The organism is Spirosoma spitsbergense DSM 19989, assembly GCF_000374085.1.
GTDB classification, from domain to species: Bacteria; Bacteroidota; Bacteroidia; order Cytophagales; family Spirosomataceae; genus Spirosoma; species Spirosoma spitsbergense.
In genome coordinates this window covers 1-97,461 of the sequence record NZ_KB893433.1, presented here as the reverse complement: position 1 = coordinate 97,461, position 97,461 = coordinate 1, and the positions used below count along the sequence as shown (strand labels likewise).

91 protein-coding genes are annotated in these 97,461 nt (G+C 49.8%); 48 read left to right on the top strand and 43 right to left on the bottom strand.

Annotated elements, in window-relative coordinates; translation table 11 throughout:
• Positions 1-2,362, top strand: a 2,362-nt coding sequence (locus tag B157_RS38900) for a putative Ig domain-containing protein (RefSeq protein ID WP_020602668.1), incomplete at its 5' end; no start/stop codon positions are given.
• A 123-nt stretch (positions 2,363-2,485) separates the two neighbouring features.
• Here the strand turns inward: B157_RS38900 and B157_RS0107085 are convergent.
• From B157_RS0107085 to aat, 5 genes are all read right to left on the bottom strand, one after another.
• Entirely contained in the window at positions 2,486-3,736 is a 1,251-nt protein-coding gene (locus B157_RS0107085; RefSeq protein ID WP_020602667.1) for a glutamate-5-semialdehyde dehydrogenase, read from the bottom strand.
• Positions 3,737-3,824: 88 nt separating this feature from the next.
• Positions 3,825-4,118 carry a toxin-antitoxin system TumE family protein gene (locus B157_RS40400; protein ID WP_020602666.1) on the bottom strand — a complete coding sequence of 98 codons (294 nt, stop codon included), beginning with the start codon at positions 4,116-4,118 and terminating at the stop codon, positions 3,825-3,827.
• Positions 4,115-4,384: a hypothetical protein gene (locus B157_RS0107075; RefSeq protein ID WP_020602665.1), complete on the bottom strand. Its 270-nt coding sequence runs from the start codon at positions 4,382-4,384 to the stop codon at positions 4,115-4,117. Before B157_RS0107075 ends, B157_RS40400 begins: the two co-directional genes overlap by 4 nt.
• Positions 4,385-4,426: 42 nt before the next feature.
• Positions 4,427-5,461 carry a glutamate 5-kinase gene (proB, locus tag B157_RS0107070; RefSeq protein WP_020602664.1) on the bottom strand — a complete coding sequence of 345 codons (1,035 nt, stop codon included), beginning with the start codon at positions 5,459-5,461 and terminating at the stop codon, positions 4,427-4,429.
• Positions 5,462-5,568: 107 nt separating this feature from the next.
• Complete coding sequence (gene aat, locus B157_RS0107065) at positions 5,569-6,177, bottom strand: leucyl/phenylalanyl-tRNA--protein transferase (protein WP_020602663.1); 609 nt, start codon at positions 6,175-6,177, stop codon at positions 5,569-5,571.
• A 185-nt stretch (positions 6,178-6,362) separates the two neighbouring features.
• Here aat and B157_RS0107055 point away from each other — a divergent pair, with 185 nt between their 5' ends.
• From B157_RS0107055 to B157_RS0107010, 10 genes are all read left to right on the top strand, one after another.
• The gene (locus tag B157_RS0107055; RefSeq protein ID WP_020602661.1) at positions 6,363-7,268 is read left to right on the top strand and encodes a dihydrodipicolinate synthase family protein; all 906 of its coding nucleotides are present in this window, start codon (positions 6,363-6,365) and stop codon (positions 7,266-7,268) included.
• 87 nt (positions 7,269-7,355) lie between these two features.
• Positions 7,356-8,360, top strand: a complete 1,005-nt coding sequence (locus B157_RS0107050) for a 4-hydroxyproline epimerase (RefSeq protein ID WP_020602660.1) — start codon at positions 7,356-7,358, stop codon at positions 8,358-8,360.
• An 81-nt stretch (positions 8,361-8,441) separates the two neighbouring features.
• The gene (locus tag B157_RS0107045) at positions 8,442-9,683 is read left to right on the top strand and encodes an NAD(P)/FAD-dependent oxidoreductase (RefSeq protein ID WP_020602659.1); all 1,242 of its coding nucleotides are present in this window, start codon (positions 8,442-8,444) and stop codon (positions 9,681-9,683) included.
• A gap of 57 nt (positions 9,684-9,740) precedes the next feature.
• Entirely contained in the window at positions 9,741-11,483 is a 1,743-nt protein-coding gene (locus B157_RS0107040; RefSeq protein WP_020602658.1) for a DUF885 family protein, read from the top strand.
• Between the two features lie 23 nt (positions 11,484-11,506).
• Entirely contained in the window at positions 11,507-13,063 is a 1,557-nt protein-coding gene (locus B157_RS0107035; RefSeq protein WP_020602657.1) for an aldehyde dehydrogenase (NADP(+)), read from the top strand.
• Between the two features lie 17 nt (positions 13,064-13,080).
• Positions 13,081-13,938, top strand: coding sequence for a glycoside hydrolase family 16 protein (locus B157_RS0107030; RefSeq protein WP_041951950.1), 858 nt, complete (start codon positions 13,081-13,083; stop codon positions 13,936-13,938).
• A 62-nt stretch (positions 13,939-14,000) separates the two neighbouring features.
• Positions 14,001-15,734: a GH39 family glycosyl hydrolase gene (locus tag B157_RS0107025; RefSeq protein ID WP_020602655.1), complete on the top strand. Its 1,734-nt coding sequence runs from the start codon at positions 14,001-14,003 to the stop codon at positions 15,732-15,734.
• Positions 15,735-15,812: 78 nt separating this feature from the next.
• The gene (locus B157_RS0107020) at positions 15,813-16,427 is read left to right on the top strand and encodes an LEA type 2 family protein (RefSeq protein ID WP_020602654.1); all 615 of its coding nucleotides are present in this window, start codon (positions 15,813-15,815) and stop codon (positions 16,425-16,427) included.
• A 139-nt stretch (positions 16,428-16,566) separates the two neighbouring features.
• Positions 16,567-17,592 (top strand): DUF6807 domain-containing protein, encoded by a 1,026-nt coding sequence (locus B157_RS0107015; RefSeq protein ID WP_020602652.1) that lies wholly within the window; start codon positions 16,567-16,569, stop codon positions 17,590-17,592.
• 96 nt (positions 17,593-17,688) lie between these two features.
• Positions 17,689-19,221, top strand: a complete 1,533-nt coding sequence (locus B157_RS0107010; RefSeq protein ID WP_020602651.1) for a hypothetical protein — start codon at positions 17,689-17,691, stop codon at positions 19,219-19,221.
• Positions 19,222-19,336: 115 nt separating this feature from the next.
• Here B157_RS0107010 and B157_RS0107005 read toward each other — a convergent pair whose 3' ends face one another.
• On the bottom strand, positions 19,337-19,729 hold the full coding sequence (locus B157_RS0107005) for a hypothetical protein (protein ID WP_020602650.1): 393 nt from the start codon (positions 19,727-19,729) through the stop codon (positions 19,337-19,339).
• A gap of 285 nt (positions 19,730-20,014) precedes the next feature.
• Here B157_RS0107005 and B157_RS0107000 point away from each other — a divergent pair, with 285 nt between their 5' ends.
• Positions 20,015-20,707, top strand: a complete 693-nt coding sequence (locus B157_RS0107000) for a type 1 glutamine amidotransferase domain-containing protein (protein ID WP_020602649.1) — start codon at positions 20,015-20,017, stop codon at positions 20,705-20,707.
• Positions 20,708-20,746: 39 nt separating this feature from the next.
• On the opposite strand, the gene rfbC is transcribed toward B157_RS0107000, so the two are convergent.
• Complete coding sequence (gene rfbC, locus B157_RS0106995; protein WP_020602648.1) at positions 20,747-21,292, bottom strand: dTDP-4-dehydrorhamnose 3,5-epimerase; 546 nt, start codon at positions 21,290-21,292, stop codon at positions 20,747-20,749.
• A 98-nt stretch (positions 21,293-21,390) separates the two neighbouring features.
• Between rfbC and pyrF the strand changes: the two genes are divergently transcribed.
• Together pyrF and B157_RS0106985 are read left to right on the top strand one after the other, a co-directional pair.
• Positions 21,391-22,224, top strand: a complete 834-nt coding sequence (pyrF, locus tag B157_RS0106990) for an orotidine-5'-phosphate decarboxylase (RefSeq protein WP_020602647.1) — start codon at positions 21,391-21,393, stop codon at positions 22,222-22,224.
• 116 nt (positions 22,225-22,340) lie between these two features.
• Positions 22,341-23,633 (top strand): DUF2851 family protein, encoded by a 1,293-nt coding sequence (locus B157_RS0106985; protein WP_020602646.1) that lies wholly within the window; start codon positions 22,341-22,343, stop codon positions 23,631-23,633.
• 64 nt (positions 23,634-23,697) lie between these two features.
• Here the strand turns inward: B157_RS0106985 and B157_RS0106980 are convergent, their stop codons facing one another.
• The 6 genes from B157_RS0106980 to B157_RS0106955 form a co-directional block, all read right to left on the bottom strand.
• Positions 23,698-25,038, bottom strand: a complete 1,341-nt coding sequence (locus B157_RS0106980; RefSeq protein WP_020602645.1) for a Gfo/Idh/MocA family protein — start codon at positions 25,036-25,038, stop codon at positions 23,698-23,700.
• A gap of 65 nt (positions 25,039-25,103) precedes the next feature.
• Entirely contained in the window at positions 25,104-25,847 is a 744-nt protein-coding gene (locus B157_RS0106975; protein WP_020602644.1) for a 3-keto-disaccharide hydrolase, read from the bottom strand.
• A gap of 18 nt (positions 25,848-25,865) precedes the next feature.
• Positions 25,866-26,792 carry a sugar phosphate isomerase/epimerase family protein gene (locus B157_RS0106970; protein WP_020602643.1) on the bottom strand — a complete coding sequence of 309 codons (927 nt, stop codon included), beginning with the start codon at positions 26,790-26,792 and terminating at the stop codon, positions 25,866-25,868.
• A 194-nt stretch (positions 26,793-26,986) separates the two neighbouring features.
• Positions 26,987-28,660 carry a RagB/SusD family nutrient uptake outer membrane protein gene (locus B157_RS0106965; protein WP_020602642.1) on the bottom strand — a complete coding sequence of 558 codons (1,674 nt, stop codon included), beginning with the start codon at positions 28,658-28,660 and terminating at the stop codon, positions 26,987-26,989.
• Between the two features lie 48 nt (positions 28,661-28,708).
• Positions 28,709-31,699 carry a SusC/RagA family TonB-linked outer membrane protein gene (locus B157_RS0106960; protein WP_020602641.1) on the bottom strand — a complete coding sequence of 997 codons (2,991 nt, stop codon included), beginning with the start codon at positions 31,697-31,699 and terminating at the stop codon, positions 28,709-28,711.
• A gap of 139 nt (positions 31,700-31,838) precedes the next feature.
• The gene (locus B157_RS0106955) at positions 31,839-32,627 is read right to left on the bottom strand and encodes a FecR family protein (protein WP_020602640.1); all 789 of its coding nucleotides are present in this window, start codon (positions 32,625-32,627) and stop codon (positions 31,839-31,841) included.
• Between the two features lie 569 nt (positions 32,628-33,196).
• Between B157_RS0106955 and B157_RS0106950 the strand changes: the two genes are divergently transcribed.
• Positions 33,197-33,913 (top strand): hypothetical protein, encoded by a 717-nt coding sequence (locus B157_RS0106950; protein ID WP_020602639.1) that lies wholly within the window; start codon positions 33,197-33,199, stop codon positions 33,911-33,913.
• A 28-nt stretch (positions 33,914-33,941) separates the two neighbouring features.
• Here B157_RS0106950 and B157_RS0106945 read toward each other — a convergent pair whose 3' ends face one another.
• Entirely contained in the window at positions 33,942-34,385 is a 444-nt protein-coding gene (locus tag B157_RS0106945; RefSeq protein ID WP_020602638.1) for an OsmC family protein, read from the bottom strand.
• 185 nt (positions 34,386-34,570) lie between these two features.
• Between B157_RS0106945 and B157_RS0106940 the strand changes: the two genes are divergently transcribed.
• The 4 genes from B157_RS0106940 (at position 34,571) to metK (ending at position 39,058) form a co-directional block, all read left to right on the top strand.
• A complete protein-coding gene (locus B157_RS0106940; protein WP_020602637.1) occupies positions 34,571-35,356 on the top strand; it encodes a hypothetical protein in 786 nt (261 codons plus the stop codon).
• A 146-nt stretch (positions 35,357-35,502) separates the two neighbouring features.
• The gene (lipA, locus tag B157_RS0106935) at positions 35,503-36,441 is read left to right on the top strand and encodes a lipoyl synthase (RefSeq protein ID WP_425423187.1); all 939 of its coding nucleotides are present in this window, start codon (positions 35,503-35,505) and stop codon (positions 36,439-36,441) included.
• A gap of 103 nt (positions 36,442-36,544) precedes the next feature.
• A complete protein-coding gene (locus B157_RS0106930) occupies positions 36,545-37,696 on the top strand; it encodes a lycopene cyclase family protein (RefSeq protein ID WP_020602635.1) in 1,152 nt (383 codons plus the stop codon).
• Between the two features lie 84 nt (positions 37,697-37,780).
• A complete protein-coding gene (gene metK, locus B157_RS0106925) occupies positions 37,781-39,058 on the top strand; it encodes a methionine adenosyltransferase (RefSeq protein WP_020602634.1) in 1,278 nt (425 codons plus the stop codon).
• A gap of 93 nt (positions 39,059-39,151) precedes the next feature.
• Here metK and B157_RS0106920 read toward each other — a convergent pair whose 3' ends face one another.
• Both B157_RS0106920 and B157_RS0106915 read right to left on the bottom strand, forming a co-directional pair.
• On the bottom strand, positions 39,152-39,529 hold the full coding sequence (locus tag B157_RS0106920) for an HPF/RaiA family ribosome-associated protein (RefSeq protein ID WP_020602633.1): 378 nt from the start codon (positions 39,527-39,529) through the stop codon (positions 39,152-39,154).
• A 214-nt stretch (positions 39,530-39,743) separates the two neighbouring features.
• A complete protein-coding gene (locus tag B157_RS0106915) occupies positions 39,744-41,102 on the bottom strand; it encodes a cytochrome P450 (protein ID WP_026308546.1) in 1,359 nt (452 codons plus the stop codon).
• 158 nt (positions 41,103-41,260) lie between these two features.
• Here B157_RS0106915 and B157_RS0106910 point away from each other — a divergent pair, with 158 nt between their 5' ends.
• A complete protein-coding gene (locus tag B157_RS0106910; protein ID WP_026308545.1) occupies positions 41,261-42,973 on the top strand; it encodes a GMC oxidoreductase in 1,713 nt (570 codons plus the stop codon).
• 1 nt (position 42,974) lies between these two features.
• Positions 42,975-43,439 (top strand): hypothetical protein, encoded by a 465-nt coding sequence (locus B157_RS0106905; protein ID WP_020602630.1) that lies wholly within the window; start codon positions 42,975-42,977, stop codon positions 43,437-43,439.
• A gap of 62 nt (positions 43,440-43,501) precedes the next feature.
• Here the strand turns inward: B157_RS0106905 and B157_RS0106900 are convergent, their stop codons facing one another.
• Positions 43,502-44,791 (bottom strand): AGE family epimerase/isomerase, encoded by a 1,290-nt coding sequence (locus B157_RS0106900; protein ID WP_020602629.1) that lies wholly within the window; start codon positions 44,789-44,791, stop codon positions 43,502-43,504.
• The gene (locus B157_RS0106895) at positions 44,766-45,776 is read right to left on the bottom strand and encodes a bifunctional heptose 7-phosphate kinase/heptose 1-phosphate adenyltransferase (protein WP_020602628.1); all 1,011 of its coding nucleotides are present in this window, start codon (positions 45,774-45,776) and stop codon (positions 44,766-44,768) included. Before B157_RS0106895 ends, B157_RS0106900 begins: the two co-directional genes overlap by 26 nt.
• A gap of 169 nt (positions 45,777-45,945) precedes the next feature.
• Here B157_RS0106895 and B157_RS0106890 point away from each other — a divergent pair, with 169 nt between their 5' ends.
• Positions 45,946-47,001: a methyltransferase gene (locus B157_RS0106890; RefSeq protein WP_020602627.1), complete on the top strand. Its 1,056-nt coding sequence runs from the start codon at positions 45,946-45,948 to the stop codon at positions 46,999-47,001.
• A gap of 109 nt (positions 47,002-47,110) precedes the next feature.
• Here B157_RS0106890 and B157_RS0106885 read toward each other — a convergent pair whose 3' ends face one another.
• The 4 genes from B157_RS0106885 to B157_RS0106870 all read right to left on the bottom strand — a co-directional run bounded on the left by B157_RS0106885 (position 47,111) and on the right by B157_RS0106870 (position 50,262).
• Positions 47,111-47,752: a carbonic anhydrase gene (locus B157_RS0106885; RefSeq protein ID WP_020602626.1), complete on the bottom strand. Its 642-nt coding sequence runs from the start codon at positions 47,750-47,752 to the stop codon at positions 47,111-47,113.
• The gene (locus tag B157_RS0106880) at positions 47,739-49,331 is read right to left on the bottom strand and encodes a SulP family inorganic anion transporter (protein WP_020602625.1); all 1,593 of its coding nucleotides are present in this window, start codon (positions 49,329-49,331) and stop codon (positions 47,739-47,741) included. Before B157_RS0106880 ends, B157_RS0106885 begins: the two co-directional genes overlap by 14 nt.
• Before the next feature lie 172 nt (positions 49,332-49,503).
• Positions 49,504-49,683: a hypothetical protein gene (locus tag B157_RS0106875; RefSeq protein ID WP_018618430.1), complete on the bottom strand. Its 180-nt coding sequence runs from the start codon at positions 49,681-49,683 to the stop codon at positions 49,504-49,506.
• Between the two features lie 135 nt (positions 49,684-49,818).
• Complete coding sequence (locus tag B157_RS0106870; protein ID WP_020602624.1) at positions 49,819-50,262, bottom strand: cold-shock protein; 444 nt, start codon at positions 50,260-50,262, stop codon at positions 49,819-49,821.
• A 468-nt stretch (positions 50,263-50,730) separates the two neighbouring features.
• On the opposite strand from B157_RS0106870, the gene B157_RS0106865 reads away from it, so the two are divergent.
• Positions 50,731-51,246 carry a sll1863 family stress response protein gene (locus B157_RS0106865; protein WP_020602623.1) on the top strand — a complete coding sequence of 172 codons (516 nt, stop codon included), beginning with the start codon at positions 50,731-50,733 and terminating at the stop codon, positions 51,244-51,246.
• A gap of 237 nt (positions 51,247-51,483) precedes the next feature.
• Here B157_RS0106865 and B157_RS0106860 read toward each other — a convergent pair whose 3' ends face one another.
• Both B157_RS0106860 and B157_RS0106855 read right to left on the bottom strand, forming a co-directional pair.
• Complete coding sequence (locus tag B157_RS0106860; RefSeq protein ID WP_041951946.1) at positions 51,484-52,548, bottom strand: DNA topoisomerase IB; 1,065 nt, start codon at positions 52,546-52,548, stop codon at positions 51,484-51,486.
• A 94-nt stretch (positions 52,549-52,642) separates the two neighbouring features.
• Positions 52,643-53,233, bottom strand: coding sequence for a DUF6962 family protein (locus B157_RS0106855; protein ID WP_020602621.1), 591 nt, complete (start codon positions 53,231-53,233; stop codon positions 52,643-52,645).
• 149 nt (positions 53,234-53,382) lie between these two features.
• On the opposite strand from B157_RS0106855, the gene sucD reads away from it, so the two are divergent.
• The 8 genes from sucD to porN all read left to right on the top strand — a co-directional run bounded on the left by sucD (position 53,383) and on the right by porN (position 62,743).
• Positions 53,383-54,258 (top strand): succinate--CoA ligase subunit alpha, encoded by an 876-nt coding sequence (gene sucD, locus B157_RS0106845; protein ID WP_020602619.1) that lies wholly within the window; start codon positions 53,383-53,385, stop codon positions 54,256-54,258.
• 131 nt (positions 54,259-54,389) lie between these two features.
• A complete protein-coding gene (locus B157_RS0106840; protein ID WP_020602618.1) occupies positions 54,390-55,532 on the top strand; it encodes a DUF4271 domain-containing protein in 1,143 nt (380 codons plus the stop codon).
• 96 nt (positions 55,533-55,628) lie between these two features.
• Positions 55,629-56,411, top strand: a complete 783-nt coding sequence (locus B157_RS0106835; protein WP_020602617.1) for a uroporphyrinogen-III synthase — start codon at positions 55,629-55,631, stop codon at positions 56,409-56,411.
• 282 nt (positions 56,412-56,693) lie between these two features.
• On the top strand, positions 56,694-57,668 hold the full coding sequence (locus B157_RS0106830; RefSeq protein ID WP_020602616.1) for a PorP/SprF family type IX secretion system membrane protein: 975 nt from the start codon (positions 56,694-56,696) through the stop codon (positions 57,666-57,668).
• A 258-nt stretch (positions 57,669-57,926) separates the two neighbouring features.
• Positions 57,927-59,072: a T9SS ring complex lipoprotein PorK/GldK gene (gene porK / locus B157_RS0106825; protein WP_026308544.1), complete on the top strand. Its 1,146-nt coding sequence runs from the start codon at positions 57,927-57,929 to the stop codon at positions 59,070-59,072.
• 35 nt (positions 59,073-59,107) lie between these two features.
• Complete coding sequence (gene porL, locus B157_RS0106820; protein ID WP_020602614.1) at positions 59,108-59,920, top strand: type IX secretion system motor protein PorL/GldL; 813 nt, start codon at positions 59,108-59,110, stop codon at positions 59,918-59,920.
• Between the two features lie 122 nt (positions 59,921-60,042).
• On the top strand, positions 60,043-61,632 hold the full coding sequence (porM, locus tag B157_RS0106815; RefSeq protein ID WP_084761769.1) for a type IX secretion system motor protein PorM/GldM: 1,590 nt from the start codon (positions 60,043-60,045) through the stop codon (positions 61,630-61,632).
• Positions 61,633-61,690: 58 nt separating this feature from the next.
• A complete protein-coding gene (porN, locus tag B157_RS0106810; RefSeq protein ID WP_020602612.1) occupies positions 61,691-62,743 on the top strand; it encodes a type IX secretion system ring subunit PorN/GldN in 1,053 nt (350 codons plus the stop codon).
• Between the two features lie 189 nt (positions 62,744-62,932).
• Here porN and B157_RS0106805 read toward each other — a convergent pair whose 3' ends face one another.
• Complete coding sequence (locus B157_RS0106805; RefSeq protein WP_026308543.1) at positions 62,933-63,121, bottom strand: hypothetical protein; 189 nt, start codon at positions 63,119-63,121, stop codon at positions 62,933-62,935.
• A 68-nt stretch (positions 63,122-63,189) separates the two neighbouring features.
• The gene (locus tag B157_RS0106800; RefSeq protein ID WP_020602611.1) at positions 63,190-63,819 is read right to left on the bottom strand and encodes a carbonic anhydrase; all 630 of its coding nucleotides are present in this window, start codon (positions 63,817-63,819) and stop codon (positions 63,190-63,192) included.
• A gap of 518 nt (positions 63,820-64,337) precedes the next feature.
• Here B157_RS0106800 and B157_RS0106795 point away from each other — a divergent pair.
• Positions 64,338-65,225, top strand: a complete 888-nt coding sequence (locus tag B157_RS0106795; protein WP_026308542.1) for a dienelactone hydrolase family protein — start codon at positions 64,338-64,340, stop codon at positions 65,223-65,225.
• A gap of 77 nt (positions 65,226-65,302) precedes the next feature.
• Here the strand turns inward: B157_RS0106795 and B157_RS0106790 are convergent, their stop codons facing one another.
• From B157_RS0106790 to B157_RS40035, 3 genes are all read right to left on the bottom strand, one after another.
• Complete coding sequence (locus tag B157_RS0106790; RefSeq protein ID WP_020602609.1) at positions 65,303-66,064, bottom strand: LytR/AlgR family response regulator transcription factor; 762 nt, start codon at positions 66,062-66,064, stop codon at positions 65,303-65,305.
• Positions 66,061-67,128 (bottom strand): sensor histidine kinase, encoded by a 1,068-nt coding sequence (locus B157_RS0106785; protein ID WP_020602608.1) that lies wholly within the window; start codon positions 67,126-67,128, stop codon positions 66,061-66,063. The genes B157_RS0106790 and B157_RS0106785 overlap by 4 nt, the downstream gene beginning before the upstream one ends.
• A gap of 111 nt (positions 67,129-67,239) precedes the next feature.
• Complete coding sequence (locus B157_RS40035) at positions 67,240-67,362, bottom strand: hypothetical protein (protein ID WP_281168441.1); 123 nt, start codon at positions 67,360-67,362, stop codon at positions 67,240-67,242.
• A 17-nt stretch (positions 67,363-67,379) separates the two neighbouring features.
• Here B157_RS40035 and B157_RS0106780 point away from each other — a divergent pair, with 17 nt between their 5' ends.
• From B157_RS0106780 to fbp, 7 genes are all read left to right on the top strand, one after another.
• Entirely contained in the window at positions 67,380-70,007 is a 2,628-nt protein-coding gene (locus B157_RS0106780; RefSeq protein WP_020602607.1) for a TonB-dependent receptor, read from the top strand.
• Between the two features lie 62 nt (positions 70,008-70,069).
• Positions 70,070-70,666 (top strand): YceI family protein, encoded by a 597-nt coding sequence (locus tag B157_RS0106775; RefSeq protein WP_020602606.1) that lies wholly within the window; start codon positions 70,070-70,072, stop codon positions 70,664-70,666.
• Positions 70,667-70,848: 182 nt separating this feature from the next.
• Positions 70,849-71,886, top strand: coding sequence for a sugar phosphate isomerase/epimerase family protein (locus B157_RS0106770; protein ID WP_020602605.1), 1,038 nt, complete (start codon positions 70,849-70,851; stop codon positions 71,884-71,886).
• 99 nt (positions 71,887-71,985) lie between these two features.
• Complete coding sequence (locus tag B157_RS0106765) at positions 71,986-72,279, top strand: Dabb family protein (RefSeq protein ID WP_020602604.1); 294 nt, start codon at positions 71,986-71,988, stop codon at positions 72,277-72,279.
• A 109-nt stretch (positions 72,280-72,388) separates the two neighbouring features.
• Positions 72,389-73,501, top strand: a complete 1,113-nt coding sequence (locus B157_RS0106760; RefSeq protein ID WP_020602603.1) for a hypothetical protein — start codon at positions 72,389-72,391, stop codon at positions 73,499-73,501.
• A gap of 16 nt (positions 73,502-73,517) precedes the next feature.
• Positions 73,518-74,594, top strand: coding sequence for an Ig-like domain-containing domain (locus tag B157_RS0106755; RefSeq protein WP_020602602.1), 1,077 nt, complete (start codon positions 73,518-73,520; stop codon positions 74,592-74,594).
• Between the two features lie 145 nt (positions 74,595-74,739).
• Entirely contained in the window at positions 74,740-75,795 is a 1,056-nt protein-coding gene (gene fbp / locus B157_RS0106750) for a class 1 fructose-bisphosphatase (RefSeq protein WP_026308541.1), read from the top strand.
• On the opposite strand, the gene B157_RS0106745 is transcribed toward fbp, so the two are convergent.
• From B157_RS0106745 to B157_RS0106725, 5 genes are all read right to left on the bottom strand, one after another.
• A complete protein-coding gene (locus B157_RS0106745; protein WP_020602600.1) occupies positions 75,788-76,891 on the bottom strand; it encodes a vWA domain-containing protein in 1,104 nt (367 codons plus the stop codon). The two genes, fbp and B157_RS0106745, sit on opposite strands and share 8 nt — an antisense overlap.
• A gap of 123 nt (positions 76,892-77,014) precedes the next feature.
• Positions 77,015-77,953, bottom strand: a complete 939-nt coding sequence (locus B157_RS0106740; protein ID WP_026308540.1) for an aspartate carbamoyltransferase catalytic subunit — start codon at positions 77,951-77,953, stop codon at positions 77,015-77,017.
• A gap of 404 nt (positions 77,954-78,357) precedes the next feature.
• Positions 78,358-79,893, bottom strand: coding sequence for an alpha-amylase family glycosyl hydrolase (locus tag B157_RS0106735; RefSeq protein WP_020602598.1), 1,536 nt, complete (start codon positions 79,891-79,893; stop codon positions 78,358-78,360).
• Positions 79,894-79,906: 13 nt separating this feature from the next.
• Complete coding sequence (locus tag B157_RS0106730; protein ID WP_020602597.1) at positions 79,907-82,750, bottom strand: alpha-amylase family glycosyl hydrolase; 2,844 nt, start codon at positions 82,748-82,750, stop codon at positions 79,907-79,909.
• A 33-nt stretch (positions 82,751-82,783) separates the two neighbouring features.
• A complete protein-coding gene (locus B157_RS0106725) occupies positions 82,784-83,386 on the bottom strand; it encodes a Maf family protein (protein WP_041951945.1) in 603 nt (200 codons plus the stop codon).
• A gap of 79 nt (positions 83,387-83,465) precedes the next feature.
• Here B157_RS0106725 and B157_RS0106720 point away from each other — a divergent pair, with 79 nt between their 5' ends.
• The 4 genes from B157_RS0106720 (at position 83,466) to B157_RS0106705 (ending at position 87,257) form a co-directional block, all read left to right on the top strand.
• Complete coding sequence (locus B157_RS0106720; RefSeq protein WP_020602595.1) at positions 83,466-83,987, top strand: GNAT family N-acetyltransferase; 522 nt, start codon at positions 83,466-83,468, stop codon at positions 83,985-83,987.
• A gap of 145 nt (positions 83,988-84,132) precedes the next feature.
• Positions 84,133-86,121: a BamA/TamA family outer membrane protein gene (locus B157_RS0106715; RefSeq protein ID WP_020602594.1), complete on the top strand. Its 1,989-nt coding sequence runs from the start codon at positions 84,133-84,135 to the stop codon at positions 86,119-86,121.
• A gap of 57 nt (positions 86,122-86,178) precedes the next feature.
• A complete protein-coding gene (locus B157_RS0106710) occupies positions 86,179-86,634 on the top strand; it encodes a MarR family winged helix-turn-helix transcriptional regulator (RefSeq protein ID WP_020602593.1) in 456 nt (151 codons plus the stop codon).
• A gap of 53 nt (positions 86,635-86,687) precedes the next feature.
• Complete coding sequence (locus B157_RS0106705) at positions 86,688-87,257, top strand: YceI family protein (RefSeq protein WP_020602592.1); 570 nt, start codon at positions 86,688-86,690, stop codon at positions 87,255-87,257.
• Positions 87,258-87,312: 55 nt separating this feature from the next.
• Here the strand turns inward: B157_RS0106705 and B157_RS0106700 are convergent, their stop codons facing one another.
• Together B157_RS0106700 and B157_RS0106695 are read right to left on the bottom strand one after the other, a co-directional pair.
• The gene (locus B157_RS0106700) at positions 87,313-87,660 is read right to left on the bottom strand and encodes a DHCW motif cupin fold protein (protein WP_020602591.1); all 348 of its coding nucleotides are present in this window, start codon (positions 87,658-87,660) and stop codon (positions 87,313-87,315) included.
• Positions 87,661-87,675: 15 nt separating this feature from the next.
• Positions 87,676-88,119, bottom strand: coding sequence for a type I restriction enzyme HsdR N-terminal domain-containing protein (locus B157_RS0106695; RefSeq protein WP_020602590.1), 444 nt, complete (start codon positions 88,117-88,119; stop codon positions 87,676-87,678).
• A gap of 135 nt (positions 88,120-88,254) precedes the next feature.
• Between B157_RS0106695 and B157_RS0106690 the strand changes: the two genes are divergently transcribed.
• Complete coding sequence (locus tag B157_RS0106690) at positions 88,255-89,025, top strand: AMP nucleosidase (protein WP_020602589.1); 771 nt, start codon at positions 88,255-88,257, stop codon at positions 89,023-89,025.
• Between the two features lie 86 nt (positions 89,026-89,111).
• Here the strand turns inward: B157_RS0106690 and B157_RS0106685 are convergent, their stop codons facing one another.
• Positions 89,112-90,452 (bottom strand): tetratricopeptide repeat protein, encoded by a 1,341-nt coding sequence (locus B157_RS0106685; RefSeq protein WP_020602588.1) that lies wholly within the window; start codon positions 90,450-90,452, stop codon positions 89,112-89,114.
• A 327-nt stretch (positions 90,453-90,779) separates the two neighbouring features.
• Here B157_RS0106685 and B157_RS0106680 point away from each other — a divergent pair, with 327 nt between their 5' ends.
• Positions 90,780-91,202, top strand: coding sequence for an Hsp20/alpha crystallin family protein (locus tag B157_RS0106680; protein WP_020602587.1), 423 nt, complete (start codon positions 90,780-90,782; stop codon positions 91,200-91,202).
• 50 nt (positions 91,203-91,252) lie between these two features.
• Here the strand turns inward: B157_RS0106680 and B157_RS0106675 are convergent, their stop codons facing one another.
• Entirely contained in the window at positions 91,253-91,621 is a 369-nt protein-coding gene (locus tag B157_RS0106675) for a phosphoribosylanthranilate isomerase (RefSeq protein WP_020602586.1), read from the bottom strand.
• Positions 91,622-91,676: 55 nt separating this feature from the next.
• On the opposite strand from B157_RS0106675, the gene B157_RS0106670 reads away from it, so the two are divergent.
• Complete coding sequence (locus B157_RS0106670; protein WP_020602585.1) at positions 91,677-92,945, top strand: MFS transporter; 1,269 nt, start codon at positions 91,677-91,679, stop codon at positions 92,943-92,945.
• Between the two features lie 157 nt (positions 92,946-93,102).
• Positions 93,103-93,966, top strand: a complete 864-nt coding sequence (locus B157_RS0106665; RefSeq protein ID WP_020602584.1) for an SMP-30/gluconolactonase/LRE family protein — start codon at positions 93,103-93,105, stop codon at positions 93,964-93,966.
• 41 nt (positions 93,967-94,007) lie between these two features.
• On the opposite strand, the gene B157_RS0106660 is transcribed toward B157_RS0106665, so the two are convergent.
• The 4 genes from B157_RS0106660 to B157_RS34650 form a co-directional block, all read right to left on the bottom strand.
• Complete coding sequence (locus B157_RS0106660) at positions 94,008-95,360, bottom strand: phospholipase D-like domain-containing protein (RefSeq protein WP_020602583.1); 1,353 nt, start codon at positions 95,358-95,360, stop codon at positions 94,008-94,010.
• Positions 95,360-95,701 (bottom strand): HepT-like ribonuclease domain-containing protein, encoded by a 342-nt coding sequence (locus B157_RS0106655; protein WP_020602582.1) that lies wholly within the window; start codon positions 95,699-95,701, stop codon positions 95,360-95,362. Before B157_RS0106655 ends, B157_RS0106660 begins: the two co-directional genes overlap by 1 nt.
• Positions 95,691-96,005, bottom strand: a complete 315-nt coding sequence (locus B157_RS0106650; RefSeq protein WP_020602581.1) for a nucleotidyltransferase family protein — start codon at positions 96,003-96,005, stop codon at positions 95,691-95,693. Before B157_RS0106650 ends, B157_RS0106655 begins: the two co-directional genes overlap by 11 nt.
• A 66-nt stretch (positions 96,006-96,071) precedes the next feature.
• A complete protein-coding gene (locus B157_RS34650) occupies positions 96,072-96,257 on the bottom strand; it encodes a hypothetical protein (RefSeq protein WP_020602580.1) in 186 nt (61 codons plus the stop codon).
• A gap of 65 nt (positions 96,258-96,322) precedes the next feature.
• On the opposite strand from B157_RS34650, the gene B157_RS0106640 reads away from it, so the two are divergent.
• Complete coding sequence (locus B157_RS0106640; RefSeq protein ID WP_020602579.1) at positions 96,323-96,559, top strand: hypothetical protein; 237 nt, start codon at positions 96,323-96,325, stop codon at positions 96,557-96,559.
• Between the two features lie 49 nt (positions 96,560-96,608).
• Here B157_RS0106640 and B157_RS34645 read toward each other — a convergent pair whose 3' ends face one another.
• Complete coding sequence (locus B157_RS34645; protein ID WP_020602578.1) at positions 96,609-97,316, bottom strand: WG repeat-containing protein; 708 nt, start codon at positions 97,314-97,316, stop codon at positions 96,609-96,611.
• Between the last annotated feature and the right edge of the window lie 145 nt (positions 97,317-97,461).

Below are 97,461 nucleotides of genomic sequence, written 5' to 3'. Positions count from 1 at the left end.
GGTCTTGACCTGTTCGCAGACGAGTCTGACTTTGACGGCGGGCGGTGGAAATGTCTACGCCTTCAGCCCAAATGTGGCCAGCCAGAGCGGCAACATGGCCGTGGTGAACGCATCGGGGGTGTACTCGGTGACGGTGACCAACACGGCCACGGGTTGTGCCAGCACTACCTCTATTACCATTAGTCAGGATAATACGGCACTTTCTGCCAGCCTGGTCAGCAGCGGTAACCTAAGTTGCGCGGTGACTAGTGTCACCCTAACCGCCAGCCCCAATGAGCAAACCTACACGTTTAGCACAGGGGCTACGCAGATCGGTTCCACCAATCAGGCCACCGTCAGCACGGCAGGCATGTATTCGGTGACGGTACTGGCAGGTAATGGTTGCTCTTCAGTGGCCAGTGTGACGGTATCCCAAAACAATAACGCGCCTTCGGTTAGTATCCTGGCTAATCCCAGTCTGACCATCACCCAGGGCCAGTCGGCTACCCTGACTGCCAGCGTCAGTGGTGGCACTCCGCCATTCGGATATGGCTGGTCGACCACCGAGTCGACTTCCGCCATCGTCGTCAGCACGCCGGGACCCTACTCGGTCACTGTTACGGGGGCCAACGGCTGTTCTGCCACCTCTAGTGTCACGGTGACGGTCAACCCGGTGGTCAGTCTCCCCTTTGCTATTACGGGGGTGACGACGGTAAGTTGTACGCCCATTTTGCCTAACCGGTTCAGTCTGAGCTTTGACCCGCGCTACCAGGGACTAAATGGACAGCCGGTCAGTTTTTCGGTCACTAATGAGCTGTTTCCCACAACGGCCCCCGGCCCATATACCCTGCAACTCTATACTGATAATCCCATCATCACCCTGGAAGCGGCTCAGAGTGGGGTTGCCACCCGGTACAGCTACAACTGGCTGGATGCCTGCCGTAACACCAATACGCCCAACACGCCCCCCCGCGTGGTGAGTGGCATTCCCAGCCAGACGGCCACGGTGGGTCAGTACTTCAGCTATGTGATTCCGGAGGGTACCTTCACCGATGACGAGACGCCGACCAGTCTGCGGTTCTCGGCCACGGGGCTACCGCCAGGGCTGGGCTTTTCAGTGGCCACCCTGTCGGGTACACCCTCGACCACGGTGGGCTCACCTTTCTCGGTGACCATCACAGCGACCGATCCGGGCAACCTCTCCGTGAGTACGAGTTTACAGTTGACGGTTTTGCCCGGTGGCACTACGCCCCCTCCCACGGATGTATTCAGCATCACGGGGGTAACCACCATCAGCTGCACGCCGGTGGCTAACCGGATCAGTCTGAGTTTTGCGCCCCGGTACGCGGGGCTGAATGGCCAGCCGATTGCCTTCGAGGTAGTGAACGAGTCGATTCCTACTACCGCCCCGGCACCTTACAGTCTGACCCTCTACCGGGATAATTCGGTGATCACGCTGCGGGCTAATCAGACCGGCAGTGATGGGCCAGTGACGTTCCGTTACAACTGGCTGGATGCGTGTTCGAATCTGGGTCAGGCCAACACCCCGCCGAGGCTGAATGAGCCAGTAGCCAGCCAAACGGCTACGGTGGGGCAGGGGTATAACCTGAATCTGTCGAACACGTTCACTGATCAGGAGACACCGGATCAGATTAGCCTGTCGGCCAGCGGGTTACCCGCAGGTCTGAGTGTATCGGGCAAGTTTATCAGTGGCACGCCATCGGTGAGTGGGGTGAGCAGCGTTACCCTCACGGCCACGGACGGGGGCGGCCTGAGCACCAATACAAGTTTCAGTTTCACGGTGGTACCGGCCCCGGTAACTCCCCCGCCCACGGCTGGCTTCAGTATCACGGGGGTCCAGACGGTGAACTGCGAGGTACTCTCGGCGGGGCAGCGGAGGGTGACGTTCAGTCCGCAGTATGCCGGGCTGGATGGTAGTCCGATGAGTTTCTCAGTGTTGAACGAACTGGCTCCCACCACCCAGCCGGGGCCGTATGTGTTGAATCTGTACACGGACAATCCGGTGATTACGTTGAGTGCGGTGCAGAGCGGTCTGGAAAGCCGGTTCAGCTACGGGTGGCTTTCGGCCTGTCAGGTGGCTTCTCCGCGAGTGAGTGCTCCGGTGGAAGTACCGCTATCGATCACGGTGCTGGGTAACCCGGTGTTGGGTAGTCAGGTGGATGTAGACGTACGCGGGGCACAGGGTCAGGAACTCTCCCTAGCGGTAGTAGATGAACGGGGTTATGTGGTGAGTAAACTAACGCAGCCGGTAACCGCCCCCGTTGAGCGGCTCCGTGTGTGGCTCGGCACAGATGCGGGTGTTTATTACCTACAGGCCCAGACTGCTACCGGGTCACATACGGTGAAACTGGTGAAGCAGTAAAGCACGTCTTATCGTCTACCATTATAAACGCATCAGGGTAGCTTCTAATCGTAGAGGCTACCCTGATGCGTTTTGTCCGGATAATGGCCTGGCTCCACCGATCTGAACGGGTTAGTAAAAAGTTTACCAGCGCACCTGCCCGTCGCCCACAACAATCCACTTTTCGGTGACCAGTTTTTCCAGCGCAAATGGTCCGCGGGCGTGAAGCTTTTGAGTTGAAATACCGATTTCAGCTCCCAACCCGAACACGCCCCCATCGGTGAAGCGGGTGGAGGCATTGGCGTATACAGCAGCCGCATCGACCTCGCGAAGAAACTGGTCGATTAACGCCTGATCCCGGGATAGAATCGCTTCGGAATGCCGGGAGGAGTAATTTTGAATGTGAGACAGCGCTTCGTTCAGACCGTTTACCACTTTTACAGCGCATTTGTAGTCCAGAAATTCGCGGCCAAAATCGTCGGGCTGGGCGTGGTGCAACTTCGTATAACCAGCTTTCTCAAAAATGGGATAAGCGGTTTCGTCGGCAAATACGTCTACATTCCATTTCGTGAAATCGTCCGTTAGCATGGGCAGAAAACGGTCGGCAATGGATTCGTCGACCAGCACGCAATCCAGGGAATTACAAACCGACGGGCGTGAGACTTTGGCGTTCACGACAATGGCAGCCGCCTTTGTCAAATCCGCCGATGTTTCTACGTACGTATGGCACACACCGGCACCGGTTTCGATGGTGGGGACCAGCGAGTTTTTGCGGACAAACTGAATCAATGATTCCGACCCACGCGGAATAATGATATCTACGTAACGGGTAGCGGTAAGCAGTTCGTTGACCACCGCTCTATCTGGTGGGAGCAGGGTAACTGCTGCTTTAGGTACATCGAACTCAGCCAGTACACCCTGAATCAGGCTAATCAGGTATCGGTTGGAGAAATCGGCTTCTTTACCTCCTTTCAATACGCAGCCATTCCCCGAACGCAGACACAATGCCGCTACATCAACCGTAACGTTTGGGCGGGCTTCGTAAATGACCCCCACAACCCCCAGCGGTACCGCAATTTTCTTGAGGGTTAACCCCTGCTCGATGGTGCGTTCCAGTATCACTTCACCCGCCGGGTCGGGCAGGACAGCTACTTCGCGCAGACTCTTTGAGAGGTCTGCGACGCGGGCTTCGGAAAGTTTCAGCCGGTCGTATTTGGGGTCCGTTTCCGGCATCCGGTCGAGGTCTTTTTGGTTCTCGGCCAGGATGTTGGCGGTATGGTCGGACAGTACGTCGGCCAGCCTATTGAGCAGGTTGGTCTTTTGCTCCGGCGTCAACCGCCGAACAACGGCAGCGGCCTGTTGCGCAGCCTGGAGGAGGGGGGTAATAGAATTCATGTTAGGCTTTTTGTAATTGGTCGCCGATGTAGATGAGTACATCAATAAGGACCACATCAAAACTATCAGTCACAACTTCCTGACCAGTTCAGTAGTCGTGCCGGTGATGCGGGAAGGAGGTAATTTTAGGGAAATGCGGAACGTTGTCCCACCGAACAAGCCAACTATCACTGGCAGTTTGCCATTGAAAAGCGTATTTTCTGATAGTGCTGGTGATGTACTCATTTGTGTAGAGAACTGATTCATCGATAAATTCTATGCGCAGCTTCAGCTGAAATTTGTCGGCGGTATGATCATGAAGAAGAACCTTTAGTCTGTGTACGATTGGTCTGTTTTCTAAAGAAACCAATTCATTGGTTATCAATGATACGTAACGATTCATTCGACAATTTCGATTGACCCTCGTTTTATCTCTTCGATACTCTGAATTACGTCGGGAAGCATACCCACAGCCGCTGACCAGTCGATGTTATCGTCCCATTCCTCAAATACTTCCTTCTGCGCCGTTTCGATGTGCTTTTCAAATTCCGCCAGTGTCATACCATACTTGCGTTCCATTCGGGTGATAGTTTCTTCGTAGCGATGTTTCTTCGCCAGATAGTCGATCATGACCCACTGCTGCACGGTTTGTTTCGTTACCTGTACCATATTGATATTCGTTAAAAGACAAAATTGGCCAAAAAAACCGGTCTACAAAAGAACAATGTCGTTGGCGTTTGCTACTTCAACGTTTTGGTGATTAAGCTGTTGCGCTAACGTTTCTGAGGATATCCGGGTTCGGGCAACGGCAATGGTCGTTTGGGTTTCATCCAGAATTTCAACCATCTCGCCGGTAGTAAATTCGCCCAGTACGGCCCGGATGCCCACCGCCAGCAGACTTCTTCGCTGCTGCAAGGCCCGCACAGCACCCGCGTCTATCTGCACGCGCCCCACGGCCAGACTGCCACTGGCCAGCCACCGGTTTCGGGCCGACAGGGCAACGGGATGCGGAATGAACTCGGTGCCGGTTTCGCCCTGCAACGCCCGCGAAAGGCCGTCCGGTTCGCTCAATCCGAAAATAACGACCCGGATGCCCATGCGCGTAGCCAGCTTGGCGAAGGTTAGTTTGGAGGCCATACCACCCAGGCCCATCGCCGACTTATCGGTTCTAACAACACCAAAAACGCGCTCATCGAAGTCGGTTACCTGCCTGATAATTTGCCCACTGGCATCCAGTAACCCACCCACCGAGGTACACAGCATCAGGGCCTGGGCACCAAAGCCGACGGCAATCAGGGTAGCTAGTTCGTCGTTGTCCGAAAACTTCAGTTCCCGGTTGCTTACTACATCGTTCTCATTGGCAATCGGAATCAGGCCATTGGCCCAAAGTTCTTCGTAGGTCTGTTTGAGTTGCAGAAACTGGTCGCGGTTGGCAAAGTGATGGCGTTCGCACAGGCTTTGAGCAATAGAGATGCCGTAGATAGAGAAAAAACGGGAATATTGATTGAGCAGGAGCAGGTTACCGACAGCCGCAGCGGCTTTTCGCTGGGTAATATCGCCCCGATAGTCGCGAATGAGAGATTTTCCGGCTCCCACCGCCCCGGAGGATACCATCACAATGCGGTAATGCGGATGCAGGGCTGCCACTTGCCGGGCAATATCCACCATGACGGGTTCATTGGGTTCGCCGGTGGGTTTGGTGATGGAAGCCGTACCAAATTTCAGCACAAGAACGGGTTTCGACATGGCGGCAAAGATAGGGGTTTCTGTTTTTGGTATTCGGTTTACACCTGCCGGTACACGGAGTTATCTAATCGTTGCAACAAACCACCGTAAACTAAATACCGAAAACCTCAAACCCGCTCGGATACATCTGCCGTAAAATGGGCTTTCTGGCGGAGGCCTTTTTTGAGTTGCCTGAGGTAATCCGCCTTGGGAATTTCAATGGCCCCGTACCGCCGAACGTTGTCATTGATAAACTGGGTATCGAGTAGCGTATACTGTTGCTGGCGCAGAATTAGAATGAGGTGATGGAAGGCAACTTTAGAGGCATTGCTAACCTGGGAAAACATGGATTCCCCAAAAAAAACGGACCCCATCGCCACCCCATATAAACCACCCACCAGTCGATTGTCTATATACGTTTCAACGCTGTGCGCCAGTCCCATTTCGTGCAATTCCGTGTAGGCATCAATAATCTCATCGGAAATCCAGACGCTATCCTCCTCCGAGCGGGGAACGGAGCAGGCCCGCATTACATCGGTAAAGGCCGTGTCGATACGAATCTCGAACTGGTTGCGGTTCAGAATGGGGCGGAGTGATTTGGCTGGCTTGTAGGTATGAATAGGGATAATGGCCCGCGGGTCGGGTGCGTACCAGTATAGGGTACCGTCGGCATCGGCCATCGGGAAAATGCCGTTGATGTACCCGTAAATCAGGTCGTCGGCGGTCAGTCTGTTCATAAAACCAGGGGCGCAGTCGTATCAACAAAGATAAAAAAAAGAGGTAGAAAGGTATTGGGATTACGAATAGATGCACCGAGTTTGGCGAATATGGTTAAAATAATGCCAGAACCCGTTAACGGTGAAGGCGAACTATCGGGCATAATTCGGAACTTTGACTACCTGATTTTAACTCGTTTTACCACATGAACGTTTCTGTACAATGGGAGGGTGTTTACCCCGCGCTATTGACTCCCTTCACGGCTGATGACCAAGTCGATTTGCCGCTTTTCGAGAAAAATCTCCATGCCCAGTTCGATGCGGGTGTTCACGGATTTATCATCGGTGGTTCACTGGGCGAAGCCAGTACCCTGCTGCACGAGGAGAAAATGGCGTTGCTAAAATCGGCCCTGATGGTGTGCGAAGGCAACGTACCCGTACTGGTCAACATTGCCGAACAGAGCACGAAAGTCGCTATCTCGATAGCGAAGGATGCCGAAGCCAGCGGGGCCGACGGTCTGATGCTGCTTCCGCCTATGCGCTACCCGGCCGATGCCCGCGAAACGGTGACGTTTTTTAAGTCCGTAGCGCAGGAAACGTCGCTCCCAATCATGATTTATAATAATCCGTATGATTATAAAATTATGACCACCGTAGCCATGTTCGAGGAACTGGCGGAGCTGCCTAACATTCAGGCGGTAAAAGAATCGACCCGCGATCTGACAAACATTACCCGGATGCGGAATGCCTTCGGCGACCGCTTCAAACTGATGGGCGGTGTGGATACGCTGGCCCTCGAAGCCCTGCTGCTGGGTTGCGATGGCTGGGTGGGTGGACTGGTGGATGCCTTCCCGCAGGAAACCGTGGCTATTTATAACCTGGCGAAAGCGGGGCAGGTAGCCGAAGCACTGGAAATCTACCGCTGGTTTATGCCGTTGCTCGAACTGGATATTCATCCCAAACTGGTACAATACATCAAACTGGCCGCTCAGGCAACGGGTATCGGTTCGGAATACGTACGGGCACCCCGCTTGCCGCTCATCGGAGACGAACGCGAACAGGTGATGGCTATCATTGAAAAGGCAATGGCAAACCGGCCGGTACTAGTCTAATGAGTGAATTGTGAATGACTCAATGAGCGAATGTTTCGTCGCAACCTCATTCACAATTCGCTCATTGAATCATTCACTCATTAAATCATGGCTGAATTTCATTTTTTCTGTATCGACGCACATACCTGCGGCAATCCGGTGCGGGTGGTAACGGGGGGCAGTATTCCATTTTTGTCCGGCGAAAGCATGAGCGAGAAGCGGCAGCACTTCCTGCGCGAGTACGACTGGATTCGGCAGGGGCTGATGTTTGAGCCGCGTGGCCACGACATGATGTCGGGCAGTATCCTATATCCGCCCACCGACCCTGCCAACGATGCAGGTGTGCTGTTCATCGAAACGTCGGGTTGTTTGCCCATGTGCGGGCATGGCACCATCGGCACCGTAACCGTGGCCATCGAGCAGAATCTGATTACGCCCAAAATACCGGGTGTGCTGATTCTGGAGGTGCCCGCCGGACTGGTTCGGGCGGAGTATGTGCAGGAGGGTAAGAAGGTGACCTCCGTGAAGATTACCAACATTAAGTCGTATCTGGCGGCTGAGAAATTAACCGTCGAATGCCCGGAGTTGGGTGAACTGACGGTTGATGTAGCCTACGGCGGTAATTTCTACGCCATTGTCGACCCGCAGCCTAACTTCCCCGGCCTGGAGCATTACAAGGCCGAGCAGCTTATTGGCTGGGCACGGGTAATGCGCCAGCGGATGAACGAAAAATATGCATTCGTCCATCCTGAAAACCCGACCATCAATGGCCTGAGTCATATCTTGTGGACGGGAAAGCCTTTGCAGGAGACATCCACCGCCCGAAACGCCGTTTTTTACGGCGAAAAAGCCATCGACCGGTCGCCGTGCGGCACGGGAACATCGGCCCGGATGGCGCAGTGGTACGCGCAGGGGAGGCTCAGGCCGGGTGATGTATTTGTTCACGAAAGTATTATCGGGTCTATCTTCAACGGACGAATCGAAGCCGAAACAGAGTTGGCCAATCAACCGGCCATTGTACCCAGCATTGAAGGATGGGCCAGAATACATGGGTATAATCACATTATTCTGGACGACGACGACCCGTACGTTCACGGCTTTCAGGTAATCTAAAGAGTGAAAGAGTGAATGGGCGAAAGAGCGATTGCTCTGGATATCGCTCTTTCATTCTTTCGCTCATTCACTCTTTACAAAATGCACATCGGTATTATTGGTGGCGGAATTATCGGGCTTTGCTCGGCCTACTATCTGCATAAGGCGGGCCACCGCATAACGGTATTTGACCAGGGAATCATCGCTGATGGGTGTTCCCTCGGCAACGCGGGTATGATTGTGCCCAGTCATATTATTCCGCTTGCCCAGCCGGGTATGATGGCTAAAGGAATGCGCTGGATGCTGAAATCGACCAGCCCATTTTACGTAAAACCCCGCTTAAACGCGGACCTGATGCGTTGGGGCTGGTTATTTTACCGGCACTCGACCCCCGAACATGTAGAACGGTCTATTCCGCTGCTGCGCGATTTGAGTCTGCTCAGTAAAACGCTGTATCAGGATCTGGCGGCTAATGGTGACCTGGATTTTGAATGGCAGGAACGGGGACTGTTTATGCTGTATAAAACAGCATCTGCAGAGCGTGAAATGGCGGAAGAAGCCGACGTAGCTAACCACGCCGGTATCGAAGCCAGATTGCTGAACGGTCAGCAGGTACAGGATTTTGAACCCCATGCCCGCGTTAATGTGCGGGGAGGGGTCTATTATCCCGGCGATGCCCACCTGAACCCCGGCCAGTTAATTCATTCGCTGGTCACTTACCTCAGTAAAGAAGGGGTAACGTTTCTGGAGAAGCATCCCGTAACGGGTTTCGGGACAACGGATTCGCGCATAACGGCCATCCACGCGCGCGGCTCACATGAAGTGGACGAAGTAGTCGTAGCCTGCGGTGCCTGGTCGCCGGAAATGGCCGGGCAGTTAGGGCTGAAACTACCGTTGCAGGGCGGAAAAGGATACAGTTTTTTGTTGCATAACGTAACCAACAACGTTCGGATACCGGCCATCATGCTCGAAGCCCGTGCCACTGCCACACCGATGGGCAGCGACCTTCGCTTTGCCGGAACGCTCGAGGTAGCCGGTACCGATATGCAGGTAAACATGAACCGGGTACGGGGTATTGTAGAGGCCATCAATCAGTATTATCCGGAAGTCCCCGTTGCTATGCCCACCGTCGAACGGGTTTGGCGGGGTCTGCGCCCGTGCTCACCGGACGGCCTGCCGTACATCGGCCGCACGCAGAAATACGAAAATGTGATTCTGGCTACAGGCCATGGCATGATGGGGTTGAGTCTTGGTCCGGCAACCGGTAAATTAGTGAGTGAAGTAGTAGATGGTCCATCAAAAAGTATGGATATTGCCGCATTCAGGCCGGAGCGATTTGCCTGAACGGTAAACAAAGCCCTTCGTGTTTAATTTCGATACTCGCTTCTAACCCATTCTCCTATGCAACTATCACTACGTTTGCTTTTCGTCCTGTTCACCGGAACGCTATCAGGGGCCATCGCCCAGCCGACCCCGTCCAGTGCCATAAATCAACAAACCAGTGATGTGCATAATCTGCTCACGCAATACGAAGCTGATTATGGAAGCCTAAACCGGTTTTATGTCATAGATGGCTCGCCGGAGCGACGGGAACGGTTTCAAAAACTGAACGCCGACTATTTGAGTCAGCTACAGCAACTGAATTTCGACCGGATGACTACCGACAGCCGGGTCGATTACCTCCTGTTCAGGCGTGACTTGCAGGAAAACGCGCAAAAACTGGCGCAGGAAGCTACTGAACGCAATCAAATCAAAGCGTGGTTTCCCTTCGCCGATTCGTTGTACGCCATTGAAAAACTGCGTCGGCGGGGACACAAACTGAATGCTCAGGCGTTGGCCGGAATGCTCAATGCGTTGGGACCTCAACTGGCAACCGCCCGGAAAGAAGTTGAAAAGATGGAAAAACCCGACCCTGCACTACTGCGCCGGGCGGAAGAAACCAGCCGGGGACTACAGAAAGCCTTGAAAAGTATCTACACCTTTTACAACACCTACGATCCCGATTTTACGTGGTGGCTACAGAAACCTTATCCGCAGGCCGACAGTCTGCTGACGGCGTATGGTAAGTTTTTCAGAAAGAAAGCCGAAGATGCTGCTCCTACCAAAGCCGATGGTAGCGGCATAGCGGGAGTAGCCGTGGGCCGGGCCGAACTGCTCCGGCAGTTGCAGGTTGCTATGATTCCGTACTCGCCGGAGGAACTGGTCGAGATTGCCAACAAAGAATTTGCCTGGTGCGACCGCGAACTCCTGAAAGCCTCCCGCGATATGGGTTTTGGCGACAACTGGAAAGCCGCTCAGGAAAAGGTAAAAAATACCTATGTGCCCGCTGGCGAACAGCCCGAAATGATTCTGCGGCTATACGACGAGTCCATTGCGTTTTTGAAACAAAAAGACCTCATCACCATCCCACCCCTGGCTGAAGAAACATGGCGTATGAACATGATGTCACCCGAACGGCAGCGGGTTTCCCCTTTCTTTCTGGGTGGTGAACAATTGCTCATTTCCTATCCTACCGACGACATGAGTCACCTTGATAAACTGATGAGTATGCGGGGAAACAATCCCCATTTTTCCCGTTCTACGGTTCACCACGAACTCATTGCGGGCCATCATTTGCAGGGCTTCATGAACAACCGCTACAAAACCTACCGTAACTTTGGCACACCTTTCTGGACCGAAGGGTGGTCATTATACTGGGAAATGCTGCTTTGGGATCAGGGGTTTCCCCAATCGCCCGAAGACCGGATTGGGATGCTGTTCTGGCGGATGCACCGCTGCGCCCGCATTATTTTTTCGCTCAATTACCACCTCGGCAACTGGTCGCCCCAGCAGTGTATTGATTTTCTCGTGGACAGGGTGGGGCACGAGCGCGCCAATGCCGAGGGCGAAGTAAGGCGGTCGTTTGTGGGTGGCTATCCCCCGTTATACCAATTGGCCTATATGACGGGTGGCTTTCAGTTTCTTGCCCTCAAAAAAGAACTCGTCGATAGTGGTAAAATGACCTACAAGCAGTTTCACGATGCCGTTTTGCACCAGAATGCCATGCCAGTAGAAATGGTGCGGGCCATTCTTACCAATCAGACACTGCCCAAAGATTTCAAGACTAACTGGCGATTTTATCCCCTCGGCGCAGCTTCGCGTTGAGATAAACTTTCTTTCCTTTCGTTATGACCAACACGCCCGAAAAAACCATGAATACCGATTCTTTTCAGGGTATCGACCCCGCTACTGGCCAACCTTTACCCGGCTTTTTTCAGGAAGCTACAGCCGATGAGGTAGCGCAGGCCTGCGAAAAGGCCGCCATTGCTTTTCTGGAATATCGGAAAAAATCAGGAGCCGAAAAGGCCGATTTCCTGGAAAAAATAGCGGACGAAATCGAAGCCATTGGCGACGAACTGTTGCAACGTGCCCAGGCCGAATCGGGCTTGCCGCTACCCCGCCTAACGGGCGAGCGCGGACGCACCACGGGCCAGCTTCGGTTGTTTGCCGAATACCTGCGCGAAGGCTCCTGGGTAAACGCCCGCATCGATACCGCCCTGCCTGACCGTCAGCCCCTGCCCCGTCCCGATTTGCGCCAGATGCTTCGTCCGCTGGGGCCGGTGGGAGTTTTTGGGGCCAGTAATTTCCCGCTCGCTTTTTCTGTAGCGGGTGGCGATACGGCTTCGGCGCTGGCGGCTGGCTGTCCCATTGTGGTAAAGGGGCACCCGGCGCATCCGGGCACGTCGCAGTTGGTGGGTGATGCCATTCTGCGGGCCGTCACGGCTTGTGGTATGCCCGATGGTACGTTTGCCATGGTACAGGGACGCACTACGGCGGTGGGCATGGCCATTGTGGAACATCCGGCCATCAAAGCGGTTGGGTTTACGGGGTCATTGCGGGGCGGCAGAGCCTTGTTCGATGCCGCTGCCCGTCGCCCGGAACCGATTCCGGTTTATGCCGAAATGGGGAGTACTAACCCGGTCTTCTTTTTACCTCAGATTCTTAAGGAAAGGGGGAGTGCATTGGCTCAGAACTACGTAAGCTCCGTTACGCTGGGAGCCGGTCAGTTTTGTACCAATCCGGGCGTTGCTGTTCTGCAGCAATCGCCCGAAGCAGACACGTTTATGGAGGAGGCTGCCACGGCGGTAACCGCCAGCAAACCCGCCACCATGCTCACGCAGGGCATTCAGCGGGCGTTTGCGGAAGGAATTGGTAAACTGACTACCGCCGAAGGGGTTCAGACGCTGGGACAGGCAACGGCCGCCGATAGCTTTGCCAATGGTACACCCATATTGCTGAAAACAACCGCCGAAGCCCTGCTGGCTAACCAGGCGCTGGCCGAAGAGGTGTTCGGGCCGGGCAGCGTTTTGGTCGAAGCTAAGGGCCGGGAACAACTACTGGCTGTAGCACGGAGTCTGGAAGGCCACCTGACCGCTACGGTATGGGGAACAAACGAGGAACTACCCGATTACGCTGACTTACTCGAAATTTTGGAGCAGAAAGTAGGTCGCCTGCTTATTAACGGCTTCCCGACAGGTGTAGAGGTAAGCCACGCCATGCAGCACGGTGGTCCGTACCCGGCTACCAGCGACTCGCGCTCAACCTCCGTTGGTACCAACGCCATCCTGCGCTTTGCCCGCCCCGTTTGCTATCAGAACTTCCCGGATGCGTTATTGCCCGATGAACTGAAGGTGGCTAATCCGCTGAATATCCAGCGGTTGGTTGACGGGAAGTGGACCAGTTAGTACTTCTTTTATTTCTCATGCATAAAATCTGGTTTATCCTACCCCTTCTGATGCTGGCCAGTCATTGTGGATTTGGGCAATCGGCTGGCTCACTGGTTCAGAAAAACGCCGGTGATGACTGGGAACTGGTATGGGCTGACGAGTTTGAAACGGATGGATTGCCAGATCCAAAAAACTGGACGTTTGAAACGGGTTTTGTCCGGAATAATGAGCTTCAATGGTACCAGCCAGACAATGCGAGGTGCAAAGGTGGTTTTCTCATTATTGAAGGCCGTCGCGAGCATAAGCCCAATCCAAACTACCAGCCAACCAGTTCTAACTGGAAAACGAATCGTCCGGCCATTGACTATACCGCTTCCAGTTTACACACTAACGGGCTCCATAGCTGGCAATATGGTCGGTTTGAGATGCGGGGGCGTATTGATACCAGCCCCGGCATGTGGCCCGCTTTCTGGACGCTGGGTACCAAAGGGGAGTGGCCGTCTAACGGCGAAATCGACATTATGGAGTATTACCGGAACATGCTTCTGGCCAATGTAGCCTGGGGAACGACCAAACGATACACCGCCGAATGGCGGAGCACCAGAAAGCCAATGGACTCGTTCATCGATCCCAACTGGTCGAAGAAATTTCATGTATGGCGGATGGACTGGGATGAAACGGCCATTCGATTGTACGTCGATGATGCCTTGCTGAACAGCGTTTCGTTATCCGAAACGGTCAATAAAGATGGAACCGGCGTCAATCCGTTCCGGCAGCCCCAATACATGCTGTTGAATCTGGCGATCGGTGGTGATAATGGGGGAGATCCCTCAAAAACAACGTTTCCCCGGCTGTTTGAAGTCGACTACGTGCGGGTTTACCAAAAAAAGTAACTACCTGCTGTGGTTAAAAAGCCGTTCGGATACCCTTACCTGTCTGACAATCAACTTTTACGATGCAGCAAAAATCAACACCGGGGTTAAAGGCCCTGCTATTTAGTGGCTGGATAATCAGTTTAGTCGTTCCCGGTACTATGCTGGCGCAGACCGACCCGCCAAAACCACTTACGATTGAGGTAGATTTAAAGCAGGACCAGGGACCACTCAAGCCCATCTGGGCGTGGTTTGGGTATGATGAGCCGAACTACACGTACATGAAGGACGGTAAAAAACTACTCACCGAAATTTCGCAGTTGAGCCGGGTGCCCGTCAATGTAAGGGCGCACAGCCTGCTCGTAACCGGCGATGGTACAGCCGCGCTGAAATGGGGTTCGACCAATGCGTATACCGAAGACAAACAGGGAAACCCCGTGTATGACTGGACAGTTGTCGATAAAATTTTCGATACGTACATCGAACGGGGCATGAAACCCATTGCTCAGATCGGGTTTATGCCCGAAGCACTCTCCACAAATCCCCAGCCGTACCGCCATCACTGGAAACCCGGCGATAACTACAATGATATTTATCTGGGCTGGGCCTATCCGCCAAAAGACTACACAAAGTGGAGCGAACTGGTTTTTCAATGGGTAAAGCACTCCGTTGCCCGGTACGGCCGGAAAGAAGTAGAAAGCTGGTATTGGGAGTTATGGAATGAGCCAAACATCAGCTATTGGAAAGGTACAACCGAAGAATACATTAAACTGTACGACTACACCGCCGATGCCGTAAAACGGGCATTACCGACCGCTAAAATGGGTGGACCCGAAGTAACCGGTCCCGGCAGCGAAGGCTCTCAGACATTTTTCAGGGCCTTTATGGACCACGTTGTCAATGGTAAAAACTACGTGACGGGCAAAACGGGTTCGCCCATTGATTTCATCACCTTTCACGCCAAAGGAGCACCGAAGTTGGTGCGGGCCGCGTCCGGTGAAGGTCACGTACAGATGAATATGGGTACACAACTGCGCGATATTGACAAGGGCTTCGAGCTAGTGGCGTCGTACCCGACACTAAAAAACCTGCCAATCATCATTGGGGAGTCAGACCCGGAGGGGTGCGCGGCCTGTTCGGAAGATATGAGTCCACAAAACGCCTACCGGAATGGTACCATGTATTCCAGCTATACGGCGGCTTCGTTTGCCCGTAAATATGATTTGGCGCAGGCGCGTGGGGTTAATCTGGCGGGTGCCGTTACCTGGGCGTTTGAATTTGAAGACCAGGCCTGGTTTCGCGGGTTTCGTGATTTAGCTACCAATGGCGTAGACAAGCCGGTGCTGAACGTGTTTCGAATGTTTGGTATGATGACCGGCAATCGGGTAGGGGTGAAGGGCGGTCTGGCATACGATTACGCCCGCATCCGGGACCAGAGTGTGCGGGCCGAAGCCGACATCAATGCGCTGGCGACCAAAGATGCGAAAACAGCAGCCGTTATGGTCTGGCATTACCATGATGATAACCTGCCTGCTCCCGATGCCCCCGTTTCCGTTCGGATTGCGGGCGTGCCAGTTCAACGAGTCCTAATTCAGCATTACCGTATTGATAAGCAGTTCAGCAATTCGTACGAAGTCTGGAAAAAGATGGGTTCGCCCAGAACACCAACGTCGGAGCAGATAACCGAACTGGAAAAAGCCGGACAACTAAAGCTCCTCACCTCGCCTGAATGGGTAACGGTAAAAGATGGTACCGTAATGCTCAATATGGAGTTGCCGCGTCAGGGCGTATCGTTGTTGAAACTTTCGTGGGAGTAAATACGTCGGGAGGAAGGCTGTCGGCAATTAAACCAAATCATTTTCTCCCTGTCGAACGTTTATCTAAAAAAATCAATGATGAAAAAATCCCTCATTTTAGTGTTGCTCGTGCTGCCCCTGTTTTTCAGCCAGTGTAGCGTAAACCAGCAGATTTCGCAGGCCAAAACCCTGGGAGACTGTAAATACAATATTGTTTCGGCCGATAGCGTATTACTGGCGGGGACAGATGTGCGGCAGTTTCAGTTCAGTAAACTGGACGATTTGTTGCGTTATCCTAAACTGGCCACCGGCCTGCTTTTACGAAATGTACCACTGAGTGCCCGCATTAACCTCGGCATTAGAAACCCAACGGCCAAACTGGCTGGTATCAATCAGATGGAGTACAAAATTCTGCTGGCCGGTCAGGAGATGTTCACCGGGTTTTTGAATGAGCGTATTGAGGTGCAACCCGGAAGTACGACCACCATACCTATTCGGTTAAGTACGAATGCCTATCAGTTGATAACCGATGGAGCTACCCGCGATGCGTTTGTCCAACTGGTACAAAACCTGGGTGGATCGCCTGGTACCCAACCGTCTAAACTGACCGTTAAACTGAAGCCAACCCTGGCACTAGGCGATAAGGCCGTCAACTATCCGGGGTATATTACTATCGAGCAGGAAATAACCAACAAAACTATAACGGGTAATTAAGGGTATTCTGACCATCTCTATCCCTTTTACGTTATACTCGGTATTTTTTGACCCGCCCCGGCTTTTTTTTCCGGGGCGACTTTTTTAGCTTGCTTCCGATTAAGCAATAAGTTTTCCATCCTTAATCTATTACTTTCTAATGCGTTATTACTTTACTACCCTGCTATTATTCAGCCTGATTGTATTGGCCAGTGCTCAATCCAATACAATTCAGATTACGCATAACGAAGCGAAAAAACAGGTTACTGTTACGGTAGATGGCAAACCATTTACTGCCTATATATATCCCGGCCCGGCAGTGCTGAAAAAGCCGGTTTTATACCCGATTATGTCGGCTGGTGGTAACTTTATTACCCGGGGCTGGCCACTCGATCCCCGCCCGAACGAGCGTACCGATCACCCGCATCATGTAGGTATGTGGTTCAATTATGGCGACGTGAATGGTCATGATTTCTGGAATAATTCGAATGATATCAGCCCTGGTTTCAAAGGGCCTTTCGGTACTATTGTTCATACGGGTGTGAAGTCAATGAAAAGTGGTAAGGGCAAAGGAGAACTGATCGTTACGTCCGACTGGCTCGACAAAGATGGGAAACCCATGCTTCAGGAAACGACAACCTACAATTTTATGGCCAGTAACGACAACCGTACGATTGAGCGGATCACCGTGCTGAAAGCTATGGGTAAGGATGTTGAGTTTAAAGATAATAAGGAAGGAATGATTGCCTTGCGCATGGCCCGCCAACTGGAACAGCCTTCTACTAAACCCGAAGTTTTTACGGATGCCCAGGGTATTGCCACGAAAGTGCCGATGTTAAACAATGAAGGCGTGACGGGTTTATACCACAGTAGTGAGGGAGTGGAAGGCGATGCTGTTTGGGGAACCCGGGCCAAATGGATGAAATTGACCGGTAAGGTCAACAACGAAACCCTTTCGGTTGCGCTGATCGATAATCCACAGAATGTAGGCTATCCAACCTATTGGCACGCTCGTGGCTATGGCCTGTTTGCTGCCAATCCGCTGGCACCATCCATCATGAGTAACGGCAAAGACCCTGCCATGAATTATACTTTACCAGCGGGCAAGGCCGTTACGTTTCGGCACCGACTGGTGATTCAGTCGGGTGATCTGTCCGATTCAGCCCTGAGTCAATTGACGAAGTGATAAAAAACCTCCCTGTCGGCAAATATCAACAGATGAGTTCTTTGGCATCTTATTTGCAAGTCGGCATAAACAGTACATCAAATTGAGCAGGTTACTATGGCCCGTACTTCTTCCAGGCATTTTCTAAGTTGGATTTATCTGCTTGCTACTGCTGCTACGCTAACGGTTCCTCCACTCCACGCGCAGCCTCGCATCAAGTCCACTTTTCCAATAGCTGCACCAGCCGCGAAGTCGTTACGGCTGGCAGCCGATGGTCTGCAAACAATTGAAAATTCTCAGATTCGGGTGGGCATCAACACAAATGCTGGTGGAGCCATAACGTACCTGGCTTTTGTCAATGATCAGGGTGGTAATGTGAATACCCGAAACATGATTAGCAACCCTGACTTAGGTCGTCAGGTTCAGATAGCGCTGTATAGTGGCCCCACCAATTATTCAGATGCTACCGGCTGGACTAACCTGGGATGGGATCCTATTCAGGCCGGCGATGCCTTTGGTTATCCTTCGCGGGTTATTGCATTTGAACGGGGTGATAACTCACTTTACGTCAAAACAATTCCTAACCAGTGGGGCGTGCCGAATGAGCCCGGTGAAGCCACCATTGAACACTGGGTCCGACTGGAGGGGAATGTGGTGAAGGTACACGCCAAAGTGGTTATGTTCCGGAGTGACAAAACTCAGTATGACGCCCGTCAACAGGAGTTTCCCTGTGCTTACCTGACTGGTGATTACCATAACATGTGGTATTATAGCCAGGGTTCCCCCTATACCAATGGCGAATTAACCCTTTCCCGCATACAGCCTCCCGCAACGGCCTTATTCGGTGACGTATTTCCTACCGAACCCTGGATGGCATCGACAAACAGCAATGGATATGGAATGGGACTGTATGTGCCGAATAACCTCTCCTGGAAAAGAGGTTACTTCGGAGCTGACCTGAGCGGGGATGAATTCAGTACGGTAGCCTCTTATATTGCTGCTACAAACAACGTCGTTCTTGATCACAACCTGGTTTATGAGTGGGATTATGAATTGATTATGGGAAACCTGAATACGATTCGCTCTTACGTCTACAACAAACCCCGGTTGGCCTCCGGACCTAATTACGTGTTCGATAACTCGCGCCATGGATGGTTCTATGAATCGGCGACAGATACCGGATTCCCAATTTCGGGTAAATTACACGTTAACTTGTCCGATGCGTCACGGTCGCGAATCAACTCACCATTCGTTTTCTGGAAGGGGCGCGATAATCAGAAGATTTATCTGCGGGCTGCTTTCAAAACGCTCAGCGATAAGTTTCGTATGAAATGGCGGCTAAGCTATGAAACAACTACCTATGGTGATAAATTTATTGAGTTCCCCATTATCAATGATGGGCAGTTCCATACGTACGCCATTGACCTGAGTAATCAGCCGAAGTGGCTCGACAACAACATTGGGCAGATTCAATTCGAAACGACGGCTACTACAAATGGGAATGACGTATGGGCCGAATTTGCCTGGATTTCTACCAACCCAGATAGCTCTACGCCTACTCCCCAGCCTCCCGTGGTTGTGATTCCCTGCGACCCAGGCTGTTCTGTATTTACTGTGCAGAAACTTCAGTTTAGTCGTCCTGGGCGGTAGTCACTAGTACCAAAGAAAAGGCGGTCAGCATGTTTTCCTCATGCTGACCGCCTTTTCTTTGGTAAAAAAATGTTGCTTACCAGGTCGAAGGGCTGAGCAACAGGGGAGCGTTTCGCTAATTAAGATGGACTAAGGCCGAACGATAAACACGTCCGTTCAGTGATTGCATCCACGCACGTAATACCTCATTTTCTGTAGTGGCCCGGCCAAGTTCACTATCAATCTGCCGAAGCAGGAAAAGGAGTTGATGGATGTGTTGCCACTGAACGGCCAGGGGATCGACACCGTGCGATGTCGGTTGCTTACGAACCTCCTGCGTAAGCTGGCGCAAACTCATTTTAAGATGATATCGCAGTATAATCAGCCTACTGGCCATTGGTAACCCTTTCGGATTACGTTCCATGTGTGAAATACCTTTAGCCAACACATTATTACGGTGCTGAAGCTGATCGGATACGATCATCCAGGCATGTTCGGCCTGCAGTAATTCATAAGAAATTCTTTTCATGTTGATTAGTACAGTACGGTATACTAACAAATATAACGAAATGTAGAATAGTTAATTGGAATATCTGCTGATTTGGCAAATATTTATCGGCAAAAAGTGGGTTTTGTAAATTATTAAATGGGAGGGTCAGTGGATTGTTTAACGACTGGATAACGAATGTTTGCGTAGTAGATGGTTACCCTCAGTTTACGAACCTGCCCTATCTACTGATGGGGTAGGGAGGTTTACACTAAACTCTTTATATTCGCCCTGAATGTGAGTTGTTTCCCTCAAACTGCTTTTTTTATGGACCCTATCTACCGTGCCCTGATCGTTTGTACAAACCATACGGACTATCCGACCAAGACCCATAAAACAGGTTTATGGCTGAGTGAAGCTACTCATTTCTACGATGAATTAGCTGACCGGAATTTACCTTACGACATTGCCAGTCAAAAAGGGGGACCTATATCCATCGACGAGAAAAGCGTTGACAGGCGCGATACAACAGACGAAAAATGGTACAATAACCCGATATTCCGATCAAAACTGGAGAACTCGCTGAAACTGGATGATATCGACCCCGCTGATTACCAAATCATCTATTTTACCGGTGGGCACGGTACCATGTGGGACTTTCCCAACAATCAGTCGATCCAGCGAATCACGCAGTACATGTACGAAAATGGGGGTATGGTAGCCGCCGTTGGTCACGGTGTAAGTGCCCTGCTCAACATTACGCTGTCTGACGGGAGTTTATTGGTAAAAAATCGTCAGATAACGGGTTTCTCCAATACGGAAGAAAAACTTGTTCGGCTGGATGGGGAGGTGCCTTTTCTGCTTGAGGATGCCTTACGGCAGAAAAATGCACTGTATAGTAAGAGTCTTATTCCGTTTCTACCCTACATCGAAGTTGACGAACGGTTGGTAACCGGGCAGAATCCATTGTCAGCCCGGAAAGTAGGTCGTAAAGTATTGGAAGAGATGTACGAGAAGTGAAGTAAGCCAGAATAGCAGGCTAAAATCGTCCTGGATGCCTTAAACGACTGACTGAGTCATTACCTCCCGTAAGGTCTTCAACTCCTGATCTTTCTCCGAAACAATGGGGTCTTTAACGCCCCAGTCGATATTCAGGTCGCGGTCATTCCATATAATGCCCGATTCGGCCGCTTTGTTATATACATTCGTGCATTTGTAGCTGAACACACTGTCTTCCAGTGCCACAAATCCGTGCGCAAAACCTTCCGGAATATACGCCATGTTAGCCAGCTTGGCATCCAGCAAAAAGGTTTCGTACTGACCGAAGGTGGGTGAGTCAGGCCGAAGATCAACGGCAATATCCAGAACCTGACCGCTGATAACCCGCACCAGTTTTCCCTGAGCAAACGGTTCGTTCTGCATGTGTAACCCCCGCAAAACACCTTTAACCGAAAAAGACTGGTTGTCCTGTACGAAATCCATCGGCAAGCCTAAGGATACGAACAGCGGTTTGTTATACGATTCGAAAAAATGGCCTCGTTCATCCTCAAATACGCGTGGAATCAATTCAATTAGGCCCTCAATGGCTGTTTGCCGGAATTGCATAGAAGTTAGTTACGTGTCTTTAGGCAAATTTATGAAACCAATACCGTAAGTCGTACTTTTGGCCTAATCATTTTAGGTTTTTGATTACACGATTTCGCATGACTTACCAGGAACTGACCCATCAGATTTTTCAAAAGCAGTCTTACCTCTGTGTCGGTCTGGATACTGACATCCGTAAAATCCCTTCTCATCTGCTTACGGAATCCGATCCCGTTTTCGCTTTCAACAAAGCCATAATCGACGCTACTGCCGATGTGGCTGTGGCCTATAAACCCAACATTGCCTTCTACGAAGCGCAGGGGCCTCGTGGTTGGGAAAGCCTTCAGAAAACAGTGGAGTACATCCCCAAAGCTATCTTCACCATTGCCGATGCAAAACGGGGTGATATCGGTAATACATCGGATTTGTACGCCCGTACGTTCTTCGACCCCACGGCTGCGGGTCTGACCTTCGATGCTGTGACGGTAGCTCCATATATGGGCCATGATTCTGTACTGCCTTTTCTGAACTACGCGGGTAAGTGGGTTATCTTACTGGCACTGACCTCAAACCCAGGTAGTGCAGATTTTCAGCGGCAATCGGTAGACGACCGGGAACTTTTCGAGCTGGTTATCGGACAGGCTCAAACCTGGGCCGATCCTGAAAAACTTATGTTTGTGGTAGGCGCTACGCAGGCAAAGGAACTGAAGCGAATTCGGGAAATAGCCCCCAGAAATTTCCTGCTTGTGCCGGGCATAGGAGCCCAGGGAGGATCGCTGGCCGATGTATCCCGTTACGGACTCACCCCCGACGGAGGATTGCTGGTAAATGCTTCCAGAAGTATTCTGTACGCATCCAGCGGGCCTGATTTTGCAGGACAGGCTCGCGCAGAAGCCCGGCGTTTACAGGCAGAAATGGCGGAACAGTTAGAAATGATGGAGAACAAAAAATAAACCGCATGGGCGACCCCGAATGGATAATCTAAAGCAATAAGCTAATTAGTTGGCTTTATGATGGTTATTGCAGATAATTGTACATTATTTATTTTTAATGACACATTAGCTGCTCCGTGCCCGAATCGTTCCTGTATTTCATCTGGCAGTACCAGTACTTCAATAAGACCAGCCTTGCCACTACGGATGGCGACGCGATACAGGTGTTGCATACGGGTTTCAGAAACTATGATGCCGGACCTGATTTCACCCATGCCCGTTTGCTGATCAATGAGGTAGAATGGGTAGGTACGGTAGAAATGCACGGCCGCACGTCGGATTGGCTCTCCCACCGTCACCAGCATGACCGGGCTTACGATAATGTGATTCTGCATGTTGTATGGCAGGATGATCGGGCCACCAATGGCCGTCGGGTAGATCGTACCAATGGAACACCGCTGCCAACGCTCGAACTGAGCCCCCTTACCGACGTGGCATTGCTGGATCGGTATCATGCACTGAATGATTCGGTGGATATTATCCCATGTGCCGGGCAATTCAGGTCTGTGTCACCCCTGCGTCTCACATCCATGCTGGATAAGGCTATGCTACAACGACTCGAACGAAAAGCAATGGCTGTTCGGCGCGTATTTGAGCAAACAAATGGCGACTGGGAAGAAACAGCCTACCGAATGCTGGCCATAAACATGGGGTTTAAGGTCAATGCGGATCCTATGGAACAGCTCAGCAGGGCGGTACCGCTGAAAGCTATCATGAAACACCGGGATGCCCTGCATCAGGTAGAGGCCCTGTTGTTTGGTACCGCTGGCTTGCTGGCCCTGGATGAATCCGATGAGTACATAGCCATGATACAGCGTGAGTATCGGTTTCTGGCCGTCAAATATTCCCTTGCTGACCGGCAGTTAGAAGCCCATGCCTGGAAATGGGGACGGTTACGACCTGCTAATTTCCCAACACTCCGTTTGGCTCAACTGGCCCGTTTATTGACTAATCAGGGTAGTTTATTCTCACTTTTTGCCGGTACAACAGATACCGAAACACTTCTAGCCGTTTTGCAGGTACAGCCGTCAGCTTACTGGCAATCACATTATCGGTTTGGAAAAACGACGGATAAAGCAGCACCGGCACTGGGCCAGACATCGGCTGAGAATATTGTGGTGAATACCGTGGTACCGTTACTGGCGGCCTACGCCCATCACCGGGGAGAACCGGCTTATATTGACCGGGCTGTTAGCTTGCTGGAGCAGTTACCAGCCGAAAAAAATCACCTGATAGATAAATGGAACACCCTGGGGCTGGGTATCCGAACGGCTTTCGATTCGCAGGCTGCCATTGAACTTCACAACGAATTTTGCGCCGTCAAAAAATGCCTGAGTTGCCAGATAGGCGCGGAGTTACTGAAAAAATGATGGGTTATAACTAATGAATGTGCTCAGAAGAGGCATCATTCATTAGTTATAACCCATCATTCACTTAGCTAATCACCATATCCTGCTTTGTGGCATCCCATGTAACGCGCTTACCGGTATGCAGGGCCGTAGTGGCCATGATGTTCGCTACGGAGTGATTAAAGCCAACGCGGGCAGGGGCATTGGGCTCTTTACGGCTGCGTACGCACTCCATCCAATTAAGCATGTGTAAGGAGGTCATTGGATCACCGCCGGTATTGGCCGATGTTTCCATTTTGGCCGCTTCGCCGAGTGACATGGTTGGCAACAGGTTGGCCTGCATGTTCATGTCTTTGGCGTATTTGGCTTCGAGTCCACCTTCTGGCGAAATTTTGTTCGTGTCGAGGTTAATCATGCCCCCGTTCGAATAGTAATATTCCTTCACCCCACCGGCTTCGTTGTTCATACGGGAGGAGTAGAGCACCTGGAAACCTTTGGTTTTATCATTGTCCGGGCCGTAGTCAAATACAGCCGTGAAGGTATCGGGGTTCACGCGGCCATCTTTCCAGCTATAAATACCCCCATTGGCCACTACTGACCGGGGATGATCCAGTCCGCTGAACCAGTGTACGGTATCAATCTGGTGCGACATCCACTGGCCGGGAATACCCGATGAGTACGGATAAAATAACCGGAATTCGAGGTACTTGCGGGGATCCCAGGCCGTTTTGGGGCGGTTGAGCTGGTACCGATCCCAATCAGTATCTTCCTTGCGGATCTCAGAGACCAGCTTGGGCCGACGCCACCGGCCGGGCTGGTTCACATTCCAGGTCATTTCGACCATCGTAATATCGCCGAATTTGCCGGATTTGATAAAATCATTGGCCTGGTGATAATTGGGGGCAGACCGGCGTTGCGAACCAACCTGTACAATTTTCTTTGAACTTTCTACGGCTTTAACGGCTTTTCGGGCATCGTCCAGGGCTTCGGCGAAGGGCTTTTCGCAGTAAGCATCCCGGCCCGATTCAACGGCAGCTACGCAATGTAGGGCGTGCTGAAAGTCGGCGGTCGAGATGATGACGGCATCGACATCTTTCCGGTCCAGGAGTTCGTCGTTGTTGCGGGCTTTGAAAAAAGAGCTATCGTTGAGCCCTTTTCCTTTCAGGTACTGGTCCGCTTCATCGCGACGGCGGCTCCAAATATCTGAAACACCCACGAAAGCGAAATTCTGGGCTTTGGCATGTTCGGAGAAGGCCGGTGCCAGCGACTGCCGGAACCTGTCCGAGAAGCCGATAATACCCACCCGAACGCGGTCATTCGAACCGATAATCCGGTTATAACTACTGGCCGAGATACCCACCGTTGGCAGGGCCAGCCCCAAACCGGCCACTGCCGATTTTTTTATAAACTCACGACGATTTTCCATATGATTCAAACTTGGTAGAAAAATGTTAGTATAGGCAGAGAGGCAAAATTCCGTTAATGTTGCCTCTACAATGTTTTGATTTTGACGTTTCGGAAATAAACCCGGTTACCGTGGTCCTGAAGCAGGATGTGCCCTTTTGGAGCCTCGCCAAAGCGTCCTTTTTTATTGTAATCGGGTGCTTTGTACTTGCTCATGGCAACCAGTTCCCTGAATTTCTCACTGCCGCGTTCATACTCAAGTACTTTTTTTCCGTTTAGCCAATGTTCAACGTGGTGCCCCTTGGAAACAACGCGCCCCGTATTCCAGTCGCCAATCGGATTTGCTCTCTTGCCACTGGCCGGAATCAGGTCATAGAGTGAACCAACGGTACGGTCGCCATCCCGGCCTAATTTTGCATCAGGGTGTTTGTCATCGTCCAGCACCTGGAACTCCAGCCCGAAAGCCGATCCTTTTGGTTTAGGGCTTTCTTCTGCCACAAAATATTTAACGCCACTGTTAGCCCCTTCGGTCAGTTTGAAATCGAACATCAGATCGAAATCACTGTATTCAGCCTCTGTAACGATGTCGCCAAAACTGTGCGACTCTGAGCCGTCTGACTGTTGAATGGTTAACATCCCATCGGCTACGTCCCAACCTTTTTCCGGGAATTTATCTTTATAAGCGCCCCGCCAACCATTAGTAGTCTTACCGTCGAAGAGCAGTTTCCAACCCTCTTTTTTCTCTTTGGCTGTCAACGTATTGGGTGTTTGGGGTTCTTTCGCAGCCAGTAGCCCCGACAACAGAAGACCGAAAACAAGTAGTTTTTTCATAGCTGTTATTCGCAAAACTCACAGAGGATGATTCAGTGTTTTGGTGATATACTCCTTATTGATTTCAGCGCATTCCTTTGGTGTTTTATTTTTTTCGGGAACTCCGTCCAGTTCAACGATTCCCCAGCCTTTAAACTTGATATCGTTCAGTGCTTTGAATACGGCTGGAACGTCTACATTACCCCGACCCAGTTCCACGAATTTATACGCTTTGGCATTGTCTGTATTATCGGGCAGGGGCGACATCGTGTCTTTCAGGTGAAGCGCATAAATGATGTCTTTGTATTGCTTCACCGCTTTTTCGGGCTGACCTCCGCCCTGTTTGTAGTGGGCAATATCGAGTTCCAGTTTCACAAATTTTGGGTTCATCGCCTGCACAATCACGTCCACTTCTTCGGGGGTTTCGCCGAGTTGGTGCATGTGGTTGTGGTAGGTAGCCTGAACGCCCAGATCGGCGGTTTGCTTCCCAATTTCGTTCATTACGGCTGCCAGCCGCTTTAACTCCTCCGTAGTCGGGAGCCGGTCTTTAGGCCGGGCCGAGTTAGTCAACTGAATAGCCGAACCACCCAGTGCTTTCACAAAGCTGGCGTGGGCCACGTGTGTATCAATCGTACTTTGCTCTTTGGCGGGGTCAATCTCGACATTACCGCTCGAAAACATAGCCAGCGTCAGATGATGCTGATCGAGCAGGGCTTTCAATTCGGCTGGTTTAGTCCGATAAGGCCCGAAGGTGTTGGCCCGAATCTGAATACCATGATACCCCAGCGCTGCCAGATCGGCAATAGCCTGAGCATCGTTACCCCCCCACGTAATGGAAGAATAGGCTATTTTTAATCCTGGGGCTATGACTGACCGGGCAAACACGGTATCAGCCGCAATGGCAAGAGCAAGGGTGGATAACCCAGCTGTGGTCAGAAATTGGCGCCTGTTAACAGATTCGTTCATGATGTACTGAGAGAGTAATTAAGTAGTAGTAACCCATTTGTATAGTTACCGATGTTTGTTAAAATGAACTGTTTTCTAAACGAGACTACTCAGAATAAGTGCAATGTGCCTTTGTTCTACTACTGTAAAGAGCAAAAGAGTGAACGAGTTGAAACCCATGGGATAGGTTTTTTACTCGTTCACTCTTTTATTATCTAATAGCCAGGATTCTGCGGGAAACCGGGGCTACCGTCTGTAGCTGGCTGGCTTCGGTCGATCTGGGCCTGCGGAATTGGACGTAGATTGTGAATTTCTTTTACGTTCGGGGCCGCATCAGGATTGTATAGTTTATCTCGTTCAACTAGATTACCCCATCTTTTCAGGTCCATCCACCGCGTTTGCTCACCAGCCAGTTCGCGGGCTCGCTCCTGATAAATCATTTCCATATTCATATCGGCAGCCGTAATGGTCATTTCGGCTGTTTTGCCCGGCCATGCTGCACGCTGACGTACCACGTTGACAGCATCAACTGCTTCTTGGGTCTTGCCCAGTTTAAATTGTGCTTCGGCCAGCATTAGATAGGTCTCAGCCAGGCGGAATGCTAAGTAATCGCGGCTACCGGCTTCGTAGGTTTTGTCCGGGCGGTTTGGGTCAAGGAATTTTTTGAGCGTCGGAAATAAGGCTGCTGAGTACGCACTTGGCACCAGTACCTGGTAGGGTCGCTTGGCCCGTTCGGCCAGCGGCATTTCGTAGCCCGGAATGAAGATGGCTGTATCACCGGCTTTAAACGTCACTTTCGCTTTTGAGTTGTCAAAGGCGGTATTGAACGTACCCGGGTTATTGGACAGCCATGTATCCTGGAACGATTTCTTATAACGCGAATCATTCACACGGTCCTTGAAGCAGGTTTCCAGCAAAAAATCAGTTGGGCGCTGTCGCTTGAATGGACGACCGTTGGCGATGTCCCGCACCATGCCCGCCTGCACGTCGTACTGCATTACAAAGTACAGGTGCAACGAGTTGCCACCCCCGTTTGTCAGTGGATCGGCCGTGTATTGCACGGCAAAGACAACCTCATCGTTGATTTCGCCACCACCCTGCTGAAAGACACTGGCAAAATCGGGCAGCAGTTTGAAACCGTAGTTTTTAATAACATTCTGGGCGTACTGCGCGGCTTTGGCATAATCGTCAGCAGCTTTGGCCGACGAGGTAGCTTTGGTCAGATACACCCGCGCCAGCAGGTGTTCGGCAGCGGCTTTGGTAGCCCGGCCGTAATCGTTGGCCCGAATTTTGGGGTCCAAATCAGGAATGGCCGCTTCGAGATCGGCCGTAATCGCCTTGTAGATATTGGCTTCCGAAGCCCGGCTCGTTACTTTTGTTGGCCCCAGCGTTTCGGTTAGCCGCAAATCGACGGCCCCCCACTGCTGTACCAGAATGAAGTAATAATGCGCCCGTAGAAACTTCATCTCGGCCACCCTTGATTTTTTCACTGCGTCGGATACGGTTGCTGCTGGCGCGCGTTCGATTACAGCATTACAGGTATTGATACCCCGGTACAGCTCCGACCACATGTTGAAAAGTATATCTACGAAACTGTTCAATTGCGTGTCGTAAAAGTGGAACCCTTTGTAACTCCCGTCGGCCCCGGCCCGGTAAATGTCCGTACCGTACTCGCTCATGGTCAGCCCCTCCTGGGTACCGTAGAATGCCCGAAGCGTCGAATAAGCGGCCTTACTGGCATCCTCAAAGCCCTTTGGCGTATTGATGTAATCATTGCCAATGGCCGAGATTACGGTTTCGTCCAGCACATTCTTGCACGCCTGTCCACTCAGCAGGAGCGCAGTCAGAGCCAGAATACGAAATGATTTTAATGACAATATTGGTTTCATATTTTTTGAAATCTAAAAAGTTGTCAGCACTGACGCGAAGGCCCATGCTTAGAATTTTACGTTTAAACCGAAGGTAACTACGCGGGTAGCGGGGGTAACGCCGTTGTCAATCGTACCGTTGGCGGTTTCAGGATCGACACCGTTGTACTTCGACCGGTATGACGAGAAAATGAATGGCTGCTGAATGCTGCTGAACAGCCGCAACGATTGCAGCCGGAGTTTGTTAGCTATTACTTCGGGGAAGGTGTAACCAAAGTTGATGTTCCGGATTTTTACGAACGAACCATCGAAGTAGACGATGGCTGAGTTATAGACTGGAAACTCCTGATTGGCGTTTGGGCGTGGAAACTCATTTGTTGGGTTATTGGGTGTCCAGTAATCCACCTTGATTTGCTGGTACCGACCGGCCAACTGGTTAACATCCCGGTGAAAACCGCTCAGAATAGTCTGACCAATACGGGCGTAAACGAAGACGGATAAGTCGAAGCCTTTGTAGCTGAAACGGTTGGTAATACCACCACTCCAGGTCGGAATGTCGGAACCTAAGAATACCCGGTCGTCGGCCGTGATTTTGCCATCACCATTGGTATCCTGAACTTTAATCTGCCCCACCACACTTTGGTACGACTTGGCCGCGTCGGCTTCACTAGTTTGCCAGATACCGGCCTTCTTATAGTCGTAAAACTCGGTCAGGGGGTAGCCAATGAACCGCTTATTACCCACATCATCAATCGGACCGTTGAAGAGCGAAACAATCTTTTCGTTGTTCTTCGTGAACGTCACATCGGTAGACCATTTAAAGCCGCCCCGTGTATTGACGTTAACCGAAGACAGACTCACCTCAAGACCCTGATTCTGGGTTTGACCAATGTTGCGGGTTACGTCATTGAAACCGGTCGAGGTGGGTAGCAGGTCAGACAGCAGCAGGTCGGTGGTTTTGGTCTGATACAGTTCAACGGCCCCCGTCAGTCGACCACGCCACAGACTAAAGTCAATACCGACGTTAGTAGTAGTTGAGGTTTCCCAGCGCAAATCCGGGTTACCAATGGTTGCAGGCCGGTAGCCATAGGCGGGCGTAGTGCCAAAAGCATAGACCGTGCGGCCAAGCAGACCCTGCGTCTGATAGGGAGATACCGCCTGGTTACCTACCGACCCCCGGCTGGCCCGGATTTTCAGCAGGTCGACCCAGCTAATGCTTTTCATGAAGTTTTCGTTGGCAATGTTCCAGGCAACTGCAAGGCCGGGGAAGTTACCGTATTTGGTATTTTCACCAAACCGGCTTGAGCCGTCCCGACGCAGGGTAGCTGTCACTAAATACTTGTCTTTGTAGCCGTAGTTGACCCGTCCCATGAACGAGTTAATGGTCCACTGCACCAGCCCGCTGTTTACGCCGAGTACCAGACTGGCATTTCCTACATTCTGAAACTGTTGTGTCTCAGCCGGAACGCCCTGCACATTGATACCACTACCGTCGAAATTATTGCGCTGAATGGATTGCAGTGCCGTAATACCGATGGTGTGATCGCCAAACGTTTTGTCGTACGTCAGGACGTTTTCCAGTGTGTAGTTGAAGTTAAATCCGTTGCTGACGGATGCCTGCGGATCGCCCCCTTTGCGGGAATTGGTTTGTGAACCAACAAAACGCCCCGACCGGTCGATGGTGAAATCAGGACCGAAATTGACCCGGTAATTCAGGCCGTCCATTATTTTTACCTGTGCGTAGATGCTGTTAAAAATGCGGTAGTGTTTTTGTTCATCAATTTGCGCCCCCGGCACGATTTCGGCGAGTGGATTGGTCAGCAGTGCGTCATTGGTTGGTGAAAAAATCAGGTTGCCGTTATCGTCGTAGGGCCTGCCGAGCGGGTTTTGCTGAAGTGTCAACTGATACGGATTCAGGCTGTTACCATTACGCACACTGTACATCATGTAGGCTGAAAGCCCAACCTTGATGAACTTGTTAAGCTGATGGTCGACGTTGGCGCGTAGTGTATACCGAGTGAAATCCTGTGTGGGCTGGATACCTTTATCCTGAAAAAAGCCCGCCGATAGATAGAACTGCGTTTTATCGGTGCCGCCCTGAATACCAAGCGAATGGTTAGTCTGGAAACCCTGCTTGAGTATTAGCGACTGATAGTCGCTGTTTCGTCCGGCCGCAATGCCAGCAGCCACGTTTGGGTCACCACCTAAAACGGCGACTTTCGAATCGGCATAGGTGTCGGCTACACCAGTGGGTACCGGATTGCCATTGGTATCGTTGTATTTGCCAACAGCCCGGTAGGCTTCCCGGACATATTCGGCAAACTCGGTGCCATTGAATAGGTGGACCTTATCTAAGGCATTGGTAAACCCGGCGTAGGCATCGTAGCTAATTGTCGTTTTGCCATTCGCATTCCCGCGTTTGGTGGTAATCAGAATAACCCCGTTGGCACCCCGTGCGCCGTAAATAGCGGTGGCTGTTGCATCTTTCAATACCTCCATTGAGCCAACGTCGTTCGGGTTAACGTCCTCGTAGCCACCTGCCAGTGGAATACCGTCTACTACATACAGTGGGTCATTACCCGCGTTGAACGACCGGCGACCCCGGATGCGGATGGTTGGCACCGAACCGGGCTTACTGCCTGACTGCGCCACGTCCACCCCCGCTACCCGGCCCTGCATTGCCTGGCCAACGTTCGTAATGGGCTGTTCGGTAATCTGTTTGGGCGTTATGGACGAAATGGCACCCGTCAACTGGCTTTTCTTCTGCGTACCATAGCCCACTACCACGACTTCGTTCAGCGCGCGGGTGTCGGTTTCAACTTTGACGTTGACAGTAGACTTGTTACCTACCGTAATTTCCTGGGTTATAGATCCTACCGATGAAAATACCAGAACTGCCTGTCCGTTAGGGACACTAATAGTGTAATCGCCATTGGCATCGGTAGTAGTACCCCGCGTGGTACCTTTAACGGCTACGTTCACACCCGGTAAGGGCGTGTTGTCATCGGCTGACAGGACTTTACCCGTTACGGAGCGCTCCTGATTCGGGTTTTCAGTCATTGGTCGGCCAGTAGGTGGCGCGCTGAATGCTGGCTGACCGACTAGCGTGAGCGCTGTCAGACCAAGCATTGGGAGCCACGACCGCCGTGAAAAATGAGTAATTGTTGTTTGCATTGTAGGTATAAGTAAGAATTAATTGTTAAGGTAAATATTTAGCTAAACCACTGGCTACTTCAATCGAATCGCCAGGTTTAAGTTGAATAGGTTTCTGTTGCTTAAATAGTAAATTCAATTGTCCGGAAGCCAGTGCCACCCGTGTGCCCGTTGGATTCTGCCGCACCCGAAAGGCCGTTCCTACAGCTTCTATGGTAAAATCGGGCAGATGAACCCGAAATAATCGGGAGGAAGAGGTATCATTTCGGTGTGTAATCGAAAAATCAGCTTCTCCTTTTAGCCATACGGCCCTGGGTGTTTCATCGGCCCATCGGCGTGCGTACCGAACCGTACTATTCGGATGCAGGGTCATGAGTGAATTGTCTGGCAACCGGATTTCTCTTGTTTGATTGGCCGGTGTACTAATCGTCCAGACGTTTTGATCAGGACCGTACTGCATCCAGAGTGCCCAGCCAACCAATAGTATTACTCCCAGTAAAGCCGCTACCGTCCGGATAAAATACCACCATCCAATAACCGCTCTTACATCGGCTTGTAAAGGGCGTAAATCTTCCAGCGTTTGTAACGATTCCCGAATTCGGCCCCAAAGTGACGAAGCTTCATCTGTCGATAAGGCTAGTGATATAGGTCGGCCCCCTTCATTAATCAACCTGCGAGCCGTTTCAGCCGTTTCAACACATTCTGGGTTTTGGTCTAACCAATTTTGCCAATAAGCCTCCACCTCGTCGTCGTCGGGATATTGTACCCAACGAACAAAAAGGTCATCGAGGGCAAGCTCCTCAACGCTATAGGCAGAGTATGGCTTATTTGACACGGTGTATGACTAGTTCGTGCCGACTAAAGCCACTATTCTAAGGGTTTCTACTCACTATAAAGTTTATCCTTCCTCGAGAACTACCGTTGGTGAGAAGCGTTTAATTATGGATAATTCTTTGATATATTCTTTGGCCATGTTACTGGATTCTATCGAAATTCAATTATAATGTTGAGCATAAAATTAGATATAACCAATATTTTATCTGGTTTTTTTCATGCAAGCGTTCCCGGTAACGTTACCGGATAGGAAAACTACAAGAATTAATTGTGTAAAGTAGGCAAGTGAACACCTGCTGGAAATTAGTTGGTGGGTTGTAAGGTGCACAATACTACGCTTAAAGATTGCATTTATCTAAGGTAGCCTTTCTATATGAAGAACTGGATGCGGATGGACGTTTGGTAGTAAGTAACCGGCCATGAAGTGGCCCTGTCCAACCATTTAGCCCATCCATTGTTAATAGGAGTATAAATGATAGCCAACTCATGCAATTCAAGTGGATTTTAGGCGGACTCTGTATGAGTTGTCTTTATCTGAGTTTTAGTACATGTGCTTCTGCTCAGTCTGCCATGGATGTTGAAACACCTACTGCTCCGACGGTCGAAACCACCCACAGTAGTAACCCCAATTCACTAACGTTTTCGGCTTCGACAGACCAGCGGTTTTTCTTCTTTAATGATACCCGTACTGAAGATAATCGACGGGTTCCCGTGAGTGTTTATGGTTTGCGCGCTGGTTTTCTGTTTCCCGCCCAGCGTAAACGCCCGGCGCTCGGAAGTGGTCGGGTGTCCAGTTTTAAAGCGGGCGCAGGGTTTTATTTTGTTAACCAGCGTCTCGATATACCAGGTCTACTACCGGGCACATCAGAATCAGTTACGCGCCATCTACGCATTGCTACGGTTTACTATGAACGCTACCTGTTGCGCCGGAATGCCTTCGAAATAAGTATGCCAATTGAGTTTGGCTATGGCCATTCGCGCTACGAACGCAGTGATGACCAGGCCAACAAGTACGAAGTGGCACGAGGAATATTTCTTCCATTGGGGATAGGGCTCTCCGCCAGTTATCAGTTTCCACCCATTCGCTGGTTTCGACCAATACACTGGTTTGGCGTAAATGTGCTGACAGGCTATCGGTTTATTCTTAAAAAGGATATTCCCGATAGTCAGATTAACTACACAGGCTTATATATATCGGTTGGACCATCCTTTTTCCTCGAAAACCTGGTGGCAGATGTTAAGCAATGGCATCAAAAACGAAAAAAGAAGTTGGCCGCTACTCCCTGATGCGCTGCTATTTTGGTAAAGAGAGTAGTCAGGCTATTACATCTTCTTCCCAGCGAAGACTCACTTTCTGCTCGATATCGGGGTGGAGACTAATGGCAACAGGGCAGGTGTGAGCAATCGTTTCCAGCCGGGTTCGGGTAGCTTGTTCAGGAATAAAAGGTGTACCACTGTGACTGGCACGTAGAACCAGGTCTATGTCAATACGGGCAATGCGTCGGGGTGGCTGACTGGTCATTACTTTCGTTACGTCCAACTGGCTACCGTTCAAATCGATGTTTTCCCGCCGGGCAAAAATAGCCATGGTTGTTATGATGCAGGTACCAAGCGCATTGGCTACCAGATCAGTAGGCGAAAAGGCTTCGCCTAAGCCCTGATTATCTGTCGGGGCATCCGTGTTTATATGGGTGCCGGATTGTAGGTGTACACAATCGGTACGCAGCCCACCCAGGTAATCGATGTGAATCGTTGCCATAGAACAAAGTGAGTTGGTCAGTTGCCAGCTGACGCAGGTGTTAGGCTAACTGCTTATCTGGCCAACTGACTGACTTGATTAATTGGGTTCAAACATATGAATAATGGAGTAGTTACACTAATTGTGAGAGTGGATTTTGTGAATAATAGTAAAATTGAGTAGCTTTAATTCAGGATTTTACGGCAATGCGAACACTATACAGATTACTTGGATTTACGATTGGTTACCTGTTATTGTCAGGGCAAATTTCCAATGCACAAAACAATGATGTCGAGGATGATAACTACCCAACGGTGACCACATTCGGCCTGCTTACGAATACGAATTCGGGTATTGTTGGCGGCTTTTCTTTTCGAAAAGCTAAACTGCTACCGGGTACGCTTTTGGGAATGCCTCAGTATAGTTACCTCAGCGTTGAACTGGTGAATGTAAAGCACCCCAAAGAAATTCAATCATCCCTGAATAATATCGGGTCACGCTACATTGACGGCAAGGAAAATTATTTGTTTGTCCTCCGCCCGCAATACGGTCGGGAGGTACGGTTATTCCAGCGTAATAGTGATGAAGGTATTGCCGTTAGTGGAATTTTGGCTGCCGGGCCTTCGCTGGGTATCATTAAGCCCTACTATGTAGAAGTAACCTCTGGTAATACATCCCGGAATGTGCCAGTTTCACAGTTGAATGGGTCTACTACTCCCACAGGCGAGGTAATTACCGGGGCGGGTGGGTTCTTCCAGGGCTTGGGTGAGTCCAAACTAACCGTTGGGTTAAACGTAAAAGCGGCATTAAGTTTTGAACTCAGTGCTTTCAGAGCCAACACGACTGGGGTAGAAGTGGGGTTTCTGGCCGAAGCATTTCCGAATAAAATTGTTATTATTCCCAATAACAGCCCCAATGGTAACCGTTCAGACGGAAACCGAAGTTTCTTCACCTCCGCTTACATCACCTTATTTTTCGGAAGCAAAAAATAAAACAGTCAGCCAGTTAGTTGGCTGATAGCTGACGTAAGTTTTAGCCCAACTGGTTGTCTGACCAACTCATTGACTGGCTAACTCTTTGACCGTTTCCTGAACTTTACGGGCGAAAAACGAATTTTGCTGAAAAGGATTGAGGAGCTATGATTGAATTACCCATAATACCCTCTCAGGGACAAATGAGCCAGTCGGATAGCCGCACCTCGGAAAGCGGCACCTCCATCGATGCGGGTCCTGTACGAAGAAAACGTCCTGACTGGTTACGTGTGAAATTGCCCATTGGACCAGAATACGCCAAAGTCCGCAAATTGGTTGATGAGCACAAGTTACATACAATTTGCGAGAGCGGTAACTGCCCAAATATGGGCGAATGCTGGGGCGCTGGTACCGCTACATTCATGATTCTGGGCAATGTTTGTACCCGTAGCTGCACGTTCTGTGCGGTGGCCACCGGTCGGCCAAACGAATATGATACCGACGAGCCCCGTCGCGTGGCTGAAGCCATTGTCCTGATGAAGGTTAAACACGCGGTTATTACCTCTGTGAACCGGGATGAACTAAAAGACCGGGGAGCCGAAATCTGGTACCAAACCGTCCGGCTTATCAAAGAAGCATCGCCCAATACCACCATCGAAACCCTTATTCCTGATACAAAGGGAAACTGGGAAGCCCTCGAACGAATGATTTCGGCTGGGCAGGAGGTTGTTTCGCACAATATGGAGACTGTAGAGCGGCTGTATCGTCGTGTACGCCCACAAGCCCGCTACGAACGGAGCCTGGAGCAGATTCGCCGAACTAAGGCTTACGGTCAACGAACAAAATCGGGGATCATGCTTGGTCTGGGCGAAACGCCGGAGGAAGTGTTTAAGGCGATGGACGATTTGGTCAGTAACGGACTCGATATTCTTACCCTGGGTCAGTACCTGCAACCGACCAAGATGCACCACGAAGTCATCGAATGGATTCACCCCGAAACATTTGCTACGTATAAAGAAGAAGGTCTGAAGCGCGGGTTAAAGTACGTGGAATCAGGACCCCTGGTCAGGTCGAGCTACCACGCCGAGAAGCACGTGAACGTATGACACTCGTTACAGACACTTAAAAACAAATAAACATTTCTGTTATTTAAAGCTGTTATTTAAAGAAGCGAGTCCGGACCGGGAGTCCGGACTTTTTCTTTACTGCATGAAAAAATACGACTTCATCATTGCCGGCGGGGGCATGGCAGGCTTAAGTCTGGCTTATTACGTAAGTCAGTCATCGTTGCGTGACCGTAGTATTCTTATTCTAGACCGGGAGCCAAAGGACCGTAATGACCGGACCTGGTGTTTTTGGGAGCGAAAACCCAGTCCTTTTGAGGCCATTCTGTATAAAACCTGGAACGATGTTAGCTTTCATGGCACTACCTATGCCGGTCAACTGGGTATGGGATCATATCAGTACAAAATGCTGCGTGGTATCGACTTCTACGACTTTGTGAAAGCAGAACTGGCCAAATATCCGAATATCGAGCAAAAACAAGCTACCATCGAACGGATTAAAGACACGCCACAGGGTGCTTTTGTGATTGCTGAGAATGAGCCATATATTGCCGATTACGTGTTTGATAGTACATTTCCGCTACAACTGAACAAGCCCGAAAATCATAATCTGCTGCAACATTTTAAAGGCTGGTTTATTACCACAGAAAAACCTTGTTTCAACCCGGCTCAACCCGAAATCATGGACTTTCGGATTGAGCAACACGGCGATTGCCGTTTTCTGTATGTGCTGCCTTTCGACGAAAAAACGGCTTTAGTTGAGTTTACGCTCTTTAACGACAAACTCCTGACCGATGCCGAATACGAAACCGAATTGCGCCAGTATATCGACCGGTTTCTGGATGTGGGTACGTATCGTATTTATGATACCGAGTATGGAATTATCCCGATGTCGGATGAGCCGACGCGGGAGAACCCCTCCAGGCATATCGTTCGCATTGGCACATCGGGCGGCTTTACCAAGCCTTCTTCGGGGTACACGTTTCAGCGTACCCAACGGTATTTGCAGCGTATTGTACAGAACCTGGCGGCTACTGGTAAACCGCATCGGTCCGTGCCCTGGTTCAAACGCCGTTTTTTGCTGTATGATAGTATTTTTCTGAATGTACTGGAGAAACATCGTCACCCTGCCGATGATATTTTTACCCGAGTGTACACGAGAAATCCAGGTCGTGTTTTTACCTTTTTAGACGAAGACACGCGTTTTGTTGAAGAACTTCGGCTGTTTGCCACCATGCCCAAATGGCCATTTATTGTCGCATTTTTTGATGTGATGCGCCGTAAATTATTCGGTTAGTAAACAAGGTATCAATTCATCACTTGACCCTTGCTCATAAACTCGTAGCTTTGCGGTTTAAAATCAAGCTATACGCAAAGCGAAATGCCTTATCTTTTCACTTCCGAGTCTGTTTCTGAGGGACATCCCGACAAAGTCGCTGATCAAATCTCCGACGCATTAATTGATAACTTTCTGGCGTTTGATCCTTCCAGCAAGGTAGCCTGCGAAACACTCGTTACAACGGGCCAGGTTGTGCTGGCTGGCGAGATTAAAACCGACACCTATCTGGATGTTCAGAAAATTACGCGTGAGGTAATTCGCAAAATAGGCTATACCAAGAGCGAATACATGTTTGAGGCTAACTCGTGTGGTATTTTCTCGGCCCTGCATGATCAGTCGGCCGATATTAACCAGGGCGTTGATCGGGAGTCTGTCAAAGACGACTTCGAGTCGAAAGCTAACGCTCAGGGTGCGGGTGATCAGGGGATGATGTTTGGATACGCTACCAACGAAACTGATAATTACATGCCCCTGCCGCTTGATCTGGCCCATGCCATCCTGCGGGAGATGTCACAGATTCGCAACAATGAGAGCGATCTGATGCCGTATTTGCGGCCTGATGCCAAATCGCAGGTGACGATTGAATATTCAGATGATGATCAGCCTATCCGTATCGATACGATTGTTGTATCGACCCAGCATGATGACTTCGCTGATGATGAAACGATGCTGGCTAAAATCAAAAAGGACATCATCAATATTGTGATTCCCCGCGTAAAAGCCGCTCAGAAAGCCGAACTACAGGGTTTATTCGATGGTGCCATCACGTACTACATCAACCCAACCGGCAAGTTCGTTATTGGTGGCCCTCATGGTGATACAGGGCTGACAGGTCGTAAAATTATCGTAGATACCTACGGCGGAAAAGGTGCCCACGGTGGTGGTGCTTTTTCGGGTAAAGACCCGTCTAAAGTAGACCGGTCGGCGGCTTATGCGACGCGGCACATTGCCAAAAATCTGGTTGCCGCCGGCCTGTGCGATCAGGTGTTGGTTCAGGTATCTTACGCCATTGGTGTTGCCAAGCCGTGTGGTTTGTATGTGAATACCTACGGCACGGCCAAGGTGGATATGCACGATGGTGCTATTGCGGAGAAAGTGAGTGAAATCTTCGATATGCGCCCTTACGCTATCGAGCAGCGGCTCAAGCTTCGTAACCCTATTTACTCGGAAACAGCCGCCTATGGCCACATGGGCCGTAAAAACGAAGTGGTAAAGAAAACCTTTGGTTCAAATGGTCAGACGATTGAACTGGAAGTTGAACTGTTCACCTGGGAAAAGCTGGATTTTGTTGATAAGATAAAAGCTGCTTTTGGCCTGTAAATCGACAACAGATTAGGCTACATTATTGTTGAAAATAGCGAAAGCCACTCCGTTTGGAGTGGCTTTCAGTTTTACGGGATTTATTAGATTCCCTTACAACTCATCCGATTCATAAATCTCATCCTCTACATCTACCTGTGATTTAGCTTCCGTAATGGCTGGACTGGATATATTGTTGCGCTTTTGTTTAAACCGAACGAGTTTGTCTTTCAACACATCCATTATTCGGTCCGTTGCGCATTCAAAGCTTTTGTCTTGTTCTTTGACGAATAACTCCTTGCCCGGCAACAGTAGTCTAACCTCAACTACTTTGTCTTTGACCTTATTGGAGTCGGCGCCTTCTAGTTTTAGAAACACCTCGCCACTAATAATTCGGTCGTGGAATGTGTCTAACTTATCAAGTTTGGCCTGGATAAAATCTAACAGGCTCTGATCTGCCGTGAACTTAACGGCGTGCATTTGTAGTCTCATTGTGTCGCGTTTTAAGTGAATTGATACGAAGAACATCAATGGACTGCCTAAGTTTGGCTTTATGAACCACAAAGTCAAGGCACTCTACGAAAGGTGCAAGTCCGTTTGTCACTGATTGCTGTACTAACTAAGATAAGGTGCTGATAACGTTGTTCTTCTGAATAAAGCAGGGCTGGGCGACTGGTAAAGTTCTTTCTATAATATAATTTCAGTGTTACCGTAATGTTACCCGAACCGGTTGTTCAGGCCGTAACGTAATCAACGGTTTCATGGTAATCCGCTGATTAGCTGTCGGTTGAATATCGAATTCACGGACCAGCATTGCCAGTAATATCTGCATCTCCATCAGGGCAAACTGGTTACCAATGCATAAACGGGGGCCACCTCCAAAGGGCAGATAAGCATAGGAGTGAAGCTGCTCACTTGGGCCATTTGGCGCAAATCGATCCGGGTCAAACCGTTCGGGATCAGGCCAGTTGACGGGATCGCGGTGGAGTAAGTAAGGGGAGATAAGGGCGGTAGCACCCGCCGGAATCGTGTAAGGACCAAGATGGTCATCATGCAGCGCCAGACGACTCATAATCCAGGCGGGTGGATAGAGCCGCATGGATTCCTGAATAACCTGCATCGTGTAAGTTAGTGACCGAAACACATGGGGCGACGGACTAGCCACATCGCCCAGTATCGCCCTGCTTTCAGCCTTGATTTTAGTCAATACAGCTGGATTCTGACTTAACAGGTAAAGTGTCCAGGCCATGGAGACGGATGTGGTTTCATGACCGGCGGCAAACAGCGTTACGCATTCGTCGCGCAGTTGCTGGTCAGACATGCGCTCGCCCGTTTCCCCGTCTTCGGCCGCCAGCAGCATCCCGAGCAAATCATCACTATCGTCCGCCTGTTGCCGGCGCTGGTCAATGACATTGTAAATAAAGGAATTGACCAGCGTTCCAGCGTTTCGAAAGCGGACATTAGCTGGTGTTGGCCAGTTTAGAGGAAATCGAATGATAGACAGCATCCGGTCATTCGCCATGTAATTAAGCGTGTCGAGTGCCGACGATAGCCCATCCAACTTGCCAATAACGTCGGAACCGAACAGGGTTTTACAGACGATTCGCATGGTCACATCCATAAACGCCTGAGAAATATTGACGGGCTGTTGTCGGTTAAGGTGTTTCAGTTCGTCAATCCAGGTTGTGGTTTCGTCAACCATCGTTTGCGCCAGGGCTGCCAGCTTTTGCCGGTGAAAGGCCGGTTGGGCCAGTCGCCGTTGCCGTCGCCAGAAATCACCTTCGCTGGTGAGCAGGCCATTCCCCAGGAAAATCTTTAATACCTCGAAAGCGGGTGACCGGCCATAATTCCGGTTGTTTTCCTGCAGGATGTATTTGACGTCTTCCGGCCGAAAAACCAGGTACTGATGCCTGCCACCGATACGAAAATGCACCAGGCGCTCCCGCTGACGTTGTGCTGTTTGCAACGTACCGAGTGGATCGCGCAGAAATGAAAAGGTATTACCCACCACGGGCAATCCCGGATGCAGGGGGACAGGAAGGGATGAACTAACCGTTGATTCCATAAAAAAAGCCGTTTTGAACAGGGTTTCTGAACGACTATAAAGATACGGTTGCCTGTTCAAAATCAATATGAATTGATGGCTTCGCTTCCGTTGTATCAAACTGGGATTTTGAGCGATATAAATCATTGGTTATGTTTATAGTGAAAGAACAAACAAACATGAATATAAATGGCGATGCTAAAGCGGCCCGAACGTACGATGCCATTGTAATCGGCTCCGGTATTAGTGGAGGCTGGGCAGCGAAAGAACTGTGTGGCAAAGGATTGCGTACGCTCGTGCTGGAGCGTGGGCGTGATGTTCGGCACATTGTCGATTACCCAACGGCTACCCAAAACCCGTGGGAGTTTCCGCACCGCAACCGGATGCCCGAAGCGTTCGATCAGGCCAATCCGATTGCGACCAAGTGCTATGCACTGGATGAAGCAACCCAGCAGTTCTTCGTGAAAGATGCCGAACATCCATACGTACAGGAAAAACCCTTTGACTGGATTCGGGGGTATCAGGTGGGCGGGAAGTCGCTGATTTGGGCGCGGCAAACGCAGCGATGGAGTACGTTCGATTTTGAAGCCAACGCCCGCGATGGAGCCGCCGTCGACTGGCCTATTCGCTACGAAGATGTTGCGCCCTGGTACAGCTACGTCGAAAAGTTTGTGGGTATCAGCGGTAACAAAGATGGACTGGAAACGCTGCCCGATGGTGAGTTTCTGAAACCCTGGGAGTTGAACTGTGTAGAAAAACACATTCAGAAACGGGTAGCCGAAAGCTACCAGGACCGAAACGTGATTATAGGGCGATGTGCCCACCTGACCGAACCCAAACAAATTCACTACGACCAGGGCCGGGCACAATGCCAGGCCCGGCACTTGTGCTACCGGGGTTGCCCGTATGGAGGGTACTTCAGCAGTAACTCATCTACTATTCCCTGGGCTGCCAAGACGGGCAAACTGACTCTGCGCCCGGATTCTGTGGTGCATTCGATTATCTACGATGAAGGAAAGAAACGGGCAACCGGTGTTCGGGTGATCGATACGCATACAAAGCAAATGACGGAGTACTATGCCCGAGTTATATTCGTGAATGCCGCCTGTCTGAACACCAACCTTGTTCTCCTTAACTCTACTTCTAACCGTTTTTCAAATGGATTGGGAAATGATAATGGCCTGTTAGGGCGCTATATAGCCTTCCATAACTACAGGGGTAACATTGTGGCCGATTATGAAGGTTTTGCCGACGGATATTATTATGGACGACGACCCACTACGGCGTTTATGCCCAATTTTAGAAATGTTCGGAAGCAGGAGATGGATTTTCAGCGGGGTTATATGGTCGCGTTTAGTGCGGCCCGTGGAGGCTGGCAACGCGGTAATGCACAAGCTGGTTTCGGCGCCGATTTTAAGGATAACCTGAGCGACCCCGGTCCCTGGCATGTGTTTATGATGATGCAGGCTGAAACCGTTCCGCGTTACGAAAACCACGTTCGGCTCAGTACCGATCAGAAAGATCCCTGGGGTATTCCGCAATTGGTAACGGACATTGACTATACGGATAACGACCTGAAAATGATGGCCGATTTTCTGGAGCAGGGCGCTGAAATGCTGGATAAGTCGGGCTGTAAAAACATCAAGCCCTACGATGATCATCGAAATCCTGGTCTTGATATTCACGAAATGGGCGGAGTACGCATGGGTCGCGACCCGAAGACATCGTTGCTCAACGCGCACAACCAGCTTCACAGCGTGAAAAATGTGTTCATTACCGACGGAGCGGCCATGACCTCGACTGGTTCACAAAATCCATCCATTACCTTTATGGCTCTCACCGCACGGGCGGCCGATTTTGCGGTTAAAGAGATGAAAAAAGGAAATCTATAACGTGCTAGAAATAAATCAGAATACCAAAGCTGCCCTTTTCAGTCTTTGTCAGCAATACGTACAACAACGGATTGATACGGCCCGGCAAGCGATGGAAGCCGCACAGGAAGCGGCAAACTCCGAATCGAAAAGCAGTGCGGGCGATAAGTATGAAACAGGCCGTGCCATGGCTCAGCTCGAACGCGACCGTAACGCTCAACTCCTGGCAGGTGCTTTGCAACTGAAACGTGACCTTCAACAGGTTGTGATTGATAAAACCTACGAATCCGTTCAGCCGGGGAGTATTGTCACAACCAATCGAGGTGGGTATTTTATCAGCATTGGTGCGGGTAAACTGTTACTTGATGACGCTGCTTATTTTGGCGTATCGTCCGGCTCACCTATTGCCATTGCATTGGCAGGGCGGAAAGTAGGGGAGGTAGCTACGTTCAATAAACTGACGTATGAAATATTGGGGGTGGTCTGAACGAGACAGATAGACCTGGTAGCCTACATTGTTTTTTCGATTAATGAGAATTACTCCACGCGTTATTCAATAGCCAACAGCCGATCAATCCGTTTGATCGACTGAATAACCGAGCGTACGGTGTGGTAGTTTATTTTCCAGGAATGGCTCATGTGTGTCCAGATGGGTACACCTTGCCGGGTCATTAACGGCCACCATTCTCCTGCCGAGTGGTTAATCATGTTGTCCATCACAAACCGGTGAACATTTTCGTAGGCTTTGCCGTATTTTTCATCTCCGAAAATCCGCCAGGCATCCAGAAAACCAATCAGCACTTCGGCCTGCTGCCAGAATTCCTTTTCCCGGTCATATACCTCACCACTGTGCGAACCTTCCACGAAAATACCCCCAAAAGTCCAGTCAACGCCGTAATCGACTGCGTGCGAAAAGGATTTGAGGAGTTGATCCCTGTAGGTTTCATGGGGTATGTCCAGCACATCGAGTGCGTGCAGCAGTAGCCAGGCAAACTCGGCGTTATGGCCATAACTGGTGTTATCATCAGCCGATTGTTTGCTCCCGTCTTCGGTAAACCGATCCCAGCCCCAGATGATGTCGAACTTAATTTGCGGAGCTACCTCCCAGTTGGCCCAGAACTGTGGAACGCCGGTGCCATAAACGGGATGCATTATTTTATGAACCAGTAGTTCAATTATTTCCAGCAGTTTCCGGCGATGGATGGGTTGCCGGGTACATTCATACAGGGTGGTGTAGGCTTCCATCAGGTGCATGTGCGCATCGAGCGTTTTGCGGTCGCCCCCACCTGAACCTGGTCCTTTCAGTGTCCAGTCCCGATAGAACATTTCAAAGTAACCGCCGTAACAGGTATCCGATGCGTATTTCTGCAACAGATCGAATACTTTTTGAGCGTACTCAACACCGCGCGTATCGCCCGTTGCCAGCGTATATTCACTCAGGCAGTAGATAGCGAAACTCTGACCGTACACTATTTTCTGGTCATTCAGTACGTCGCCTTTTCGATTGGCCATCCAGTAAAAGCCGCCGTTTTCGTGGTCCCACATATGGGTAAGCAGGTAATCGACCCCATGCCTTGCCAGTTTAGCCAGCTCGCCGTTACCATAGCCTGCCCGGTGCGCCGATGCGTAGGTGTAGATGGAACGGGTTTGGGCAATGAGTGACTTTTCATCCTCGCCCGAATCCTCACCAAACTGGTTAAAGTGTGTAATAAAGCCGCCGTGTTCATAGTCGGCTGTGCGGGAAGTCCAAAAGGGTAATAATTCGTGGGTCAGGTGCTTCTGCCATTCCTGCCGCCAATGGGTAAGCAGTTCGTTACGCATGGGATTGGTATTCATCATGAAGGGTAAGGATTTCAGTCAGACTGGCTGTTCCGGTTTGGCCAAGTTTCTGCACGGTAACGCCAGCGGCCAGATTGGCTATTTTCAGCCCCTGTTCGGGCGTGGTTCCGGCTCCCATGCAGGTGGCCCAGGCGGCAACAACAGTGTCGCCAGCCCCAACAGTATCCAGCTCACCCCGTAAGGCTAGACCGTCGATGTACTCCGTTCCGGCCTCATCGGTGTATAGAATACCGGCTTGCCCGCGCGTAATCAGTAAGGGAACGTTTGTCTGTTTTCGGAAAACAGCTCCCTGCTCCACACACCAGTTCAGGTCAGGATTTTCGGGCAGGTCGATGCCTAAAAAATAAGCTAATTCGGCGGTGTTTACTTTTAACGTGGCTCCCCGAATGTGCATACCAACGTTACGCATATCCGCTACCACCCGAACCCTGGGAAAACGGGCTATTAACGCATTCAGTACAGCTACCCGGTTGGCGGTGAGTAAAGGATTCGGAAACTGTTGATTGATGATTAATACATCGAGATCGGGCAGGCATTGCTCCAGACCCGCCATGAGGCTGGCAAAAAGGCGATCAGTAAGGGAATTAGCGGTACCAAAATCAATTCGGTTCAATTCCTGATGCTGCCGGTTTGGTTTGGTGTACAAACAGGTAGTCCACTGCTCGGCGAGTAGCATATACTGGGTATTCACCCCCAGCGAACGAAACAGGTGCAACATTTCACGCCCAAACAGGTCATCTCCAATGCATCCTATGGCCCAGCAGTGTTCCACACCCAGCGCATGCAGGTTCTGCACAACATTACCGGCGGCTCCCAATGATGCACGGGGTTGGCTTCCCCAGAAAACTTCCCGGCCTGTTTCAAGTGAGTACTCACCGGTGCGGGTCTGTATATCGAAGTATAGATCGAGGGCAAAATCGCCGATAACGCCTACCTTCAGGGAAGCAAAGCGCTGAGAGAGGGCCGTAATAGCGGGGCTGGTCATGATGACTGAGTTGGGTCTAGTAAAGCAAAAAGCTACATACGCTGTCCTGACTACTCTTTTTTATTTCTCGAAAATCACCTGATCGTAGCTTGCTAAGGCCCCGTCTGCTTACCGGAGTATTGGTAATCATTACCTTTGCTCTCCCAAATTTATTTGCTGATTTACTGCTATGTTCTTGTCTGTACCACCCGATCCGGCTCCCATTACCCGCTACCAGCGTGCCATGTTTGGTTCCCGATTACTATTAGCCGCGATTCACTATATTCCCGTTTTTGAGGAACTGAGTGCAAAGCCTCTCTCGTTGTCTGAACTCCGTTACCGACTCCAGCTGAATGGGCGACCGGCTATGGTGCTTTTTCCGGCTTTGTGCGCTATGGGGGTGTTGGCTTATGATGCAGCCGGTCGGCTATACATCACGGAACTGGGGCAATTTGTCAGTGCAAAGTATGTCCCTAACCTAATTGGGTACACGGGTTTGGAGAAGGATGACCCAGGCGTAATCGACATGGTTACACTACTCCGGAACGATGGACCACTCGACATACACAAGGGTGTTTCATTCGTGAAAGATGAAGTTACGCCTTCGCCGATGGATGACCCGAAACTGGCTCGCACGCTAACCCTGGGTCTGGCGGGTCGTGCCCGATACCTGGCTCCGCTGGTGGCGGCTGCGCTACCCAGGAGCAACGGTCATCTGCTCGACGTTGCTGGTGGTACGGGTTACTACACCTACGAATGGCTGCTCCGAAATCCTGCTGCCACGGCTACCGTGTTCGACCGGCCGGCCGTACTTGCCGTGGCCGCTGAACTACTGGATGAATTTAGTCAAAGCGGACGGGCAGGTGCGGAAACGATAAAGAAGCGGGTGACTTTCCTGCCCGGTGATATGCTGACGGACAACCTCCCGGAGACGGATATACTTCTAGCCGCAAGTCTCTTCCACGACTGGCCTGCGCCAACCTGTATTCAGTTGGCCAGCCGGTTTGCCAGGGTGCTTCGTCCGGGTGGTACGCTTTGGGTACACGATTCGTTTCTGAACGATACGCTCGATGGACCAATGGCCGTCACAGATTACTCAGCCCAGCTTTTCTGTGTGACAAAAGGACGCGCCTACAGCCGGGCAGAGTACCGGAACTGGTTTGCACAAGTTGGATTAATAAATACTACGGATACGGTAGCTACTCAGATGGATTACGGATTGATTTGGGCAGGAAAGCCCCGGTAGAAACTGTTGAGTGTTAGACAGGAGCCGATACGGTTCGACTGTCTGCTTAAACAACAAGAGAGCCAAAAGTTCCAGAAATTAGTCTTGTCAAATTGTAGTCAGAACGTCATTAATGACTAACGGGCGTTGTTTTAAAGGCAGGACCGGATACGGAATTGGAGGGGACCCGGTTTATTACTTCTTTTAGCAGGCCGCTACGCAGGTTCAGCACCCAACCGTGTAAACTCGGTATCTGATGGGTGGCCCACATATTCTGGACACTGGCAGTTTCGGATAGGTTTAAAATCTGCTGCTGAACGTTCAGCTCGACCAGGCGGTCGAAACGATCCTGAGTATCGTTAATATGGTTCAGCTCGTCCTGGTATTTATGCTGTACGTGTTTTATGTTGACCAGCCACTCATCAATCAGGCCAAGTTTTTTGTCTGCCATAGCCGCCTTCACCCCTCCACACTCATAATGGCCGCAAATAATAACGTGTTTCACCTGAAGTACTTCTACTGCATATTGCACTACGCTCAGCACGTTCAAATCGCCGGGAACGACCAGGTTGGCAATGTTGCGGTGTACAAACATTTCGCCGGGATCTGTGCCCGTAACTTCATTAGCAGGTACACGGCTGTCTGAGCAGCCAATCCATAAAAAATCAGGCTTTTGATCGGCAGCTAAGGATTCGAAGTAACGGTCATTCAATTCAAGCTTGTCCTGAACCCACGCTTTATTGAATAGAAGTAGTTTCTCAGATGGTTGCATGACTGCGCAAGTTTCGTTTTTCTTTTGTCACATCCCGAAGTTCATAATTGATATCTGAGGTGCGGGCAGTTTGGGCGAACTCTGTCAGCAATGTGTAAATATCATGGTCGATAAAGCTGGCGTAACGCCCGTCTATCAGCACTGAATCACCGGGTTTCAGTGACCGCAGGGTTTCTTTCAAACGTGGTTTACTCGGAAAATAGATGTCCTTTTGAAACTTCACCAGCACATTGTGCCCATCACGAATAACCCGGAACGACGATTGGGCATTGGTGTAGAGAACAAATGAATATCCTACCATTAAACCAACCAGAATACCAATCAACAGATTCGTAAACAAGATGCCAAGTATCGTTACGATAAACGGAATAAACTGGCTCATACCTTCCCGGTAAACCGACTTGAAAACAGTTGGATTTGCCAACCGGTATCCAACCACAATCAGGATAGACGCCAGGCAGGCCAACGGGATACGGTTGAGCACAGAGGCCGCCAGAAATACAGATATCAGCAACAGAAATCCCTGTATCATGGTAGATAGCCGGGTTCTGGAATTGTTGAAAATATTGGTCGAGGTACGCACCGCAACAGACGTGATAGGTAAACCGCCTACCAGGCCCGACAGGATATTCCCGATCCCCAGTGCGGCCAGCTCCCGGTTAGTAGAAGACACCCGACGGAGCCGGTCAACCCGGTCGGCAGCTTCCACATTGATTAATCCCTGAAGACTGGCTACCACCGCCAATGTACCGGCAATACCGTAGGTACGAATTGTGCGCAACGCACTGAAATCCGGGGAATCGAAAATAGATGTCCACGACTTATTTTCCGATAGGATCGGAATACGAACCATGTGTTGATTTGAGTTCCCTAAATACCAGCCCGGCACGTAGTAGCGGAATAATTCATTTAGCCCGATACCGACCAACACCACGAGCAATGCCGCTGGCACGATCTTGAAAAAACGACTGCCCTTTTCTTCCTGCTTACGCCAAAAGATAAGGATCAGCAGGGCTGCAACGCTAATTAGTATCGCTCCGGGACTAGCCGTTACTAACGCCCGATAAATTTCAGAGAGAGTGTTTTCACTATCCGCCAATTGCCGAAACTCATAATCTCCTTCGAAATCGTTATCGCGCCCTAACGCGTGGGGAATCTGTTTCAATAAAATGACCAGACCAATACCCACCAGCATCCCCCTTATTACTGAATTAGGAAAGAATCCGCTAAGCCGCCCCGCCTTTACCAGACTTAGTATAAGTTGAAAAATACCCGCCAGAATAACGGCTACCAAAAAGGCCCTGTAAGAGCCGGATGCCCGTATGGCTTCAATGACAATGACGGCCAGTCCGGCCGCCGGGCCACTAACACTTACCTCTGAACCGGATAATAACCCAACTACCATTCCTCCGATGATACCGGCGACTAAACCAGCAAACAAGGGTGCTCCCGAAGCCAGAGCAATACCAAGACACAACGGGAGAGATACAAAAAAAACGGACAGCCCGGCCGTCATATCATCTGGCAGATAGGCTGTACGGTAGTGCGTTAGTGACCGAAAAGGGCTATAATAGGGCATTTTCTGAGTAGATATGTCGTAGATTCAGTGCTTTGCCGGAAGGGGCAAAATCATGACAAATTGCAAAAAATGTTACATTGCACCAACGAAAAGGCAACACTCCGTGAGCAAACCCCATTGACAAGGCCTGTCGTTTTAGTCGCCTTTCAGAAACGGATGAAAGTGTCCGCCGTTACTTTTTGCGTTTCGGCGATGTGCGGGCAGCTACTTCGGCCTGAAATTTAATCTTGAGTTTTCGATCAAGCTCTCTATCCCGTGGGACATAGATGCTGGTTTTCCCGTCCGAGAATTTGAGCATCCAGTAAACGTTATCGGTAGTGGGGGGGATGGAGGTGTAAATCGGCTTACTCATAATATAGATGATAGTGATGGGGCTGGTGTCCGCGTTGGCACCTGGCTTTACTGGACAACGAGGAGTGGCCGTCGTTGGTACTATAATTTCTGGCAGCAGCTGGCAGAATACCGTCTGATAGCGAATTAGCTTACGCTAAACGACCTTTTTTACATCAACCGCGTTTAGCCCCTTTGGGGTCCTTGTGACTTCGAAGGTTACTTTGTCCTGTTCGCCCACTGCATCAACTAAACCGTTCATGTGTACAAATATACTTTCCTGCGTCTGAAGATCCCGTATGAAACCGTAGCCCTTAGAGGCATTGAAAAATGTTACGATTCCCTGGCGAACTACATCCTGCGCTTCAACTGCTTCTTGTCTGGATACGCCAATCTGAATGTCTTCCTGATCAATAACCCGTTTCTTCCGGGGATCGGGCGGTGTGGAGGTAATATTTCCATTTTCATCCACGTAGGCCATCATCAGATCAAGTGCTTGCCCTTTCTGCGCATTTGCTTTCCGTTCTTCCCGTTTTTCTTCTTTGTCTTTCCTCTTTTTCTGTCTTGCTTTTTCTTTTTCTTTTTTACTAAATGTCTCCATTCTTTATTGGTTTACGTACGAATAACCTGTTTGCTATAAACAGGTTATGGTTTTTGAGAGGAGCGTTTTTGTATTGAACTGTCATCAGTTCATATCAAATTGCCTGTCCTACTAATAGTCAACCGTATAAAATCAAAATTAGTTGTTTGATAGGGTCTTTAATATTCAAACGTAGAACTTATTAGCTCCGCACCTCCCTATTTATGATCCTGTTACCTATTCAGGACACTGTCAACAACCTGGCAGCGGTACAGAACGTAGGGGACTTTCCTGTAACCCGGAGATTAACCCGACGTTTACCAGTTGGTCCTGGATAACTACTGTAGTGCTCACTCATTACTCCATCTATCCTGTCATTTCATACAGAGCTAACAGAATAACTGATTGTACACGAGCATGTACGAACTCCTTTTTCTGGCATGTCCTTTGCAAACGTGGTTTTGTAAATCAAACTACACAATAATCATTATGAAAAAGTCCTTATTGCTAATGACCCGTATCAAACACGTTGCTGGCACGTTGCTACTCGTAGCATCACTGGCTCTATTTCAGGCCTGTAGCTCTGATGGAAAGAAAGAATCACGTACTGAGGACGCCATCGAAAACACGGGGGATGCAATGTCTGCCGATGCCAACGACGCAGCAGATAAAGCCGATGCCAAAACGGACGAAATGGCTGATGATTTTAAGCGGGAACGCGATGAAGCCATAGAGAAAATGAAAGTACAAAAAGATAAGCTGGATGCTAAAATAGACGAATTGCAGGCAAAAGCAGATAAGCAAAGCGATAAGGCAAAGGCTGAAACAGAGCGCCAGAAAGCCAAGCTGGAAGAGCAACGGAAAGAACTGGACGATGACATGGACAAGGCTAAGAATGCTACTGCCGATGCCTGGCAGGATGTGAAAAGCGGCTTTAAGCAGGCAGGTCGTGAAATCGGTGACGCCTTCGACAAAGCAGGTGATAAGCTTGACGGTAAAAACTAAGCGTCTTTACCAATTACACAGCCTTAAAAAAAGCGCTGACCGATTTACTTAGGTCGGCGCTTTTTTGATGCTGTGGAGACATTTCCCCACTTTTGTTGATTGTTTTACAAACGTGGGAACCGGCACAAATTAGTTTGATTCTATTGGGACGCTATTATTGATTTTATTCCTGAATAATCTGTTTGTTCTGCCCAGGTAAGGGCCGTTACTTGAGCAGACTTGCCTGCACTTCGGTGCTTAATGCTTCTGAGTTTGGTCTTTTAGAAACTTCAGCAATAATTTTTCGGTGCCGTCCAGCCCGTGCGGGTCCGTTTGCTTAAAACGGGCCTTTTGTTTGATATATGGGGTTAAATCCTGGCATTCGTAGGCTTCCAGAATCTGGGGATGTACATAGTGTTTTCGGCAAACGGTTCGGGTATTTCCCAGCTTGTGAGATACCTCATCCAGTATTGTGTTCACGTTTTTCTTCCGATCTTTTTCGGTTTCACAGGGAGCCAGTTCGGCCAGCAGTCGAAAAGCGTTTACGGTACCCGCCCAGGTTCGGAAATCCTTCGCCGAGAAATCGTCGCCCATTGTTTCGTGCAGATAGTCGTTCACCATACCCGAGTCGATTGGGTGGCGGTTACCCTCCGCATCGACGTATTGAAATAACTCTTTACCCGGAATATCCCGGCAGGCTTTTACTAGACGAGATAACCGCCTGTCAAGCAGAGTTATATCGTGATAAATGCCTTTTTTTCCTTTGAAACTAAACCGGACTTCACGACCATCCATTTTTACGTGACGGTCTTTGAGGGTGGTAAGGCCATATGTGCCATACTCTTTCTCGTAGGCTGCATTACCGACCCTAATGAGGGTTTGCTCCATAACGCTCAGCGCAATAGCGATCACTTTTTCGCGAGTGAGCATCCTGATCTTCAGGTCTCTGGCCAGTCTGGTACGGAGCAGGGGGAGGGCCTGACCAAAAGCTACCATCCGGAAAAACTTTGTCTGACTCCGAATCGCGTTCCATTTTGGGTGGTAGCGGTACTGTTTTCGATTTTTAGTATCAATTCCCGTTGCCTGCAAATGGCTGTTGGTTTTTGGGCTAATCCAGACATTTTTCCAGGCAGGGGGCAGGGCCATGCTTTGGATGCGGGTCAGGGTATCGGAGTCGGTCAACTCGTTGCCCTGGGTATCAAAATATCGAAACAGGCTCTGGTTATGCTGCCGCTGAATACCCGGCATGGTATCTGACATGTAAACCAGTCGGGCCGCCCGCGCCGTTTCGACGGGGTCGTGGAGTAACTCGGATGCATTCACGGTTGTTGAGTAGGTAAAAAATGCGTCATTGAGTAACTGCTGTATCCGCCAAATAGTTATCAGGCTGGCCTTCCTGCGCACCATAAAAAATACTTTACCGCAAGCCCACGCGCCAATCGGAGGCCTTTCCAAAAAACCAGAGGGATAGTGCTGTGGCGTACTGGTAAAAATCCGTTGGGTGAATGATTGAGTAAAATGCTTCTGCTTTGGTAGCCAAGCCCATCATCATAGCGGCCAGCACTATCCAAAGACCCCGTTTGTTACGCTGAAGCAGCGAAAATACGGCTAGTAACATCAGGACCAGGATACCCAGCGATGGGACAATCGGGGTGAAAACGCGTACGCGGGGTAGTAGTAAAGAGGTGAAAAGAAACAAACCAAATGCTACGGTAGCAACAAACGGAAAGAAGGAAAGTGTACGCTGATTAAGTAGTGCATATACCGCCATAACGACGCATACAACCCCCATCGTATCGGACAGGATAATCACGGAACCATGCAGCGGCTCCAGTGATTCGTTTCCGGCAAAATGAACCACTCCGATCAGAGCGGCCAGGGAAATAGTTAAGAAAAAGAACCCCCACAGGAGTCGGTTAAACAGGGGAATGCGTCCGAAAAAGTGCCAGAACACCACGACGCCCACTCCGGCCAGAACAGAGCCGGAAAGGATATGCGAAAAAATCATCACGTAATTTAGGAAGTTTCGGCTACTTTTGCCCAACTTTCTACCAGAAGCAGGAAGGGCCGATAAACGAATAAAGGTAGCGGGTTAAACGCTATTTTTTCGGCTTTCTTCCGTATGTCCGTATTGCCAACGATTTCCAAATTCCTGTTATGTCTGTTCTAGTTAACAAAGATTCAAAAATTATCGTCCAGGGCTTCACTGGCTCAGAAGGCAGTTTTCATGCTCAGCAGATGATTGAATACGGTACTAACGTTGTTGGTGGGGTAACGCCGGGAAAAGGAGGGCAAACCCATCTCGACCGTCCTGTTTTCAATACGGTTCAGCAAGCTGTGGACCAGGCCGGAGCCAATGTATCCATCATTTTTGTGCCGCCCGCTTTTGCTGCCGATGCTATTATGGAAGCCGCAGAAGCAGGTATAAAAGTGATTATCTGCATTACGGAAGGTATTCCAACGGAAGATATGGTAGCGGTGAAAAACTACCTGAATAATAAAGATGTAAGACTCATCGGGCCAAACTGCCCTGGTGTAATGACCGCCGAAGAATGTAAAGTGGGGATTATGCCCGGCTTTATTTTCAAGAAAGGCCGTATCGGAATCGTTTCCAAGTCAGGTACATTAACCTACGAAGCCGTTGACCAGCTCACCAAAGCAGGCCTGGGGCAATCGACAGCTATTGGTATCGGTGGCGATCCAATTATTGGTACTACCACCAAGCAGGCAGTTGAACTTCTTATGAATGACCCGGAAACCGATGCTATCGTTATGATTGGCGAGATAGGTGGCGGCATGGAAGCTGAGGCAGCTAACTGGATCAAGGCCGATGGCAATCGTAAACCCGTTGTGGGATTCATTGCCGGCCAAACGGCCCCCAAGGGTCGCCGGATGGGCCACGCCGGTGCTATTGTTGGTGGCGCAGATGATACGGCAGCGGCCAAGATGGCTATTATGCGGGCGTGTGGTATCCACGTAGTTGAATCACCTGCTCTTATCGGCGATACGATGCTGAAGGCGCTGGGAAAATGAAAAAGTGTAAGAGCGGATCGGGTCGCCGAACCGGAAGGAAAGAGCGAAAGATGGTAAAAGGACTTGACATAGTATCTTGTTCCTGCCTTTTTTCGCTCTTTCCTTCCGGTTCAGCGACCCGATCCGCTTTTTTGCTCTTTGTCTTCTCTATCTCCTCTGCTTTTGCTCAACCTCGGCAGACAGGCACTGGCCCGGGCGAGCGATACTACCCCGTCCACGATTTTCGAGATGACTTTCAGGTATATGACGAACGAGCCAAATCCTACGTACCCTACATTGTTGAGAAACATGCCGACCAGACGGCCCTGAGCGTATATGTAGACCTGGAGAGTAACCGGCATTATAGCCTTCTTATTGCAACCCGGCAGGACGGTTATCTGTTTATCAACGCTGCTCTCAAACGAAAGCTCCGTGCCGAAGGCTGGCAAGTATTAAATATTGATAGCCTGTACAAGGTCTATCGTCAGCCTGAACTATTTCTCACTATTTACGGCAGTCCCGGTCTGGATAACAAGCAATTACTTATTGGTTACCCAAAGTCCGCAACGCAAACGCCCATACTGTTGCATGATGATAACCTAAGTGTGCGACCTCGTCCCAGTACTATTTATAACGACTTTCTGGGGCTGGGGCTATTATTTTTACTGACTACTCACACTTTTCTGTTTACGTTCTATCGTCGCGCTTTTCAGCGATTTTACAACCTGCGCGATCTGCTGTCCGTTCGGGCACAGGAAGAATCGTTTCTTATCAACCGTCCATTAAGTAGTACTAATACGCTTTTTGCGCTTAATCTGAGCTTTGTCATTGCCTATTTGATTGTCTTCTTGCAAAGCCAGGATCTAACTGTATTTACATCGGGGACATTATTACTGGCGGGGCAGAATATGGGCGGGTTGCTAAGTGAGTTTTTTTTGTTGAGTGGTGTTACCTTTTTAAGCCTTCTGGGTAAATATATCTCGCTGGAGGTGATGGGAGGGCTGTATAAGCTGCAGGAGGTGGTTAATATTCACTACTTCAAAATACTACAGTCGTCCCTGTTATTTTTTACGTTTCTAACCCTGCTTCTGTCCATACTAGCGTACAATACTTGGGTCGTATCCTGGTCGCAGAGCGTCTTACTAGTGCCGGTAGTCATCTTTTATGCCACCCGTCTAGCGCTGCTATACTTCGTCATACGCAGCCTTGAACCTATCAAAAATCTTTATTTATTTTCGTACCTTTGTATCGTTGAATTGGTTCCGCTGATCATTGGTTTGCGTTTTGCGCTATGATGAGTGAGTTTTTAGTTAATAAAGTATAGTTGGTTGATAAGTTCTTTTACTATCTAGTTCGTATCGCCGATTCCTAATGACCCGAGTAAAGATTCAATGAACGAGACAAGTATGCAACCCGCCGAAGCCCGGATCACGAAAGTAAACCGGCTCTTAGTGTCCCAATCTCGACCCGCCGACGAAAAATCTCCCTATTTTGATTTAGTTAGCAAGTACAATATCCAGATCGAGTTTCGCCCATTTATTCAAATTCAGGGTGAATCGTTTAAGGATTTCCGTCGTCAGAAAATCAATATTCTGGCCCACACCGCTATTATTTTCACCAGCCGGAATGCCATAGATCACTTTTTTCGTATCTGCCAGGAAGGACGCATTGATGTACCTGCCGACATGAAATATTTCTGTATTTCGGAGCAGACGGCCAATTACCTACAGAAGTATATCGTCATCCGGAAGCGGAAAATTTTCAACGGTACAAAGACAGCTACTGAACTGTTTGATCTGATCAGGAAACATAAAAACGAAAAATTTCTGTTTCCCTGTTCGAACATTCGTCGGAATGATATCCCCGAATTTATGGATACCAGCGGTCTTCATTTTACAGAAGCTGAGATGTACGCAACAGTTTCCACTAACCTCTCTGACCTGGAAATCAGTAGTTACGATATCATCGCCTTTTTTAGCCCATCGGGGGTAAACTCATTATTTGTCAATTTTCCTGATTTCGATCAGAACGGAACACGGATAGCTGCTTTTGGGCCTACTACTGCCAAAGCCGTTATTGAAGCGGGCCTGACACTTGATATCGAAGCCCCGCTGCCCAATGCCCCATCTATGACGGGGGCTTTGGAACTATACCTTAAAAAGGCCAACACTTAATAGAAATGCGGTGTTGACCCTTCGTGCCGGAACCGGGTAATAATGCTCATTTCCGGCATTTTGCTTTTATTTTCCGGCCAATAATTTGCCCTTACATACGTTTAATTGTAAACTGTGATAAAATTTCGGTCGAACTCTGTTATCACTGATATAGAAGCTAGTAAGAACAAAGAGAGAATACGAGCCAATTTCTATTGAAAATCAATTGCTTAGTGTTGATTCCTTCCGCTCTTTTCTTTCGTATGTGTATATAAAAGTCTTTTTGAATATTGTCCAGGCCGTATGATTCGCATACTATACGTTTACGCCTTTTTACTGGCTGTGCTTGCTGCTCCAACGGCTCTGGCCCAACAGGACCCGCAGTTTAGCCTATATATGTACAACCCGCTTTACTATAACCCCGCAGCGGCTGGTTCTGAGGGAGTATCCCGTTTACAACTTACACAGCGAACGCAATATCTGGGCTACCAGACAATTGGTAATGGTGACGGTAGTGCGGCTCAAAGTACGCAGATGATATCATTTAATATGCCGTTGGCTAAAATTAAGAGTGGTATCGGTGTTTACGCTCTGAATGATAAATACGGCCCGTCTATCAATCAGGCGGTGCAATTGTCTTATGCCTATCGCCTGGCTCTGAAGAATGGAACGCTGGCTCTGGGGGTGCAGGCGGGTATGTTCAATCGGGGATTTGATTTTGGCCAGTTTCGCGCTACCGATCCTGGCGACCCACTTATTCCAACCGGACGTATTAATCAGTTTAAACCGGATATTGGCGCGGGTATCTACTATAACACGACCGACTATTGGGTTGGCCTAAGCATGACACACCTGAACAAGGCAACCTACAGCTACGTTGTTGGCCGATCACTTGATCCTTCCGAACCAAAAGCCTATCTATCGGCTGGTTACCGCCTGGGGTTAGGGTATAACATTGACATACAGCCATCTGTACTGGTACAATACAGCACAAAACAGGGCATCCCCGGATCGGTAGCTTCGGTTAATTTGGTGGGAACATACGACAACCGAATTTGGGCGGGTCTGGGATATCGGTTAAAAGACGCGGTAATGGCTACGGCTGGTATCAATCTTATGAGAAATAATGCGCTGCGTATTGGGGCGGCACTGGATATCACTACGGGAGGAGCGCAAATAAAAAGTCCTGCGTCGTACGAAATTTTAGTGGGCTATGCCCTGCCTGCTCCCGATGTTCGTAAGAAACCAATTGTACGCACACCCCGTTTCCGCTATTGATACGGCTGGGCACAGGAAAAGGCCTTTATTTTGGTCATTTGAGCAGTCTTGGCAATATTCTTGTTACGCAGTTTGTAAAAGTAAACTTACTTTCAGGAAGACAGACTGTCCTAAAGTAGAACTGGTTCGTCTGAAGCATAAATAAACGTTCAATCAGGATATTGACGGAAAATAATTCAGAACCTGACAGAACATACAATAACTAAATAGATTTTCGTTTTTAGTCTGGTCTCGCACAAGAAGAAGAAAAGTTTTACGATGATGAAGTATAACTGGTTAACAAGCAACGCAACCCGGGTAGTGATGGTCGCAATAGTGGTGTTGCTGATGCAGGGTTGCGGCTTTTTGAAGTCAAAATTTGGCGGCAAAAGTGGCAAGGGAGGAGAAGTCGGTATAACAAACGGGGAAGTTACCGCTACCGGTCGTAAGGGCTGGAGGCAGCCTACACCTTACGGAATGGTACTGGTACCATCCGGTTCGTTTATAATGGGTCAGGCTGATGAGGATGTGGCAGCCACCCAAATAAACATGAACCGTCAGGTAACCATTAGTTCGTTCTATATGGACGATGCTGAAATTTCCAACCATGAGTATCGGCAGTACGTCAACGCCCTGCTGGCCGATTCGGTTTCGGTGCTGGGCGAAGAAGAAATCATGGCTAAGTACTACCCTGATACAACCGTATGGAAAAATGATTTCACCTACCACAACGGCGATCCAATGCTGGAGCATTACTATGCCCACCCCGCATTTGATACCTATCCGGTAGTAGGTGTAAGCTGGATTGCTGCCAATCATTTTTGTAAGTGGCGGACTAATACCCTGGATGATTTTCGTACCAAAGAAGGAAACTATCGTTCCTTTGGCTACCGGCTTCCCTCAGAAGCGGAGTGGGAGTGGGCCGCCCGTGGCGGCAAACAGGGTGCTAAATACCCTTGGGGAAATCCTTACGTAGCCAATGGGAAAGGTTGTTATCTGGCCAACTTCAAGCCACAACGGGGTAATTACGACGCTGATGGGTATCCATATACCGCTCCGGCAACTGCTTACAGCCCCAATGACTACGGCCTGTACAACATGGCTGGCAACGTAGCGGAATGGTGCCGCGATGCCTATGCCGACAATACAAATGCTATTGTGTGGGACATGAATCCAGACAACCAGAATGCCGATGAGCCTAGAAAAATAGTTCGGGGTGGTTCCTGGAAAGATATTGCCTACTACCTCGAAACCGGTACCCGTTCGTATGAATACGAAGACCAGAAACGCTCATACATTGGTTTCCGTTGTATCATGGACAATCTGGAAGGGCGTACTGCATCGGCACGGGGTGGCAGAGCCAGCAAAGCAGGTGGAAGCAGCAAGAGCAAAAGCAGTAAAAAAACGAAAACCAGTAAAATCTAAAAACTTAATACCCTATATCAATTAACACGCTTATCATGGCAGCAGATAAATCCACGAATTTCTTTTGGGATCGCTTGGTTCCAACCATCTATAGTGCGGGAGCCGCCGTCGTTATTTTCGGAGCCTGGGCTAAAATTACCCACAATGAACAGTTTGGTTTTATGTTAACAGTTGGTCTGTTAACGGAAGTAGTAATTTTTGCTCTGTACGCCGTTCAGAGTTTTACCATGCCAGCTGCTGGAGAGGACGGATATTCCTGGGAACGCGTATACCCTGAGTTGGCAGATGATTATAAAGGAGAAGCTCGTAAGCCTGCACCACAAGCGAATGGCCTGACAGGTAATATGGATCAGATGCTGGCCCAGGCCAAAGTGACTCCTGATGTATTTGAGCGTCTTGGGTCCGGTTTCCGCAATCTGAACGATACTGTATCGAAACTGACGGATCTGACGGATGCAACTGTTGCTACCAACGATTATGCCCGTAATGTGAAAACAGCAGCCGGTTCTATTACCGAAATGAATAAGTCATACGGCACGGCAATTACGGCTATGAACTCAATGGCTGATGCTACATCCGAAGCTAAAGATTACCGCGATCAGTTCCAGAAAGTAACCAAGAATATGGGTGCGCTGAACGCTGTATATGAACTGGAATTGCAGGATACGAACAAGCACCTGAAAGCAATGAATGCTTTCTATGGTAGTCTGACCGCAGCAATGGAAAATATGAGTGATGCCAGCCGTGATACACAACAGTTCAAAAACGAACTGGCCAAGCTAACCGGTAATTTAGCATCTCTCAACGGCGTGTACGGTAGCATGCTGACCGCTATGCGCGGAAATTAAGTCACGAAAGAGTGAGTCATAGGTCGTAAGTGCTGGCGCAGGAATGCTCGGGCGGTAGTACCTACGACTCCCAGACTTTTTCGACTTATGACTTTTTCATTATTATAATTCTCCATAAATAAATGGCAGGCACAAAAGAGACACCCCGTCAGAAAATGATTGGGATGATGTATCTGGTATTGACCGCATTGCTGGCTTTGCAGGTTACTTCCGCTATTCTGGACAAATTTGTTTTGTTAAATAATAGCTTGGAACAGACCACCGCTGAAGCAAGTAAAGTGAACCAGCAGGTACTTAACAGTATTAAAGCTACCGTCGAAAAATCTGGTAATCGGGCTACTGATCTGGAAATTGTAAAGCAGGCTGATCAGGTTCGGAAAGAGACTGCGGATGTTATCGCGCAGATTGACGGGCTCAAACAGCGTATTATCACGGAAGCAGGCGGTGGTCTTGACGAAACCGGATCCGTCAAAAATCTAAGTGAAGAAGAAAAAGTGGCCCAGATTATGGTTGGAGGCAATCATAACGGAGAGGCTTATACCTTAAAGAAGAAGCTTGATGATTACATTGCTGGTCTATCGAAATATAGTCCGGCCAAGTATTCATCGCTGGCCATGAATGCTAAAGATGACCCAATCTCCAGCCGGTCGCCAGAGCAGCGTAACAAGGATTTTGGCGAACTTAACTTCGCTCAAACGCCCGTACCTGCTGCTTTAGCGGTATTGAGTCAGCGTCAAACGGATGTTCGCCGTATCGAGGGGGAAGTGCTGGATGTATTGGCCAGTAAGGTAGGTGCTCAGGATGTTAAGTTTGATAAGATCATCGCTAAACTGAGCATGGACTCGAAGGTAGTGGTGGCAGGTACCAAATTTAAAGCGGAAATGTTCTTGTCGGCATCCTCATCGGGCATACAGCCACGCATGAGTTTAAATGGTGGCCCTGTTCGTATAGTAGACGGAACGGGCTTGATTGAATTTACGGCTCAGGGTGGCTCTTATGACAAAAATGGCCTGGCTAAGCGGACATTGACAGGGAGCATAAGCTATGATTCACCAAGTGGCCCCAAGACCGTCCCCTTAACAGCAGAGTATTTTGTTGCCAAGCCTTCGTATCAGATCGAAACAGGGACATTACCGCCTTTGTACCTGGGATGTGCCAACAAACTAAGTATTCAAAGCCCTCAACTAGGGGCCTTGTGGAGTCCCAACATTTCGGCAGACGGGGCTGCTGTCATACAATCGGGCGAAAAAGGTAAAGTCACTGTTGTTCCCAGTGCAGCCAGTGTAGCGCTGAACATTAGCAATGGCGGTAGTTTATTAGGAACGGAGCGTTTTAAAGTCAGCAAAGTACCTCGTCCTACTATTGAGATCTTCATAGGCGGTACGCGTGCAAATGATCCTCGTGGTGTGCCGGTTTCATCGGCCCGTAGTGTCAGAATACAGGCTGTTTCTGATCCAAGCTTTGCCGCTTTCTCACCTGATGATGCTAACTTCCGTACTACCGGAGCTACCGTATCGCTGGTACGGGGTACTAAACGAGTTAAAGCTGCAAAAGTAGGAGCAGGTGGTGGTTCCATTGGGGAAATAGCTGCTGAAGCGCAACCCGGTGACCGGATTATTGTTGAAGTTGACGGCGTACAGCGTCGCAACTTCCGGGGGGAAATCAGTGATGTACCGGTCGGTAATGCTCCTGTACAGGTTTCGCTATACTAGTGTACTAAAGCGGTTCTCCAGCCGTTACTATAGGGAATTGAACAACAAAGAAAGAGCCATGATACAGTACAAAACAATAGGATATACCGGATTACTTGCCATAGCTGCGCTGGCTCTGGCAGGTGGGCAGGCAACGGCTCAGGAAAGGGCGAGTACCGGCATGAATGCCAACTCGACACGGCCTATCAATGAGAACGACATTATGATGAAGAAAACCCTTTGGCGTCGGATCGACCTGAAGGAGAAGCAGAATCAGTCCATGTTCTCTAAGAATAATGAGATTTCGAGGTATCTGATGGAAGCCGTAAAAGCCGGTTTGATCGATGCTTATGCGAACGACTCGTTAACGACGAAGATAGATCCGCAGAAGTTTCACGAAAATTTGCTGATACCAAGCACCGGTGGCGGCTTATCAGCTGAAGAAATCGCGGCTGGTTTTAAAGAAGACGCAGGTACTGGTGGCGATGGCTGGGATAAGCCTAAGAAGGACGATAAAAAAGCGGCCGATGATGGCTGGGGAGCACCCAAGAAAGCAACTGCCAAGGCAGAACCCGCCGATGATGGCTGGGGAGCACCCAAGAAAAAAACAGCTGTAGCCAAGACAACGAAGGGGAAAAAAGGCGCTAAAATAGCACAACCGATTGTTGAGGAAAAGAAAGATACAGTAGCGGTTGCCAAAGGTCCTACTTTTTCGGGCGACGAATACTTCCCGAAAGAATTGAACATTCTGGAGGTAAAAGAAGACTGGATTTTTGATCGGAAACGTTCGCGTTTGTATTACGATATTCAGTCTGTAACACTACTATTACCAGCCGATAAGAATGCTGCCGGTTACGAAAAACCTATTGCTTCTTTCAAGTACAAGGATCTGGATAAACTGTTCCGCAGTGACCCGAAGAAGTTTATCTGGTACAACCCACAAAACCAGGCTCAACACAAAAACCTGGCCGATGCATTCGATCTGCGCCTGTTCTACGGTCGGATTACAAAGGTGGCTAACCCCGGCGATACGGACTTGGTTGGCATGTATGGCGACCGGGAAGGTTTGTTAAAATCATACCAGACTGAATACGAACTGATGGAGACCGAGCACGGTCTTTGGGAATACTAGAAATTTTTAGTTATTGAGATCGCCTGTTTGGTGGGATAAAAACCCTCGAAGCAGGCGATTTCTCTTTGTTAAGAGCAATCCCGAAGTTTAGTGGAGCAACACATTTTCAGAGTTAAAACGACAGGCGCTGTTACCCATAGATTATCCGGGAGGTAGCGACTGTCGTTATAGGAGGGCCAACGTTCGAGGTCAAGAGGGACTAACCGCAGCCGTATCGAATACACGTCCGAGATTACTGTCCCATATTTTGCCGATTTTAACTTCAGTAAAACGAATTCTTGACAGGGCATCCACAACGGCGTAGTGAATACCGGCTTTCTGACTCTGCAAGGTCTCTGTGCGCTCGCCGATTCGGTCTCGATTTTGACTACCAGCCATAGCCTACTTCGTGTCAGAATGATCGGTTCCGACGACATGGGCGAGGTTTCAGTAGTATTAGGAACGTATTAATCCAATTGGTATGGCGCCAGCTCCTCACTGAAATTAGCCATATTGATAAGCAGATCACGGACAGTACCCTGGGCAATATCATACACCCAGCCGTGAATACGGGGATACTCTCCCTCAGCCCGAGCCTGTTGTACGAAGGCCAGCTTCATAATATTCAGACATTGCTCCTGTACGTTCAACTCGACCAGTCGACGGAAGAGTGCCTCATCGTTAGGCAGGGCATCCAGCTCCTGGCGATGAAGGCGGTGCACATCACCAATGTTCCGAATCCAGGAATTGAGAGCCCCCAAATCTTTACGATCCATAGCGGCCTTAATACCTCCGCAACCGTAATGGCCACACACGATGATATGCTTTACTTTTAGAAATTTGACAGCGTACTGTAATACTGCATAGGAATTGGTATCATTATTAGCGACCAGATTGGCAATGTTCCGATGAACAAACACTTCGCCCGGTTTAACGCCCATGAAGTCTTCAGGTTGTACTCGGCTATCGGAACAGCCAATGTAGAGGAATTCCGGTTCCTGTCCGTCGGCCATCCGGTTGAAGTAGTCGGCATCCTCCTCTAATTGTTGGGCAACCCATTGGCGGTTATAGGCGAATACACTTTCATACAAAGTCATATCGTACTTAGTTTTTGTTCAACGATTATATATAAAACGGAATGCTTAACAAGCTAATTTAGGTAAAATTAGAACGTAAATTGATTTGTTCAACGCTTGTGGCTATTGAATAAGTCAGTGTAGTTTATTGGTTGTCCAGGCTGGAAGAGTACGGCGCACTCGTATGTTTAATTTGTAAGAGCAGTTATTGGTACCGGACAAGGAATGGGCATTTGAACTCTACCTAAACAGAAATCAGGTATGAAAGTAGTGTGATGGAAGTAGAACTAGACGATTGACGCATTTGCGTATAGATTGTTGAACTTGCCCGGCATTACGTAAATGGATGCCTACTGGTACGGACAGGCTGGAATTTATCAACCGCAGACGACACCTTCAGAACCACTTCGTGCAGGTGGATGGACAGTTTATACTCCTTATCGTATTCCTGTCTGCTGCCTGATTTTCTGCTGATTCTCTGTGCCTGGCTTTTACGGATTGAATCACTAACTTTAGGTAAAAAACGTACGCAGACTGATATGGACAAGATTAATAAAGAGGAAATCAAGCAGGAAGTATTTGATCTGTATGACGACTATGCCCATAGCCGCATTGACCGGCGGGAGTTTGTACAAAAGTTATCAACCTATGCCGTAGGTGGCCTTACCGTGGCCTCACTGATGAGTTTTATCATGCCCGATTATCAGGGTGCTATTCAGGTTAAAGCGGATGACCCTCGCCTGAAGTCGGATTACATCAATTATCAGTCGCCTAAAGGGGGCGGAACGATTAAAGCCCTGCTGTCGATGCCGGTCGATACGAAAAAGAAACTCGGTGGTATTGTGGTAGTGCATGAAAATCGGGGGCTGAACCCTTACATTGAAGATGTAGCCAGACGGGCTGCTTTGGCCGGGTTTATCTCGGTTGCTCCCGACGCACTCACCCCGTTGGGCGGCTACCCGGGTAATGACGACGAAGGGCGTACAATGCAGAGTAAACGGGACAAAAACGAAATGCTGGAAGATTTCATTGCGGCTTATGATTATTTGAAAAATCACAAAGACTGTACGGGCAAAATTGGGGTTGTTGGTTTTTGCTTTGGTGGCGGAATTTCCAATTCGATGGCTGTACGGGTTCCCGATTTATCCGCATCCGTTCCTTTTTACGGCGGTCAGCCCGCGAGCGAAGATGTACCCAGCATAAAAGCTCCTCTCCTGTTGCACTACGCCGGGCTGGATACGCGGGTGAATGAGGGATGGCCAGCGTATGAAGCGGCACTAAAGAAGAACAATAAAGAGTATACCGCTTACATGTATGACGGGGTTAATCACGGCTTTCATAATGATACAACCCCTCGTTTTGATAAAGCGGCTGCCGAGCTGGCCTGGAAACGCACAATTGACTTTTTCAACGAGAAACTGGCCTGAAGGGTCTTTTAGCCAGGAAAACAGTTTCTGATCTGGCCACTACCACACAGGGTTTAAAACCGGACGGATTACTAGCCCTACAGCCAGCGGCTAATGAACTGGCTAAAAACGTCCTTGTACTGATCGCTGACCGGAATCATAGCCGACCCAATCTGTACGGAGTTGCGCGTGACGGCATTGATACGATCCAGTGCCACGATGAATGACCGATGTACGCGCATGAACTGTTTGGGGGGGAGTTTGTCTTCGAGTGCCTTTAAACTGGTGAGGGAAAGGAGTGGTTTTTCCGGTTCCGTTTGTCGATATACTTTTACGTAATCTTTCAATCCCTCTATGTACAGAATGTCTTTGTACGCAATCCGCACCAATTGGTATTCGACTTTCAGAAACAGGTAGTCGGCTGCCGTTTCAACGGGAGTAGCTGCCGGAAGGGCTACCGGTATTGGTTCTACACGATGAATCAGTTCGAAATAAGCGCGGGCTTTACTGGCTGCCCGCAGAAACTCTTCGTAGTTGAACGGTTTGAGCAGATAATCCAGCGCATCGACCCGAAATCCATCGAGGGCAAACTGATCGAAGGCGGTGGTAAAGATGATTCGGGTGGTATGCGCTCCCCGGTTGCTACGTTCCAGTACGCGGGCCAGTTCCAGCCCGGTCAGATCGGGCATTTGGATGTCCAGAAAAATGACGTCTACCGGCCCGGCCATTAACCCCTGCAAAGCCTCCACGGCACTACTATACTGCCCTTTTAAATTCAGAAACGGCGTTTTCTCGATAAACGCACAAACCAGCCCCAGGGCTAATGGCTCATCATCAACCGCAATACAGGAAAGTTTCATGATAGGTCGAGTGCAAGGTGTACTTGGTATTCACCAGATGAGGTTTGTTCATTGATTTGCAGCGTATAATGCTCCGGATACAACAAATCCAGTCGTCGGCGGGTGTTAATCAGGCCGATGCCGTTACCTGCTTCCAGCGAGGGCATTTTCTCGATAAAGACGGTGTTGGCAACATCCAGAATCAACTTGTTTTTTCCTTGCTGAATGCCAATATGAATCCGGCTTGGCTGCGTGGCACTAACGCCGTGCTTAAAGGCATTTTCGACAAAAGGCAGCAGAATCATGGGAGCTACGGGCTGGTCGTGCAGGGGGCTTGGTGTACTAAACGTAACCGTCACCTTATCGGTCAGTCGCAATTGCATAAGCTGGATATAATCGCCGACGAAGGCGAGTTCCTTACTTAGCATTGTGGTACCCGTTTGGGTATCGTAGAGAATATAGCGCATCATACGCGAGAGCCGGTGTATGGCTTCGCGGGCCGTTTCGGTGTCAATCAGCGTTAGGGCGTATATGTTATTGAGGGTATTGAAAAAGAAGTGCGGGTTAATCTGTGCCTTCAAAAAGGACAGTTCAGACGCGGTTTTCGCCTGTTCCAGCGCCAGCCGGAGCGTCGTTTCTGTCTGCCACTTTTGCAACATGGCCAGGCTGGTGCTAATGCCCAGCACCAGCAGAATGGTGAACAGGGCCGGTTGGATCCAGCCGTATAATTTAGGCACGCCTTTGCCATCGGGATGAAAGGCACGGTGCATAAGAACCGGTAGGTTAAACCACGTTTCTACCGCAACTAAAACCAGAACAATAAGCACTACAACACCCAGTAGGGCGGCTGCATAACGCCCCGTTTGATTTCTTAATAATAGTCGTGGTACCAGCACCTGCGAATTCAGGTAGAAAGTCGCGACCATCAGGCAAAGGAAAATGCCTTGTCTCACCCAGAATAAACCGGGGAGCCGGATTTCGGCATTGAACGACTGAGAAAAGAAAAGCAGGTAACCCAGCAATCCCCAGCCCAGCAAATGACTCAGCAAGGAAACGTAACGACGGGAAAAAGGAGTAGCAGCCATCAAGGGTCTGGAAAGCTACAAGTTTAGACTAAAAAGTGATGCCCGGTGTCATAAATCGGTCTACAGCCCGGATTCACCGATAAGAGGGGCGTTTCAACCGACGAATGGTCGTTAGTCGACCATTGCCTGATCAGAAGGGCTTTTGTCGGTTAAAACGGGGGATTGGCCGATGTCTACTGCTTCCCTGTCTATTGCGTTTTCGGGATTCAGGAATGTGCTGTTGCTTTGACTCATTAATCTCCCCGATACGAATGAAAAAGCACATCTTCTTCCTGTTCCTCACCCTGGGTCTCTTTACGCAAACCCTATCGGTATTCGCTCAGTTCGGCCCTCCGGGTGGTGGCCCTGGTGGACCCGGCGGCTTCGGTCAGGATAATCAGCGTAAAAAGGAATTTACGGGCGTAACGGAAGATGCCCCAAAAGGCAATGGTAAAATTACCGGCATTCTGGTCGATTCCATTTCGGGTAAACCCGTTGAGTTTGCTACGATTGCCCTGATGAGTGTTAAAACCAACAAACCCATTGATGGGACTACGTCCGATGCCAAAGGACAGTTCTCGATGAATAAACTAGCCCCTGGCGACTACCGGCTTCAGTACTCGTTTATCGGCTACAAAAATGTTGACTCCCAGCCCTTCACCATTGCCAAAGGAACAGACCTGACTATGGGAGCGGTAAAACTCCCGGCCGATATCCGCACCCTGGGCGAAGTAGTGGTAACGGGACAAGCCGCACTGATTGAAGAAAAAGTGGACCGGCTGGTGTTCAACGCCGATAAAGACATGACATCAAAAGGGGGCGACGCATCGGATGTGTTGAAACGCGTGCCGATGCTGTCCGTTGACCTGGATGGTAATGTTAGCCTGCGCGGTAGCCAAAATATTCGGGTGCTGATCAATAACAAACCGTCTACCATCGTAGCGTCCAGCGTGGCCGATGCGCTCAAGCAGATTCCCGCCGATATGATTAAAACGGTGGAAGTGATTACCAGTCCATCCGCCAAATACGATGCGGAAGGGGCAGCAGGTATCATTAATATTGTCACCAAAAAAATTACGCTGCACGGCCTGACGCTGAATGTAGATGCGGGCGCAGGTTTACGGGCCTCTAACCTGGGTCTGAACGGTTCATTCCGACAGGGTAAACTGGGTATTAGCCTGGGTGGTTTTGGGCGGGCTATGTACAACCGGGCTTCCTCAACGCTGGACCAGACAACGCTGGTTGGCTCGCAACTCCTGCGGACCAGCCAACAGGCAACGGCTTTCGACAAGCCGGTTTTCGGTCAGTATACGCTGGGGTTCGATTATGATTTGGCTAAAAATCAGTCGCTGACGGCTAACGTCCGGTATGGTACCCGTAATTTCATCCAGCAGCAGCAGCAGCTAACCAGTACGTATACCCAAACCTCGCGGAGTATCGACTCGTTGCTGACCATGACCAATCGTGATGTGAACCGAAAGGATCTTTCCAACTCGGTCGATATGAATCTGGATTACATTCACACCTTCAAACCGCAGCAGGAGTGGTCTATCTCAACGCAGTACAGCCGTACGGGATTGACAAATAATTTTTATGCGGACATACTGAACAATATGGGTGCCCTGACAGGGCGCCAGCGGAACCTGAACAACAATACCAACCAGGAAATGACCATCCAGACGGACTATCAGACACCCATCCGGAAAAATCAGCTGCTGGAGTTTGGAGGGAAAGCCATCATGCGGCAGGTCGACAGCCATTACCAGTATCAGGTGGGCAGCAGTTCCGGTGAGCTGATCTTTGACCCTACCAATCCCGCAGGCTCGCTTTTGTACAGCCAGAACATTGGTGCCGGTTATGTTTCGTACACCTACGTAACGCCCAGCAAGTACACCTTTAAGGTGGGAACGCGCTACGAACATACGGGCATAACGGCGACGCAATCGACGGAGCAAAAAGGGAGTACTCCCCTGGCCATCCCTAACTACGGCAATCTGGTGCCCAGCATCAATGTGTCAAAAAATCTGAAAGGCGGAACCACCCTGAAAGCTGCTTACAACCGCCGGATTCAGCGGCCGGGTTTGCAGCAACTGAACCCTAACCCGAACGCGGCCAACCCGCAGACGGTGATGGTTGGAAATCCTACGCTGAAACCCGAACTGACGGACAACGCTGAACTGAGCCTGAGTTCGACCATCAAAAAAACGTACCTGAATGCCGCCCTGTTTGGCCGACTGACCAACAACGCTATCACGCAAATCCGGCTTCCATCGGATACGCTGGCCGGAGGAATCATTACCACGTATCAAAATATCGGGGTGCAGCGTACCGCTGGGGCCAACGTCTTCTTCAACACCAACCTGACGGCAAAGTGGAGCATAAACGGTGGTCTGGATGGGTACTACGTGTACATGCAGGGCCTGACACCTGGGGCTGACGGCAAATCCATGATGATCAGCAATACCGGGGTCAGTATTGGGGGCCGACTAATGAGTCAGCTACAACTCAACAAGGGATGGAGTGCACAGGTGTTCAGTTTCTTCCGGGGACCAAGCCCCCAGTTGCAGGGTACGCAGGGCAGTTTTTACATGTACTCGCTGGGCGTTCGGAAAGACCTGGCTAGTAAGCGGGGCAGCATTGGGCTGGCTGCCGAAAACTTTGCCGGAAACGGTATAACCATGCGCAGCACCCTGAACTCACCCCTACTATCGCAGGTGAACGTCAATCACTTATACAACGCTAACCTGAAAGTAACCTTTACATACCGGATTGGCAAGATGAGTTTTGAAGAACCCCGTCGTAAGGCTCGTTCGGTGAGCAACGACGACGTGAAAGGTGAAGGCGGTGGCGACGCTGGTGGTCAGCAACAGGCCGCACCAGCCGCCAATCGGCCAAGATAATCGTTAGTATACCCCGTTCGTTTTAGTATAGTTTCACCAGTTTTACCAATCAAATTTTTCCCATGAAATCATTCGTATTCACCGTTGCCGCGTTCCTTACTTTTTCGGTTGCCAACGCACAAACATGGGCGGTAGACAAAGCCCATTCCAAAGTAGGTTTTTCGGTTACGCACCTGATGCTGTCGGAAGTAGACGGTAACTTCAAAACGTTCGATGTCAAAATCATGTCGGCGAAACCGGACCTGTCCGATGCGATGATCGAGCTGACCGCCGACGTAAACAGCATCAACACCGAGAACGACCGGCGCGATGGCCACCTGAAAACCCCCGACTGGTTCGACGCAGCCAAGTTCCCAACGCTGACATTCAAAAGTACCTCGTTCAAAAAAGTGGACGGCAAGAAATACAGCCTTACCGGCGACCTCACCATGCACGGCGTTACAAAGCCCGTGACCCTGGAGGCTGTTCTGACGGGCCCCGTAACGATGGAAAATCCGCGCGGCAAGCAGGAGAAAGCTGGTTTGAAAATCAGCGGTACCATAAAGCGTTCCGACTTCGGCGTAGGGTCTTCCTCAACGGCTGTGGTTAGTGAAGAAGTAGAAATCAAAGCTGCCGGTGAATTTGTGAAGCAGGATACCGCTGTAGCCGATAAGAAGTAATAACCCCGCATGGGTATACCCATTAACACGTCTGGGCTGGTATACCAATCTTTTTCTACCCCCATCTTTAGTAAAAGACAGGTATAATAGCCTGTCTTTTATGCTTTTGAAATCATATCGCCTGACTCATTTCGGAGTCAGCGGAAATCGACTAAACCAGTTAACACTAGTAACGTAAACAAATGAAAAATCAACCATCACGCCGTCAGTTCCTGGGTGCCACGGCAGCCCTTGTTTCGGGAGCCGTACTCAGCAGCAACAACTTGTTCGGCGCACCCGCCTACATCCGTAATCTGGGTAAACCGAATTCACTGATAAATGGTGTACAGATTGGGGCTATCACGTACTCGTTCCGGGATATGCCCGACCAGAGTGCCGAGGCCACGCTGAACTATGTACTCGACAGTGGGATCAGTGCGATTGAGCTGATGGGCGGTCCGGCCGAGTCGTTTGCCGGGGCACCGAAAAACACGGTTAACATGCAAACGGTATTTCCCCTAATGCGGAAACGCCGGGAGAAGCAGGAACTGACAGCGGATGAGAACAAAATGCTGGATGAAGCCGAAGCTCAGATGAAAGCGTACCGGCAGGAGATAACCAAATGGCGGCTGTCTGCCCCCATGAACAAATTTGAGCAGATGCGGAAGATGTACAACCAGGCGGGTGTGAAAATCTACGCCTTCAAACCCGACACGTTTGGCATGCAGAGTTCTGACGCTGAAATTGAATATGGCTTGAAAGCGGCTAAATTACTGGGTGCCAGTCAAGTCACGCTCGAACATCCCGGTAATGATGCCCAAACCCTTAAGCTAGGGACGATGGCCCAAAAACAGGGGATGAAGGTTGCTTATCACGGGCATGAGCAGCAAACACCCACCTTTTGGGATACCGCCCTCGCCCAGTCGCCAGCCAATATGCTGAACCTGGATTTAGGCCATTTCGTAGCGGCTGGTAACACCGACCCCATTGGATTTGTGAAACTGAAGCACGACCGGATTGCCAGTATGCACATCAAAGACCGTCAGACGCCCGAACACGAAAAGGGGAATCTTCCCTGGGGACAGGGAGATACGCCATTGCTTCAGGTGCTGAAACTGATGCGCGACCAGAAGTATACCTTCCCTGCTACGGTGGAACTGGAATACAAAATTCCTGCTGGTTCGACCTCCGTAGCCGAGGTGAAAAAGTGTCTGGACTACTGCCGGAATGCCCTGAGTTAACTGTGTATAATTGGTCGTTGTCAAACGGTTACCAATCGACACTATTGGTTTTTCTGTCAGATTACTACCCGACAAGCCTTGAAAGTCAAAACCGACTGTATGATACGGCACACTGTTGTTTTTAAACTGAAGAATCCGCCAGCCTCGCCGGAAACGAACGATTTTTTTACAGCTGCAAGGAAGCTGGCCGCTATTCCGGGTGTGCGCAACTTTGAATGCCTGAAACAGATCAGCCCCAAAAATAACTTCGATTTTGGTCTGTCTATGGAGTTCGACAATGCTACGCTGTACGAGCAGTACAACCACCACCCGGATCATGTTCACTTCGTACAAACCTACTGGGCGAAGAACGTCGATGATTTCCTGGAAATAGACTATGAACCCTTGCCGTAACGGGGTAATACTTCCTGATAATCAACGGGTATGGCTTGAAAGTTAGACTAATTATGAGTACATTAGGCCTCATAATCAACGTGTTTGTAAACGATTAACCCCAATCCATATGAAAAAAACGTATGCTATACTGGCACTCGGTGTTGCCGGACTTTTATTTCTGGCTACCACGACCCGCCCCATCCAGAATCAGTATGGAATGGTGACCGGAACGCCCTCCATCAAGTCCATCAACGCGCTGACGTTCGGCCCCGACGGTGTGCTGTTTATCGGCGATGGGAAGAGTGCCACCGTTTTTGCCGTCGATACCAAAGATGCCGCTCCTGTGGACAAATCTGCCGGAGCCGACATCAAGAATATTGACCAGAAAATTGCCGCCCTGTTGGGTACCGAAGTGGCCAATATTACCATTCAGGATATTGCCGTCAACCCCGTATCGAAGAACGTGTACTGCGCTGTGCAGCATAGCGATGGTACGCCGGTTTTGCTGAAAATAGAAGGCGATAAACTATCGGCTGTATCGCTGAAAGACGTTCCGTTTTCCATGCTCGCGCTGACCAACGTTGCCGCCGAAGATGCAAAAGATCGCCGGGGCGAATCCCTGCGCGTGGCGTCTATTTCCGACATGGGCTATGCCGACGGAAAAGTGATGGTTAGCGGGTTGTCGAATCAGGAATTTGGCTCTACGTTTCGTAGTATTCCCTTTCCGTTTACCAACACGCAGAACCAGGCGTCGCTCGAAATTTACCACGCGGCCCATGGCAAGTACGAGACAATGGCGCCCATCAAAACCTTTACGACGACCGAAATAAAGGGTAAAAAATACCTGCTGGCCAGCTATACCTGTACGCCACTAGTATTGTTTCCGCTGGATGAGTTGAAGGCCGGAAGTCACGTAAAAGGCCGTACGGTGGCCGAAATGGGAAGCGGTAACTCGCCCCTGGATATGGTGATTATGAAAAAGGGGGATGAATCCTTCCTGATGATGGCCAACTCAAGTCGGCCGGTATTCAAGGTTAAGTACAAGAATCTGGAGGAGTATCAGGGTTCGCTGACTACGCCCGTTGTGGAAAACTTCGCGACCGCCGGGGTGGATTTTGTCTCGTTGCCCCTCACAAACGTGATCCAGCTCGACAAACTGGACGATACCCACATGGTGCTGCTCCAGCGTCGCTCAAATGGTAGTCTTGACCTTTGGACATCTAATGAGCGGTACTTATAAACGTTGCTGGTGCTTTTTGATCAGGTTATACATTGGGTGTAACCTGATTTTTTTTGTTTCCTGTCAACAGTCAACCGAGGATGCGGGCATCCGAATCAGATGGGCCGATAAACGGGCCACCGGACTACGCATACCCCGACAACTCGCACTGGCTGTTGCGGCCGATTCATTGAATCAACGGATGGCCGTACGACTGGCGGGTAACGAAACGTCCATGTTGGGGCAGTTTCAACTGGCCGACAACGACATCCTCTTTGAACCCCTGATTCCTCTCACGCGTGGTTTACACTACACCATCTGGTTAGGCAATAAACGCCTTGGGGAAGTCGCCATTCCCAACCTCAATCCCGACGATAAACCAACGGTACTGGGCATATATCCCACACAGGATTCATTGCCCGAAAATCTGCTGAAAATATATCTTCATTTTTCGAGACCCATGCGGGAAGGGCAGTCGCCGAAGTACGTAGCTATTTTGAAAAATAAGAATGATACCCTGCCCGGTGTATTGCTCGATTTGCAACCGGAACTCTGGAATGCCGACCGAACGCTACTCACGCTCTGGCTGGACCCCGGTCGTATTAAACGCGATTTGCAGCCAAACAAACGCCTGGGAGCACCCTTACAAACGGGCGTTCCCTATCAGATAGTCGTTTCTGCCAACTGGCCCGATACGCAGGGGGCCACGCTGGGACGGAGCGCGACAAAATCGTTTGTAACGGTTCCCCGAGACAGCCTTTCTCCCGACCCTGAGCAGTGGTCAATCAACCAGCCGAAACAGGGAAGTCTAGACCCTCTGGAGGTTACCTTCGGTGAGCCGCTGGATTATAGTTTACTCACCGAAACGTTACACGTTATAGATGAAGAGGGGAGGGCTATTGCGGGAAAATGGCAACCCGTCGATGAGGAAAAGCGCGGCCTGTTCAAACCGGTGATGTCGTGGAATACCGGACAGTATCGCCTGAAAATAGAGAGCCGACTGGAGGATTTGGCTGGTAATAATCTGAATCGCCCTTTTGACCGGGATATCACCCGTAAAAATAAGTCCCCTACGCCCCATCTTTTCGTTGACATGCTATTCCGGGTAAAATAAGATTACCAGTTTCCATATCCTGATTTCCGCTGCCGAAAGGGTATCCATCAGCCACTGTTTACTTTCTCTTCAAGAGTTACAATCAACTCATTTATGAGATAAACTGGCTGTTTTAGCCCTACTCTTACTCTCTATACGTTTGATTATGAACACTGCACCATTTGACCCAACACACGCACACCCTTTGGCATTGCCTGTTGGCACTACCCTCGACCGGTACATCATGCATCGGCAACACGCCTTTGCTTTTGCCACCGGCGAATTATCTCAACTGTTACGGGATATTGCCCTGGCCGGTAAAATAGTACATCGTGAGGTAAATAGGGCGGGGCTAATTGATCTGACCGGGGGTATGGGACAGCAGAATGTGCAGGGTGAAAACCAGCAGAAACTGGACGTCATTGCCGATATCCGGTTCCGGCGGGCACTGACTAATGGGGGCGAAGTATGCGCCCTGATTTCGGAAGAGGAAGAAGAGATGATTCTTACCGGGAATAATAAAGGGAAATACGTGGTGGCTATTGACCCGCTGGATGGGTCATCGAACATTGACGTAAATGTATCCATCGGTACTATTTTCTCTATCTATCGTCGGGTTAGTCCCATCGGCAGTGAACCGACGATTGCCGATTTTTTGCAGGGTGGACACGAACAGGTAGCGGCCGGCTATATTTTGTATGGTTCGTCAACTATGCTCGTGTACACCACCGGGCATAGCGTCAATGGCTTTACGTATGATGCGTCGCTGGGCGAATTCATTCTCTCCCACCCCGACATAAAAACTCCACAGGACGGAGCTACTTATTCCTGTAATGATGGCAATGTTGATTCGTATGGCATAGCGGTGAAAACCTATTTGACATTGTGCCGGAAGCGGCAGTTTTCTGCCCGGTACATTGGGTCGCTGGTGGCCGATTTTCACCGGAATCTGCTGAAAGGCGGCATTTATCTGTATCCACCCACACCGGCCAATCCGAACGGTAAACTTCGGCTGTTGTACGAATGCTATCCATTGGCCTTCATTGCGGAACGGGCCGGGTGCCGGGCGGTTAACGATACCGAATCCATTCTGAATATTCAGCCTACCGATGTACACCAGCGCACCACCCTGTACATCGGCGCACCCGTCATGGTCGATGAATTGATGAGTCTGGTAAATCCAAAACCAGTCAGTAAGCAGGCGTCGACGGCGGCTATTTAATGTTCTTCCGACGGTTCCGCTGGAAATCCTCGAACATCATATTACCCAGTCCCTGTAGACCACTGTAGTAGGCCCGGCCATTGTTCACCTTCGTGAACTCCTGCACAAACTGCTTCAGGTACGGGTCGGAGGCAATCATGAACGTGGTAATAGGAATCTCCAGCCGACGGGCCTGTGCGGCCAGGGTCAGGGTTTTGCTCACCACCTTCCGGTCCAGCCCGAAGGAGTTCTTGTAGTACTTGATTCCTTCTTTCAGGCAGGTTGGTTTGCCATCGGTGATCATGAAAATCTGCTTGTTCTTGTTCTTCCGCCGACGCAGCAAATCCATCGCCAGTTCCAGTCCGGCAACGGTATTGGTGTGGTAGGGGCCAACTTCCAGATAGGGGAGTTCCTTCGCCTGAATCTGCCAGGCATCGTTGCCGAACACCACAATGTCAAGCGTGTCTTTGGGATATTTCTGTTTGATTAGCTCTACTAGCGCAAGGGCCACTTTCTTGGCGGGGGTAATGCGGTCTTCGCCGTACAGAATCATCGAGTGGCTGATGTCAATCATTAGTACGGTGGAGGTCTGGGTTTTCTGCTCTTTTTCCGTTACTTCCAGATCGCGCTCCATCAGCGTAAACTCTTCTACCCCGCTGTTGATCTGCGCGTTTTTGATCGACTCGGTCATGGAAATCTGTTCCAGCGAATCGCCAAACTGGTAGGTGCGCAGGTCGCTACTCAGCTCATCGCCGGTGCCTGTATAGGGCGTATTGTGGTTACCTCCTGACTTCGAGCGCTTGAGTTTGCCGAAAATTTCTTCTAGGGCGGCCCGGCGTATAGTCTGCTCACTTTTGGGCGTCATTACCAGTTTACCCTCCTGATTCTCTTCGGTCAGGTAGCCTTTTTCCTTAAGGTCGTCGAAGAAGTTACCGATGCCGTATTTGTCATCGGTCAGCCCATACTGCCGGTCAAGTTGGCTCATCCAGGACATAGCCTGTTCCACATCGCCGGAAGTGAGCAGTAGCAGTTGCTGGAAGATATTCAGCAGTTTATCAAAATTGCTGCCTTCTTTCTGTTCGGGCGGCACAAAGTCGGAGAATTGAAAACCTTTCATAAAAAATCGTCAATGAGTAAGTCAGTCGTAGGGTACGCCAGAAGAACAGTGCGATTCGCGGATTTGTTCGCTTGCCAAGGGCCACAAGCCTGATCAATTACAACCAGAAAAAGCCGTGAACTATTACAGCTGTGCCAGCAGATACAGTACGGCCATCCGAACGGCTACGCCGTTTTCTACCTGATCGAGAATGATGCTGTGGGCCGAGTCGGCTGCATCGGAGGTGAGTTCGACGCCCCGGTTGATGGGGCCGGGGTGCATGAGTACGATGGGCCGGTCCAACTCATCGAGCATCTGCTTCGAGATGCCGAAGTAGAGGGAGTATTCGCGCAGGGAAGGGAAATATTTGATCTGCTGCCGCTCCAGCTGAATGCGCAGTACGTTGGCCACATCGCACCAGGCCAGGGCGGCCCGTACATCGTGCCCCACCTTCACACCCAGTGATGCCATGTGTTTCGGAATCAGAGTTTTGGGGCCGCAAACCATCACTTCCGCACCCTGCTTTTGCAGACAAAAAATATTGGATAAAGCCACCCGCGAGTGGGTAATATCACCGATAATAGCTACCCGTTTCCCCGCTACATCGCCGAGTTTCTGGCGGATGGAAAAGGAGTCCAGCAGCGCCTGGGTGGGATGCTCGTGGGTGCCATCGCCCGCGTTGACTACGTTAGCTTTGATGTGTTTGGTCAGGTAGTGCGGGGCGCCGGGGCTGCTGTGCCGCATCACGACCATATCTACCTTCATAGCCAGGATGTTGTTGACTGTATCCAGCAGGGTTTCCCCTTTTTTGACCGAGCTTCCCGAAGCGGAAAAGTTGACCACATCGGCTGACAGTCGTTTTTCCGCCAGCTCGAACGACAGCCGCGTACGGGTAGAGTTCTCGAAGAAAACGTTGGCAATAGTAATATCACGCAGCGATGGGACCTTCTTGATCGGGCGATTGATGACCTCCTTAAATTGCCCGGCTGTATCCAGAATAAGCTGAATGTCGGACTCGGTCAGTTCTTTGATACCCACCAAATGGCGGACGCTGAGGGCAGTTCGATGGGTCGATTGGGCCATGGGAATAATGCGACCGCTTCGGCGGTCCGATAAAATTGGGCAAAGATAGGCCGCTGAGCGATAAAGTTATCAGTAAAGAAGCTGATTCAGTCGTTTTGGAACGGAAACAGGGGTGATTCGATGTGCGACTCGCTCATCAACTGACTGAGCTGACGGGCACGGTCCGGGTTTTGAGCGGCTACGTTATGACTTTTGGTAGGGTAAACGGCATCTCTTTTTTCGCCAGCCGGTCAATATTGGGTGTCTTTATCCGCTAAAATCCATATCACCATAGCCTAGGCCATCGGCTAGAATGAAAATAATGTTAGCTAACCTTGTGCGTTACCGGTTGCGTAACGAAGCAAAAAGACAAGTCGATGTTTCACTGCTGTCACCACAAAAAGATGAAAGCTGGAACGGCTTACTCACTCCAACACTACACACCCGTACCCCGGTATCAGAACCCGATTGTCTGATACCGAACTGCCCAGTGCCGTAGCGAATACGACGCGCTGGCACCAGGTTTCGCCGGGGGAGAAAACGACTTCGATGGGATTTCTGGTCAGGTTATGTACGACCAGTACACGCTGACCATTGCCCGAACGCCGGATAAACGAAACGGTCCCTTTTTGCCGGATACCTGTCTGCTCCAGTCGGCTCAGGTTATCGTTCAGTACGGGGTGACTGTTGCGGAAGTTGATCAGTTGCTTGTAGTGATTGACCAGAGAGTCGGGGTCGGCCTGTTGCCGGGCTAGTGGGTTGACGGTTTGGCTGGTGGTGTAAGTGCCGCGTCGCCAGCGGGTGCGCTGCCGGTCCTGGTCGCGGGTGTCCCACAGGAATGGCTCCCGGATGTGCTCGTCGGGTTTCATGCCCAGCATCCCGATTTCTTCGCCGTAGTACAGGTAGGGCAGGCCCGGCAGGGTCAGGAGCAGGTTGGCCGCTACCTTCAAGTGATTCAGGTTGCCTTTCAGCAAACTGCCAATTCGGTTCTGGTCGTGGTTCGACAAAATAAGTCCGTCGATGAACTGCGGGTTGACGTTGGCAAATGCCCCGTGGACGTAGGCCATAAATTCAATCAGATCTTCGGTATCATCCTCCCGCCGAATGATTTCGGGAATCATCAACTGCAAATCGAAGTTAAAATTGGCTTTCAGCCCCCGGAAGTAAGGCGCAATGCGCTCCGGCCGGGTCCACACTTCGCCCACGGAGTAAGCGCCCGGTTTGGCCGTTTCCACCACCCTGCCAAACTCTTCCCAGAACGCATGATTTTTCGGCTCTTCCGCTTCCCGGTACAGGTGCCGGGCCGCATCCAGCCGAAAGCCGTCTACGCCTATATCATTGAGCCAGTAGCGAACGATGGTGAAAATTTCTTCGCGCAGTGGCGGGTAGTCGAAGTTCAGGTCGGGCATACCACTCCAGAACATACCGTAGTATTGCTCGGGGCTGGTTGAGCCTTTTACCGAATGCCAGGGGTTGCGTTCACCCGAATCGGCGGTGATGTCGCGGGTGGCCAGTTTGCGGGCTTTGATTTCGTGGGGGTGCAGCCAGTTGTAGAACTTCCGGTATGGATTATCCGGTCCTTTGGCCGATTCCTGAAACCAGTGGTGCCGGATGCTGGTATGGTGCAGCACCAGGTCAATGATAACCGCAATGCTGCGCCGATGCGCTTCATAAATCAACCGTTTGAAATCATCCATCGTGCCGTACTCGGGATCGATGCTGTAGTAGTCCGTCACGTCGTACTTGTGGTAAGTAGGTGAGGGGCTGATGGGCATGAGCCAGATGGCCGACACGCCCAGGTCTTTGAGGTAATCGAGGTTGTTGGTTATCCCGTTGAGGTCGCCGATACCGTCGCCGTTGGAGTCGGCGAAGGAACGAACGAAGATTTCGTAATGCACACCCGTCTGGCCAACGGGTACCAAAACGGATGGAGAGACATCCGGTTCACTAACTGCCAACATAGACTGACTTTGTTTAACGCTTTACTACTTTTAACAATCGCTGCCGGTTACCCTGCTGTACCTGCAAAAAGTACACACCCGCGGGCAGCGATTGCAGACTGATGGGCCGACTGACTACATCGACCGGTTTGCGAATCTGGAAGGTCTGGATTGGTTGCCCGGTCACTGTACGGAGGCTAAAATCGACCATGCCGCGGTAGCCGCCTGTTAACTTCACCGTCAGGTAGTCGTCTGTCGGATTGGGGGAGAGGGTGATCTGGTCGATGGGTTCGTCGGTGAGGGCCGTTACCTGACCTGGCACTACGGCAAAAGGCACCAGCCCCGCTTCGGGCGTGGGGAGTTTAGTGGTCGAATAAAGATGAAAAGCTCCCGGCTCCAGCGTAACCGATCGGTTCACGTCATCTACCTGAACCTCCTGCCCCGAAAAGAAGTGGTACCACTTCCCCCCGGCTGGAAAACTCAGGTTGACCGTCTGCGCCTTCACGTCGAAATTGCCAATCAGAAATACCGTTCCCGATGTACTCCGTAACGTTAGTCGCTTCACAACACCGCTAAAATCAGTTGTGAAATCGGTGGTGGCAAAGGCGGGTACGGTGGTTTTCAGCTTCGCCAGTGCACTGTATACTTTGTACAGTTTCAGCCGGTCTGTATCCTGGTAATAGTTCCAGCGAACGGGCTTGGCAGCTGTGCGGCAATCGTCTTTGATAGTCGTGCCATCGGAGCACGTGTTGATGGACAGGTCGTAACCCAGTTCGCCAAACTGCCAGATCATCTTTGGTCCGGGAGTGGCCAGCAGGAAGGTTGCGGCCAGTTTGGCCCGGTCGAGGGCGATAGGTAATGATTTGACGCTGTAGCTACCTGTTGTCAGGCCGTTCTGCCGCACGTCGTACACAAGTCGTTCTTCGTCGTGGCTTTCGGCGTAACCCACCAGGTTCGGCTGCTGAAAATTACGTTTCTGGTACGACAGACCCGAAAAGTCTCCCTGCGCCGAGCGGGTTGCCCCCCGGAAATCGCCGTTGTGATTTCCCCAGAGCAGCATGCCATAGTTGGCCAGTTCGGTTTCTTCCTGACCGTCGGCAAAATGTTCGAGAATAACGTAGGCGGTCGGGTCGACGGTGCGAATCTGGTTGTAAATCCGTTTCCAGATAGCAATCCGGCTGGCGTCGTACGCACCCCAGGCCCCTACATCGTTCCCCGTATTTTTCTGGGTAAAGCCTTTGGAGAGGTCGAACCGGAACCCATCAATTTTATACTCCTGTAACCAATAGGCACAAACCCGGTCAACGAAGTTTCTGGTATCGCGGCTCTCGTGGTTAAAATCGAAAAAGACACTGTACGGGTGCGTGGCCTGCTGGTTGAAATACGGACTGTCGGCAGAGGGGCGGTCGCCTGCCCAGTACATTTTTACGTACGGAAATTCGTAATCGGCCTGATTCAGCACCATATCAAGTACCACGGCAATACCCTGTTTGTGCGCTGCGTCGATAAATCGTTTCAGCGCATCTTTGGGGCCATATGCTTTGTCGGGCGCGAAGTAGTAGGTGGGATTGTATCCCCACGAATCGTTACCCGAAAACTCTGTAACCGGCATCAGTTCGATGGTGTTGATGCCCAGTCGTTTCAGGTAGGCCAAACTATCCGTTACGGTCTTATACGTCCGGTCCTGCACAAAATCGCGCACCAGTAGCTCATAGACTACCATTGTGTTCACGGCGGGGCGCTGAAAGTTGGTTGTCTGGAACACAAAGGGTGTTTGCCCCGGCTGCAACACGGATACGATGTTGCCCTGCGCTTTGGCGGGAAACGGCTTCAGGCCCGGATAAGTCGAGGGTGAAATATACGGGTCGTTGTTCCGGTCGAGAATTTTATCGGCGTAGGGGTCGCCCACCGGAATCAGCCCGTCCACCAGGTACTGGAAAGCCGTTTCTCCCGCCGGTAAGTTGGGCAGGTCGAGCCAGTAACGGTTGCCATCGGGCGTCTGATTCATCAGGTAAGCCGGACTGATGGTCCAGTCGTTAAACTCGCCGAGCAGATACACAAAACTCTTTTTGGGCGCGTACAGCACCAGCGTGGCCTGGTTCGGCCCGGTGTAGTTGATGCCATCCTGTATCCCAATCGTCAGGGCGGCTACTGGCGGGCGGGGTTTTACCGTGAAAAAAAACGTGTCGGCAACAGTGGTGGCGGGAGTGGCACTCAGCGATGTTGCCCGTACCACAACCGTGCGTTGCAAACCAGCCAGATTGCCCGTGTTCAGCGTCGTGCGGAGCGAATCGGTACCCGTTGAACTGGCGGTAGACTGACCATCTACAAGCACCGTAAAGGTGGCTGTTTGCGACGCTTTGTACCGCACCGACAAATCGATATTACCCTCGACGTAGAACCGTTTCTGGCCTGGGGCTAATCGGGAGAGGTTAAAGCTGTCGTCGTAAATCTGAACGAATAAATCCTCCGTCTGGGCCTTGCCATCGCCACTTTTTAGGAGCACGCCCAACCGCCGGATGGGCTTACCGGCAGGAACGCCAAAGTAGGTACGGGGTTTTAGTTTTATCTGCCAGCGGTCATTGCCGAGGGCAGTCATCAGACCCGGCGTAAAGGGTTTTGAAAAGTCAGTTTGCCCGGCGGGCTGAAACTCAAAGGCATTACCGGTTGCCGTTGAACCCGCCCCCGCCCACAGGTACACGTCGTTCTGTTTTCCCAAAAGACTCTGTGCCCGGCCGTCTTTCGCCAGTTTCAGGTCGAAGATGAGGGTTAGTTCGGTATCGGCTGTTGGGAAAGTGGGTTGGGTCGTAATGACCTGACCCACGGCGGACAGGCACAGCCAATAGCCAAGCAGTAAAGCGTAAAATAATACCCGCATCTCGTTTTCAGGATAAGTGGTATATAAAAATAGTCAATTTTCTGGCCTGCTTTCGTAGGCTTTCAGAGCCTGATAAACGCGGTGCGTGGGTAGCCCCATGACCGTATAAAACGAGCCATCCAGTCGTTCGATACCCACCAGGCCAATGAAATCCTGCGCCCCGTACGAACCCGCTTTATCGAACGGTTTACAGGTGTGGATGTAGTAGGTAATTTCATCAGCGGTCAACGAGACGAACCGGACGATTGTTTCGTCGGTAAACGAGTGCAGGTCAGGCTTACCGGTAGCATCAGGTGCCAGAATAGCCACGCCCGTTCGAACGCGGTGCGTCCGGCCCGATAGTTGTTGCAGCATCTGCCGGGCTTCTGCTTCGGTCTGCGGCTTATTCAGGATTTGACTGTCTACGATAACGACGGTATCCGCACAGAGAATGATTCGGTCGTTCAAATCCGGCAAAAATTGCTCCGCTTTCTGCCGGGCCAGGTATTCGGCTACGGCGTCGACGGGCATCGTTTCGGAAAATAGTTCGTCGGTGGGGCGGGTTTCGATGGTGAACGAAAAACCGGCATCGGTCATGAGTTGTTTTCGGCGGGGTGACCCCGATGCCAGTACCAGTGGATAGCGTAATGTGAGCATATAAGTAAAAAAGCGAATCACAAAAATAACCCAAACACAGGGTTTTTACGTAGATTAGTCAGCTTCGACCTAAAAACACATGACCATTCGATTCGCTACGCCCTCCGACGCCCTTATACTAACCGAACTGGCAACAACGACCATGCGTGAAGCCTTTGGCCCACCCTATAACCCGGCTGAACTGGTAGAGGAATACATTCAGTCTGCCATTACGGTACCCTTAATGGAGGCCGAACTGAAAGATCCCCGCGCTACTTTTTTTCTGCTGGAGTTACCCGACAAAACGGTTGTTGGTTACGTTAAGCTTCGCCAACATGCCCCTCCCCGCCGGATACCCAAGCGAAACGCCATTGAAATTCAACGTATTTATCTGTCAAAAACGCAGATTGGTCAGGGGCAGGGGAGAAGGCTGATGGAACACTGCCTCAACTGGTCTCGTCAGCAAGGGTACCATGCCGTTTGGCTGGGCGTGTGGGAACGAAATACGAACGCACTGGCCTTCTACGAAAAAATGGGTTTTGTGCGATTCGGTTTCCATTATTTCCAGTTTGGCTCGGAACGACAGCGGGACTTCTGGGTCTGGAAATCGTTAATTAGTTAATTCATTGGGTTTCAGGGATAATTTTTAATCAATTCATAAATAAAAGGGCGGGCTGAAATCGTCACCAGTCAGGCATAACGGCTGGCCTTGTTCGTTAGTTAAACCATTTGCCACACGAAGTATCTAACCAGCGTTTTCTTTATCAATGCACCAGTTTTATCCGAACAGACAACTCATTACGCTGCGTCATTTCCTGACGTGGTTGCTGTTGCTGTTTGGATGCAGTGTGGCTACTGGTCAGGCAGATACTACGAAGGGTTATCTTTCCCCCACTTCGATAGATACGTTGCAATCCAGTGCTGCTATAGATTCTATGGCTACGCTCCGTTCGATCGCCATCAGCGATAGTATTCTGATGCAGCGGGATAGTGTTTTCTATACCCGACTGAAGACCAAAATGTATAAGCATCGGGTAACCCGCCAGATTTATGACGCGCTGTTTCAGGATGTGTACAACAGCCGGGTCAGAACGGGTGAGGTGAGCCAGATTGAAGTCAACCCGTTCAAACTCTTTGAAGGACGCATCATCGGCGATATTTACTTTCGCCGACTGGGCGTATTTGGCCAGACGGTGTATGATACCCTTCGCAAACCTAATAACTGGGTTGAGCGGGTGGGTAGCCGTTTGCACACCAATACCCGCGAGCACGTTATCCGCAATTCGTATCTGCTGTTTCAGCAGGGCGACCTGCTGGATCCGGTTGTGCTGCGCGATAATGAACGGTTGTTACGTAGTTCGTCTATTTTTCATGATGCCCGGATTCTGGTGGTGCCCCGCAAGGGAAGTCGTCAGTTTGTGGATGTGTACGTGATTACGCAGGATGTCTGGTCACTGCTGCCGAATGGGGGATTTGGTGGTTTGACTAATTTCAGCGTAGGGTTCGATCAGGTCAATTTCCGGGGGCTGGGCCACCAGCTTTTCGTGCAGTTTGCCTATTCAGGTACCGACCCCCGGCAAACGACTGAATACCAGGGCCGGTATAAAGTTCCATTCATTGGTAAAACGTTTCTGACGGCCGAGGCCAACAGGCTGTACCTGCGCGACTTAAAACAGACCTCTGTCAAGCTCTATCGGCCTTTTATAACGCCCAACACCAAATATGCGGGTTCAGTTGAATGGAATCACACGCAAATAAATAACCGGCTTGTTACCCGCACCGATAGCGTTGTGCTGGTACCGGTTAGTTATGATTATACCGACGTTTGGGTTGGCCGCTCATTTCGGCTGTTTTACCGCCAGAATGATTCCGAAGAAAAAGGTCGTTCGCGCCTTATACTGGCCGCACGATACACAAACTATGATTACAAAAAACGCCCCAACATAACGGCCGATACAAATCAGATTTACCAGGACAGCCGCACCATACTCGCGAGCGTTGGTTTTTCCCGGCGGAAATACACCCGTGATGTACTTATTTATGGCTTTGGTCGTACCGAAGACGTACCGATTGGCCAATCGGTGGCAGTAGTTGCGGGGGTCGACAATGCAGAGCTGGGCCGTCGGATGTACCTGGGAACGAATTTCTCGCAGGGCCGGTACGTCCGGCACGTTGGGTACGTGTATGGGCTGGTTAATCTGGGCGGGTATATCCGCCAGAATAGAATAGAGCAGGGGGTTTTCTCCTTCGAGTCGAATTTCTTTAGTCCACTCATGAAAACGAAGTGGGGCAACATGCGGCACTTCTTTAACACGCGCTACACAACGGGAATCGACCGGTTTAGCAACGAATACATCGTGCTGGGCAGCAGTGGTAGTGGTATCAATACCGACGGTATTGGGGTGAACAGTGATGCCCTGCGGGGAACGAGACGGTGGTTTGTCAACTACGAGAACGTACTTTTCTCCCGGCTTAATCTAATCGGCTTCCGGGTTGCCTTCGTTACGTTTGTCAATCTGGGGTTGGTCAACTTCCCCGACCGGCCACTGCTGAGTGGTCCGCTTTATCAGGGCTATGGCCTTGGATTTCGGCTCCGGAATGAAAACCTGACGTTTACCAGCTTCCAGATTCGACTGGCCTATTATCCCAATATCCCGAACAACACAATACCCTTCAGGCAGTCTTTTGAGGAAGTGCCGACATTACGTTTCCGCGACTTCGATTTATCAGCTCCCCAGATTATTCCATACCAGTAACAAAAATAGATTGATTAAATGTTGCTACATTAAATGTAATTGTCTTATCTTTGTAGCATGTCTATTGAAACCGACATTAAACAAAACACTCCGTTCCGAACGCCGTATCAGCGAGTGATGGTAAACCTGATGTACACCAGTAACTGGATTGCGACGAATCAGACGCAGTTATTGAAACCATCAGGCTTGACCCCACAGCAGTACAACGTGCTGCGGATACTGCGTGGGCAGTACCCTAATCCGGTTAAGGTGAGCGACATTACGGAGCGTATGCTCGATAAAATGTCGAATGCATCCCGCCTGGTCGATAAACTCGTTCTCAAAAAACTGGCGTTACGCACCGAGTGCCCCAGCGACCGCCGGGCAGTTGATGTTGTTATTACCAAAAAAGGGATGGAGTTGCTGAGTAAAATAGACATTCACATGGACGAATGGTCTGACAAGCAACGCAAAAAGCTGACGGAGGAGGAAGCCACTCATTTGAGTCATTTACTTGACCGGCTTAGAGAATAATTCATGAATAATCAATTGTCGTATAATCAATCAACCATTTACAACTAGAATCAATGAAAAAAGTGACACTATTTGCTGCCTTGTTTTTTGCTTCAGTAAGCGCTTTCGCTCAAAACTGGACGCTCGACAAAGCCCACTCTAACCTGGCTTTCACCGTAACGCACATGATGCTGTCGGAAGTGGATGGTAAGTTCCAGGATTTCGATGTGAAAATGACCTCGGCAAAGCCAGATTTCACTGATGCTCAAATCGACCTGACTGCCGATGTGAACAGCATTTACACCAACCAGGAAAAGCGTGACGGTCACCTGAAAAGTGGTGATTTTTTCGATGCCGCTAAATACCCTACTCTGGCGTTCAAGAGTAAGTCGATCAGCAAAGTATCGGGTAACAAATACAAACTGATGGGCGATTTGACGATGCACGGCGTAACGAAACCCGTAACGCTCGACGCCGTAATCACCGGTCCGGTCACCAATCCGCAGAACAAGAAAACGCTGGCTGGCTTTAAAGTGAGCGGTGAAGTAAAACGGGCTGATTTCACGCTGGGTAGCATTCCTGCCGCTGTTGTAAGCGACGAAATTACTATCCGGGCTACCGGCGAGCTGGTAAAAGCGAACTAATTGTCTGTCTGCATAAGTAAAGTCCCCGCCTTCTGGCGGGGACTTTTTTTGTGGGCTAAGTCCCCAGAAAAGCACCGTCTACAACAAACAAAATAGCTCCCGCTTCGGTGTGAGAACGATGAGAACTCAGGTTATCCGATACTTCATACGACATACCCGGCGTCATCCGGAAGACTTCTCCGTTTTCCAGTTCGGTATCAAGTACGCCGGAAATAACGTACAGGATATGTCCTTTCTGACACCAGTGATCTGCCATATACCCAGGGGTGTACTCCACCATGCGAACGCGCAGGGTGCCAAACTCCAGCGTTCGCCAATAAGCCATTCCAGTTTCGCCCGGATGCTCAGTGGCTGGAATACTGCCCCAGTCGGTCAGTTGAAAAGGGATAGTGACGGCTATCATAGCAGGTTGGGTCGTTTAGAGGAAGGCGGGAAAGTCGTCCATAAAGGTTATTTCGGCAGTGGCATGATTCACGCAACAGCAATAGTGTACCAGTCCGTTGGAAACAACGATGTACGGAGCCTGATGAACGTGGTTGTACCGGGCAATCTGGTCGAAAACGGTTTGCGTAAGCGGGATATGCGGAGCCTTGCACTCGACCACCAGAAAAGGCTGACCCTGCCGGTCGAAGACCACAACGTCCGTTCTCTTTTGGGTTTTGTTCAGTGTCAGACTTCCCTCGGCCCGAATGAGGGCTTTTGGGTAGGCATAATGTGAAAGCAGCAGATTGACGATGTGTTGCCGAACCCACTCTTCGGGCGACAAACGGACATACTTCCGGCGTAACAAATCAAAAATGTACGGTTTTCCATCGACTTGCTTAGTTTTGTACTCAAAGGCCGGAAGATTCAGCGCAACCATACATCAAATGTAAAGAGCAAAAAGGTGAATCGCTACGTCGAAACGGAGCAAAAGATTGAATGAAAATTACATCGTTTGCCTTTGCCTGTTTCGCTCTTTCACCGTACCGGTGGCCTGCTCACTCACTCATTATTTATGAAAACGAAAGAAGAAATCGTTCAGAACTGGCTACCACGCTACACAGGTACGCCCATCGAGCAATTTGGCGAATATATATTATTGACCAATTTTATCAATTACGTTGACCTGTTCGCCAGGAAATTCAATGTAGACGTGTTTGGTGTTGGGCGGGCTATGCAAACCGCTACCGCCAACAACATAACCATCATTAATTTTGGTATGGGCAGCGCCATGGCGGCTACTGCTATGGACCTGCTCTCGGCTATTTCTCCGAAGGCCGTATTATTCCTGGGGAAGTGCGGGGGGCTGAAAAAAACGCAGGTTGGGGATTTGATTCTGCCCATTGCGGCCATTCGGGGCGAAGGAACAAGCAATGACTATATGCGACCCGAAATCCCGGCCCTGCCCTCTTTTCGCCTACAGCGGGCTGTGTCGTCGACCATCAAAAAATACGAACTAGATTACTGGACGGGTACAGTCTACACCACCAACCGGCGAATTTGGGAACACGACGAAGCATTTAAGGAGTATCTCGTAGAGCTACGGACGATGGCCATCGACATGGAGACGGCAACCATCTTTACGGTTGGCTTTGTGAACTCCATTCCGCATGGTGCGCTACTGCTGGTATCCGACAATCCACTGGTTCCGGAAGGGGTCAAAACCGAAGAGAGCGATAAAATTGTTACGGCCCAGTTCGTAAATATTCACCTGGAAATAGGCATTGATGCCCTGATCGAACTCGAATCTTCCGGCGATACGGTGAAGCACCTTCGCTTCGAGTAAATCAATCTTTTTCAAAGAAATTAAAAAGTGGCGTCGGTTTCTCAAAAACCGACGCCACTTTTTAATTTCCCAATCCTACCTTGTTCTTAGTTGCAATAGTCACTAATTGCTTTGTAAGCAGGGTTATAGCCAAGTTCACCCGCTTTGGAGAGGTCTAAACAGCCGCCATTTTCATCGCCGAGGCTGTGTTTGATCAATCCCCGAACATAATACACTTCGCCATAACGGGGGTTCAGTTTAACAGCGCTGTTGCAGTCCATAATAGCGCCCCGCTGATCGCCCTGTGCTGATTTGATCAGGCCCCGGCTAAAGTAGGCTTCGGCGTATGTTGGGTTAAGTTCGATGGATTTGTTCAGGTCAATGATGGCTGATTTCTCATCGCCCTGTTTGCTGCGGCTAACGCCCCGGCTAAAATAAGCTTCGGCCCGTTCGTCGCTCACGTCATTGATTTTGTTGCGTTCTTTTACCAGGTTGCGAAGGTTGTCGAGCGTAGCCCGGCTGATGCGCCCACTGTACACGACTTTTGTATCGCTGTTAGTATTATTCATGCCAATAGCTTGGTTGAAATCCTGGACTGCCCCTTTCTGGTCGCCCAGCTTGCTACGGCAAAAGCCCCGACCGTAGTACGCTTTGTAGTTGTTACCCTGGAGTGAAATTGACTTGTCGTAGTCGGGCAGGGCCCCTTTAAAGTCGTCCATTTTCGCTTTGGCGAAGGCCCGGTAGAAATAGGAATCAGCATCGCTGGCACTGAGTTCAACGGCTTTATTCAGGTCGGTTATTGCGCCGGTAAAATCCCCCAACTCCACTTTCGCTATACCCCGCCCTGTATACGCCTGCGGACGTTTGGGTGTCAGCTCGATTACCCGGGTGAAATCGGGCAGGCTACTGGCGAAGTCACCCAGCTGCTGTTTGGTAGCACCCCGCACGTAAAATGCCTGGGCATTGTTTGGGTCTAGCTCTATCGTTTTGGTGAAATCTGCCAGGGCACCCCGGTACTGATCAATGCGGGTACGACTGATACCCCGGTTATAATACGTCTGTGGATCGTCGGGATTTAGTTCGATAGACCGGCTGAAATCAAGCAATGCACCGCGGTGGTCTTCCTGCTTGCTCTTGCTAACGCCCCGGCTCAGGTAGGCTAAAGCATCTTTTGCATTCAGTTCAATAGCCCGGTCATAGTCCAGAACAGCTCCCCGGTGGTCTTTTAGGTTAGCCTTGGCCAGGCCTCTGTTATAGTAGCTGGACGAATTTTCGGGATTCATCGTAATTGCCATACTAAACGCCTGCAACGCGCCCGTAAAATCATTGGCTTTGGCCTTCGCAATACCGTTTTCAAAAAAGTCGACGGCAGTCTGTTGCGCAGTAGCAGAAAAAGTGAGACTGGTACACAAAAATAAAGTTACCAGCGGCAGTACATGTCGCTTCATAAGATAAGTACAAGTGTTTTGGTGAGATTTTTTGGCCGTTGAGCGGGCTAAAATTAGGGCTTAGTTGCCGTTCGGTCAAGTTGGTAAAATGATATAATTGATAAAATCGCTCCGTAAGCAAAATTTACAGCCAAAAAGGTACCCAAAAATAGCCGGTTGATTACCTAAATATATAAAAATATGCCATTTTGTCTATTTTTATTGCGCTTGTTTTTGAAAATAAGACAAAATGGCATATTTTAAGACTCTTTCAAGTGTTGGTACAGGATTTGACTTAAGGGATAACGTGTTTGAACAGTAAACAACATTTAGACAATTAACAAAATCATGGCAACCTTAGCTCGCTATAATCAACTCCCCACTTTTTTCAATCCATTTTACGGTCGTCCTGTAATCAATCGGTATTATAACACAACGCCTAATGTACCGGCGGTGAATGTGAAAGAAACCGAAACGGCATTTGTTCTCGAACTAGCCGCTCCCGGCCTGAAAAAAGAGGACCTGAAAATCAACGTAGAGAAAAATAACCTCACGATTGGGTACCAGTCTGAGCAGAAAAACGAAGAAACGACGGATAAATTTACCCGTCAGGAGTTTTCCTTCAACTCGTTTGAACGTAGTTTTCGTCTGCCCAAAAACGTGAACGCCGACGAAATTAAGGCTGCTTATACCGACGGAATTTTGACGGTTGAACTACCAAAAATTGAAGCAAAAGAAGAGAAGTTAGTGAAAGAGATTGCCGTTGCCTAATGGCCTTTTTCATCAATCGGAAAGCCCGTGCTGATTAGCGCGGGCTTTTTTTATAGCCGCAAAAGTAGGTTCCGGACTACCTGCATAAACGCTTCCAGTTTGTGCGCATCCAGGTGCCCGTTGGTACGGACGCCACTGCAAATGTCGAGTCCGTAGGGCTGAACCGACTCCAGCGCCTTTTGCACATTTTCGGGATTCGACCCGCCGACCAGAAAAACCGGTACCTGCGATTGCGCTACGATTTGCCGACTCTCCCGCCAGTTATGTACCCGGCCCGTACCGCCCAGTTCTTTTAGGGCAAGAGTTGGATTGCCGGAATCCAGCCCCAGCGCATCGGCCCCGAACAGGATGGCTAACCGGGCTTCTTCCAGGCTGCTGATACAACAAATTTTAACCCTTGTTCGGAACGGAGATTCCATTGTTTTCGGTTGAGTAAGCAAAAATATACGTCGTAAACATACGACTTGTGTCTGAATGGTGCCACTGACCCCTCCCGATGCGTTTGCTTCGTTGCGCATCCCCGATTTTCGTTACTTCGTTATGAACAGTTTCCTGATCACGGCTACGCTGCTGATTCAGGAAGTTACACTGGGTTACGAACTGTACAAAATGACGCATGATCCGCTGGCACTGGGATTGGTGGGCCTGGCCGAAGCGTTACCGTTCATTGCCCTTTCACTGTTTGGCGGGCACCTCGCCGACCGGCGCGACAAGAAACGTATTTTGCAGTGGAGTTTGCTGGTTATCCTGCTTGGCTCTGTTATCCTGTATCTGGCTTTTCAACCATCTGTTGTTTCCGGCCTTTCGCGAACCATGCAATTGGTTATTATCTACGGGGTAATCATGCTGATTGGCACAGCTAAAGGATTTTACTCACCGGCCAGCTCCTCGCTGAAACCGTTTCTGGTCCCCCGCGAATTATACACCAACTCGGCCACCTGGAGCAGTTCATTCTGGCAGGCCGGAGCCATTGCCGGGCCGGGCATTGCCGGGTTTCTGTACAGTTGGTTTGGTTTCGACAATACGCTGATTTTTGTTATCGTTTTGCTGGCTGTCTGTTTCCTGTTGCTTACGTTGATTAAACCCAGGCCCGTACTCGTAAGCAATGAACCCGCGAAGAATTTTCTGGAGAGTCTGAAAGAGGGATTTCGGTTTGTATTCAACACCCAGATTGTATTCTATGCCATCTCGCTCGATTTATTCTCGGTACTGTTTGGGGGCGTGGTGGCTATCTTGCCGGTTTTTGCCGAAGATATTTTAAAAGTTGGGGCCGAGGGGCTTGGTTTCCTGCGGGCAGCTCCATCTATCGGTGCCTTGCTGACAATGGCGTACATGACCAAACACCCACCAACGCATAACGCCTGGCGGAATATGTTGCTGGCCGTGCTGGGTTTTGGGGTGGCTACCCTCGTCTTTGCGCTATCCACCAGTTTTTATCTGTCCCTCTTTATGCTTGCCTTGACGGGTGCATTCGACAGTATCAGCGTGATTATCCGGCAAACAATTCTGCAGATTTTTCCACCCGACCACATGCGCGGGCGTGTAGCAGCTGTGAACGGCATATTCATTAGTTCATCGAACGAGATTGGTGCGTTCGAGTCGGGGTTGATGGCCAGTTTGCTGGGTACGGTACCATCAGTGGCCTTAGGCGGTTTAGTTACGCTGGGAGTGGTGAGCTATGTATATGCCAAATCGAAAGCATTATTTTCGGTACGTTTGGACGACAGCATGACAGGGCTATAGGTAAAACAGCAAAGGCTGTTGCTAGTGAAACTTGCTCTGTAGCCAGCTAAGCAGTTAGAAAAACCACATTTCCCCTTTTACACATACACGCGGAAGGGCGGATTATCCGGCCGTCCGAAATAGTTAAGTGCCAAACCAATTGAAAACCAGTTAAACCATGAAACATACGTACCTATTGGTGACCGCCGTGCTTGTTACTTTCAGCTTTATTGCGCTGATACCAGCCAAGGCCCCTAAGCCAATGAAATTAGTGAAAGCCTGGGAAACAGATACGACACTTCGCACGCCGGAGTCCGTCCTGTACGACGGTAAAAATACCCTGTACGTAGCCAACATCGACGGACAGGCGGACGCGCTCGATGGCAGTGGTTTTATCTCGAAAGTATCGCTCGATGGCAAAATTGAAAATTTGCACTGGACATCGGGCCTGAACGCGCCTAAAGGGATGGGAATCTACAAAAAACGGCTCTACGTAACGGATGTGTATCGGCTAATAGCCATTAACACCGAAACAGGACAGGCCGAAAAGACCTGGGATGCAATTGGTAAAGGCTCCTTCCTGAACGACGTAACGGTAGCAAAAGATGGTACAGTCTACGTATCGGACAGTCGTATCGATAAAATCTATCGCCTGAAAGACGACAAATGGGAGGTGTTTATGGAAGGCGAACAACTCAACAAACCCAATGGCCTGCTGGCCGTCGGTACCGATAAGCTCATGATTGGGAGTGGTAAAATCGGTGCCCTGCGGTCGGTGGATGTAACGACGAAAGCCATCACCACCTTGGCCGATGGCATGGCCGCTACCGACGGAATCGTGCCCGAAGGCAAGGGTAATTACTTCGTGTCGGACTGGAATGGCCAGATTTTTCACGTCAATGCCAACGGTACAAAAGAGCAACTACTGGACACCCGAAGCGCCAAAGTTAACTCGGCAGATATCGAGTACGTAGCGAAGAAAAAACTGTTGGTTGTTCCTACGTTCTACAAAAACAGCCTGGTTGCTTACAAGGTGGAGTAAGGGGTATTTCTGTTAGTGGAGCTGAAACTCAGCGGGAAAAACTACACCGCTAATTCTTCCAGTTGTTGGGCCAGTTGCTGCCGTTTTTCGGCGAAGTAGCTGGCCCAATCCGGTAACTGGCTAACCGTTTGATATTGGGTCGATTGCTGCAACGCCTGAACCTCCGTTTGTAACTGCGCAGTGAGGGCTTGCAACCGTGTTCGCTCATGTTTTAGCAGTGCTTTCTCGGTGACGGTTTCGGAGCGGGAAACAAACGTGTCTCCCCGTTCCAGGGTTGCCAGAATTTCCGTTACGCGGGTCAGGTCGTTACGGTCGTTGGCTAATTTAAGCTCATTAAAAAGGCTTTCTGCCTGTGTTTTGAGGGCTTTGGCCACTACATCGGGGTGGCAAAGCTGGGCCGCTTTCCGAAACCTTCGTTTCAATTCCTTCTGTTCATCAGCTGACAACTCGAAACGGGGTTGCTGCCGGGTTTCGGCGTATTCCTGGCTATACTGGGTGTAATCCGTTTCGGCTTCGGTGCGTTCCTCATCAGTAATCGCCTGTTTCCGGCGGAGGTTGAGAAGTTTCAGAATGAGGTCGCCGAGGTGGAGCGAGTGCTGGACGCTGAATTCATGGAGCAGTTTTTCCATGTCGGCCTTTTCGGCTTCTAGTGCTTTCACCTGTAGTTCCAGAATTCGGATTTCGATTTTCAACCCACTCAATTCGGCATCCACATAAGCGGTAAGCGTGGTATACTGTTTTCCGAACAGATCAATCCGGCTAACGGCTTCGGCAAATTGATTGCCTTGGAGCAAAGCGACAATTTTCTCCAGGTCTTCCGGTAGCTGTTGTTGGGCCAGTTTATCAATATGCGGTTTAAGGTCGTCGGGTTCGTCCAACGCGATCAGCGTTTTGATGAGATCGAGTCGTTTGAGCACCTTGCCAAGATCGAGCGGGGCTTTATCGGGAACTCGTATGTAGCGGTCGCGTAATTGCCGAAATTCGGCTACAAACTGTCTGGCTAACGACTCCGCATCAGTGGTGATGGTAATGTTCTCGTGATTTTGCCGGGCTTTGTAGCTCCAGTTGAACGAGCCGGTAATGACCGTTTGTTCATCAATAACGCAGAACTTATTGTGCATCAGCGTTTGTTTCTCACCACCAGAACCGATGATATAGACCTGTCCTCCTGCCTGACTCAACCTATCAAACGGCAGTCCACCCTCCCGGAAATTGATCGTATCATTCGTAAGCATTAACTTCACTCGAATGCCCGTTGCTGCCCGTTCGCAAAGGCACTGAAACAAATCCCGATCCGTAAACCACGCCACTGCCACGTACACACTTTGTCGAGCCTTTTGTAACTCGGCAATAATTGTTTCGTAAATGTGGGTGAAGTGAGCGGTGGTTTCCATCAATCGGGCAAGTTGAGCAGGGCTTGTACTTCGTCTGCCAGCAACGGAAGGCTTTTATTAATAACACCCCAGATGGTAACTAAATCGACGGCATCGTAGGCATGAATAACCCGGTTCCGCAGGTTAACAATCTGGCGTGCATGGGATACAGTGACGGGATTAGGTAATTTGAGCAATCGGCTCATGGCTTCACCAATAATTTCCAGCTCTCGCTCAACCGCCCGCTGAATCGTGAGGTTTCTGGAAAACAGCACAAAATCACGAGTGCCACCCAAATGCAAATCAATGTGGGTAATGGCTTCTGATATGTCAAACAAATACTTACGGGCTTCATCCTTCATAAATCGGCGTTTTCGTTTGGTTGAGCACCTTAATGAAATACGGATTTTTAAGGGATGACTCCGTAATTAAGTCAACGGGCCGTTGCAGGAGATCTTCCAAGGCTTCGGCAATAGCAAAGTAGTTTTCGGCGTACGTAACCGGGTCCAAACCCTCCTCGAAGGCAATTAATAAATCGACGTCGCTATCCGGCCCAAAACGCTCCGTACAGACCGATCCAAACGCATACGCCCGCTTCACCTGATTCTGTTTCAAAATTTGCGCGATGCGGGGAAGATTGCGATTAAGGATAGGTTGAATGGTCATAAATTAGTGTTCTTACTTTTAGAGATTTCGTTCTTGCATTCTCAAATTGACTCAGAAAGACCGTTTTCATGAGCGGTCCAATGTCTTAAAAACAGACTCCCGGCTAACTTGCTCGTTTCTATCGGCCTCCTGAAGCAGAATACCCAAGCCAACATCCTCCTTATCGTCTTCGGCAATAACGGTAGTAGAGAAATTTAACCGGGCTAGCAATTCCAGCTCGACATCGTCTTTTGGGATAATCAAAAATTGCATCGTGTGTTTTTAAATTAATTAAAACTTTAAAGGCTTTTCAATCGTTTCACGTGCTAAACTTATATATGGAAATAGCTATAACTATACATCTAGAAAATCCTGGAAAAGTTATAAAAATAACTTATTCTCAAGCAGATCATAACTTTCAAAGTTTTTTTTTGAATAAAGAAGAAAACGAAGCTGTTCTAATTTTTAGAAAAATTAATAATATTCATGAAAAACAAAGTTTTAAAACAGAAATATATGAAAATGTTAGTTATTACACAATAATGAAAGATGAAACAATATTAATCAATCAGTAACTAATAAAAAAAGATATTTTTACTAATTAATTATTGTAACCAAATTTTTTTAATCTTCCCAATATTCAATTCCCTTAGAGTCAAAATAACCTGAACATATACAGTAATTTATAGTTTTCTTGTTGCAGTATTCTACCCGTGCTAAACCATTACTAAATTTTCCAGCATTAAAGTAGAGTAGTGGGATAATCTCATCTCCATTATTAGTAATATACCCCCATCTATTGTTTTGTTGTACGACTGCTAGACCTTCTGAAAAAGTTCCACTTTTATTGAATTCGCTTCTGTCATATCTTGGCTTAACTATTTCATTTCCAACTTGATCTATATATCCAATTTTTGAATCAACAGATATTTTCGCCAAACCATTTGAAAATGATTCAACCTCATCATATTTTTCGACTTCAATAGTCTTTTCCCCATTCATATTTATAAAAAAACGACTTTTTTCATACCCTCCGTGTTCATCAACGATGTATATGGATTCGTTACTATATTTATGTTTATCAATGCTCTCCCAAGTATATTCGAGAGCCAAACCCTCGGAAAAAGTCCTAAAAGCACCAGTAATAGGAAGAATTTCCTGCCCAGATAAGTTTATAAATCCACAGAAATCATCATCTGTCATTACTAATGCCAAGCCCTCTGAAAAATTATCTGCATAACTGTACTTAGATTCAATTACTTTTTCACCTCTTTTGTTAACATATCCATAAAATGAAATGTAAGGATGCCAGTTATCAGAAAAGATAGCCATACCTTCGAAGAAAGGCAAAATATTTGGTACTCTGACAATTCTTGTGGTCAGATGGCTTGGGCTAGTACTCTGAGCCGAAGATGAGCGAAATTTGGTAGCCCATAACTGATCCGTTTGACATACCGAATCACATTATTGAGTCCCT

What these genes read in the sequence shown, in the direction of transcription:
- B157_RS0107085 (WP_020602667.1), bottom strand. Translation starts at nt 3,736, where the DNA reads ATGAATTCTATTACCCCCCTCCTCCAGGCTGCGCAACAGGCCGCTGCC.
- B157_RS40400 (WP_020602666.1), bottom strand. Translation starts at nt 4,118, where the DNA reads ATGAATCGTTACGTATCATTGATAACCAATGAATTGGTTTCTTTAGAA.
- B157_RS0107075 (WP_020602665.1), bottom strand. Translation starts at nt 4,384, where the DNA reads ATGGTACAGGTAACGAAACAAACCGTGCAGCAGTGGGTCATGATCGAC.
- proB (WP_020602664.1), bottom strand. Translation starts at nt 5,461, where the DNA reads ATGTCGAAACCCGTTCTTGTGCTGAAATTTGGTACGGCTTCCATCACC.
- aat (WP_020602663.1), bottom strand. Translation starts at nt 6,177, where the DNA reads ATGAACAGACTGACCGCCGACGACCTGATTTACGGGTACATCAACGGC.
- B157_RS0107055 (WP_020602661.1), top strand. Translation starts at nt 6,363, where the DNA reads ATGAACGTTTCTGTACAATGGGAGGGTGTTTACCCCGCGCTATTGACT.
- B157_RS0107050 (WP_020602660.1), top strand. Translation starts at nt 7,356, where the DNA reads ATGGCTGAATTTCATTTTTTCTGTATCGACGCACATACCTGCGGCAAT.
- B157_RS0107045 (WP_020602659.1), top strand. Translation starts at nt 8,442, where the DNA reads ATGCACATCGGTATTATTGGTGGCGGAATTATCGGGCTTTGCTCGGCC.
- B157_RS0107040 (WP_020602658.1), top strand. Translation starts at nt 9,741, where the DNA reads ATGCAACTATCACTACGTTTGCTTTTCGTCCTGTTCACCGGAACGCTA.
- B157_RS0107035 (WP_020602657.1), top strand. Translation starts at nt 11,507, where the DNA reads ATGACCAACACGCCCGAAAAAACCATGAATACCGATTCTTTTCAGGGT.
- B157_RS0107030 (WP_041951950.1), top strand. Translation starts at nt 13,081, where the DNA reads ATGCATAAAATCTGGTTTATCCTACCCCTTCTGATGCTGGCCAGTCAT.
- B157_RS0107025 (WP_020602655.1), top strand. Translation starts at nt 14,001, where the DNA reads ATGCAGCAAAAATCAACACCGGGGTTAAAGGCCCTGCTATTTAGTGGC.
- B157_RS0107020 (WP_020602654.1), top strand. Translation starts at nt 15,813, where the DNA reads ATGAAAAAATCCCTCATTTTAGTGTTGCTCGTGCTGCCCCTGTTTTTC.
- B157_RS0107015 (WP_020602652.1), top strand. Translation starts at nt 16,567, where the DNA reads ATGCGTTATTACTTTACTACCCTGCTATTATTCAGCCTGATTGTATTG.
- B157_RS0107010 (WP_020602651.1), top strand. Translation starts at nt 17,689, where the DNA reads ATGGCCCGTACTTCTTCCAGGCATTTTCTAAGTTGGATTTATCTGCTT.
- B157_RS0107005 (WP_020602650.1), bottom strand. Translation starts at nt 19,729, where the DNA reads ATGAAAAGAATTTCTTATGAATTACTGCAGGCCGAACATGCCTGGATG.
- B157_RS0107000 (WP_020602649.1), top strand. Translation starts at nt 20,015, where the DNA reads ATGGACCCTATCTACCGTGCCCTGATCGTTTGTACAAACCATACGGAC.
- rfbC (WP_020602648.1), bottom strand. Translation starts at nt 21,292, where the DNA reads ATGCAATTCCGGCAAACAGCCATTGAGGGCCTAATTGAATTGATTCCA.
- pyrF (WP_020602647.1), top strand. Translation starts at nt 21,391, where the DNA reads ATGACTTACCAGGAACTGACCCATCAGATTTTTCAAAAGCAGTCTTAC.
- B157_RS0106980 (WP_020602645.1), bottom strand. Translation starts at nt 25,038, where the DNA reads ATGGAAAATCGTCGTGAGTTTATAAAAAAATCGGCAGTGGCCGGTTTG.
- B157_RS0106975 (WP_020602644.1), bottom strand. Translation starts at nt 25,847, where the DNA reads ATGAAAAAACTACTTGTTTTCGGTCTTCTGTTGTCGGGGCTACTGGCT.
- B157_RS0106970 (WP_020602643.1), bottom strand. Translation starts at nt 26,792, where the DNA reads ATGAACGAATCTGTTAACAGGCGCCAATTTCTGACCACAGCTGGGTTA.
- B157_RS0106965 (WP_020602642.1), bottom strand. Translation starts at nt 28,660, where the DNA reads ATGAAACCAATATTGTCATTAAAATCATTTCGTATTCTGGCTCTGACT.
- B157_RS0106960 (WP_020602641.1), bottom strand. Translation starts at nt 31,699, where the DNA reads ATGACTGAAAACCCGAATCAGGAGCGCTCCGTAACGGGTAAAGTCCTG.
- B157_RS0106950 (WP_020602639.1), top strand. Translation starts at nt 33,197, where the DNA reads ATGGATGTTGAAACACCTACTGCTCCGACGGTCGAAACCACCCACAGT.
- B157_RS0106945 (WP_020602638.1), bottom strand. Translation starts at nt 34,385, where the DNA reads ATGGCAACGATTCACATCGATTACCTGGGTGGGCTGCGTACCGATTGT.
- B157_RS0106940 (WP_020602637.1), top strand. Translation starts at nt 34,571, where the DNA reads ATGCGAACACTATACAGATTACTTGGATTTACGATTGGTTACCTGTTA.
- lipA (WP_425423187.1), top strand. Translation starts at nt 35,503, where the DNA reads ATGATTGAATTACCCATAATACCCTCTCAGGGACAAATGAGCCAGTCG.
- B157_RS0106930 (WP_020602635.1), top strand. Translation starts at nt 36,545, where the DNA reads ATGAAAAAATACGACTTCATCATTGCCGGCGGGGGCATGGCAGGCTTA.
- metK (WP_020602634.1), top strand. Translation starts at nt 37,781, where the DNA reads ATGCCTTATCTTTTCACTTCCGAGTCTGTTTCTGAGGGACATCCCGAC.
- B157_RS0106920 (WP_020602633.1), bottom strand. Translation starts at nt 39,529, where the DNA reads ATGAGACTACAAATGCACGCCGTTAAGTTCACGGCAGATCAGAGCCTG.
- B157_RS0106915 (WP_026308546.1), bottom strand. Translation starts at nt 41,102, where the DNA reads ATGGAATCAACGGTTAGTTCATCCCTTCCTGTCCCCCTGCATCCGGGA.
- B157_RS0106910 (WP_026308545.1), top strand. Translation starts at nt 41,261, where the DNA reads ATGAATATAAATGGCGATGCTAAAGCGGCCCGAACGTACGATGCCATT.
- B157_RS0106900 (WP_020602629.1), bottom strand. Translation starts at nt 44,791, where the DNA reads ATGATGAATACCAATCCCATGCGTAACGAACTGCTTACCCATTGGCGG.
- B157_RS0106895 (WP_020602628.1), bottom strand. Translation starts at nt 45,776, where the DNA reads ATGACCAGCCCCGCTATTACGGCCCTCTCTCAGCGCTTTGCTTCCCTG.
- B157_RS0106890 (WP_020602627.1), top strand. Translation starts at nt 45,946, where the DNA reads ATGTTCTTGTCTGTACCACCCGATCCGGCTCCCATTACCCGCTACCAG.
- B157_RS0106885 (WP_020602626.1), bottom strand. Translation starts at nt 47,752, where the DNA reads ATGCAACCATCTGAGAAACTACTTCTATTCAATAAAGCGTGGGTTCAG.
- B157_RS0106880 (WP_020602625.1), bottom strand. Translation starts at nt 49,331, where the DNA reads ATGCCCTATTATAGCCCTTTTCGGTCACTAACGCACTACCGTACAGCC.
- B157_RS0106875 (WP_018618430.1), bottom strand. Translation starts at nt 49,683, where the DNA reads ATGAGTAAGCCGATTTACACCTCCATCCCCCCCACTACCGATAACGTT.
- B157_RS0106870 (WP_020602624.1), bottom strand. Translation starts at nt 50,262, where the DNA reads ATGGAGACATTTAGTAAAAAAGAAAAAGAAAAAGCAAGACAGAAAAAG.
- B157_RS0106865 (WP_020602623.1), top strand. Translation starts at nt 50,731, where the DNA reads ATGAAAAAGTCCTTATTGCTAATGACCCGTATCAAACACGTTGCTGGC.
- B157_RS0106855 (WP_020602621.1), bottom strand. Translation starts at nt 53,233, where the DNA reads ATGATTTTTTCGCATATCCTTTCCGGCTCTGTTCTGGCCGGAGTGGGC.
- sucD (WP_020602619.1), top strand. Translation starts at nt 53,383, where the DNA reads ATGTCTGTTCTAGTTAACAAAGATTCAAAAATTATCGTCCAGGGCTTC.
- B157_RS0106835 (WP_020602617.1), top strand. Translation starts at nt 55,629, where the DNA reads ATGAACGAGACAAGTATGCAACCCGCCGAAGCCCGGATCACGAAAGTA.
- B157_RS0106830 (WP_020602616.1), top strand. Translation starts at nt 56,694, where the DNA reads ATGATTCGCATACTATACGTTTACGCCTTTTTACTGGCTGTGCTTGCT.
- porK (WP_026308544.1), top strand. Translation starts at nt 57,927, where the DNA reads ATGATGAAGTATAACTGGTTAACAAGCAACGCAACCCGGGTAGTGATG.
- porL (WP_020602614.1), top strand. Translation starts at nt 59,108, where the DNA reads ATGGCAGCAGATAAATCCACGAATTTCTTTTGGGATCGCTTGGTTCCA.
- porM (WP_084761769.1), top strand. Translation starts at nt 60,043, where the DNA reads ATGGCAGGCACAAAAGAGACACCCCGTCAGAAAATGATTGGGATGATG.
- porN (WP_020602612.1), top strand. Translation starts at nt 61,691, where the DNA reads ATGATACAGTACAAAACAATAGGATATACCGGATTACTTGCCATAGCT.
- B157_RS0106805 (WP_026308543.1), bottom strand. Translation starts at nt 63,121, where the DNA reads ATGGCTGGTAGTCAAAATCGAGACCGAATCGGCGAGCGCACAGAGACC.
- B157_RS0106800 (WP_020602611.1), bottom strand. Translation starts at nt 63,819, where the DNA reads ATGACTTTGTATGAAAGTGTATTCGCCTATAACCGCCAATGGGTTGCC.
- B157_RS0106795 (WP_026308542.1), top strand. Translation starts at nt 64,338, where the DNA reads ATGGACAAGATTAATAAAGAGGAAATCAAGCAGGAAGTATTTGATCTG.
- B157_RS0106790 (WP_020602609.1), bottom strand. Translation starts at nt 66,064, where the DNA reads ATGAAACTTTCCTGTATTGCGGTTGATGATGAGCCATTAGCCCTGGGG.
- B157_RS0106785 (WP_020602608.1), bottom strand. Translation starts at nt 67,128, where the DNA reads ATGGCTGCTACTCCTTTTTCCCGTCGTTACGTTTCCTTGCTGAGTCAT.
- B157_RS40035 (WP_281168441.1), bottom strand. Translation starts at nt 67,362, where the DNA reads ATGAGTCAAAGCAACAGCACATTCCTGAATCCCGAAAACGCAATAGAC.
- B157_RS0106780 (WP_020602607.1), top strand. Translation starts at nt 67,380, where the DNA reads ATGAAAAAGCACATCTTCTTCCTGTTCCTCACCCTGGGTCTCTTTACG.
- B157_RS0106775 (WP_020602606.1), top strand. Translation starts at nt 70,070, where the DNA reads ATGAAATCATTCGTATTCACCGTTGCCGCGTTCCTTACTTTTTCGGTT.
- B157_RS0106770 (WP_020602605.1), top strand. Translation starts at nt 70,849, where the DNA reads ATGAAAAATCAACCATCACGCCGTCAGTTCCTGGGTGCCACGGCAGCC.
- B157_RS0106765 (WP_020602604.1), top strand. Translation starts at nt 71,986, where the DNA reads ATGATACGGCACACTGTTGTTTTTAAACTGAAGAATCCGCCAGCCTCG.
- B157_RS0106760 (WP_020602603.1), top strand. Translation starts at nt 72,389, where the DNA reads ATGAAAAAAACGTATGCTATACTGGCACTCGGTGTTGCCGGACTTTTA.
- fbp (WP_026308541.1), top strand. Translation starts at nt 74,740, where the DNA reads ATGAACACTGCACCATTTGACCCAACACACGCACACCCTTTGGCATTG.
- B157_RS0106745 (WP_020602600.1), bottom strand. Translation starts at nt 76,891, where the DNA reads ATGAAAGGTTTTCAATTCTCCGACTTTGTGCCGCCCGAACAGAAAGAA.
- B157_RS0106740 (WP_026308540.1), bottom strand. Translation starts at nt 77,953, where the DNA reads ATGGCCCAATCGACCCATCGAACTGCCCTCAGCGTCCGCCATTTGGTG.
- B157_RS0106735 (WP_020602598.1), bottom strand. Translation starts at nt 79,893, where the DNA reads ATGTTGGCAGTTAGTGAACCGGATGTCTCTCCATCCGTTTTGGTACCC.
- B157_RS0106730 (WP_020602597.1), bottom strand. Translation starts at nt 82,750, where the DNA reads ATGCGGGTATTATTTTACGCTTTACTGCTTGGCTATTGGCTGTGCCTG.
- B157_RS0106725 (WP_041951945.1), bottom strand. Translation starts at nt 83,386, where the DNA reads ATGCTCACATTACGCTATCCACTGGTACTGGCATCGGGGTCACCCCGC.
- B157_RS0106720 (WP_020602595.1), top strand. Translation starts at nt 83,466, where the DNA reads ATGACCATTCGATTCGCTACGCCCTCCGACGCCCTTATACTAACCGAA.
- B157_RS0106715 (WP_020602594.1), top strand. Translation starts at nt 84,133, where the DNA reads ATGCACCAGTTTTATCCGAACAGACAACTCATTACGCTGCGTCATTTC.
- B157_RS0106710 (WP_020602593.1), top strand. Translation starts at nt 86,179, where the DNA reads ATGTCTATTGAAACCGACATTAAACAAAACACTCCGTTCCGAACGCCG.
- B157_RS0106705 (WP_020602592.1), top strand. Translation starts at nt 86,688, where the DNA reads ATGAAAAAAGTGACACTATTTGCTGCCTTGTTTTTTGCTTCAGTAAGC.
- B157_RS0106700 (WP_020602591.1), bottom strand. Translation starts at nt 87,660, where the DNA reads ATGATAGCCGTCACTATCCCTTTTCAACTGACCGACTGGGGCAGTATT.
- B157_RS0106695 (WP_020602590.1), bottom strand. Translation starts at nt 88,119, where the DNA reads ATGGTTGCGCTGAATCTTCCGGCCTTTGAGTACAAAACTAAGCAAGTC.
- B157_RS0106690 (WP_020602589.1), top strand. Translation starts at nt 88,255, where the DNA reads ATGAAAACGAAAGAAGAAATCGTTCAGAACTGGCTACCACGCTACACA.
- B157_RS0106685 (WP_020602588.1), bottom strand. Translation starts at nt 90,452, where the DNA reads ATGAAGCGACATGTACTGCCGCTGGTAACTTTATTTTTGTGTACCAGT.
- B157_RS0106680 (WP_020602587.1), top strand. Translation starts at nt 90,780, where the DNA reads ATGGCAACCTTAGCTCGCTATAATCAACTCCCCACTTTTTTCAATCCA.
- B157_RS0106675 (WP_020602586.1), bottom strand. Translation starts at nt 91,621, where the DNA reads ATGGAATCTCCGTTCCGAACAAGGGTTAAAATTTGTTGTATCAGCAGC.
- B157_RS0106670 (WP_020602585.1), top strand. Translation starts at nt 91,677, where the DNA reads ATGGTGCCACTGACCCCTCCCGATGCGTTTGCTTCGTTGCGCATCCCC.
- B157_RS0106665 (WP_020602584.1), top strand. Translation starts at nt 93,103, where the DNA reads ATGAAACATACGTACCTATTGGTGACCGCCGTGCTTGTTACTTTCAGC.
- B157_RS0106660 (WP_020602583.1), bottom strand. Translation starts at nt 95,360, where the DNA reads ATGGAAACCACCGCTCACTTCACCCACATTTACGAAACAATTATTGCC.
- B157_RS0106655 (WP_020602582.1), bottom strand. Translation starts at nt 95,701, where the DNA reads ATGAAGGATGAAGCCCGTAAGTATTTGTTTGACATATCAGAAGCCATT.
- B157_RS0106650 (WP_020602581.1), bottom strand. Translation starts at nt 96,005, where the DNA reads ATGACCATTCAACCTATCCTTAATCGCAATCTTCCCCGCATCGCGCAA.
- B157_RS34650 (WP_020602580.1), bottom strand. Translation starts at nt 96,257, where the DNA reads ATGCAATTTTTGATTATCCCAAAAGACGATGTCGAGCTGGAATTGCTA.
- B157_RS0106640 (WP_020602579.1), top strand. Translation starts at nt 96,323, where the DNA reads ATGGAAATAGCTATAACTATACATCTAGAAAATCCTGGAAAAGTTATA.
- B157_RS34645 (WP_020602578.1), bottom strand. Translation starts at nt 97,316, where the DNA reads ATGGCTATCTTTTCTGATAACTGGCATCCTTACATTTCATTTTATGGA.